The 115343-nt window shown below is 35.7% G+C and carries 99 protein-coding genes (1 of these 99 running past the window's edge); 56 read left to right on the top strand and 43 right to left on the bottom strand.

Annotated features, from left to right (window positions below):
- Positions 1–1802 carry the 3' portion of an efflux RND transporter permease subunit gene (locus B2Z27_RS13765; RefSeq protein WP_286814072.1) on the top strand. Its footprint begins 1702 nt before the window's first position, so the window shows 1802 of its 3504 coding nt (coding positions 1703–3504); its start codon lies off the left edge, out of view; its stop codon occupies positions 1800–1802.
- Positions 1803–1875: 73 nt separating this feature from the next.
- On the opposite strand, the gene B2Z27_RS13760 is transcribed toward B2Z27_RS13765, so the two are convergent.
- Positions 1876–2223, bottom strand: coding sequence for a toxin-antitoxin system YwqK family antitoxin (locus B2Z27_RS13760; RefSeq protein ID WP_286814071.1), 348 nt, complete (start codon positions 2221–2223; stop codon positions 1876–1878).
- Positions 2224–2482: 259 nt separating this feature from the next.
- On the opposite strand from B2Z27_RS13760, the gene aspS reads away from it, so the two are divergent.
- From aspS to B2Z27_RS13730, 6 genes are all read left to right on the top strand, one after another.
- Positions 2483–4237 (top strand): aspartate--tRNA ligase, encoded by a 1755-nt coding sequence (gene aspS, locus B2Z27_RS13755; protein ID WP_286814070.1) that lies wholly within the window; start codon positions 2483–2485, stop codon positions 4235–4237.
- A 128-nt stretch (positions 4238–4365) separates the two neighbouring features.
- On the top strand, positions 4366–4914 hold the full coding sequence (locus tag B2Z27_RS13750) for a hypothetical protein (RefSeq protein ID WP_286814069.1): 549 nt from the start codon (positions 4366–4368) through the stop codon (positions 4912–4914).
- Complete coding sequence (locus B2Z27_RS13745) at positions 4886–5713, top strand: tetratricopeptide repeat protein (protein WP_286814068.1); 828 nt, start codon at positions 4886–4888, stop codon at positions 5711–5713. The genes B2Z27_RS13750 and B2Z27_RS13745 overlap by 29 nt, the downstream gene beginning before the upstream one ends.
- A 35-nt stretch (positions 5714–5748) precedes the next feature.
- Positions 5749–7533 (top strand): chloride channel protein, encoded by a 1785-nt coding sequence (locus B2Z27_RS13740; RefSeq protein WP_058104379.1) that lies wholly within the window; start codon positions 5749–5751, stop codon positions 7531–7533.
- A gap of 33 nt (positions 7534–7566) precedes the next feature.
- The gene (locus tag B2Z27_RS13735) at positions 7567–7833 is read left to right on the top strand and encodes a hypothetical protein (protein ID WP_058104380.1); all 267 of its coding nucleotides are present in this window, start codon (positions 7567–7569) and stop codon (positions 7831–7833) included.
- A 70-nt stretch (positions 7834–7903) separates the two neighbouring features.
- Complete coding sequence (locus tag B2Z27_RS13730) at positions 7904–8095, top strand: cold-shock protein (protein WP_058104381.1); 192 nt, start codon at positions 7904–7906, stop codon at positions 8093–8095.
- Positions 8096–8166: 71 nt separating this feature from the next.
- Here the strand turns inward: B2Z27_RS13730 and B2Z27_RS13725 are convergent, their stop codons facing one another.
- Positions 8167–8610 (bottom strand): nucleoside deaminase, encoded by a 444-nt coding sequence (locus B2Z27_RS13725; protein WP_058104382.1) that lies wholly within the window; start codon positions 8608–8610, stop codon positions 8167–8169.
- A 62-nt stretch (positions 8611–8672) separates the two neighbouring features.
- Between B2Z27_RS13725 and B2Z27_RS13720 the strand changes: the two genes are divergently transcribed.
- Both B2Z27_RS13720 and B2Z27_RS13715 read left to right on the top strand, forming a co-directional pair.
- Positions 8673–10439, top strand: a complete 1767-nt coding sequence (locus B2Z27_RS13720) for a 1-deoxy-D-xylulose-5-phosphate synthase (RefSeq protein ID WP_286814067.1) — start codon at positions 8673–8675, stop codon at positions 10437–10439.
- Positions 10436–11563, top strand: coding sequence for a DUF3078 domain-containing protein (locus tag B2Z27_RS13715; protein ID WP_091607624.1), 1128 nt, complete (start codon positions 10436–10438; stop codon positions 11561–11563). Before B2Z27_RS13720 ends, B2Z27_RS13715 begins: the two co-directional genes overlap by 4 nt.
- Here the strand turns inward: B2Z27_RS13715 and B2Z27_RS13710 are convergent.
- The gene (locus B2Z27_RS13710; RefSeq protein WP_286814066.1) at positions 11560–12903 is read right to left on the bottom strand and encodes a deoxyguanosinetriphosphate triphosphohydrolase; all 1344 of its coding nucleotides are present in this window, start codon (positions 12901–12903) and stop codon (positions 11560–11562) included. The genes B2Z27_RS13715 and B2Z27_RS13710 overlap by 4 nt on opposite strands.
- A 179-nt stretch (positions 12904–13082) precedes the next feature.
- On the opposite strand from B2Z27_RS13710, the gene B2Z27_RS13705 reads away from it, so the two are divergent.
- From B2Z27_RS13705 to B2Z27_RS13690, 4 genes are all read left to right on the top strand, one after another.
- Positions 13083–13481 (top strand): carboxypeptidase-like regulatory domain-containing protein, encoded by a 399-nt coding sequence (locus B2Z27_RS13705; RefSeq protein WP_286814065.1) that lies wholly within the window; start codon positions 13083–13085, stop codon positions 13479–13481.
- Between the two features lie 219 nt (positions 13482–13700).
- The gene (locus tag B2Z27_RS13700) at positions 13701–15968 is read left to right on the top strand and encodes an inorganic phosphate transporter (protein WP_286814064.1); all 2268 of its coding nucleotides are present in this window, start codon (positions 13701–13703) and stop codon (positions 15966–15968) included.
- A 28-nt stretch (positions 15969–15996) separates the two neighbouring features.
- The gene (locus B2Z27_RS13695) at positions 15997–16713 is read left to right on the top strand and encodes a DUF6503 family protein (protein ID WP_286814063.1); all 717 of its coding nucleotides are present in this window, start codon (positions 15997–15999) and stop codon (positions 16711–16713) included.
- Between the two features lie 66 nt (positions 16714–16779).
- Entirely contained in the window at positions 16780–17499 is a 720-nt protein-coding gene (locus B2Z27_RS13690; protein ID WP_071340978.1) for a hypothetical protein, read from the top strand.
- A gap of 20 nt (positions 17500–17519) precedes the next feature.
- Here the strand turns inward: B2Z27_RS13690 and nadD are convergent, their stop codons facing one another.
- From nadD to B2Z27_RS13660, 6 genes are all read right to left on the bottom strand, one after another.
- Positions 17520–18104, bottom strand: coding sequence for a nicotinate (nicotinamide) nucleotide adenylyltransferase (gene nadD, locus B2Z27_RS13685; RefSeq protein WP_286814062.1), 585 nt, complete (start codon positions 18102–18104; stop codon positions 17520–17522).
- A gap of 6 nt (positions 18105–18110) precedes the next feature.
- A complete protein-coding gene (gmk, locus tag B2Z27_RS13680; RefSeq protein WP_071340976.1) occupies positions 18111–18692 on the bottom strand; it encodes a guanylate kinase in 582 nt (193 codons plus the stop codon).
- Positions 18693–19550: a YicC/YloC family endoribonuclease gene (locus tag B2Z27_RS13675; RefSeq protein WP_091607635.1), complete on the bottom strand. Its 858-nt coding sequence runs from the start codon at positions 19548–19550 to the stop codon at positions 18693–18695. It lies immediately after the preceding gene.
- A gap of 133 nt (positions 19551–19683) precedes the next feature.
- Entirely contained in the window at positions 19684–20505 is an 822-nt protein-coding gene (locus tag B2Z27_RS13670; RefSeq protein ID WP_058104393.1) for a 3-keto-disaccharide hydrolase, read from the bottom strand.
- A 12-nt stretch (positions 20506–20517) separates the two neighbouring features.
- Positions 20518–21258, bottom strand: coding sequence for a 3-keto-disaccharide hydrolase (locus tag B2Z27_RS13665; RefSeq protein WP_286814061.1), 741 nt, complete (start codon positions 21256–21258; stop codon positions 20518–20520).
- An 11-nt stretch (positions 21259–21269) separates the two neighbouring features.
- Positions 21270–22322, bottom strand: a complete 1053-nt coding sequence (locus B2Z27_RS13660) for a sugar phosphate isomerase/epimerase family protein (RefSeq protein ID WP_286814060.1) — start codon at positions 22320–22322, stop codon at positions 21270–21272.
- A gap of 158 nt (positions 22323–22480) precedes the next feature.
- On the opposite strand from B2Z27_RS13660, the gene B2Z27_RS13655 reads away from it, so the two are divergent.
- Complete coding sequence (locus B2Z27_RS13655; RefSeq protein WP_286814059.1) at positions 22481–24184, top strand: GMC oxidoreductase; 1704 nt, start codon at positions 22481–22483, stop codon at positions 24182–24184.
- 64 nt (positions 24185–24248) lie between these two features.
- The gene (locus tag B2Z27_RS13650; RefSeq protein WP_091607643.1) at positions 24249–24710 is read left to right on the top strand and encodes an ASCH domain-containing protein; all 462 of its coding nucleotides are present in this window, start codon (positions 24249–24251) and stop codon (positions 24708–24710) included.
- Between the two features lie 67 nt (positions 24711–24777).
- Here the strand turns inward: B2Z27_RS13650 and B2Z27_RS13645 are convergent, their stop codons facing one another.
- The 4 genes from B2Z27_RS13645 to B2Z27_RS13630 form a co-directional block, all read right to left on the bottom strand.
- Positions 24778–25917 carry a Gfo/Idh/MocA family protein gene (locus B2Z27_RS13645; RefSeq protein ID WP_058104398.1) on the bottom strand — a complete coding sequence of 380 codons (1140 nt, stop codon included), beginning with the start codon at positions 25915–25917 and terminating at the stop codon, positions 24778–24780.
- A gap of 151 nt (positions 25918–26068) precedes the next feature.
- Complete coding sequence (locus tag B2Z27_RS13640; RefSeq protein ID WP_286814058.1) at positions 26069–27298, bottom strand: nucleoside permease; 1230 nt, start codon at positions 27296–27298, stop codon at positions 26069–26071.
- Positions 27299–27742, bottom strand: a complete 444-nt coding sequence (locus B2Z27_RS13635) for a DinB family protein (protein ID WP_210706435.1) — start codon at positions 27740–27742, stop codon at positions 27299–27301.
- Between the two features lie 17 nt (positions 27743–27759).
- Positions 27760–28752: a sugar phosphate isomerase/epimerase family protein gene (locus B2Z27_RS13630; protein ID WP_286814057.1), complete on the bottom strand. Its 993-nt coding sequence runs from the start codon at positions 28750–28752 to the stop codon at positions 27760–27762.
- 171 nt (positions 28753–28923) lie between these two features.
- Here B2Z27_RS13630 and B2Z27_RS13625 point away from each other — a divergent pair, with 171 nt between their 5' ends.
- From B2Z27_RS13625 to B2Z27_RS13615, 3 genes are all read left to right on the top strand, one after another.
- Positions 28924–30633 (top strand): GMC oxidoreductase, encoded by a 1710-nt coding sequence (locus tag B2Z27_RS13625; RefSeq protein WP_210706433.1) that lies wholly within the window; start codon positions 28924–28926, stop codon positions 30631–30633.
- Complete coding sequence (locus B2Z27_RS13620) at positions 30633–31280, top strand: gluconate 2-dehydrogenase subunit 3 family protein (protein ID WP_071340965.1); 648 nt, start codon at positions 30633–30635, stop codon at positions 31278–31280. Before B2Z27_RS13625 ends, B2Z27_RS13620 begins: the two co-directional genes overlap by 1 nt.
- 78 nt (positions 31281–31358) lie before the next feature.
- Positions 31359–32282, top strand: coding sequence for a hydroxypyruvate isomerase family protein (locus B2Z27_RS13615; RefSeq protein ID WP_286814056.1), 924 nt, complete (start codon positions 31359–31361; stop codon positions 32280–32282).
- A gap of 557 nt (positions 32283–32839) precedes the next feature.
- On the opposite strand, the gene B2Z27_RS13610 is transcribed toward B2Z27_RS13615, so the two are convergent.
- The 4 genes from B2Z27_RS13610 to B2Z27_RS13595 form a co-directional block, all read right to left on the bottom strand.
- The gene (locus tag B2Z27_RS13610; protein ID WP_286814055.1) at positions 32840–35320 is read right to left on the bottom strand and encodes a ribonucleoside-diphosphate reductase subunit alpha; all 2481 of its coding nucleotides are present in this window, start codon (positions 35318–35320) and stop codon (positions 32840–32842) included.
- Between the two features lie 122 nt (positions 35321–35442).
- Positions 35443–36429 (bottom strand): ribonucleotide-diphosphate reductase subunit beta, encoded by a 987-nt coding sequence (locus B2Z27_RS13605; protein ID WP_058104406.1) that lies wholly within the window; start codon positions 36427–36429, stop codon positions 35443–35445.
- A 491-nt stretch (positions 36430–36920) separates the two neighbouring features.
- A complete protein-coding gene (locus B2Z27_RS13600) occupies positions 36921–37478 on the bottom strand; it encodes a hypothetical protein (protein ID WP_286814054.1) in 558 nt (185 codons plus the stop codon).
- Positions 37479–37500: 22 nt separating this feature from the next.
- Complete coding sequence (locus B2Z27_RS13595; RefSeq protein WP_175518860.1) at positions 37501–37641, bottom strand: hypothetical protein; 141 nt, start codon at positions 37639–37641, stop codon at positions 37501–37503.
- 305 nt (positions 37642–37946) lie between these two features.
- Between B2Z27_RS13595 and B2Z27_RS13590 the strand changes: the two genes are divergently transcribed.
- Both B2Z27_RS13590 and B2Z27_RS13585 read left to right on the top strand, forming a co-directional pair.
- Positions 37947–38681, top strand: a complete 735-nt coding sequence (locus tag B2Z27_RS13590; RefSeq protein WP_058104409.1) for a LytR/AlgR family response regulator transcription factor — start codon at positions 37947–37949, stop codon at positions 38679–38681.
- 146 nt (positions 38682–38827) lie between these two features.
- Complete coding sequence (locus B2Z27_RS13585) at positions 38828–40663, top strand: tetratricopeptide repeat-containing sensor histidine kinase (protein ID WP_286814053.1); 1836 nt, start codon at positions 38828–38830, stop codon at positions 40661–40663.
- Here the strand turns inward: B2Z27_RS13585 and B2Z27_RS13580 are convergent.
- Entirely contained in the window at positions 40656–41225 is a 570-nt protein-coding gene (locus B2Z27_RS13580) for a DUF3109 family protein (RefSeq protein ID WP_091607665.1), read from the bottom strand. The genes B2Z27_RS13585 and B2Z27_RS13580 overlap by 8 nt on opposite strands.
- Positions 41226–41340: 115 nt before the next feature.
- Here B2Z27_RS13580 and B2Z27_RS13575 point away from each other — a divergent pair, with 115 nt between their 5' ends.
- Together B2Z27_RS13575 and B2Z27_RS13570 are read left to right on the top strand one after the other, a co-directional pair.
- Positions 41341–41919, top strand: a complete 579-nt coding sequence (locus B2Z27_RS13575) for a MarC family protein (RefSeq protein WP_058104411.1) — start codon at positions 41341–41343, stop codon at positions 41917–41919.
- A gap of 38 nt (positions 41920–41957) precedes the next feature.
- On the top strand, positions 41958–42161 hold the full coding sequence (locus B2Z27_RS13570; protein ID WP_058104412.1) for a hypothetical protein: 204 nt from the start codon (positions 41958–41960) through the stop codon (positions 42159–42161).
- Here B2Z27_RS13570 and B2Z27_RS13565 read toward each other — a convergent pair.
- The 4 genes from B2Z27_RS13565 to B2Z27_RS13550 form a co-directional block, all read right to left on the bottom strand.
- Positions 42158–43783, bottom strand: coding sequence for a S41 family peptidase (locus tag B2Z27_RS13565; protein ID WP_286814141.1), 1626 nt, complete (start codon positions 43781–43783; stop codon positions 42158–42160). The genes B2Z27_RS13570 and B2Z27_RS13565 overlap by 4 nt on opposite strands.
- Positions 43784–43797: 14 nt before the next feature.
- Positions 43798–44235: a deoxycytidylate deaminase gene (locus B2Z27_RS13560; RefSeq protein WP_058104413.1), complete on the bottom strand. Its 438-nt coding sequence runs from the start codon at positions 44233–44235 to the stop codon at positions 43798–43800.
- 85 nt (positions 44236–44320) lie between these two features.
- Complete coding sequence (locus tag B2Z27_RS13555) at positions 44321–44905, bottom strand: HupE/UreJ family protein (RefSeq protein ID WP_286814052.1); 585 nt, start codon at positions 44903–44905, stop codon at positions 44321–44323.
- A gap of 25 nt (positions 44906–44930) precedes the next feature.
- Complete coding sequence (locus tag B2Z27_RS13550) at positions 44931–45671, bottom strand: TerB family tellurite resistance protein (protein WP_071340957.1); 741 nt, start codon at positions 45669–45671, stop codon at positions 44931–44933.
- A gap of 130 nt (positions 45672–45801) precedes the next feature.
- On the opposite strand from B2Z27_RS13550, the gene B2Z27_RS13545 reads away from it, so the two are divergent.
- From B2Z27_RS13545 to B2Z27_RS13535, 3 genes are all read left to right on the top strand, one after another.
- The gene (locus B2Z27_RS13545; protein ID WP_058104416.1) at positions 45802–46212 is read left to right on the top strand and encodes a BrxA/BrxB family bacilliredoxin; all 411 of its coding nucleotides are present in this window, start codon (positions 45802–45804) and stop codon (positions 46210–46212) included.
- Positions 46213–46446: 234 nt separating this feature from the next.
- Positions 46447–47031, top strand: coding sequence for a lysophospholipid acyltransferase family protein (locus tag B2Z27_RS13540; protein WP_339633826.1), 585 nt, complete (start codon positions 46447–46449; stop codon positions 47029–47031).
- Positions 47028–47705 (top strand): HD domain-containing protein, encoded by a 678-nt coding sequence (locus B2Z27_RS13535; RefSeq protein WP_058104418.1) that lies wholly within the window; start codon positions 47028–47030, stop codon positions 47703–47705. Before B2Z27_RS13540 ends, B2Z27_RS13535 begins: the two co-directional genes overlap by 4 nt.
- A gap of 83 nt (positions 47706–47788) precedes the next feature.
- Here B2Z27_RS13535 and B2Z27_RS13530 read toward each other — a convergent pair whose 3' ends face one another.
- The 5 genes from B2Z27_RS13530 to B2Z27_RS13510 all read right to left on the bottom strand — a co-directional run bounded on the left by B2Z27_RS13530 (position 47789) and on the right by B2Z27_RS13510 (position 54444).
- A complete protein-coding gene (locus B2Z27_RS13530; protein WP_058104419.1) occupies positions 47789–49222 on the bottom strand; it encodes a glycosyltransferase in 1434 nt (477 codons plus the stop codon).
- 316 nt (positions 49223–49538) lie between these two features.
- A complete protein-coding gene (locus tag B2Z27_RS13525; RefSeq protein ID WP_286814050.1) occupies positions 49539–50612 on the bottom strand; it encodes a PA0069 family radical SAM protein in 1074 nt (357 codons plus the stop codon).
- Positions 50613–50659: 47 nt separating this feature from the next.
- Positions 50660–52213, bottom strand: coding sequence for a hypothetical protein (locus B2Z27_RS13520; protein ID WP_286814049.1), 1554 nt, complete (start codon positions 52211–52213; stop codon positions 50660–50662).
- A 17-nt stretch (positions 52214–52230) separates the two neighbouring features.
- The gene (locus B2Z27_RS13515) at positions 52231–53013 is read right to left on the bottom strand and encodes an enoyl-CoA hydratase/isomerase family protein (protein WP_286814048.1); all 783 of its coding nucleotides are present in this window, start codon (positions 53011–53013) and stop codon (positions 52231–52233) included.
- Between the two features lie 18 nt (positions 53014–53031).
- Positions 53032–54444: a sensor histidine kinase gene (locus B2Z27_RS13510; RefSeq protein ID WP_058104423.1), complete on the bottom strand. Its 1413-nt coding sequence runs from the start codon at positions 54442–54444 to the stop codon at positions 53032–53034.
- A gap of 297 nt (positions 54445–54741) precedes the next feature.
- Here B2Z27_RS13510 and B2Z27_RS13505 point away from each other — a divergent pair, with 297 nt between their 5' ends.
- Positions 54742–57990 (top strand): sensor histidine kinase, encoded by a 3249-nt coding sequence (locus B2Z27_RS13505; protein ID WP_286814047.1) that lies wholly within the window; start codon positions 54742–54744, stop codon positions 57988–57990.
- 68 nt (positions 57991–58058) lie between these two features.
- Here the strand turns inward: B2Z27_RS13505 and B2Z27_RS13500 are convergent, their stop codons facing one another.
- From B2Z27_RS13500 to B2Z27_RS13480, 5 genes are all read right to left on the bottom strand, one after another.
- Positions 58059–59057 carry an alpha/beta fold hydrolase gene (locus B2Z27_RS13500; RefSeq protein ID WP_286814046.1) on the bottom strand — a complete coding sequence of 333 codons (999 nt, stop codon included), beginning with the start codon at positions 59055–59057 and terminating at the stop codon, positions 58059–58061.
- 132 nt (positions 59058–59189) lie between these two features.
- Positions 59190–60542 carry a DUF3500 domain-containing protein gene (locus tag B2Z27_RS13495; protein ID WP_286814045.1) on the bottom strand — a complete coding sequence of 451 codons (1353 nt, stop codon included), beginning with the start codon at positions 60540–60542 and terminating at the stop codon, positions 59190–59192.
- Between the two features lie 215 nt (positions 60543–60757).
- Entirely contained in the window at positions 60758–61309 is a 552-nt protein-coding gene (locus B2Z27_RS13490) for a CopD family protein (RefSeq protein ID WP_215996762.1), read from the bottom strand.
- 136 nt (positions 61310–61445) lie between these two features.
- Positions 61446–64571: a VPS10 domain-containing protein gene (locus B2Z27_RS13485; protein WP_286814044.1), complete on the bottom strand. Its 3126-nt coding sequence runs from the start codon at positions 64569–64571 to the stop codon at positions 61446–61448.
- A gap of 73 nt (positions 64572–64644) precedes the next feature.
- Positions 64645–67809 (bottom strand): WD40/YVTN/BNR-like repeat-containing protein, encoded by a 3165-nt coding sequence (locus tag B2Z27_RS13480; RefSeq protein WP_286814043.1) that lies wholly within the window; start codon positions 67807–67809, stop codon positions 64645–64647.
- A 273-nt stretch (positions 67810–68082) separates the two neighbouring features.
- Here B2Z27_RS13480 and B2Z27_RS13475 point away from each other — a divergent pair, with 273 nt between their 5' ends.
- On the top strand, positions 68083–69387 hold the full coding sequence (locus B2Z27_RS13475; protein WP_286814042.1) for an alpha/beta hydrolase family protein: 1305 nt from the start codon (positions 68083–68085) through the stop codon (positions 69385–69387).
- Between the two features lies 1 nt (position 69388).
- On the opposite strand, the gene B2Z27_RS13470 is transcribed toward B2Z27_RS13475, so the two are convergent.
- Positions 69389–69529 (bottom strand): hypothetical protein, encoded by a 141-nt coding sequence (locus B2Z27_RS13470; protein ID WP_156894553.1) that lies wholly within the window; start codon positions 69527–69529, stop codon positions 69389–69391.
- Positions 69530–69682: 153 nt separating this feature from the next.
- Between B2Z27_RS13470 and B2Z27_RS13465 the strand changes: the two genes are divergently transcribed.
- The 7 genes from B2Z27_RS13465 (at position 69683) to B2Z27_RS13435 (ending at position 82443) form a co-directional block, all read left to right on the top strand.
- Positions 69683–71029: a DUF5723 family protein gene (locus B2Z27_RS13465; RefSeq protein ID WP_286814041.1), complete on the top strand. Its 1347-nt coding sequence runs from the start codon at positions 69683–69685 to the stop codon at positions 71027–71029.
- Positions 71026–72429, top strand: coding sequence for a hypothetical protein (locus B2Z27_RS13460; RefSeq protein ID WP_286814040.1), 1404 nt, complete (start codon positions 71026–71028; stop codon positions 72427–72429). Before B2Z27_RS13465 ends, B2Z27_RS13460 begins: the two co-directional genes overlap by 4 nt.
- Positions 72430–72473: 44 nt before the next feature.
- Positions 72474–73880, top strand: a complete 1407-nt coding sequence (locus B2Z27_RS13455) for a DUF620 domain-containing protein (RefSeq protein WP_286814039.1) — start codon at positions 72474–72476, stop codon at positions 73878–73880.
- 247 nt (positions 73881–74127) lie between these two features.
- A complete protein-coding gene (locus B2Z27_RS13450; RefSeq protein ID WP_286814038.1) occupies positions 74128–75534 on the top strand; it encodes a DUF5723 family protein in 1407 nt (468 codons plus the stop codon).
- A 27-nt stretch (positions 75535–75561) separates the two neighbouring features.
- Positions 75562–80610: a T9SS type A sorting domain-containing protein gene (locus B2Z27_RS13445; RefSeq protein ID WP_286814037.1), complete on the top strand. Its 5049-nt coding sequence runs from the start codon at positions 75562–75564 to the stop codon at positions 80608–80610.
- A gap of 2 nt (positions 80611–80612) precedes the next feature.
- Entirely contained in the window at positions 80613–81296 is a 684-nt protein-coding gene (locus B2Z27_RS13440; protein ID WP_286814036.1) for a hypothetical protein, read from the top strand.
- A gap of 31 nt (positions 81297–81327) precedes the next feature.
- Positions 81328–82443: a hypothetical protein gene (locus B2Z27_RS13435; protein WP_286814035.1), complete on the top strand. Its 1116-nt coding sequence runs from the start codon at positions 81328–81330 to the stop codon at positions 82441–82443.
- 6 nt (positions 82444–82449) lie between these two features.
- Here B2Z27_RS13435 and B2Z27_RS13430 read toward each other — a convergent pair whose 3' ends face one another.
- From B2Z27_RS13430 to hemH, 8 genes are all read right to left on the bottom strand, one after another.
- Entirely contained in the window at positions 82450–83649 is a 1200-nt protein-coding gene (locus B2Z27_RS13430) for a CHASE2 domain-containing protein (RefSeq protein ID WP_286814034.1), read from the bottom strand.
- 13 nt (positions 83650–83662) lie between these two features.
- Positions 83663–84457 carry a hypothetical protein gene (locus B2Z27_RS13425; protein WP_286814033.1) on the bottom strand — a complete coding sequence of 265 codons (795 nt, stop codon included), beginning with the start codon at positions 84455–84457 and terminating at the stop codon, positions 83663–83665.
- Positions 84430–85587 (bottom strand): CHASE2 domain-containing protein, encoded by a 1158-nt coding sequence (locus tag B2Z27_RS13420; protein ID WP_286814032.1) that lies wholly within the window; start codon positions 85585–85587, stop codon positions 84430–84432. The genes B2Z27_RS13425 and B2Z27_RS13420 overlap by 28 nt, the downstream gene beginning before the upstream one ends.
- A gap of 79 nt (positions 85588–85666) precedes the next feature.
- Complete coding sequence (locus B2Z27_RS13415; protein WP_286814031.1) at positions 85667–86089, bottom strand: hypothetical protein; 423 nt, start codon at positions 86087–86089, stop codon at positions 85667–85669.
- 68 nt (positions 86090–86157) lie between these two features.
- The gene (locus tag B2Z27_RS13410; protein ID WP_286814030.1) at positions 86158–87606 is read right to left on the bottom strand and encodes a C1 family peptidase; all 1449 of its coding nucleotides are present in this window, start codon (positions 87604–87606) and stop codon (positions 86158–86160) included.
- A 148-nt stretch (positions 87607–87754) separates the two neighbouring features.
- Positions 87755–89137 (bottom strand): MATE family efflux transporter, encoded by a 1383-nt coding sequence (locus B2Z27_RS13405; RefSeq protein WP_286814029.1) that lies wholly within the window; start codon positions 89135–89137, stop codon positions 87755–87757.
- A gap of 50 nt (positions 89138–89187) precedes the next feature.
- Positions 89188–89961: a DUF3050 domain-containing protein gene (locus B2Z27_RS13400; RefSeq protein ID WP_074671086.1), complete on the bottom strand. Its 774-nt coding sequence runs from the start codon at positions 89959–89961 to the stop codon at positions 89188–89190.
- A gap of 29 nt (positions 89962–89990) precedes the next feature.
- Positions 89991–91034: a ferrochelatase gene (gene hemH / locus B2Z27_RS13395; protein ID WP_286814028.1), complete on the bottom strand. Its 1044-nt coding sequence runs from the start codon at positions 91032–91034 to the stop codon at positions 89991–89993.
- 176 nt (positions 91035–91210) lie between these two features.
- On the opposite strand from hemH, the gene B2Z27_RS13390 reads away from it, so the two are divergent.
- Together B2Z27_RS13390 and B2Z27_RS13385 are read left to right on the top strand one after the other, a co-directional pair.
- Entirely contained in the window at positions 91211–92281 is a 1071-nt protein-coding gene (locus tag B2Z27_RS13390) for a mechanosensitive ion channel family protein (RefSeq protein ID WP_099190375.1), read from the top strand.
- 9 nt (positions 92282–92290) lie between these two features.
- Positions 92291–93130 (top strand): N-acetylmuramoyl-L-alanine amidase-like domain-containing protein, encoded by an 840-nt coding sequence (locus B2Z27_RS13385; protein WP_286814027.1) that lies wholly within the window; start codon positions 92291–92293, stop codon positions 93128–93130.
- Here the strand turns inward: B2Z27_RS13385 and B2Z27_RS13380 are convergent.
- Entirely contained in the window at positions 93127–94023 is an 897-nt protein-coding gene (locus B2Z27_RS13380) for a helix-turn-helix transcriptional regulator (protein ID WP_058104434.1), read from the bottom strand. The genes B2Z27_RS13385 and B2Z27_RS13380 overlap by 4 nt on opposite strands.
- Positions 94024–94215: 192 nt before the next feature.
- On the opposite strand from B2Z27_RS13380, the gene hemA reads away from it, so the two are divergent.
- The 8 genes from hemA to B2Z27_RS13340 are packed head-to-tail and all read left to right on the top strand — an operon-like array spanning position 94216 to position 101732.
- Positions 94216–95472 (top strand): glutamyl-tRNA reductase, encoded by a 1257-nt coding sequence (gene hemA, locus B2Z27_RS13375; RefSeq protein WP_286814026.1) that lies wholly within the window; start codon positions 94216–94218, stop codon positions 95470–95472.
- Complete coding sequence (gene hemC, locus B2Z27_RS13370) at positions 95469–97049, top strand: hydroxymethylbilane synthase (protein WP_286814025.1); 1581 nt, start codon at positions 95469–95471, stop codon at positions 97047–97049. Before hemA ends, hemC begins: the two co-directional genes overlap by 4 nt.
- A gap of 43 nt (positions 97050–97092) precedes the next feature.
- Positions 97093–97449: a four helix bundle protein gene (locus B2Z27_RS13365; RefSeq protein WP_286814024.1), complete on the top strand. Its 357-nt coding sequence runs from the start codon at positions 97093–97095 to the stop codon at positions 97447–97449.
- 37 nt (positions 97450–97486) lie between these two features.
- Positions 97487–98518, top strand: coding sequence for a uroporphyrinogen decarboxylase (gene hemE / locus B2Z27_RS13360; RefSeq protein ID WP_286814023.1), 1032 nt, complete (start codon positions 97487–97489; stop codon positions 98516–98518).
- A gap of 42 nt (positions 98519–98560) precedes the next feature.
- Complete coding sequence (locus B2Z27_RS13355) at positions 98561–99103, top strand: GNAT family N-acetyltransferase (protein ID WP_286814022.1); 543 nt, start codon at positions 98561–98563, stop codon at positions 99101–99103.
- Positions 99093–99995, top strand: a complete 903-nt coding sequence (gene hemF, locus B2Z27_RS13350) for an oxygen-dependent coproporphyrinogen oxidase (protein WP_286814021.1) — start codon at positions 99093–99095, stop codon at positions 99993–99995. Before B2Z27_RS13355 ends, hemF begins: the two co-directional genes overlap by 11 nt.
- Entirely contained in the window at positions 99986–100930 is a 945-nt protein-coding gene (locus B2Z27_RS13345) for a DUF4421 family protein (RefSeq protein ID WP_286814020.1), read from the top strand. Before hemF ends, B2Z27_RS13345 begins: the two co-directional genes overlap by 10 nt.
- Positions 100931–100943: 13 nt before the next feature.
- Complete coding sequence (locus B2Z27_RS13340; protein WP_286814019.1) at positions 100944–101732, top strand: PhzF family phenazine biosynthesis protein; 789 nt, start codon at positions 100944–100946, stop codon at positions 101730–101732.
- Between the two features lies 1 nt (position 101733).
- Here the strand turns inward: B2Z27_RS13340 and B2Z27_RS13335 are convergent, their stop codons facing one another.
- Positions 101734–104376, bottom strand: coding sequence for a DEAD/DEAH box helicase family protein (locus B2Z27_RS13335; RefSeq protein ID WP_286814018.1), 2643 nt, complete (start codon positions 104374–104376; stop codon positions 101734–101736).
- A 159-nt stretch (positions 104377–104535) separates the two neighbouring features.
- Here B2Z27_RS13335 and B2Z27_RS13330 point away from each other — a divergent pair, with 159 nt between their 5' ends.
- The 12 genes from B2Z27_RS13330 to B2Z27_RS13275 all read left to right on the top strand — a co-directional run bounded on the left by B2Z27_RS13330 (position 104536) and on the right by B2Z27_RS13275 (position 115309).
- Complete coding sequence (locus B2Z27_RS13330; protein ID WP_167342549.1) at positions 104536–104688, top strand: hypothetical protein; 153 nt, start codon at positions 104536–104538, stop codon at positions 104686–104688.
- Between the two features lie 20 nt (positions 104689–104708).
- Positions 104709–105698 (top strand): porphobilinogen synthase, encoded by a 990-nt coding sequence (gene hemB, locus B2Z27_RS13325; RefSeq protein ID WP_286814017.1) that lies wholly within the window; start codon positions 104709–104711, stop codon positions 105696–105698.
- Positions 105699–105710: 12 nt separating this feature from the next.
- Complete coding sequence (locus tag B2Z27_RS13320) at positions 105711–107054, top strand: serine hydrolase domain-containing protein (RefSeq protein ID WP_286814016.1); 1344 nt, start codon at positions 105711–105713, stop codon at positions 107052–107054.
- Between the two features lie 37 nt (positions 107055–107091).
- Positions 107092–108216: a CNNM domain-containing protein gene (locus B2Z27_RS13315; protein ID WP_058104446.1), complete on the top strand. Its 1125-nt coding sequence runs from the start codon at positions 107092–107094 to the stop codon at positions 108214–108216.
- A gap of 8 nt (positions 108217–108224) precedes the next feature.
- Positions 108225–108701 (top strand): methylated-DNA--[protein]-cysteine S-methyltransferase, encoded by a 477-nt coding sequence (locus tag B2Z27_RS13310; RefSeq protein WP_286814015.1) that lies wholly within the window; start codon positions 108225–108227, stop codon positions 108699–108701.
- A gap of 370 nt (positions 108702–109071) precedes the next feature.
- Positions 109072–110124 carry a hypothetical protein gene (locus B2Z27_RS13305; RefSeq protein ID WP_286814014.1) on the top strand — a complete coding sequence of 351 codons (1053 nt, stop codon included), beginning with the start codon at positions 109072–109074 and terminating at the stop codon, positions 110122–110124.
- A gap of 155 nt (positions 110125–110279) precedes the next feature.
- Positions 110280–110684: a hypothetical protein gene (locus B2Z27_RS13300; RefSeq protein ID WP_286814013.1), complete on the top strand. Its 405-nt coding sequence runs from the start codon at positions 110280–110282 to the stop codon at positions 110682–110684.
- A gap of 430 nt (positions 110685–111114) precedes the next feature.
- On the top strand, positions 111115–112110 hold the full coding sequence (locus B2Z27_RS13295) for a restriction endonuclease (protein ID WP_286814012.1): 996 nt from the start codon (positions 111115–111117) through the stop codon (positions 112108–112110).
- 1 nt (position 112111) lies between these two features.
- Positions 112112–112687: a hypothetical protein gene (locus B2Z27_RS13290; RefSeq protein WP_286814011.1), complete on the top strand. Its 576-nt coding sequence runs from the start codon at positions 112112–112114 to the stop codon at positions 112685–112687.
- A 169-nt stretch (positions 112688–112856) separates the two neighbouring features.
- Complete coding sequence (locus B2Z27_RS13285) at positions 112857–113309, top strand: WapI family immunity protein (RefSeq protein WP_286814010.1); 453 nt, start codon at positions 112857–112859, stop codon at positions 113307–113309.
- 322 nt (positions 113310–113631) lie between these two features.
- Positions 113632–114123, top strand: a complete 492-nt coding sequence (locus B2Z27_RS13280; RefSeq protein ID WP_286814009.1) for a hypothetical protein — start codon at positions 113632–113634, stop codon at positions 114121–114123.
- Positions 114124–114724: 601 nt separating this feature from the next.
- A complete protein-coding gene (locus tag B2Z27_RS13275) occupies positions 114725–115309 on the top strand; it encodes a hypothetical protein (protein WP_286814008.1) in 585 nt (194 codons plus the stop codon).
- Positions 115310–115343: the final 34 nt, after the last annotated feature.

The following is a 115343-nucleotide window of genomic DNA, read 5'->3' as shown; positions in this document are numbered from 1 at the left end:
CCATGGTTCGTTTTGAAAATTGGTATGAAAAACGTCTAAAGCACGCCCTTAGAGGTAGTAATGTATACTGGTATTTTGGTATTACCTTTTTCATGTTGATCGGTGTATTTATGTTATTTGGCATGTCGGTTGGTAGTGGACGTACTAAAATTGAGTTTTTTCCGGACAACAAACCGAATGAAATCTATGTGTATGTAGAGTATCCTGAAGGAACCTCTATTGAAAAAACCAATGAAATCACCAAAGAGGTAGAAGATCAAGTATACGCCATAATGGATGACCCTAAGTACAAAAAGAACGGGGAAAACTTTATGATGGCCTCAGCGGTATCGGTAGTTGGTGAAGGTGCCGGTAACCCATTAACAGATGGTGGTTCTTCGGCAGAAATGCCACATAAAGGTAAAGTAACCGTAAACTTTAGTGAGTACAAATACAGAGAAGGTCTGAACACAGAAGACATCAGGGCTCGTGTACAAGCTGCATTACAAGGTATTTACCCTGGTGTTGCCATTTCCGTTGAAAAAGATGCCAATGGTCCGCCAGCTGGTTTCCCTATTAACATTGAGCTTGAGGGTAGCGATTATGATGAGCTCATTAGTACTGCCGAAGACATTAAAAACTTCATCAACACCAAAAATATTGCAGGTATAGAGGAGTTAAAAATTGATGTGAACAAGGGCAAACCTGCCATGCAAGTAATAGTTGATCGTGAAAAAGCCGGTGAACTTGGTGTGGCCGTTGGTCAGGTAGGTAATCAATTAAGACGTTCCATTTTTGGCGAAAAAGCAGGCGTATATAAAGAAGATGGCGAAGATTATGACATCAACGTTAGATTCAACGAAGATCTTAGATATAATAAAAGTGCCTTATTCAATCAGAATATTATTTTTAGGGACCCATCTAACGGTCAAATCAAAGAAATACCAATTTCTGCCGTAGCCAAAGAGAAAAACACCTCGGGTTTTAGCGCCATTAAACATCGTGATGGTAAACGTGTAGTAACCATTTACTCCGGATTAAAACCTGGCTTTACAGATGCTAATGCTATTGTAGGTGAAATTAAACAAGAAATGGAAGGTGGTTTCGAAGGAAAACCAGAAACGGTTAAAATTGATTATACAGGTCAATTAGAGGAACAAAAGAAACAACAAGAATTCTTAATTGGTGCTTTTTTCTCAGGATTAGGATTGATCATGCTTATTTTAATATTCCAGTTTGGTGGTATATCCAAGCCATTGATCATTATGATCGCCATTTTCTTGAGTTTTATTGGTGTATTTGGAGGGTTAATGATCACTGGATGGTCTTTTGTTATTATGATGACCATGATGGGTATTATTTCGCTGGCAGGTATTGTTGTGAACAATGGAGTGGTACTCCTAGATTACACACAGATACTGATAGACCGTAAAAAGATAAGATTAGATATGGACGACAGCGACCTATTGACTATTGAAGATGCTACAGATTCTATGATTGTTGGTGGTAAGGCAAGATTAAGACCTGTAATTCTTACGGCAATTACAACAGTGCTTGGTCTGATCCCTTTGGCAATAGGACTAAATATAGATTTCTTTTCACTGTTCTCAGAATTTAACCCTAAGATCTATATGGGTGGAGACAACGTAATATTTTGGGGGCCATTAGCGTGGACGGTTATCTTTGGTTTATTAGTTGCCACTTTCTTAACTTTAATTATAGTACCGGTATTATTCAATATTGTGTACCGTATAAAAATAAAATTTAGAAACTGGGGAAGTAACAGTACAGATAACAATGAGCAATTGGAAAGTGCTGCTTAAGCATCTCTAAAAATTGATATAAAAAAAGCCCGTATTCAAATGAATACGGGCTTTTATATTTGAATTAGTTGATTTACTTATTGCTTACAACAGGATCTTTTTTGCTTGCTTTAGAAACACTTGCAATTCTATTGTTGTCAAAATTAACTTCACTTCTTACATCACCTTCCCAAAACAACCACTTACCGGTTCTAACACCGCTATCATAGTTACCCATGGCTATTTTCTCTCCCTTTTCATTGAACATTTTCCATTGGCCATCTAGCTTTTCATTTACAAAATAACCTTCTTGGGATTTCTCTCCATTAGCATGAAAGTATGTTGCTTTTACTTTATCTCCTTCTTTTTCAAAAACTGGATCAATTTGAGCGTATGATCCAAACGACAATGCCATTACGGCAATAATTAGTATCTTTTTCATAATTATATATTTTTTTTGATTACTGATTTCTTGTATGATAACGGTATAAAGATACAATTATTTTGCAATTAATCAATGTTTAGGTAACTTTTACATAACATTAAATTAACATTGAAGTCATAAAAGACTATTTACCAGTACATTAACCTTGTTTACAAAGGTTGTTTCGTAAAACCAGTCATCGAGTAAAACCTGCATTTAATATAGACCTACTATGAAATAGACTTCTTAAATTTGCCCTTTCATTAAAGCAAGTATTATGTATAGAAGCCATTCCTGCGGGGAATTAAGAGAATCACATATTGGTACAACAGTTACCCTTTCTGGGTGGGTTTCCAAAACAAGAGATAAAGGTTTTGTTGTTTGGGTAGATATTCGTGATCGCTATGGTATAACACAATTAGTGCTTGATGAAGATCGTACTTCTAAAGAATTATTGGAGCAAGCAAGAAACTTAGGTAGAGAGTTTGTTATTCAAATAAAAGGTGAGGTTATTGAAAGAGCATCAAAAAATGCAAACATTCCAACGGGTAATATAGAAGTTTTAGTTTCTGAATTAACCATTTTAAACATATCTAAGACGCCGCCATTCACCATTGAGAACGATACCGATGGTGGCGAAGACCTGCGAATGAAGTACAGGTATTTGGACATCCGTAGAAAACCGGTACAAAACAACCTTATTTTTAGAAGTAAGGTAACTATGGAAGTTCGTAAGTTTTTATCTGGCGAAGGCTTTATAGAAGTGGAAACTCCGTATTTAATAAAATCCACTCCAGAAGGAGCAAGAGATTTCGTAGTACCTAGCCGTATGAACGAAGGGCAGTTCTATGCATTACCACAGTCGCCACAAACCTTTAAACAATTATTGATGGTTGGTGGTTTAGATAAATACTTTCAAATTGTAAAGTGTTTTAGAGATGAAGATTTACGTGCAGACAGGCAACCAGAGTTTACACAGATAGATTGCGAAATGGCTTTTGTAGAGCAAGAAGATATTCTTAATGTATTTGAGAACTTAACCAAATACCTTTTAAAAGAAGTTAATGGTGTTGAAATAGACTCTTTCCCAAGAATGACCTATGATGAAGCCATGTCTAAATATGGGAACGACAAGCCAGATATTCGTTTTGGAATGGAGTTTGGGGAATTAAATGCTGTAACACAACATAAAGAATTTGGTGTATTCAATTCTGCTGAATTAGTTGTGGGTATTGCGGTACCTGGTGCAGCATCTTACACTAGAAAAGAATTAGATGCCTTGGTAAATTGGGTAAAACGCCCACAAGTGGGTGCTAATGGAATGGTGTACGTAAAATGTAACGAAGACGGAAGCTTTAAATCTACCGTAGATAAATTTTACGACCAAGACGATTTGGCAAAATGGGCAGCGGTAACCGGTGCTAAACCAGGCGACCTTATTTGCGTTCTTTCCGGCGACGCCAATAAAACAAGAACACAGTTAAGTGCGCTACGTATGGAAATGGCCACCAGATTAGGGTTGAGAAAGCCAAACGAGTTTGCTCCATTATGGGTAGTTGATTTCCCATTATTGGAACTTGATGAAGAAACGGGTCACTACCACGCCATGCACCACCCATTTACATCGCCAAAACCAGGTCAATTAGAATTATTGGATACCGATCCAGGTGCTGTTCGCGCCAATGCTTATGATTTAGTATTGAATGGTAATGAAATAGGCGGTGGTTCTATTCGTATTCATAATAAAGAAACACAGGCAACCATGTTCAAGCACTTAGGTTTTACTCCCGAGGAGGCAAAAGCACAATTTGGATTCTTGATGGATGCCTTTCAGTACGGAGCACCACCTCATGGCGGATTGGCATTTGGTTTAGATAGACTCGTTGCTATTTTAGGCGGACAGGAGACCATACGTGATTTCATTGCATTCCCTAAGAACAATAGTGGTAGAGATGTCATGATCGATGCCCCTGCAGCAATTGACGACGAACAATTAAAAGAATTGAACTTAAAGTTAGATATACAAGAATAACCGTACTTGATTTCCCTACATAATTAAAAATCCTGCCCAAGTGCAGGATTTTTTGTTCTTCACTGGCTTCAATTTTTACAATAAAAGAAGTAATATCCATGTAAGGTATTTTTTGTTAAATTCACTTTGTGAAAAAATGGATAAAAATTTTATTGTTTAGTATATTGGGCATTTTGCTCATATTAAGTGTTTTTGCTGGGTATTTTTACTACAAGTTCGAAAAAGCTTATGATACCACCGACAAACCTTATAAAAACTATATAGGGTATATTGATCAGGAGAAAGCATTACTAAATGATGTCTATTCTTTATGTGATGATGGCAATATTTATCATACGTATAGTGGAGCGGGTTTAAATGCTTACGCAAATACCAAAAGTCAGTTCAGAAAAAACTTGGCAAAATATTACCTAGGAGATACTTTTGATGATTCAGGGTATTTAAATTTTCGTTTTTTAGTGAATTGCGAAGGAAATCCAGGTTGGTTTGAAATCATTCAAATGAATTTAGACTTAGAGGAAAAAGAATTAAATACAAAAATGGTAGATTCTCTTTTAAATTTTACTGCAATGCCCCAAAACTGGAATGCTCTTGAATTTCAAGAAGATTCTAGTAATTATTACATGTACGTTTCATACCGAATAGAAAATGGAAAAGTGGTCGAAATTATTCCTTAGTAGTTTTACGTTCTTGTTATCTATTTCCTGTGGAAAGAGTGATAACGCAAAAAATCCAAGAACCCTAGCCGAAGAAAGGTTTAAAGATGCTACTTTCTATATGCAAGGCTCAGTTGCTTTTCAAAATGGTATTGCTGAAGCTGTTTCAATAGACCCAACCTTTGAACCTGGGGTTTATGAACTTTCTGTAGCCGATTTAAAACGAGGTCTACCCAATGAATGGCTTCCACAATATAACAAAGCGGTAGTATTAAATCCTGAACAACGAATTCCATGGCGAGGTTACCTCTACTTATGGTTTTATAGAGATTATGAAAAGGCTATCGCAGATTTTAATTCATCAGATACGATAACCCCATATTTAGATTATCCACAAGGGCATAGTGTAGATTATTGGCGTGGCATTGCATATTTAGGCGCAAAAGACTATGATAACTCTGTTGCTTATTGGGATAAACATATTACCAAAGAAACTGAAGATTCTGGTGAAGATTGGGTAGAATTAGAAGCGTTTCTTTATAGAGGTATAGCCTATTACGAATCTGATAACAAAGAAAAAGCAAATGAGAATTTTGACAAAGTCATACAATACTTCACCAACTCTGCAGATGCCAAGTATTATAAAGCAAAACTATTATTAAATGAAGGCCATAAAAAGGCAGCTCTAAACATGATCGAAGATGCCATTGTAGATTTTAACAACGGCTATTATAACAATAGAGCATATGTTGAAACACTTCGTCAAATTTACCTGTTAGATTTAGAAGAACTTAAATCAAAAATCATAGCAAGTAATTAAATACCTTTGATGGCTACTAACGATATGGTTATACAATGCCCATACAAACAAACAATTTCTTAAGGCGTATTTATAAGTGGAGATATAAGAACATCTCACAAAAGACCTTTATTTACATTTTAAGTGTTGTTGTTGGCTTATTGGCCGGTTTAGCATCGGTAACACTTAAGAATATTACTTATTTTATTGAGGCATCCTTAGAGAAAGGAATTATTTTCTCTAGCAATCAATTATATTTCATTTTACCAATCGTAGGTTTAACCCTGGTGTTTCTCTACGTAAAATATGTCCACAAAGAGAAGTTGAAACATGCGGTTTCTTCCATTCTTTTCTCCTTATCAAAAAACAAAGGTCATATAGATGTTAAACAAGTATACACTCAATTGATCATTGCTCCCTTAACCGTTGGTTTTGGTGGTTCGGTGGGGTTATTAGGTCCTGCAGTGGCAACCGGCGCTGCAATAAGTTCTAACCTTGGCCGATTGTTTCATATCAACTCTAAGACAAGGTCCTTACTAATTGCCTGTGCATCTGCAGGTGCCATTTCATCTATTTTTCAATCGCCCATTGCGGCTATTATTTTTGCGGTAGAAGTATTTAGTCTAGATCTTACGATGATATCAATGTTACCATTATTACTGGCATCCATAAGTGGCGTACTTACCTCCTACTTCTTTATGGGCAATGAAGTATTGTTCAATTTCTCGATCAATGAACCGTTCCAAGTAAAAGACACCCTATTCTACATCGTTTTAGGCGTTGGTACCGCCATTGCATCGATCTATTTTACTAAAATGTATTTTGGCATTATCAACTTGTTTAAACCATTAAAGAGTCCTAAGTACAGACTTTTGGTAGGCGGTTTGGCTATTGGAATTATGCTTTATTTTATACCTCCGTTATATGGTGAAGGTTTTTCCTTCATAAACGACTTGCTAAAAGGAGACCATATTAATGCCTTGGGAAAAACCCCTTTTGACGCTTACATTGATAATATTTGGATCGTTATTGCATTACTGTTCGGTATCACCATTTTTAAAGCAGTAGCAATGACCACCACGTTAGCGGCAGGTGGGGCCGGTGGAATTTTCATTCCCACCATGGTCATGGGCAGCGCTTTAGGAAATGTAGTAGCTAAACTGATCAACAATTCAGGCTTGGGCTTTTCGGTATCGGAAAGTAATTTCACCTTAATAGGCATGGCAGGCTTAATTGCCGGTGTACAACATGCACCCTTAACGGCTATTTTCCTTATTGCAGAAATAACTGGTGGTTATGCCTTGTTTGTTCCGTTAATGATTACTGCATCGATCTCATACATTATTACAAAAAACACGGTAGATTACACTATTTACACCAGAGAGCTGGCAGAAAGTGGTGAACTATTGACCCATAACAAAGATCAAGCCGTACTTACCCTTATGGACCTAGACACCGTGATAGAGACCAATTTTAAAACGGTACATCCAGAAATGACATTGGGAGAAATGTTACATGATTCCGTTGCAAAATCTACCCGAAATATATTCCCCGTGGTAGATGCCCATCAAAAATTTTTAGGTATTATTCTATTGGACGATATTAGGGAGTTCATGTTCGATACTAAACTGTACAACACTACAAAAGTAGAAACCTTTACACATAAAGCACCGGACCATATTTATTACGGCATTGATACCATGCAGATCGTAATGCAAAAATTTCAAGATAGTGGGGCGTGGAATTTACCCGTTGTAAAGAATGGAAAATACATGGGCTTTGTATCCAAATCTAAACTATTGACCGCCTACAGAAGAGAATTAATAAGATTTACCAAATAAAGAATAGCAGCCGCTCAAGATAAAAGTAATAAAATGAAGTACCTTATTTCCCTTATAGTTGTAATCTCCTTTGGATTGATTATTTACGGATTCACCTTAGATAACGGTCAAGAAGCTTTATCCCATAAATATATAGGCTCTGGTACCTTAGGATTGTTTTTATTGGCAATGCCACTCTTCTTAATCAAAGAGAGCAAAGGGAAAAAATTCAAAGATTATATGCTCACAGATGAAAATGTAAGAAAAATGCAAGGAAAAGAGCCTAGAAACACTGATAATCAAGACTCTCCAAAAAATTAATAGGGCAATTCGCTACCAATCAACGCAAAATTATATTAAATTAGAATCATAATATTAAAATTTCAATACAATGATTGGTACCGTCAAATTTTACAACGAATCTAAAGGTTATGGGTTTATAACCAATGAAGAAACTGGAAAAGATATTTTTGTTCATGCCACCGCATTACATGGCACTGAAATTAGAGAAGGTGATAGAGTGAGCTATGAAGAAGAAGAAGGAAGAAAAGGTACGGTTGCCGGACAAGTTCAGGTACTATAATTTATTTTCTTTTTTATCAAAAACATCAATGAACCACGCTTTTGCGTGGTTTTTCAATTTACATCTAAGTTTTACTTTCTCTTTTTAGCAAAGAACTCTTGCAACAAACTAGCCGACTCCACCTCTAAAATACCACCTATGATCTTGGTTTTGGGATGTAAGGTGGTACCCATTGCACCACAACCACGCTCTATATCTTTAGCCCCATAAACTATTCTACCTATCTGGCTCCAATATAGCGCTCCTGCACACATTTGACATGGCTCTAAGGTTACATATAATGTACAGTCTTTTAAGTATTTTCCCCCAAGAAAATTAGCGGCAGATGTTATTGCCTGCATTTCCGCATGTGCGGTAACATCATTTAATTTTTCGGTAAGATTATGTGCTCTGGCAATAATTCTATCTTGCACCACAATTACAGCACCTACGGGCACTTCACCAGCTTCAAGAGCATATTCGGCCTCTTGAAGGGCTCTTTTCATAAAATAAGTATCATCGTAAGGTAAAACCATAAGGTCAAAAATACGATAGTTTCATTTTTAAAAAAGTATTTTTGTCCCATTATACCCGCAGTTTGAAATCGATACTAGAACATATCAATTCACCGAAAGACCTAAAACCTTTAAATCAGGAAAATTTAAGGCAATTGGCTACTGAGCTACGTGAATTTATTATAGATATTGTTTCTGTAAAAGAAGGCCATTTAGGTGCCAGTTTAGGCGTTGTGGAATTGACCATTGCACTACACTATGTGTTCAACACCCCTATAGACAAGCTTATTTGGGATGTTGGTCATCAAGCATATGGACATAAAATACTGACCGGTAGAAAAGATATTTTTGACACCAACCGTCAGTTTGGTGGTATTAGTGGATTTCCAAAAATGAAAGAAAGCGAGTTTGATGCTTTTGGTACAGGACATAGCTCAACTTCTATTTCAGCATTATTGGGAATGGCATTGGCGGCACAACTACAAGGAAAACCAGAAAGGCAACATATTGCAGTAATTGGCGATGCATCTATTGCAAGTGGCATGGCATTTGAGGGGTTAAACCATGCAGGAGAAACCAAAGCCAATATGTTAATTGTTTTAAATGATAATGCCATGGGGATCGATCCAAGCGTTGGTGCATTAAAGAAATACTTGACCAACGTAAAAACAGGATCCGCTAAAGAAGAGAACATTTTTGAATGCCTTAATTTCCATTATACCGGTCCGGTAGACGGTCATGATTTGCCATCCTTAATCAAAGTATTGGAAATTTTAAAGCATGTTGATGGTCCTAAACTTTTACATGTTATTACTACAAAGGGCAAAGGGCTGCAAAAAGCAGAGGAAAATCAAGTAACCTACCATGCACCCGGTAAGTTCAACAAGCAAACGGGAGAGTTGCAAAGGAAAAATGCCGCACTTGAACCTCCAAAATTTCAAGATGTTTTTGGAAAGACCATAGTGGAACTGGCATTAAAAAATGAAAAAATTGTGGGTATTACGCCTGCTATGCCAACAGGTAGTTCTTTAAAATATATGATGGCCACAATTCCAGAAAGAGCCTACGACGTAGGTATAGCCGAACAGCATGCCGTTACCCTGGCTGCCGGTATGGCCACTGATGGCATGGTTGTTTTCTGCAATATCTATTCTACCTTTTTACAACGTGCATATGACCAGGTAATTCATGATGTGGCCTTGCAAAATTTACCTGTAATTTTCTGTTTGGATCGCGCAGGTTTAGTGGGCGAAGACGGACCAACACACCATGGTGTTTATGATATCTCTTATTTAAGATGCATCCCTAACCTTGCAATTTTTTCCCCATTGAACGAAGAAGAGCTAAGAAATATAATGTATACCGCTCAGTTAGGGTTAGACCACCCTATTGCCATTAGATATCCACGAGGTAGGGGAAAAATGTTGAACTGGCAATTATCTATGAAAAAACTTCCCATAGGTAAAGCTGTAGCATTAAAGAAAGGACATAAAATTGCTATTCTAAGCACCGGACCTATAGGCAATATGATATCTGAAATGATAGAAGAATTGAACCAACCCGATGCTATAGCGCATTACAACTTTCCTTTTATAAAGCCTCTGGATAACAAGTTATTAAAAGAAATACTTATAAAATTTGAACATATCATCACCTTAGAGGACGGCGCGGCGATTGGCGGATTTGGCAGTGCAGTGTTAGAATTTGCAAATAATATTGGAATCCATAAAATAATTAAGATATTTGGAGTTCCTGATTTCTATATCACCCATGGAGCTACAGAAAAACTCTACAAGGAAGCAGGAATAGATAAGATGTCCGTAAAACAATATGTACAACAGTTTCTATGAAAAGAATAGCTTTTAAACCTTATTACCTTTTACTACCCGCATTTCTTTTGTTGATCCAATTTTCTCATGGTCAAGATACTATACCGGCACCTATTATTGTTGACAGTGTAACCGTTGATAGTATTGCGGTAGACACCATTGTAATCAGAAGAACCGTAGATAAAATTTACTCTCCAAGAAAAGATGTAAACCTACAGATACCCAACATAGATTTTAAAAAAACCAAAACACTCCAAAAGGGATTTCAACGTTTTAGAGTACCTTCTTTTTGGGAAACTGAAAATAGTTTTGGTATCAATATCAGTGAAGTCGCCTTTGTGAATTGGAATGCCGGTGGTGATAACGCCATAAGTGGTCTAGGATTTCTAAAATTTGCCAGAAAATACAAGTTCAGTAACTTTCAATGGGAAAACAATTTAGAGTTACGCTACGGTTTGAATGCCCAAGAAGGGCAAAAACTTAGAAAAACCGAAGATGTCATAAGATTAACCTCTAATCTAGGTTTTAAAAAAGATAATACCAGCAGGTGGTTCTACTCGGTACAATTAAACTTTAATACCCAATTTTCCAACGGTTACAAGTACCCAGATAGAGATACGCCTATATCAAGATTTATGGCTCCGGGTTACTTACTATTTGGTGCGGGTACATCATATATTACCAAAGACGAAAAATTTAACCTATACCTATCTCCTTTAACCCAAAAATCAACTTTTGTTTTAGATCAAGACTTGGCAGATAATGGTGCCTTTGGTGTGGAAGAAGCAGAATTAGATGCTGATGGCAACGTTATTACTCCTGGGGAAAATCACTTATTGGAAATTGGTATTCTTATTACCAATAATTTCAATTATAATATTGCCGACAATATTGAATTGAAAAGTAGGCTGAACCTCTATACCGATTATATTAAGAGTTTTGGAAACGTTGATGTTGATTGGGAATTGACCTTGAACATGAAGGTGAACAAATTTATTAGTACAAGCTTAGGCACCCAAATGATCTATGATGACGATATTCTTTTTGACGTAGTCAAAAATGATAACGGAACCATTGTTGATCCTGGAACACCCAAAATACAGTTTAAGCAAGTATTGGGCGTAGGTTTACTATACGGCTTCTAAAGAGTCTTGCCCTTTATTTTATTATGCATATGCACTGCGGCACTATCAGAAAGACTAGCCACGTAGCAACAAGTGTTTAAAACAATTTGATATAATGATGCGTCTGTTTGCTGGTAAAAACCCGGTAAGGTCCTTAAAATGAGTTTGTGATAATTAGATGCCGTATTGTTCTTTTTACCGATAAGCGCATCAATATACACATCTAAAATATCTGAAATAATGGTATAGCCAGCAATCTCTTTCTCTACCACTTCTTGCGATTGATATATTTTTTGAACGCTTAAGCTTATGATATCTTCAATTTGGGCCTTAAATTTACTTTTGTCCAATAAGGATACTTCAAAAGTACCGTTCAAAATACTTTCTTCATGTTCTATGAATATAGAGACCGCATCTTGTATTAAGGTGTTTATAGCCAAGGCCCGCAGATAACTAAGCCTATCTTCCATATACTCCAATGAATTATACTTCTTGGTATTTATAGTATCCTTAACCAATTTTATCAGGTATTCCAAAGCATAATCTTCAGAAATCAAACCTAAATTAATACCGTCTTCAAAATCAATTATCGTGTAACAAATGTCATCTGCGGCTTCTACCAAAAAGGTTAGAGGGTGCCTACCATAAGCAACGGAACCGTTTAGACTTCTGGCAGGTAAACCTAAATCTTTGGCAACTTCATCAAATATGTTTTTCTCACTTTGAAAAAATCCAAATTTCTTATCGCAAATGTGTTTGGAAGGTTTCTTGGGCAAAGATTCTTTAGGGTACTTCATAAATGCCCCTAAAGTGGCATAGCTTAAGCGTAGACCCCCGGACACTCCTGCCCTATCTTGGGTCAATAATCTAAATCCGTTTGCGTTACCTTCAAAGTCAATAATATCTTGGTATTCTACCGGCGTAAACTGTTCTTTAAATTTTAGTCCGTTTCCAGTTTTAAAATATTCTCCTATTGCTTTTTCCCCACTATGGCCAAAAGGAGGATTTCCAATATCATGTGCCAAGGCGGCCGCAGCGACTATAGCTCCAAAATCATTGAATTGGTAACCATGTACTTCTTTTAAATGCGGATGTTTCTCTATAATTTTTTTGCCCGCTAACCTACCTAAGCTTCTGCCAACAACAGATACTTCTAAACTATGGGTCAGTCTTGTATGAACGAAATCAGTTTTAGATAACGGAATAACTTGGGTCTTATCTTGAAGACTTCTAAAAGCGGATGAAAAGATGATACGATCATAATCAACATCGAACCCTAACCTAGTTTCATCTTGTTCATTTCTTAATCGTTTATTTTTATCGCCTTGTCTGCGTAAAGAAAGTAGTTGCTCCCAATTCATTTTAACCCATTATTTACAAGCCGCAAGATACGGCATTTACTACTTTTTAGCTTTTGAATTATGACACAACTAAGTCATTATATACTAGAATCTTAACCTTTAAAATACGTATTCATAATTCTTAGGTAACATTTTCTTAACCTTGAGTACCTTTCTTTGCGCGAGAATCTAAATAACCGATGAAAAAAGTATTTGTTCTATTTGCCCTAATGATAACCTCCTTGTCATTTGCACAAGAGACCAGCTCTATTAAAGGTAAAATTTTGGACGGTGAGTTCTATAACGAGCCTCTATTAATGGCCTCTGTTTCTTTGGACGATGCCACTTTTTCTACACAAACCAACTTTAGAGGTAACTTTGAATTCAATGATATTGCCCCTGGCAAGCACAATATTCTTGTTCAATTCATGGGATACGAACCTATGCGTCTAGAGGTTTTGGTAAAAGAAGGGGAACAGGCCACAATTTTAGAAACACTTTATGCCAAAAGTTTACCAATGCCTTCTTCTACTAAAGTAAGTTCCGCATCTGCCGAGACGGAAACCGCATTGGAGTTGGCCGTAAATAAAACCAAGTAATATTAGCACATTTTTTAGTCGATTTTTACTCTTTAAAAATTGACCAATACGTGCTTTTAAAAATCTATTTCAAAAGAAAAGTAGTATTTTCATCAACAAAACTTGGTTTCTTTGAAAGTATTAATCATCATTGCATGAAATACGATTTTAACTTCATAACCTTATGTTAACCTGAATGATAATTTATAGTATCATTTTTGTTCCTTATTTAATTTTTTGATGGGCGAGAACATATATTTATTCATGATTATTGCATTGGCCGTACTGGCCATAACCGATTTAATTGTAGGTGTTAGTAATGATGCCGTCAACTTTTTAAATTCAGCAATAGGTTCAAAAGCAATTTCCTTTAAAACCATAATGATCGTTGCCAGTGTTGGTATAGCGTTTGGCGCAATATCATCTAGTGGAATGATGGAAGTTGCCAGAAAAGGAATCTTTAATCCGTCAGAATTTGTGTTTGCAGAAATCATGATCGTCTTTATGGCCGTTATGATTACGGATATATTATTACTGGATTTTTTCAATACCCTTGGTATGCCCACATCAACAACAGTTTCCATTGTTTTTGAACTATTGGGTGCGGCCGTAGCAATATCGCTTGTTAAAATATATTCTGGCGATGGTAATATTACACATTTAACCGACTATATAAATACAGATAAGGCCACCGAGATTATCATTGGAATCCTATTATCGGTCGTCATTGCTTTTACCATTGGTGCCATTGTTCAATTTTTTACAAGGGTTTTAATATCCTTTAAATTCAACGAAAAGCCAAAGTGGGTAGGTGCAATCTTTGGTGGTATGGCCATCACTGCGATTATATATTTCATATTGATCAAAGGTCTTAAAGGCACTTCGATCATTAGTCCTGAGGCAGCTATGTTCATTGCCGAAAATCCAGAATTATTTCTTTTAGGAAATTTCGCTTTATGGTTTGTACTTTCTTGGGCAGCAACCACTTTTCTGAAGTGGAATATTTATACTGTAATTATCATTTTAGGAACTTTTGCGCTGGCCATGGCGTTTGCAGGTAACGATTTGGTAAACTTTATTGGGGTTCCATTGGCTGCTTATGAATCTTTTTTAAGTTGGTCAGAATCTGGTCAATTAGCTTCAGAATACAATATGAAAGGGCTTGCGGTCGCTGTACAGACCCCAACCTATCTTTTACTGGCATCTGGTATAATCATGGTGGTTACGCTATGGTTTTCATCTAAAGCAAAAAATGTTGTAAAGACTAGTGTGGATCTTTCTAGACAAGATGAAGGAGAAGAGCGTTTTGAGCCCAATTACCTGTCTAGGCAAATTGTTAAATTCTCCATTAAAGCTTCAGAAAATTTAAACGGATTAATTCCCGTAGCAATTCAAAATAGAATCAACGAACAATTTATTAAGCCAACATCATATGCCCAAAAAGCAAAAGCTAAAGACCAGCCTGCTTTTGATTTAATTAGAGCTTCCGTAAATCTAATGGTTGCCAGTGTATTGATCTCTTTGGCTACATCGTTAAAACTACCATTATCTACAACTTACGTAACCTTTATGGTTGCTATGGGTACATCTTTGGCAGATAGAGCTTGGGGATCGGAAAGTGCGGTATATAGAGTTGCGGGTGTGCTTAATGTTATAGGCGGATGGTTCTTTACCGCCGTTGTAGCTTTTGTTGCGGCAGCGATCATTGCTTATGTTATACATTTAGGAGGTATTTGGGCAATTGGAGCCTTATTGATTTTTGCCTTTATCTTAATTGGCAAGAACTACTTATCACACACCAAAAAATTAAAGGAAACCAAAGAAGAGGAAATCTTACAACGTGCAGAAAGCAGTTCTATTCAAGGGGTTATTGAGGAAAGTGCCAAGAATATTGCAAACGTCGTTAAAAGAGCCAACAAAATATACTCGAACTCCATTAACGGACTTGCGAAACAAGACTTAAGCTCTCTTCATAAAAACAAGAAGCAAGGCGCCAAATTGGCCAAGGAAATTGAAGACCTAAGAAACCACACCTTCTATTTTATTAAAAATTTGGAAGAAGCACATATAGGTGCCAGTAATTTCTATATAAATGCCATGGGCCACTTGACAGATATTTCACAATCATTGGAATATATTGGTAAAGTAAGTCACAAGCACGTTAACAATAACCATAAAAAATTAAAGTATAACCAAATCAAGGAACTGAAGCAAATAGATATTAAACTTGCCGAAATTCTAGATAATACCTATCATGCTTTTGACGAAAGATCATTTGAGAAAATAGGTAACATTCTTAATAACAAACAAGAATTATATGATTTGGTATCCCAAAAAATAAGCCTTCAGGTTGAGCGCACCAGGTCAGAAGAATCCAGTCCTAAAAACACTACGTTATATTTTACTATCTTACTAGAGACTAAAGATTTAATGACGGCGACCATGAACCTTCTAGAGCTATATTACAAGGAACATGATGCCGATGTTAAACCGGCAACATTAGACTAAAGGAGATACACTTTAAACAACACGTTTTATGAAATATGTTTTGCTATCCGTTTTCTTGCTACACGGGGTATTAAATTATGCTCAAGAAATTACAGGAACTCAGTTATTGGAACGTGCCATTGCCTATCATGACCCAGAAAATAACTGGTCTAGTTTTAAAGGTAAAATGCTCATTGAAATGGAAAACCCTAAAAGCAGTCTACGTAGCACTGTGATTGAAATGAAGCTGCCTAACAACTATTTTAAATCTACAGTTAAAAAAGACAATTATACTATTGAATCTGAATTGGACAATGGTGAATGTACATTGAAATTGAACGGCAGTACTTCTATCTTCCCAAAGATTAAGGATAGCTTGAATATTAGCTGCGATCGCGCTAAGATGATGAAAAACTATTATACCTATCTATATGGTCTTCCTATGAAATTGAAAGATCCGGGTACTATAATAGATAATAACGTAGTTAAGAAGACTTTTAAAGGAAAGGAGTATTTAGTATTAAAAGCCACGTATGAAAAAGAAGTAGGTAATGATACTTGGTATTTTTACTTTGACCCTAAAACCTACGCCATGGAGGTATATCAGTTCTTTCATGATGAAAGTAAAAATGATGGCGAGTACATTCTACTTTCAGAGATGATTACGGTAAACGGCATTAAAATTCCTAAAGTACGTGCATGGTATTATAATAAAGGTGATGTATACCTAGCTACCGATAACCTACGTAAAGCAAATTCACTATAATTATATATTGATATACTAAATTCAGTATATTCTCAGTTATTAAATGAACCCTAATTCATTTTTAGCATGAGAAAGAGTCATTATATACTACTGATACTGGTTATTACCCTAGTTCTTTTTGATATTGATCCTATGTATGCCGGACCTGGCGGAACTGTGGTGAAGGCAATTTTTAAGACCTGGTGGGGAAAAGTACTTTTAAGCATTATTGGAATTATATTTTTTCCTCTTACTATCTACGTTTATTTCAGGGAATATTTTGCCGTTAAAAACTGTAAAAAAGAATTATTGGAATTAGGCAAAAGAAATAAAGATTTCTCTTGGCTCAATTTAGATAAGAATGTACGTAATATATTCAACAGGGTCTATATCGCATGGAATAATCAAGACTTAAAAGAAGCCTCTAGCTACATTAGTCATTGGTACTGGCAAAATCAGCAATTGGTGCATTTGGACGAATGGAAAAAAGAAAACCTAAGGAATGTTTGTAAAGTTGATGGCATAAAATCTGTTAAACCATTATATCTTGAGATTTCAGAAGATGAAGGTCTAGAAGGATCAAGAATTGCCTTTCTAATTACTGCCAATATTATGGATTATCTAAAAGATATTGACACCCATAAAATTGTTCAGGGTAGTAGTAAATTTGATGAAGAAGAAAAAATTTGGGTAATGGAATATACTAATGGACAATGGGTACTAGACGATATTCAGGACGGCCAGCTTTCCCTTGCATTCGCAAAGACCAAAAATATAATTCCAGCAAACATAGCGCCAGCGAGTTAATTACTGGGATTCTTGGGGTACTATCTATAAAAATTCATTTCATCCATATATTTCCAAACCCCTGGTGGTAATAATGGCTTAATGTTTTTACCGTTTTTATATTCCTTTCGTATAAACGTGGAAGAGATTTCCATAATAGGAGCATTTACCCGATGTATCTTTTCATGATCTTTAAATTGATGCTCTATAGCACCTTCTGAAATTCTAGGGTATACATAAATGTTATGTAGATCTAAAATAGCCTCATAATTCTTCCATTTATGCAGCCCTTTTAAATTATCCTCACCCATTATCAACGAAAATTCATATCCATTTGGATACTTTTCCCCCAAATAAACAAGTGTATTTATCGTGTAATTCGGTTGGGGTAAGTTAAATTCAATATTACTAGGTTTTAGCCTATCGTACTCTTTTGTGGCTTCATATACCATCTCGAATCTTTGATGGTTGTCTAAAAGTGTTTTCTTTGTCTTAAACGGACTTTGTGGGGTTACTACGAACCAAACCTCATCCAAATCAGAAAACTCCACCATATGGTTCGCAATGACTAAATGACCAATATGAATAGGGTTAAAGGTACCAAAGTATAATCCTACCTTCTTCATAACATACTAGTCTTTGTCTTCAGAAACAAAATCTGCTACTAGATCCACCGCTTCTTTTAGAGCCACATCAAGATCATAATTTTTAATAATCTTATCAAATTGAGGTGCCGTAGCCAATTCTACCGATGCCTTTGCAATACGCATGTTAATTTTGTCTTCACTCTCGGTACTGCGTTTCTTAAGTCTTATTTTAAGCTCATCAACACTAGGGGGTTTTACAAAAACCGCCAAGGTCTGTTCAGGAAATTTCTTTTTAATACGTAATCCGCCAACAACATCAATATCAAAAATAACGTTCTTGCCTTCTGCCCATAAACGTTCTACCTCACTTTTAAGCGTACCATAGAAATTATCCCTGTAAACTTCTTCCCACTCCAGAAAATCATCATTTTTAATATGATTCTTAAATTCTGAAACCGACATAAAGTAATAATGCTCCTTGTTTTTTTCTTTCCCCCTTCTTGGGCGTGAAGTCGCAGAGACCGAAAAAGCCAAATTCAGCTCTGGTTGCGCCAATAAATGCCGAACAATGGTAGTTTTGCCACTACCCGATGGCGCAGAAAAAATGATTAGTTTACCGCCTTTCATCTATAATACGTTTAACATTTGTTCTTTGATTTTCTCTAGCTCATCTTTCATTTGCACCACAAGCTGTTGCATTGGGGCAAAGTTGGCCTTAGACCCAATAGTATTGATCTCACGACCTATTTCCTGAGAAATAAACCCTAATTTTTTACCATTACTATCATTTGAACGTAATGTTTTACTAAAATAATCCAAGTGATTGGCCAGCCGAACCTTTTCTTCGGTAATGTCATATTTTTCTAAGTAATAAATAAGCTCTTGCTCAAACCTATTTGCATCAACATCAGCTTTTATATCTTGCACCGCCTTTTCTAATCGCTCACGTATTGTTGCCTGTCTATCTGGGTCAATTGCGATCACCTCTTCCAACAATTTTTCCAAAGAAGCTATTCTATCTAAAAAATCCTTTTCTAAAACACTGCCTTCTTCGGATCTAAATTCATTGATTTCTTTTAAAGCACCTATTAAAGCTTCCTTTATGGCTTTATACTCCTCTTCATCAATATCTTCCTTATCTGTCTTCATGGCATCGGGAAAACGCAATGCCATTTCCAATAATCTAAGATCATCACCAGAAGCTATATTCTTTAATTGATTCATGTATTGCTTAACCGCTATTTCATTTACCTGAGTAGAGGTTTCATTACCGGTAAGTTCCACGTACAAGTTAAAATCCACCTTTCCACGTAACAAAGAATTAGCTACCAACTTTCTAAGTTCTAACTCTTTTTCACGATAACTGGAGGGCATACGCGCATTTAAATCAATACTCTTACTGTTAAGTGATTTGATTTCAACGGTAATCTTTTTATTAGGTAACTGAACTACATGCTTACCGAAACCGGTCATGGATTGAATCATAAATTCATTTTAAGATTAAGACAAAGGTAAGGTAATTGAAAAATCTAATGTAAAACCTATTACCATACATATGTAAAGAAGGAGCAAACAAAACCGAACTCTTGTTTACTCCTCAATTATTAAATTATTTTTTTTAAAGCTCCCTAACCCAAATATTACGGAAACTTACGCGACTATCGTCGCCATGATCTTGTAACATTAAAGGTCCCTTGCCATGTGGTGGGTTTTTTGGCCATCCAATATATGGCGTAGTACCTTTTAGTTCAACATGGTCTTGAACCAACACGCCATTATGGATTACCGTGATATCGCCAGATTTTATTTTACCGCCATCTTTGTTGAATACCGGTGCGTGATAAATAATATCATAAGTATTCCATTCCCCTGTTGGCACAGAAGCCATAGCCAATGGCACGTGTTGCTTGTATATAGAAGCTACTTGCCCATTTACATAGGTTGGGTTATCATTTTGATCCAATACCTGTACTTCATAAATACCATTTAAAAACACACCACTATTGGCTCTATTTTGCCCTTCTCTCTGCACTGGTAAAGGAGATTTCCATTCTATATGCAATTGCACATCTCCAAAATTTTGCTTGGTCTGTATGTTACCGGTCTTATCATTTACCGTCATACTGCCATCTTTGTTCAAGTGCCATTTAGCAGCCGTACTATCATTTGTACTTATCCAATTATTTAAGTCAGTACCATTAAAAAGCACAATGGCATCACTTGGGGCAGACCCAACCCCGCCAGGTTTAACAACAGGCACTTTGGGTTCGTAGAATTCAGTTTCTTCGGGTTTTGTAGGCTCCTCGCCCATATACTCCTCATAAACGATCACACTATCTTTAGCCTGCATAGTTTCTACAACATCGGTAGATACTTTTTCTTGGCAAGACACCAAAACCAAAATAGCCCCCAACATCATTAAAGTGTTATTCTTTCTCATAACTTAATGCTATTAAAGTTGTTTAATTTTAATATTTTTAAAAGACACTACATTGTGGTGGTCTTGCAAACCAATTTTACCAGTGGTATACTTTCCAAATCCGTCCCATCCGGCAAATTTAGATTTTGCAACCATAGCGTCCCATTCATCGTTAGCTACCGGAAAAGTTACCATTTCTTCACCGTTCAAAGTAACACTACCCTTATGCTCTTTATGGTTCACCGTAATGACCATCGTATTCCATTCACCTACTGGTTTGGTTGCATCTTTGGCAGGGGCTACCATATCATACAAAGCCGATGCTTGGTGCGTTGTACCCGCTTTGGCATCTGGATGCTTATCGTTATCTAAAATTTGAATTTCGGGACCGGTTTGATAACCCGTACCAAATTTCTCATCTTCGCTTACTCCCCAAAATACACCACTATTACCTGCTACCGATATTTTCCAATCAAGTGTCAAAACAAAATCGGTATACTCTTTTCTGGTAACCAAATCATGGTTTTTTTGTTCTTCACCTTCCGCTGGTGGCGTATATACCAAGGCATCACCTTCAATTTTCCATGCATCACTTACGCCGTCAGTCTTAAACTCTTTCCACTGATCTAACGAAGTACCGTCAAACAGTACTTCCCATTCATTTTCAACGACTTCAACTTCTTCTACTACTGTAGCGTTTACCGTTTCTTTCTTTTCTTGCTTACATGACATCATTGCCAAAAAACAAGTGACACTTACCAATAACTTCTTCATTTATTCTCTTTTTAAAGTCCTAACATTTTCTTCAACATTTCCTTATCTATTTCCGCACCAGCAAAATCATCAAAGGTCTTCTCAGTGGCCTCAATAATATGGTCCGAAATAAATTTAGCCCCTTCACGGGCACCTTGCTCCGGACTTTTAATACAGCATTCCCATTCCATTACTGCCCATACATCACATCCGTATTGCGTCAATTTAGAAAAGATGGTCTTGAAATCTATCTGTCCATCACCCAAAGAGCGATATCTACCAGCTCTATTTCCCCAATCATTATACCCACCAAAAGCACCTTTTTTACCTGTTGGGTTAAATTCTGAATCCTTAACATGAAAAGATTTTATAAACTCATGGTAATGATCTATATAGGTGATGTAATCTAACTGCTGCAATACAAAATGGCTTGGATCATAAAGAATATTAACCCTTTTATGATTTCCTGTAGCCTCTAAAAAACGCTCAAAAGTATCGCCATCATGTAAATCTTCTCCCGGGTGAATTTCATAACATACATCTACACCTTCTTTATCAAAATGATTTAAGATCGGCAACCACCTATTTGCCAATTCCTCAAAACCCATTTCCACTAAACCGGCTGGTCTTTGTGGCCATGGGTGCATAGTATGCCATAGTAACGACCCAGAAAAAGTTGCGTGTGCGTTTAGCCCTAATCTTCTACTGGCCGTAGCGGCTTTTTTAACCGTTTCTACTGCCCACTCTGTTCTTGCCTTTGCATTGCCACGTACATTATCGGGTGCAAAAGAATCGAACATAAGGTCATACGCAGGGTGTACCGCTACCAATTGACCTTGAAGGTGTGTTGAAAGTTCTGTGATTTCTAAGCCATATGAGTTTACTTTTCCCTTTAGCTCATCGCAATAGGTCTGACTTTCGGCCGCCTTGTCCAAATCGATTAGGAAACTTTCCCATGTAGGAATCTGAATGCCTTTGTAACCAAGGTCAGATGCCCATTTACACATTCCGTCAAGGGTGTTGAAAGGGGCTTTGCTGTCTACAAACTGTGCCAAAAATACGGCTGGTCCTTTGATTGTTTTCATAAAAATTTACTGTCTGTTGTTTGATTTAGTTGTTGAAAAAGACACATTAAATGCATCAATTTATCTTATATTTAAGAATTGAATAGTGTTCTTCTCAATACTTTAAAGATTTGCTATAAATATAGGGAATACCATCAGAAAAAGATAAAAATTGAAGCATGAATCAAGATGAAATATTCGACGCAATCGTGGTCGGCACAGGAATAAGTGGTGGCTGGGCCGCTAAGGAATTAACAGAGAAGGGCTTAAAAACACTTGTCTTGGAACGTGGCCCTATGGTGAAGCATATTGAAGACTATCCTACCATGCACGATAACCCTTGGGATTACCCGTTAAAAGGTCAACTTTCTAAAGAAGATAAAGAAAAATACCATGTTCAAAAACGGGTAAATTGGGCACCTACAGAAGATTCTAAACATTTTTTTGTCAATGACCTGGAACACCCTTATGTAGAGACCAAACGTTTTGATTGGATACGTGGATATCAAGTAGGCGGCAGATCACTTACCTGGGGTCGACAAAGTTACCGTTGGAGCGATATTGATTTTGAAGCCAACAAAAAAGAAGGTATTGGCGTAGACTGGCCCGTAAGATATAAGGATATTGCTCCTTGGTACGATAAAGTTGAAGAGTATATAGGTGTAAGCGGTGAGGCCTTAGGGTTAGATGTGTTACCTGACGGAATTTTTCAACCTGCCATGAAATTAAATTGTGTAGAAGAGGATTTTAAAAACAACGTTGCAGAAAAATTCGAAGACGGAAGATTGATTACCATAGGTAGGGCCGCACATATTACCGATCCCAATGCCACTTTTGAAGGTCGTGGTACTTGCCAAAACAGAGATCGTTGTTGGCGCGGATGCCCATTTGGCGGTTATTTCAGTAGTAACTCATCAACATTACCGGCAGCGGAACGAACCGGAAATATGACCCTAAGACCAAACTCTATAGTGTATGAGGTTATCTATGATGATAATACCAAAAAAGCAACAGGCGTAAAAATTATAGATGCAGAAACAAATGAGAAAATTGAATTTAAGGCAAAGGTGATTTTTTTATGCGCATCTGCAATGGCATCGGTCGGTATTCTATTACAATCCAAATCCAAGCGCTTCCCGAACGGATTAGGAAACGATTCTGATGCTTTGGGAAGAGGAATTATGGACCACCATTATAAATTAGGTGCTACGGCAAAAGTTGATGGCTACCTAGACAAATACTATAAAGGAAGGCGAGCCAACGGGTTTTACATACCACGTTTTGTAAACTTGAACGAAAAAACAAAACGGAATGGATATTTACGAGGTTTTGGCTACCAAGGCACGGCCAGCAGGGGAGATTGGTCAAAAGAAATTGGAGAACTTTCATATGGTAAAGACTTAAAGGAGTCTGTATTGAAACCAGGTCGCTGGACCATTGGCGTAACGGGATTTGGTGAGTTTTTACCCTATGATGATAATAGAGTAACCCTAAGCCCTACCGAAAAGGACAAATGGGGTTTACCTCAACTAGCTTTTGATGTAGAGTTTAAAGAGAACGAGTATAATATGCGTGAAGACATCAAAAAAGAGATTGTTACCATGTTCAAAGCTGCAGGCTTTAAAGATGTAGCTTCTTATGAAGAGTCTAGCGGACCAGGTTTGGGCATTCACGAAATGGGAGGCGCCAGAATGGGGCACAGCGCAAAGACCTCAATAATCAACAAGAACAACCAAGTACATTTAGTACCTAATGTGTATGTAACGGATGGCGCTTTTATGTCTTCGTCTAGTTGTGTAAACCCATCATTGACCTATATGGCATTTACTGCCAGAGCTGCAAACCATGCAGCCGAACAGTTAAAAGAAGGTAAATTTTCTTGATACTGAAATTTATTATAAAGAATAGCGTTTACTACAAACTAAACATTACAGAAAATATTAATCTATGGAGAATGCATCGGCAAGAAACATGTGGGGAAGTTATTTAAAAAACCACTTGGAAGACGTTTTTCACGAAACGCCTAAAACTATGTATTTTGGCGACAATGAAACCAACGCCAATGAGAATGCCAATTTAATTAAAACCGGTGTTAAAAAAGCGATTACACATTCTTTGTTAGGCCTACAAAACCGTCATGAACCCTTACCTAAAATAGGAGACTACATTGTGGTAACCAATTATAGTGGTGAAGCACAATGCATAGTTGCTACCACCGCAGTTACAATTAAACCTTATTTTAGTATTGATTCGGCTTATGCCCAACTTGAAGCAAACGGGGATAAAACGTTAGAGTACTGGAAAAAATACCATTGGGACCTTTTCAGTAGAGAGTTGCAAAAATTCAATAGGGAACCTAGGGAAAGTATGATCGTTGTCTGTCAAGAATTTAAAATGGTACATTCCTAGTTTTTCATTTTACAACATAAAAAAGAGCCGCAAAATGCGGCTCTTTTATTTTCTACTATATAATGGATTAGTTTTCTAGAGCTACCCAATTATTACCGCTTTTGTGCGATTCTACAGTGGCTTCTATGAAATTCATACCGCGAACACCATCTGCCATGGTGGGGAACTCACCATCATTGTAATCTTCTCCTCTAATGGCCTTTGCAACACCTTTGTAAATATTCGCCATAGAATCAAATATACCTTCAGGATGACCTGCTGGCAATTTTGTTCCGTCTAATGATAATTCAGAGTTATAGGCATGACCAGGCTTATAAACTTGCGTAGGCTCCGTATCACTTAATTTATATAAAAAATTAGGTCGTTCTTGCTCCCATCTAAATGCTCCTTTTTCACCATAAATAGCAATAGCCAAACCATTTTCCTCACCTGTGGCCACCTGGCTACCTCTAATAACACCTTTTACATGATCTCCCATGCGAATAAGTACGGTACCATCAACATCCATTTGATTGTCTTCGTATAGGTAATTGAAATCACAAAGTAGCTCTTTAACTTTTAATCCGGTAGTATATTCTACCATATTAAAAGCATGAACACCTATATCACCCATACAAGAACTAATACCTGCTTTTTTAGGATCCAATCTCCAAACTGAAGATCTTTTCTCTTTATCATGTATAATGGTATTGATCCACCCTTGGTAATAAACGGCATCAACTTTATGTATTTTACCCAAAGCTCCTGCCTTGATCATTTCACGCATTTGACGTACCATTGGGTACCCGGTATACGTATGTGTCAAAGCAAAAACGGTACCTGCTTTGGCATGTGCTTTTTGTAAATCCTTGGCTTCCTCTAACGTTGTGGTCATTGGCTTTTCACAAATAACACTAAACCCATTGTCCAATAACTTCTTTGCCATTGGGTAATGCAAGAAATTTGGTGTTAGAACAGAGCATACCTGTATACGCTCATCTTCAGGCAATTTCAACTCCTCTTCTATAAGGGTGTCAAAATCTTTGTATATTCTATTTAAGGGTACATCTATTTCCTTTGCAAATGCAATACTGGCATCATGATCCGGATTGAACACAGCACCTGTAATTTGGTAATTGTCATTAATAAAAGAAGCTACTCTATGTAAAACTCCTATAAGTGAATCTCCTCCTCCACCTAATATTCCTAATCGTATTTTCTTTGGCATTTTTGTTGTTGTTTAAATTGAAAATAATATTTACTAAAATTTGTCGGATTACTATTATCTATTTTGAAATATTGAAGCCATTTATCTATAAAATAAAGGCTATTTGCACTAATGGTCTATTGATTTCTGGCGCTTAAATTAAAGAATTTATCTAAGATTGATAATCTATTTTCTCCGTTTTGAAAAAAATAGCGAACAAAATAAGAACAACTAATGCAAAACCAGCCGGATACATCCAAATCGTTTGCCATATATGTTCCCCATCATTTATTACATACGCAGTAGATATTTTACCTGCTACCCAAAAACCTATGAGCATACCTACCCCATAAGTTGCCAATGTAATTAGACCTTGGGCAGAGCTTTTAAATTTTTCACCAGCTTTGCTATCCGTATAAATCTGTCCTGAAACAAAGAAAAAATCATAACAGATTCCGTGTAATGCAATTCCAATTATCAGCATAAAGCCTAGCTCGTTTACATCTCCAAAGGCAAAGAGCAAATAACGTACTACCCAAGCGGCCATAGCAACAAGAATAGTTTTCTTAAAACCGAACTTGGTGAAAAAATAGGGCAATAAAAGCATAAAGGCAATTTCAGAAACTTGCCCCAATGTCATTTTACCGGTAGGATTGTTCATTCCTATCTCTACCAAAAAAGGATTGGCGTTCTGATAGTAGAATGCCAAAGGAATACATATTAAGACCGATGACATAAAGAATATCAAGAAGTTCTTGTCCTTAAACAGAGTTAAGGAATCTAAACCCAGTATTTCTTTGAAACTAATCTTACCCGTAGTTGCCGCTCTTGGTGGTGTTTTAGGTAATGTAAAACTAAAAACACCTAGTATGGCCGATGCAATTGCGGTCATCAAAAATGTATTTCTAAGCAGACCATCTCCAATATTCATGCCTTGGTCCCAATTAAACACATAGCTGATCGATAGGCCGGCTATTACCCAACCCAATGTTCCAAAAACACGAACCAAAGAGAATTCCTTGGCAGGGTTTTTCATTTGATTGAAAGAGACCGAGTTCACCAATGCCAATGTAGGCATGTACAAAATCATATATCCTAAAACCAAAATATAAAAATCATCAAATTCGGTTGCTCCGTACATGAAATACATAAGTACCCCGCCTAGAATATGTAAAACTCCCAAGATTCTTTCCGCATTGAAATATCTGTCCGCAATAATTCCTATAACAAAGGGAGCTATAATAGCCCCCCAAGATTGTGTTGAAAATGCCAATGCTATTTCCCCATCTGTTGCTTTTAAGTTATTCCCTAAAAAAGTGCCTAATGTTACAAACCATGCACCCCAAATAAAAAACTCTAAAAACATCATGAAGCAAAGCTGTGCCCTAACTAAACTTTTCATCTATCTTCTATAATAAACATAATCAAAACCTATTGGCTTCTTCTCATTATTTCTAAAATCCACAGCAATTTGACCGCGGTGATTGGTAGAATGATTTATGATATGGAATAGAATATCCTGAACGGTATTTGTAAAAAGTCTACCCTCCGTATTCTCATAATCTATGCGCTTTTCAAAATTATCTGCATTAGAGATAATCTCAAAAGATGTACGCTGATTATCATAATGAATATCTGACCAGTCCTTTATCTCATGCTCTTGCCAAATCTGCAATTTGCTCGGCTTATGCACCAATCTAGCATTCCATATATGGTGCGCGTTCAGAATATGGCTAAACAAACGTACCGTGTTTGCCGGTACGTCGTCTAGCTCTGAACATTGCTCGATCAATTTTTTATTACAGTGAAAATTATAGTCGAAAATTTCATTAAAAAAAGCTTCCATACATCATTCCATAAAAATTATTCTATTTCATTTGAGGCTTTTATCAATAAGTCTCTAGTAGCAATAATACCGGCTTCTTCGCTAATTTCAGAACCTTCATATTCTACACCAATAAAACCTGTATAACCTGCGTCTTTAACAATCTGCAACATTTGTACATAGTCTATACCTGTATCATACCCATCGGTATCAAAATTATTTGATTTGGCACTAACTGCCTTTGCATAAGGCATAAGTTCTTTAACCCCCTTGTATTTATCATACTCTTTAAGGCAATCCCAACTATCTGGCTTACGTTCTATGCAGAAATTACCAAAATCAGGTAGACTTCCACAATTATCCATATTTACGGTTTTCATTACTTCCGCATGAAGTTCACCGTTAGAAGAGAGTCCGCCATGATTTTCTACCAAAATATTAATATTCTTGGTTTTTGCATAGGTAGCTAATTTTGTTAAACCGTCTACTGAGTTTTTTATCCATTCTTCCGGCACGGTACTACCATTAAGATTTACTCTAATGGCATGGCAACCCATTGCTGCAGCTGCATCTACCCATTTTTTATGTTTTTCTACGGTTTCATTTCTTTCTGCTTCATCATTGACCGCCAAATTACCTTGACCATCGATCATGATCAACACATTTTTCATTCCGTACTTTTCAGCTTCGGCATTAGATTTGGCAACAAAATTTGCCATAGCCTCTTCAGAGTAATTAGCTTTTTCAAGTTCCGGATTGTACAATTGGCTAACATACTCTAACCCGGTAAAACCCCAATTTTTAGCTTTTTCGGCAAAAGAATACGGATCTACGCCATCTTCCCTAATCATTTTATGCATAGACCACTGCGCGAGTGATAAATCAAAAAATGGTTCGGCATTACGTGTTTCTTCTACTACTTCAGGTTCTGCCACTTTTTCTTTCTTGGCGTCTTTACAGGAGTAAGTACCTAATACTAATAGTCCAACACATACTGCTGTAGTAATCTTAATAAACTTGTTTGTTCTCATTTTTGGTTGTTTGTTGTTGTTTGAATAATAATCTCAATCGTTTGCGTAAAACCGTGTATAGATTTTATGCATATGCAAGATGCATATTTTAGCGAATTTCGCAAGAAGAATGGACAATAAATGTATAGAATTAATTTAATATTTAATAAATTTAGAGATTAAACAACTTTTATGAGCAAATTTTATTACAATGAAGAGCAGGAGTCCTATGACGCTATAGTTGTAGGAACAGGAATTAGTGGTGGTTGGGCCGCAAAAGAATTATGTGAAGCCGGCCTTAAAACACTAGTTTTGGAAAGAGGTCGAATGGTAAAACATATTGAAGACTATGAGACCGCCAATATGGACCCATGGGATTTCCCGAATGCCGGGGAACCTACTAAGGAAATCATAGCACAACAACCAAAACAAAACAGAACCGGCTACACTACAAACCAAGCCAGTCACATGTGGTTCGTTAATGACCTTAAACATCCGTACAACGAAACCAAACGATTTGATTGGATGAGAGGTTACCATTTAGGTGGACGTTCTTTACAATGGGGCCGTCAAAGTTACCGTTTGAGTGATATTGATTTTGAAGCAAATAAAAAAGAGGGTATTGCCGTAGATTGGCCTGTACGCTATAAAGATATAGCACCTTGGTATGACAAGGTAGAAGAATATATAGGGGTAAGTGGAGAGAACTTAGGTTTGGAACAATTACCTGATGGTAAATTTCTACCCATGATGGAGCTTAACTGTGTTGAGCAGGAATTTAGGGAAAAGGTTGCGGAGAATTTTGATGGGCGTGTGGTAACAGCTGGTAGAACAGCCCATATTACAGGAACAAAACAATTTGACGGAAGAAGTAAATGTCAATTTAGAAATAGATGTATTAGAGGTTGTCCTTTTGGAGCTTACTTTAGTAGTTTATCATCAACATTACCGGCAGCGGAAGCTACAGGTAACATGACCTTGAGACCAGACTCTATTGTACATGAAGTAATGTATGATCCAAATACCAAGAAAGCAACAGGTGTAAAAGTAATTGACGCAAACACTAAAGAAACTTTTGAGTTCAAAGCAAAGGTGATTTTCTTATGTGCATCGGCCATTGCCTCTACATCTATCTTAATGCAATCTAAATCTGAAACGTTCCCTAATGGTATGGGTAACGCATCTGATCAATTAGGACGTAATATTATGGACCACCAATTACAAGTGGGTGCGTCTGGCAAGTTTGATGGTTTTGATGATAAATATTACAAAGGAAGAAAGCCAAGCGGTATCTATATTCCAAGATTTAGAAATTTAGGTGGTGATTCTGACAGAGATTATAAAAGAGGATTTGGATACCAAGGTGGTGCCTCTAGAGGTAATTGGGAAGAAACCATTGCCGAGCTATCTTATGGTAAAGATTTAAAAGATGCCGTATTAAAGCCAGGTGGATGGACGTTCGGTATGATGGGCTTTGGTGAAGTATTGCCATATGAGAACAATAGATTTACCCTAGACTATGACAAATTAGATGACTGGGGACTGCCTACCGTGACATTTGATGCCGAATTACAAGAAAACGAGCTTAAAATGCGAAAAGACATGCTAGAATCTGCTGTAGATATGTTAGAAAAAGCAGGTTTAAGAGATGTAAAAGGTTATGATAACGAAAGTGCATTAGGTTTAGGTATTCATGAGATGGGAACTGCCCGTATGGGAAGAGACAGAAAAACATCGGTATTGAATGGTAACAATCAACTACATGATGTACCAAATGTTTACGTAACCGATGGTTCATTTATGACCTCTGCAAGTTGTGTAAACCCATCATTAACCTATATGGCCTTTACGGCCAGAGCTGCAAACCATGCGGTTCAAGAACTTAAAAAAGGAAATATATAATGGATAGAAGACGCGTATTAAAAAATATGGGAATGTCACTTGGATATATGGTGGCCACCCCAACTTTATTATCAATCGTTCAAAGCTGTAAAAGTGAACCGGCAATTACCTGGACTCCCGAATTTCTAGCTCAATCCCAAGGTAACGTTTTAACAAAATTGGTAGACATCATTTTACCTAAAACAGATACTCCCTCTGCTTCTGAAGTACAAGTAGATATTTTTATCGACAAATTTGCGCAAGATGTAATGGAAAAGGAACAACAGGATTTCCTTAAAATGTCAATGACCAAATTTATTGATAAAGCGTTGGCAGATTCTGGCAAGGAAAATGCCGAAGATCTTACCACCGAAGACTTAGAGCCAGTATTGGCAAGTTCTTTGAAATACACAAAAGATCAGCAAGCAGAAATGTTCGAAACTATCAATAGTTACACAAAAGCTATATCTGAAGGTACAACCGCGGAAATAGATGATGAAATATCAAGATTTGCATTTGCCAACAACTTGAGAGGAATGACCATTTGGGGCTATAAAGCTTCTGAATATGTAGGTGAAGAAGTATTGGCATATTTACCTGTACCGGGTGAATACGTAGCATGTGGAGATATGCAAGAGCTTACAGGTGGTAAGGCATGGTCCTTATAACCATATAACTTTCTAATTATTAAAAGCCAAGAACTTGATCGTAAATAGTTCTTGGCTTTTTACTTTAAAAAACCACTTATGAAAAGAAGAGATTTCATTCAAAAGTCCGTCTTGACCACAGGGGCCATCTCATTAGCTAGCAGTTTAGCTTATGCAAATTCTATGAACCAGAAACCAAAAGTTCATAAATACAACCTAAAATATGCTCCCCATTTAGGGATGTTCAAAAATCTTGCAGGTGAAGATCCTATTGATCAATTAAACTTTATGGCCGATCAAGGTTATACCGCATTCGAAGATAATGAAATGCGTAAACGACCTATTGAACTGCAAGAGAAGATGGCAAAAACCATGAAAGAACGCGGTTTGGAGATGGGCGTCTTCGTAGCACACGAAATACATTGGAAAACCCCTAATCTTGCGTCTGGAGATAAGACAAAAAGAGCAGAGTTCTTAAATGATATTAAAAACTCTATAGCGGTTGCCAAGCGGGTGAACGCCAAATGGATGACAGTAGTACCCGGACATTTAGATTTGAAACTAAAAATGGGCTACCAGACTGCCAACGTTATTGAAAGTCTTAGACAGGCATCAGCTTTACTGGAACCACATAATATTGCAATGGTTTTGGAACCTTTAAATTTCAGGGATCATCCAGGATTATTCCTGACGGATTCGCCCCAAGCCTATGAAATATGTAGAGCAGTTGATTCACCTTCATGTAAAATATTGTTCGATATCTATCACCAACAAATACAAGAAGGCAATTTAATACCCAATATGGAAGCTTCTTGGTCTGAAATAGCCTATATACAAATTGGAGACAACCCCGGAAGAAAAGAACCCACAACTGGCGAAATAAACTATGGCAACGTGTTCAAATGGGTTCATGAGCAGGGTTATGATGGTATTTTAGGCATGGAACATGGAAACTCTAGAGAGGGCAAAGAAGGTGAACTCGCCGTAATTGAAGCATATAAAAAAGTAGATAGCTTTAAATAGGGTTCAGCAACACTATGACCGATTAGTAAAAGAAGAACTGAATGTATTTCATCGAAAAATAATATTTATTCGATGAAATACATATCCACTTTGTAAGAATTAACTTACTTATTCGTTCTTTTGTATATGTCCCAATACCTACAAGCAATACTCGTCTATGCCGGTTTATTACTGGCTTCAAAATTATCTTTTTACATCTATAAGAAGATAAGGTCCAATTCATTTGAGCTATTTCAAATGAAACTAACCTACAAATGGTTCAACTTTAAAAACGCTGTAAGATTAATGTGTCACAGTCTTTTTAACGATACCATTAAATTTCCGTAATCCAAACAGGTTTTTAATACGTATATAGCTTATACCCTTTTACTTAAGTTATGGAAAACTACATTACAATATTAATGATATATGTTGCCGCGTTGGTATTTACGACGGTATTAAAGCCATATATCACAAACGATAAATAAACGCCCCCTTACTTAACCTCCGGCTTAGCCGTATGTAAAAAAGACCCCAAAATGTGGGGTCTTTTTTATGGTTATTTTTAAAAATGGTATTTAAGAACCACACATTAAACAATCATCATCTGCCTGCCCTTCCTTAGCCCTAGCAATCATTTCTTTCATCTCCTGAGGTGACAAAGGTGCTATATCCAATTCTGCTTGAGCAGCCACTTTAGAAACCTTTGTATCTGTAATAACCACTTCACTGTCTATTGCCGTAACAACTTCTGTCTTCTTCACCTCATCTGTAGCGACAACATTTTTCTTACTGTTATCCAATGTAAACTTGATCGCATCAACAGCTGCTTTGGTACGTAAATAATACATTCCTGTCTTTAAACCACTCTTCCAAGCATAAAAATGCATTGAGGTAAGTTTAGAATAATTGGCATTTTCCATAAACAAGTTCAAGGACTGGCTCTGATCAATAAAATAACCTCTTTGTCTAGACATATCTATAATGTCTTTCATACTGAGCTCCCAAACCGTTTTATACAGATCCCTGATATCTTGGGGTATTGTTTCTATATGCTGAATAGATCCATTGGCTCTCATAAGCTCTTGTTTCATACTCTCGTTCCACATACCTAAACCAACAAGATCTTCTAAAAGATGTTTATTGACCACAATAAATTCACCTGAAAGAACGCGTCTTGTATAAATGTTAGATGTATAAGGTTCAAAACACTCATTGTTCCCTAATATTTGCGAAGTGGAAGCAGTAGGCATAGGTGCTACTAAAAGAGAGTTTCTTACCCCATTGGACTGCACTTCTTTACGAAGTTTTGCCCAGTCCCATCTACCGGATAATTCATCATCTTTTACTCCCCACATATTGTATTGAAATTCTCCTTTGGACATTGGAGAACCTTCAAAAGTAGAATATGGACCTTCTTCTTTGGCTATTTCCATTGATGCCGTCACTGCACCAAAATATAAAGTTTCAAAAATTTCTTGGTTTAATTTTTTTGCATCGTCACTTGTGAAAGGCATTCTCAGCATTATAAAAGTATCTGCAAGACCCTGCACACCTAAACCAATAGGCCTATGGCGCATGTTTGAGTTCTCTGCTTCTTTAACAGGGTAGTAATTTCTATCAATGACCTTGTTAAGGTTTTTAGTCACTCTCTTGGTCACCTTAAACAATTCTTTATGATCAAACTCACCGTTTTTTACAAACATAGGTAACGCAATAGATGCTAAATTACACACGGCTACCTCATCTGGCGAGGTATATTCCATGATTTCGGTACAAAGATTTGATGAACGTATGGTTCCAAGATTCTTTTGATTGCTCTTACGGTTGGCCGCATCTTTATACAACATATACGGTGTGCCCGTTTCTATCTGCGATTCTAATATTTTTTCCCAAAGTTCCCGCGCCTTGACCGTTTTGCGTCCTTTACCTTCAGCTTCATATTGTAGATAAAGTTTTTCAAACCCATCACTATGTCTATTAAACAAATCTGGACATTCATTAGGACACATTAAAGTCCAATCTTCATTGGCTTCTACCCTTCTCATGAACAAATCTGAAATCCACATGGCATAAAACAAATCCCTTGCACGCATTTCTTCCTTACCATGGTTCTTTTTAAGGTCTAAAAATTCAAAAATATCGGCATGCCAAGGCTCAAGATATATTGCAAAACTACCTTTACGTTTACCACCACCTTGATCTACATAGCGAGCAGTATCATTAAACACTTGTAGCATTGGCACTATACCATTTGATGTACCGTTTGTACCTGCTATATAAGACCCAGTTGCTCTAATGTTATGTATAGATAAACCTATACCTCCTGCAGATTGGGAAATTTTGGCGGTCTGTTTTAAAGTATCATAAATTCCATCAATACTGTCATCTTTCATAGCCAAAAGAAAACATGATGACATTTGAGGCTTTGGTGTTCCTGAATTGAACAATGTTGGCGTAGCATGTGTAAAGAACTTTTTAGACATTAGTTCATACGTTTCTATAGCAGCATCAAGGTCATTTAAATGTATACCTACAGATACTCGCATTAGCATGTGTTGTGGTCGTTCTGCAATTTTACCGTTGATCTTTAATAAGTAAGAACGCTCCAAAGTCTTAAAGCCGAAATAGTCATAGCTAAAATCTCTATTATAGATGATCGTAGAATCTAATCTTTCTGAATTTTCAGCAATTACCTTATGAACCTCATCTGATAATAAAGGAGCCTTTTTACCAGTTCTAGGGTTGACATAAGTATATAGGTCGTTCATGGTTTGTGAGAACGATTTTTTAGTATTCTTATGTAGGTTAGATACAGATATACGTGCAGCCAATTTTGCATAATCTGGGTGTGTGGTAGTCATTGTTGCCGCTATTTCCGCTGCTAGATTATCTAACTCAGAAGTAGTTACACCATCGTAAAGACCTTCTATTACCCGCATAGCTACCTTTAGCGGATCAACAAGACCATTTAGACCATAACATAATTTACGTACACGTGCGGTGATCTTATCAAACATGACCACTTCTTTTCTTCCATCTCTTTTAACTACGAACATTTGGCTACAAACAATTAAGGGTTAATATTATATTTACGTTATTAATGTTAAAATTTTAACATTTTAAATGATGACACAATTTTCCCGTATACTTCTATTGGTAAAATTGTGCACTACATTAATTAGAAATCAGCATCAAAGCTAATTTTCTGGGAATCATCATCTTTATCCTTGTTCAAAACGCCTGCTTTCTGATATTCAGAAACACGTTTTTCAAAGAAGTTAGTTTTGCCTTGCAAGGAAATCATATCCATAAAATCAAATGGATTGGAGGCATTGTACACTCTATCACATTCAAGTTCAACTAATAACCTATCTGTTACAAATTCCAAATACTGCGTCATTAATTTAGAGTTCATTCCAATTAAACTAACCGGTAACGACTCTGTAATAAACTCACGCTCAATATCCAGGGCATTGGTCAAAATTTGAGTAATACGTTCTTTTGGCACTTTATTCATTAAATGCTTGTTATGCAGGTGAACCGCATAATCACAATGCATGCCTTCATCTCTTGATATAAGTTCGTTAGAAAAAGTTAGACCTGGCATTAAGCCCCTTTTCTTTAACCAGAATATGGAACAGAAGGCACCGGAGAAAAATATACCTTCTACTGCTGCAAAAGCAATTAATCGTTCTGCAAAACTTGGCGACTCGATCCAATTTAAGGCCCAATCTGCTTTTTTCTTTATTGCTGGAAAATTTTCCAAAGCTTTGAAAAGAACATTCTTTTCCTTTTCATCTTTTACATAAGTATCTATCAAAAGCGAATAGGTTTCAGAATGAATATTCTCCATCATTATTTGAAATCCATAAAAGAACTTTGCTTCGGCATATTGAACCTCACTCACAAAATTTTCAGCCAAATTCTCATTAACAATACCATCGGAAGCTGCAAAAAATGCAAGAATATGTTTTATAAAATAACGCTCGTCATCATTCAGTTTGTTATTCCAATCATTTAAATCTTCATGAAGATCAATCTCCTCCGCTGTCCAAAAACAAGCCTCACATTTTTTATACCATTCCCATAAATCATCATGTTTAATAGGAAAAATAACAAAGCGATCATCATTTGGCTCCAAAATAGGCTCTAAAGCTGCGGACATATAATTTAGATTTAAAATTAGTAGTGAAAAAGAAATAGTTTTCTTCTCTGAAGGTACTAACAAAGATTTAAAATTGCATTGAAAATATAAAGTTAGTTTAGGTATTTTGACCACAAAGTTTTTAACACCGTGTGTTGAAATGTACCTGTACTCCTAGTGTTCATTAACCTTTGCGAAATAAGGGCTTAGCGTTAATTTTAGGTAAACTTTAAACATGAATTTTTTAAACCAAAAAGTATAAAAAACCATACTCAATGGTTTATTAAAACTAGTTTATAAAAAGAGGTAAAACAGGTAAGTGTATTCCATAAAAAATGTACGGCCCCACTAATGCTTCTATTATGAAAAATGCCCACCAAAACTAATAAAGGTAGTTCCCCCGAAACCTTTTCTTAGAATGTAATCATACGACTAATCGTATTTATACTATATGGCGCTCAAACATTAGATATAAGGCAACATACACTACCTTATAAAGAACCGTACTATTTTTAAACTTTTATTAGTGCATTGAAAGAGCCCTTGACATTCAAAGATTCTCCGTTAGCATTTTCTAATTGTACTTCTAAATTTCCATCAACTTTATTAGAAATACTTTCCTTTATTATAACATCACCAGATTTCACAAAGAAAGGCAGTTCACCTACCTCACTTAAATCGGCAAAACCATATACACCGCTGAATCTATTGATCAGACAATGAATGTTTTTAATTTTATGTTTACCGACCGAAACACCAACGTCATCAGTATTAGTCGATGCGATAACAATTTCCAGATTATGCATCTTTTTAGTATCACAATTAGAAAAACTCAACACTAATTTATCTGCAATATTTCCAAAGTTATCAGGTTCAGTAATTCTTTTAAACGATGCAAAACCGTCTATATGAAAATTAGTACTGCCAATGATGTTAAAACTACAAGTGCCATCATCCAATTTATTATTAGTAACCCCAACTTTTGACCCACCACTTAATAGCATAAATGGTACAATACCAAAGCAAACCAACTTCAAAAATTTACCAACAAACCGAAAACTATTCTTCATGATCATTAGTTGAGTTTTTGAATTATGGTCTGGTCACTTTATTTTGTTTTAGTTCAATAGCTACTTCCAATCCCTCATTAATTGGCTCTTCATCTTCCATAAAATGAGATGCAATCAATAAGATTACAATAAAAAATGCCAACATATAACCGCATTTTCTCATTTCAATTTCATTTATAATATACTGAAAATCTAGGCTAAAGGTAATTTTAAGCTGAAACAGCAAACACCTATTTTGTATAATCTGCACTCTTTTATGTATAATCGGAACATGAAAAATTCAAAAGAATTTTCATAAATATAATTTGTAGTATTTTTCTTTCTTTTTGTATTTATAAATCCAAATAATAGGCACCTAGTCAAAATATACCGATTACACTAAAATTAGATCCATTGACACAAAATAGCATTCAAAAACCATACAAAAACTTAATTTTTCATAACTTTCTAACTTGATACCCTAACCTTATGCTACAAGCTGTAATTGTTGATGATGAAATAAAAGCACTGCAAAGCTTAACGTGGGAGCTCACTAATTTTAGTGATGAAATCAACGTAATTGCCTCATTTACCAATCCAAATGAAGCACTTACCTACTTAGAAAAACACACGCCAGACTGCCTATTTTTAGATATAGAAATGCCCACAATGGACGGTTTTCAATTCATTAGAAAACTGACTAACAAAAATTTTCCTGTTGTAATAACTACCGCCTATAACCAATATGCCTTAAAGGCCATTAAGAGTCAGGCGCTAGATTATCTATTAAAACCGATCGATACCGATGATTTGGAAGAAACCATTGCAAAGATCAAAAAATTCAACAATAACAATTTTTCTGTCGAGAAATTGGAAATGGTACTTTTAAACTATAATTCAAGAGCCATACATAAGCGTATTACTTTAAATACCGACGGCAAATTGTTATTTCTAGAAAGCGATGAAATATTATACGCAGAATCTGATGGTAACTACAGCACCATTTTTTTAACAGATGGTCAAAAAATAGTGTTAACCAAAAAATTGAAAGAGGTAAATGAATTACTACCTTCCGATTCATTTTTCAGAATTCATAATTCATACATCATTAATTTAAATAAAATAAAGGAATTCTTGAAGACAGATGGTTACGTGGTATTAAAGTCCAACCATAAAATACCTGTTTCCAGACAAAAAAAATCAGATTTTTTAGACATGTTGTAAGTCAACATCCGTAAAAACCATTTCAAAGCTTTTCTAAAATAATAGTGTACATCATTAGGTATAAAATTTCATTCTTACTTCTCTATGCTTTAGTGCTGTCTTTTTACGGTTACTCGCAAGACATATCTACTGTTTTAAAGGAAAACATGGACAGCCTTTTAACGGTAGTACCAAAAACCCATAAAGAAATTGATGATGTTCTAAAACCATACAGTAATGATAGCACATCGCTTCGTTATATTCAAGAAAGGTCAATTACCAATAAGTATGTTTTAGGACAAGTATATGCGCTCAATCAAATTGGTTCATTGTACCGTGATCAAGCACTATACCAAGAAGCCTTAGCCTTATACCAAGACGCACTCCAATTATCGGTTGAAGCAAACAATATAGAATTTAGGGTCTACAGCCTAAATATGATCAGCAGTGTATATTCAAGGACAGAAGCCATTAAGTCCTCTTTGGACTATAGTCAAAATGCACTTGAATTGGCTGAAACTGTAGCTACACCCAGCGACGGACTCAAAAAGAGCATTATAGCGTCTTTAAATAATATAGGAGCAACCTACCAAATGCTTGAGCAGTATGACCTGGCCATAGAAAAGTACGAGAGATCGATGATTCTTGAAAAAGAATTGGACGATAAGCTGGGCTTGGCCATTAACCATAAAAACCTGGGCGAATGTTATGAAGCCCAAGGCAAATTGGAGCCCGCTTTAAAAAACTTCAGAAAATCCCTTGTTTATTATGAGATTATGGACTCTAATAAGGGCAAAATAACGTGTAACTACAACATTGCCCATGTATATGTCCATCAAGGCAAAATTCAGGAAGCTATAGACATTCTACAATCAAATTTGTTGAAAGCAATTTCCTTAGATGACAATAAACTCATTACTACCATTTACATAAACCTTGGCTGGGCCTTTATTCGTTTAGGGGATTATAATGCCGCAGAAACCAATTTAGAATCTGGTTTAGCATTGGCAAAAACGAACAAACTGAACGCGGAAATAGCAGAAGCAAATAAATTTCTATCTGAACTATGGATCAAACGTGACGATTACCAAAAGGGAATGCGTTACTATAAAGATTTTAAAAAATATGAAGAACGCATAACAAGCTCTCTCAACCTTAGGTATGTGAATGATATGATTTTGCGATATGAATCTGAAATGAGGGCCAATCAACTAGAACGTCTTGCAGAAGAGAATGAATCTGTTCGTTTAAAGTTGAAGAAAAACAAGACCATGTTGATTATCATAGGTATATCACTTATACTATTGATAGGTATTTTATACATTCTCTATCGCCAGAGCCAATTGAATGCAGATAAAAAGCTATTGACATTGGAACAAAGTATGCTTCGCAGCCAAATGAATCCACATTTTTTATTCAATTCACTGAACTCAATTAAATTATATATCATAAACAATGAGAAGAAAAATGCCGTTCATTACCTCAACAAATTTTCAAAACTGGTAAGAAAGATACTTGAGGCATCTTCCCAACGCGAGATTTCGCTAGCAGAGGAACTAGAAACTGTTGAGCTTTATATGAACATAGAGAACATTAGGTTTTCTAATGAAATCAACTTCAACGTCCATATAAAAGACGACATTGATATTCATAACATTAAAATTCCATCGCTAATTCTACAACCGTTTTTAGAAAATGCATTATGGCACGGACTATCTTCAAAGGAGGGTGCCAAAAATATAGACTTAGAAGTAAAAAAAGGTAAAAACGGCTTTATAGAGATCGTAATAACGGACAACGGTGTAGGTAGAGATGCTGCAGAGCGAATAAAAGACAGTAAAGTACTTAAAAGAAAATCTGTTGGCATCGATATTACCAAAGAGCGTTTGGCAAATTTCTCCCGTGACTATGAAAACTATTTCCACGTTGATATCATTGACAAATTTGATGATGATACAAATCCGATCGGCACACAAATCGTTATTTATATACCTACTATTTAAGATGGTCCTCAGCTACCTCTTCTAACTCTTTATACCAAGCCTCACCAAATTTTCTGATCAACGCTTCTTTCACAAACTTATAAATGGGCACTTTTAATTCGTCACCCAAGGCGCATGCAGGGTCACAAATATGCCATTTATGGTAATTAACCGCAGTCAATTCTGTGTACTCACGAACTCTTATAGGGTATAAATGACATGAAACCGGTTTTTTCCAGTTGATCACACCTTGGTTATAAGCCTCTTCAATACCACATTTGGCAACTTTTTTTTCATCAAAAATTACGTAGGCACACTCACTACCGTTTACTAACGGAGTTTCCCATTCACCATCTTCTCCCTTCACAAAAGCTCCTTCTTTTTCAATAACCGAAATCCCCTCAGGTCTTAGAAAAGGTTTTACTTTTGAATAGATATCTACCATAATTTCCGTTTCACTATCCTCTACGGGAGCACCTGCCTCTCCGTCTACGCAACAACCACCCTTACAGGCGCTAAGATTACAAACGAAATCATTCTCTATTATTTCCTCGGACACTATGGTTTTCCCTAATTGAAACATGGCTTAGTTTAAAGGCCGCAAGATACATATTTTAAAAAAGTCTTTGAGATGGATTATTTTAAGAATAAAGATCCAAATGCATACATAAAACGTAAATTTGCAAAAAATTTGAAAGATGGAATTTCATTTTAACTTAAGGGAGATTGCTACAGCTAGCATGGTTCTATTTGCCGTAATAGATATTTTAGGCAGTATACCCATTATCATAGGGTTACGTAAAAAGGTTGGGCACATACAATCTGAAAAAGCTTCTGTTGTAGCTGCCGTGATCATGGTAGCCTTTTTATTCCTTGGTGAGGAGATATTGAACTTGATCGGTATTGATGTAAATTCATTTGCCGTTGCGGGAGCTTTTATTATTTTCTTTTTGGCTATTGAGATGATTTTAGGCATTACCCTATACAAGGATGACGAACCAGAGAGTGCATCTGTTGTACCCATTGCCTTCCCATTAATTGCGGGTGCCGGTACATTGACCTCTTTACTTTCTTTAAGAGCTGAATATTATGTAGAAAATATAATCGTTGCCATTATCGTCAATATTATATTCGTGTTCATAGTATTGAAATCATCGGGCAAGATCGAAAAAATGCTAGGCAAAAATGGTGTTAATGTAATTAGAAAGGTTTTTGGGGTAATTCTTATGGCCATCGCCGTTAAATTATTCGCCGCTAACATTAATCAACTTTTCTAGACCGTTAGAAGGTTGTACTTTTATAAAAACAAGATTATATGAGCAAGACGTTATCCATAATATTCATAGTTATTGCAATTGCTTTAATTGCCTATAATGTCACATTGGTAAATTTTGCAGATCCTTTTGAAAAGAACAGTACCATTGCATTGATCGGTATTATGGCATCTTTATGTGCTATAGTACTACTTTTGGTATTTGTAACCAGCAAGAAGATTCAGGATAAGATGAACCAAGATTAGTTGTAGGTCTTAATTGCGCCAGACTCTTGCTGTTCAATACCACCACCATCTAACTCCAATACTTTCTGCAGCATTAAGTCCTCATCTGCCTTAATTTTGGCATGTATATTTGTATTGAACAGTTGTTCTGCAATATTAGCCTTTAAGAACAGTTTAATGCTATTCTCATGCTCATAGAAGTTCATTCTTAGGTTTCTATCTACCGAATACTCCACAAACTTTTCAAAAAGGATATCATCTACCCTAAAATCGTTCACGAAATCCTCTTGGGTATACTGGGCATACCGTTCACGATCTTCATCTAAATGTTCAAATACAAAAAATGAAATAAAGCCCAAATTATCCATACTATCCACTGCCTCTTCCTCATTTGAACCGATAGGCACAAAGACATCCGGTATTATTCCGCCACCGCCATAGACCACTTTTCCCTTAGGGGTTACAAATTTCAATGAATCCGCCACTTTTATGCTATCAACCGAAATCATTTCGCCACTATGGTATCTGTCGGTAAAACGTTGATAATAATCTTTAGTGCCATTTGCGTACGTTTTCTGAATACTTCTGCCCGTTGGGGTGTAATATCTAGAAACGGTCAGTCTAACTGCAGAACCATCGCCTAAAGCCATTTCTCGCTGTACCAAACCTTTACCAAAAGAACGACGACCAACAATGGTACCTATATCATTATCTTGTAACGCACCGGCAACAATTTCACTAGCCGAAGCAGATCTTTCGTTGATCAAAACATAAATAGGCTTATCTTCAAAACTACCTTCGTCAGTTGCGAAACTTTTACTGATTTTTCCCTTCTTATTTTTAGTAAACAAGATCAGTTTACCATCTTCCAAGAACTCGTCCGCCATTTCTTCTGCCATACCCAAATAACCGCCTGGATTATCCCTTAGATCAAGAACCAACTTGCGGGCACCACGTTTTTGTAATTTTCCTAAAGCATCTTTAAATTCTTTATAGGTAGACTCAGCAAAACGATTCACTTTAATATAGCCCATATCCTTTGTTAGCATGTAGAAGGCATCTACACTTTTTAAAGGCACTATACCACGTTTTACTTTAACGTTAAACGTTCTATTTTCAGACTTTCTAAAGACAGTAAGGTCAACCGAAGTACCTTCTTTACCTTTTAGCTTGTCCACAATAATTTCGCTAGGAAAATCATGACCGTAAAGCGTGTCTTCATCAGCCATTAAAATACGATCGCCAGGTAATATTCCCTTTGCATGGCTAGGACCATCCTTAACGGTTTTGATTACCGCTATGGTATCATGATAAGAGTAAAAATTAATGCCTATACCAACAAAATCACCTTTCATATTATCTGCTACGCTAGACATTTCCTTTCCTGAAATATAGACCGAATGGGGATCTAATTTTTCTAGGATACTATTCACTGTAACATCGACTATACTATCTGTATTTACATCGTCTACGTACTCGTAATCAATGTAATCTATAAGTCTGTTTAATTTATCTTTTTTAGAATTGGTAGAGAATAGTCTTTCGGGAGAATCATTAAAATTCAGTTTTCCCCCAATAAAAAACCCTAATGCAAGAGCAGAAGCGATAATTAAAGGAAAAAGAGCACTGTATTTTTTGTTCATCATTAGTGTTAACGTTAGTTTGTCACATTTATTTCTGGCATGTGTTCTATTTCAACCCCAGCTTTCTCTAAAAATTTTAATCCTGAATCATCTTTATAACCAACTTGATACACTACACGTTTAATGCCAGACTGATGAATTAGTTTACTACATTCTCTACAGGGAGATAAAGTGATGTATAAAGTAGCCCCTTGGCAAGATTGTGTTGAGCTGGCAACCTTAAGAATGGCATTGGCCTCTGCATGCAAAACATACCACTTGGTATACCCATCTTCATCTTCACAATAATTTTCAAAACCGGTAGGGGTACCGTTATAACCATCAGATATGATCATTCTATCCTTGACAATAATTGCACCTACCTGTTTTCTTTTACATGACGATAATTTTCCCCATTCCGTGGCCATTCTTAAATAGGCCCTATCGTATTTTAATTGTTTTTCTTTTTTCATGAACGGTGAGCTTTATAAAAGCGCATAACCCTAAGTTACCTGCTTTGAACAGTAACAACATTATGTTAGGCTAAACTTTAACAATCTAAAAAGGAAATGTTTCATATAACAACGGTAAGGTTATCAGTATCACAACAATACTGCCTACCAATATAAAAACACGCTGTTTAACATTCATTAGTGTTTGGACAACAAAAGCTAGGACCAATACCAACAAAACAATAACCACTTGAGATAATTCTATTCCACCAGCAAAACCCAGTAAAGGTGCAAGCTTATCTTCTTCACCCATAATCATCATCTTAAAGTAGTTGGAAAAGCCAAAACCATGAACCAGGCCAAAAAAACCTGTTGCCAACATATGAAACCAAATTGTTCTATTTTCTTTAAGCAACAATACATCTACTATATTGAACAACGCGGTTGCTAAAATGGTTACAGGTATTAAAAACTCTATCCAAGTAGCATCTACTACCATAATCTCATAAACCGAGAAAACCAAAGCTAAACAGTGGGTTATCGTAAAAACGGTTGCCAACCATAATACGTTTTTCCAGCTTTTAAACGTAAATGGTAGCGCCATCGCCGTCAAAAAAAGGATATGGTCATATGCATTGATATCCAATACATGTTGCAAACCTAATTTTATATAAAACCAAAATTCTTGCATTGCACTTTTATATTATCTGTTCAAACTAATTTAATCCGCGTTCCTTTTGTATAGTTTCGTAAGCCTCTTGTACTTGTTTAAATTTCTCTTCAGCACCTTTCTTAATAGCTTCATCTTGAGTATTGACCCTATCCGGATGGTATTTTTTTGCCATTTGCCTGTACGCCTTTTTCACCTCGGAATCAGTGGCAGTTTTAGGCACATCAAGAATTTTATAAGCATTGTTAGCAGATTTCACGAACATGGCTTTAATACTTTCAAACTCGTTCAATGATACTCTAAGGTAACCTGCAATTTCCCTAATTTTTTGAATTTCAGGATTACTAATGTTGCCATCTGATTGTGCTATACCAAATAAAAAATGTAATAATTGCAATCTAACCTCATAGCGGGTACGTTGTGCCAAAAATGTACACACGTTTTGTGCGGATATCTGTCCTTTTTTATTGATTTCATTGAATCTCCTAAAAATGGCATTTGCCTTATCCTTCCCATAAGTGCTCACAAAGTACTGACGTACATAGTCCATTTCTGATTGGCTTACTTGTCCGTCTGCCTTTATAACTATAGAACATAAAGACAACAAGTTCAATTCAAAATCTGCAGCCGTAACATTTGGTCTGGTATAATCTTCAAAAACGCTACGTGCACTGCCCTTACTAGACCCAAAAAAGTTATCTATTATACTGCCGGCAAAGAAGCCTAAAATTGCTCCAGATAACCCTCTAAAAGAAAAACCAATTACGGCCCCTAACCATTTAATCATTTTCGTATGCTCAATTTTGCCAAAGATAAAATATTACGAATAGAAAGTATGGCCAATGAAACGTTAAGGTATAAAGCAGTCCTACGACTAATTGATTATCTTTGTAACAATTAATTAAAAAATTAAGAATATGTACCCTGCGGAATTAGTTAAACCAATGAGAGATGATCTGGCCTCTGCCGGATTTGAAGAATTATATACTGCAGATGCAGTTACCGATGCCATTAACAAAGAAGGAACAACTTTAGTTGTTGTAAACTCTGTTTGTGGTTGCGCAGCTGCCAATGCAAGACCTGCGGCCAAAATGAGCTTGCAGAACAGTAAAAGACCTGATCATGCCGTAACGGTATTTGCCGGTGTTGATAAAGAAGCGGTTGATGCAGCAAGAAATCTAATGATCCCTTTTCCTCCATCATCGCCGTCAATGGCTTTGTTCAAAAATGGAGAATTGGTTCACATGATCGAACGTCACCATATTGAAGGTAGACCAGCTGAAATGATCGCTCAAAATTTAGCACAAGCTTATGATGAGTTTTGCTAAAACTACAGTCTTAGACTCTATTTAAGTAAAATAATAGTATTAAAAAACCGCTCTAATTGAGCGGTTTTTTATTTTTGTAAGATGCAGAAACTGCTTTCATATATAATAACCCCCTTTTTTTTCATAGCTTTTGGGCTATGTCTTCTTATTTTTCACCCCATTCAATGGTTTGGTTTTAAAGTTTTTGGGTACAATGGACTAAAGCCTGTTGTTAGCAAGCTGAATTTCTTTTTAATGCGAAGCACTAATATTTTAGGCACTACGTATAAATTCACCAACAAATACGATCTTCCTACAAACAGGCCTTTAATAATTGTAACCAATCACCAAAGTATGTATGACATACCCCCGTTGATTTGGTACATGCGCAAACACCACCCAAAGTTTGTGAGTAAAAAAGAATTGGGTAAAGGTATACCAAGCGTTTCCTTCAATCTTGTTCATGGTGGTTCTGTTCTTATAGATAGAAAGGATGGGAAATCCGCTATTATGGAGATAGGCAAACTTGGATCGTACATTGAAAAACATAATAGAAGTGCGGTAATTTTTCCTGAAGGTACCAGAAGTAGGGATGGGCACCCAAAACCGTTTAAACCTATGGGACTTAAAATGCTTCTTAAAAAAGCGCCTTCAGCTTTGATCGTTCCCATAAGCATCAATAATTCATGGAAGCTGGTAAGATTCGGTCAATTTCCTATGGGATTAGGTTCCAAGGTACGTTTAGAGGTACAACAACCCTTAGAGAACAAGGGTAATCTTGATGAACTAATAACACAAATTGAAGCATCCGTAGTAAGCGGTATAAACTCCTTTAAATGACCAACTCAGAAATCGTAGAAGAAACTATCATTTTCGTCAAAGAAACACTAAAAAATGCCGAGGGAGGTCATGATTGGTTCCATATTGAACGTGTTTTCAATAATACCATGCTTATTGCTAAAGAGGAAGACGTAAATTTATTGGTGGTAAGCCTTGGTGCCTTACTTCATGATATTGCAGACGCCAAATTTAATGATGGTGATGAATCTTTAGGACCAAAGATGGCGGAGAACTTTTTGTTAAGTCTAAAAGTTCCCAAAAGAACCATTAACCACGTCACCAATATCATTAAATATAGTTCTTTTAAGGCTGGTTTAAATGATGGTAAAATGAAGAAAAAACTATTTACGTCAAAAGAACTTCAGGTAGTACAAGATGCCGATCGCTTAGATGCTATTGGCGCCATAGGTATTGCAAGGGCCTTTAATTATGGTGGGTTTAAAAATAGAGCCCTTTATGACCCCAGTATACCTCCTAACTTGGAAATGAGTAAAGAGGAGTATAAAAAGTCAAAAGCGCCTACTCTAAATCACTTCTACGAAAAACTATTGTTACTTAAAGACAAAATGAACACCGCAACCGGAAAGCGATTGGCCCAGCAAAGACACCAATATATGATAGACTTTCTAGAACAATTTTACCAAGAGTGGAGTCCTCTTAAAAATTTAAGCTAGCCATTACCGAATCATATCTATATTTTAAGTCATAATAAAAGGGTCTCAATTGAAATTGAGACCCTTTATATTTTCTGTATTATTTATTTCTGCGGCAACTCTCTTGTTAACCAACCTCTTCTACTTGCCGTTGCAATAGCATAAGGGGTAATCCAGAACAGACCAAAAGTATATAGAACACTGTAAGAATATGCCCAGAAAGACTCTGAGAACGTATATCTTTTTGCGTAAAATATTACCGGGAATGTTGACAGTACCAAAATACTTAAGAACGTTGAGCTTAAGAACAACAACGGATGCGTGAAAACAAAAACTAACATGAACAGTACAAATGGGTAACACAATACAATTCTTGAGAACTGGCTGAAGAATAATAATCTGGTACCTGCTTTTGGTCCTTTTCTAAAGTTCGTAAATACATATTTAGACATTTGAATATTCTCACGAACATTACTTCTACCCCATCTAATGAACATCTTATACAGACCCTTGTATTTTTCAGGAACATTGGTATAAGCAAAAGCATTTCTTTGAAACAATACGTGAAAACCTTGCTTTAAAATCATATTGGTCATAGCTCTATCTTCACCAATATCAGAAGGCTGCCCCATAAAGGTTTGGTTGATCCACTCATCTAAGCAACCAAATACCGCAGTAGCTCTATAAGCTGCCAAAGCTCCTGGAGTACATAAAACTGAATTTAAAGTACTTTCAGAAGAACGTACAAACTCAAAACTAAGTGCAAAACTTACATCTAACATTTTAGGTAAAATTTCCTTCTTGTTATTTAAAACACGAATATTACCTGCAACCGCACCACAGTTTTCATCAACAATGAACGGACTAACTAAATTTCTTAAAGTATCTGGATCAACTATAGAGTCACTGTCCACAGTAACGAAAATTTCACCTGTACCTTCATTAAAGCCTCTGTAAAGTGCATGACGTTTACCCATATTCTTAGGCTGCTGACAAATTGAAACCCTGTCACCTAATTCTTTTTTTGCCTCTTGCATCCAGTTCCAAGTGTCATCTTTACTACCATCATCAATTGCCAATAATTGCACTTTATGCTCTGGGTAGTCACTATCTGCCAAACTTTTTAAGGTGGCCCAAACTTGTTTTCCTTCATTATAAGCCGGTACAATAACGGTCACCGTAGGCAGTTCATCATCTGAAACTGAAGGTATAGCCTTGTACTTTAAAAAACGGACAAACGTATAGATGAAAAAACTTAACTTGAATACAAAGAAGGCCGCAGCAACGATCATAAAAATAAATCCTATTAAGCTACTTCTGCGTTCTAAATGTAAGTCTGAAAAATCGCTCTGTAATATATAAGCCAAATAAGCAGATCCAAACATTAATACAAATGTGCTGCCCATTACAAAAACACCCCATGCATTGGCATTTTCTATTTGGTTGGCAATTTTGGAAAAGAAAGACTTCTTAGTTTTCTTTTCGGTTTTGTTGTTTACGGTTTTCATATTTTTTATGGTAGTGTTCTTGGTTTTCATAAATGGTTCTAGTATTTATTTCATTCTCCCTATCTACGCTTAGAATCATCTTTTAGATCTTATTTTAACAAAAGTTTTTAAAGATTTTTTTTACCCTAAACTTTACCACGATTTTTTTACTTAGTACACTAATTTAAAACCATAAATTTTTGACTTAATAACAATATTTTACTCATTTTCATGCGGTTATACCATTTATTTGGGAAATATCTATTTCGAATAAAATAGAAACATTTCAGCCCAATGGATGCAAAAAACACTACCATTTTTATCTAATTATATTTTCCTTGGGATTTTCAACAATTGCAGAAAAATTTTAAAATAATTTCAATTGACCCTCTTTATATGATGCGTGCAAATCAGTATTTAATTTTGGGAAAGTGCTGTTTTTAAAATAGGTTCGTTTTGCCAAACTTACCATATCATGAATTTGAGTAGCAATTTTACCTTCTCCTTTACTTCGGATACCAAATCTGCTATCATTTAAACTTCCTCCATGACACTCCTCAATTTGGTGCAAAACCTTGTCTGCTTTATTTGGAAGTGTTTTACGAATCCAATCGGTAAAAATATGACCAATGGCTCCATTTAATCTAACCACGGTAAAAGCCATTGACAATGCCCCATGGTGCGCAACTGTCTTAGCTAAATTTAAAATTTCATGACTATTGATGCCAGGTATGATCGGAGCCAACATAGCATTTACCGGAATGCCATTGTCAGATAAAACTTTAATAGCCTCTAACCTCTTTTTAATGGTGGTAGTCCTTGGTTCTAATATCCTTCTGGTTTCTTCAGATAAAGAGGTAACCGATATGTTTACACCAATTAAACCATGCTCGTTTAATTTCCTTAGAATATCCAAATCGCGCAAAATCAACGCATTTTTAGTAATGATTCCCACTGGATGCTTGTATTTCAAGAAAATCTCTAAGCATTTACGGGTTAATTGAAACTCTTGTTCAGCAGGTTGGTAGCAATCTGTATTTCCTGAAAGCACAATGGTACATGCTTTCCAACTTTTACTTTTTAATTTCTCTTCTAACAATTTTGGCGCATTATGCTTTACCAAAATCTTACGTTCAAAATCCAAACCTGCACTATAACCCCAAAATTCATGTGCATTTCTGGCGTAACAGTAAATACAACCATGCTCACAACCTTGGTACATGTTCATAGAATAGCTCATACCCACATCTGGGCTAGTTACCTTATTCACTATTGTTTTTGGGTAAACTGGTATGTATTGGGTCTTATTGTTATCGGCAATTTCACCTTCAAGACGGCAAAATTCAAGAAAATCGTCCCTAGTTTCGTAGTTGTATGCTGAAAACTTATTAAAGCTATTCTTTTGGGCGCCTCTACCTTTTATAGAAAAGTCTGATTTCATTAATTAGGATTTAATCCAAAATTATGGATTAAATCCTAATTACAATTTTATTTAACACCTACTTGAACCAGTTGCTTTTTTGTTCCCCTTTTGGCGTAGAACATTAATTCATCTTTTTGACGATCAATATATGGTGCAGACACCATTAATGGCAAACGTGCTTCAGTATCATCAATAACCTTATTATACTTCATATGTCCGTTTTCATCCAAACGAATTAAAAATACATTTCTATTTCTGCTCAACCCTTGCTTAAACATAATACGGTCATCACTCAATTGCTGTGGATTTTCAGCTGATGTGCTTATAAAGAAATAGGTGTTATTATTCTTAGTGTAGGCACTGTAAGAAGCATATGCACCATCACCTTGCGTCACTTCTGTTTTGTTTATATTTCTTGCCCAGACCAAGTCACCAGTGGCGCTAAGTTTTGCACTAATAATATCGTTATGATGATACCTAGTAACCATTACCCTACCACCGCTTGAATTTGATTGTACGCTGTTACTGGTAAAGTATTCTTCTGCGTTGAACAGGATATTACCTTCAGATGTGATATCCATCCCTTTAAACACCAAGTTTTTAATAGCTTTATCATCTTCCCTTCCAAATTTATCCAACATAAACTGTTCAGAGAAGGCATTGAATTTTTCTGTCTTTAAAGTAAGCGACATAGGGTCTAAATTAAAATAGGAAATGCCGTTATACCTATTATCCTTTCTATCCGCATAAAATCCTATACACAGTAATTCACCTCCTTTAAATATAGGTTTTAATGCCTCTGGAAATTTCCTTGGGGTATAAAAAGACTGTAAACTTCTTCCGCTGCTGGAAACCCTTACCATTTCATACTGAAATTTACGTTCGGTAGCGTTAAAGCGTTTCTTCTTAAAGTATGCCTTACCTACCAAATACACATTTTGCATATCTTTTGAAAAAACTACGTTTTCAAAAGCGTAATTTTTTTCCTCTACCTCATCAGAGAAATCATGCTCAAAAAGCTTATTCAAATTGGCATTAAAGGCATAGATGGTATGCTGGTCAACTTTTCTCTTTTTATAATGCGTAGTTATTGCAAATGCCGATTTATCATCATTAAATAAAATGGAAGTTGTAAAACCCGATGAAAAATTTCGGTTATAGAAATTTCTATCTAAAGGTTGCTCTACAGGTTCAGAAGCAATGGATAAAATGGTCTCTTTCGTAAATTGAAATTGGGAAAAAGGACTCCTATGTACTTCGTATTGGTAGCTTCTGTTATTATAATTATACTCTAAAAATAATAGATAAACCTGTCCATTACGAACATATGCATCTATAAAATTAGCACCCTTAAGCTTATAATTATACTCAGAAACCAATTCCAGATCTTTATTGTAATGTTCAATAAAATAACCTTTGGGCTTTAAAACTATACCGGTATAATATGCTCGTACCACAACGGTACCTTCATTGCCGTCATCAGCAATTGCCAGCATATTGGAATATCTGTACTTGTCATGAAATTTTTCCCCAATGGTATAGGTCACCAATTCTTCTTGTGCTAAAGAAGCCAATACATTGGTAATGAACAAAAATAAGAATACGCTACGTTTTAACATAACCAGTTTGGTTTATGTCATGAACCCGGAAACTCAGCTTTTCTTTTTTCCAAAAATGCAGTAGTACCTTCGGTAAAATCATCTGTTCCAAAACAGTCACCAAAAGCCTCAATTTCCTGCTCATAACCATTTACAGTATTCTTAAAACCAGCATTTACCGCTTTTATTGCATGAGCAATGGCTACAGAGGAATTATTGATGATCTTTGCTATTATCTTATGGCATAGCGGTAATAGTTCTTCTTGTGTAGTTATATGGTTTACAAGCCCGTAAGCTTTAGCTTGATCGGCAGAGATCATGCCCGCGGTCATGATCATTTCCATTGCCCTACCTTTACCCACCAATTGAGGCAAACGTTGCGTACCACCGTACCCAGGTATTAATCCTAAAGAAACCTCTGGCAGTCCCATTTTGGCATTATCACTGGCCACTCTAAAATGGCAAGCCATTGCAAGCTCTAATCCGCCACCTAGAGCAAAACCGTTGACCGCAGCAATCACAGGTGTAGATAAGCCTTCAACAAAATCAAATAATTGTTTTTGACCTTTGGCCGCCAATTTTTTTCCTTCTTTAACATCGAAATCTGCAAATTCAGAAATATCAGCACCCGCTACAAATGCTTTTTCACCGCTACCGGTCAAAATTATGGCTTTGACATCCTTATCTTTTTGCAAATCTTTGAAAGCATCATGTAACTCCCCAATAGTCTCCTTATTTAAAGCATTCAATTTTTTAGGGCGATTAATAGTTACAATTGCCGTTGTTGCTTCTTTTTCAATTAATATTGTTTCGTATGCCATTGTTATTAAGTTGTTGAATTATACATTTTCTTTAGGGAACTTTACACAGAACACCGTACCCTTACCTAATTGCGAAGTAAACTTAATGGTGCCTTTATACGTTTCCACTATATTTTTAACCATGCCAAGACCTAGGCCCATACCACTGGTTTTAGTAGTAAATTTTGGTTCAAATATTTTGTCTTCATTATCTTTCTCTATACCATGACCATTATCTGCCACGGATAATTTTACCATATTACCCTCAGATGCTACCGTTACCAATACTCTTGGAGATTCTACATCTGGCACTGCCTGTATAGCATTTTTCACCAAATTAGTAACCACTCTAATAAGTTGGGTACGATCCAATTTCGCAATAATTTCCTCTTCATCCGCAATAAAATGAATATAGTCTTCATTAAATATATCCAAAGCTAATTTCACGATTTTAACCACATTCAATGTCTCATTTTGCTGTGCAGGCATTTCTGCAAAATTTGAGAATGCAGATGCTATACTGCTCATGGTATCTATTTGCTGAATTAAAGTATTGGAGTATTCTTTTACTTTTTGATGTATGTCTGGATCATTGGGATCAAACTTTCGTTCAAAACTCTGCACGCTCAGTCGCATAGGCGTAAGTGGGTTCTTAATTTCATGTGCCACTTGCTTAGCCATTTCTCGCCATGCCTGTTCACGTTCGCTACGAGCCAATTTAACCGCACTTTGACCCAATTCATCAATCATTCCATTATATGCAGAAATCAGTTTTTCTATTTCTTCACCCGGATTATCCAAGTAAATTTTCTTGTTCTGTTTACTTAGCTCGGTTTTTCCCATCATGGTTGAAATGGTCTCCAGTGAGCGGGTTATATATTTCGAAATAAAAAAAGCAAAAGATATTGCCATTAGTAGCATTAGCAGATAAACCCCAGATAAACGAAACAAAAATTCTTTCAATTCATAATCGTTAAACGAGTTATCTTCAAAGTAGGGCAAGTTTAAAATACCAATTGGTTTGAACTTTTGATCCGCTATATAGGTGAATGAAGCTTGATACTTATCTCCCGCCAAGGCATTTTCCATGACATAACGCTTATTGGGACTTATCTCTAGCTTATTAAGTACCTCAGCATCTAGGCACATAGAAATAGAATCATTGGCAAACTTAGGTCTAGAACTCTTAATTAGCTCGCCTTCCAAACTATAGATATTAAAGTTCATGTTTTGAACAACGGCAATCTCATAGATTTCATTTTTAAAGATTAAATCTAGATTCTCCGTGGTAACCGGATACGTTGTTTTCTGAATGGCAAGGTCTATACTTTGACGTATTTGTTCCTCTTTACGCTCCATTCTATTTTCATGATAATCCTTTGATTGTTCGCGATATTGATACACAGTAACACCCGCAATCAACACCGATGCAATCAGCACCAAAAAAATCATGGATAAGAAAATGCGCGACCGTAAAGATACTCTTGTTAACAAGCTTTCATTATTTCGTTTAAAGTTAGCAAATATCGCACCAAAATGCACTAATTGCATTGTTGAACCTGCTTTCATAAGATAAAAGCATTTATTTAAGAGCAGCTATCTTATTGCATACAAAGTCATTTAAACAAAAACTACATCGCCTCTACTCAAATTAACAAATAAGAACACACAAAATACATTTTGTTAATTTTGAAAGTAATTTCTTATATTTAATTACGTTAACTCTTAGTATACCTATAAAGGTCCTATATGATTTTCAATACTTTTTCTAAAAATCTTGCCTTTATATTATTGGTTCTATCCTCTTTGAATGCGTATATCCAAAATTTAGAACCCCTAAAATTTCATCATATTCAAGACGGCATGTCACAAAGTTCTTCTACTGTGCTATTAGAAGACAAGTATGGTTTTATCTGGGTAGGTACGCGTAACGGATTAAACAAATACGATGGTAAAGATTTTGAAATTTTCACAAAGAGCTCAGATGGCAAAACAGGGCTTAGTCATGAATATATAGTTGAGCTTTACGAAGACGATGAAAATTTATTGATAGGTACCAACCAAGGATTAAACGTATTCAACCGCAGTTTAAATATCGTAGCTCCTTTTCCTTTTAAAAATGAAGGTCTACAAATTAAAGACCACAGTTTTCAATCTGTTAAAAGAATAAATGGAAGTTTATGGCTAGGCACAGAATCTTCTGGTGTTTATAAATACGATGAAAATACCGGAAACCTCAAGCATTTGCCGGTAAATAATAACTTGGATATTGCGAACCCAAGAATAAACAGAATTATCAAAATTGCGCAATTGGATGATAATAGAGTGCTCATTATTTCTTCATACAATATCATTGTCACCAATAACGATTTAGAAATTCTAAACGAGGTTCAAGAAATAGAGAACATAATTTCTACCATTGTCCTAGACGACAATACGTTATTACTTGGAACAAATAATGGTTCACTAATTCGCCTAAAAGTTAGTCTTACATCTAAAATTGAAAAGGAAAAAAAACCGGTTAGTCCTGGATTTGGCATTCGTTCACTAGCTAAAAATTTAAATAACGACTTTTGGATAGGCACTGAAAACAATGGGCTATATATATATTCTAACGAGCTTGAGTTTAAAAGACATTTAGAGTATAATGTTTCTAAACCCAGCTCAATTTCCGGAAATTCAATTTGGTCGCTATTATGCACCCGAAATGGCGTTATGTGGGTAGCACCCTATAAAAGTGGTCTTAATTTTTATGATCCTGAGTATTTTAAGTTCAAACATATCAATACAGATCCGTTTAACTCCAAATCGTTAAGCAACAAATTGGTCAATTGTTTTATTGAAGACCCTAAAGGCAATCTATGGATCGGTACAGATGGTGGAGGACTCAACTATTGGAAAAGGACCACCGATTCCTTTGAACATTATTCATTAAAGAACAAAACCTTGAATTCTGATGTTGTGCTATCCATATTACAAAATAAAGAGGATGAAATATGGCTTGGCACTTGGACCAATGGAATTACCATATTCAATACCAAAACCAAGAAATTCAAGGAACTCAATACGGAAAACTCGTTTTTAAACTCGAACATTATAGTCGATTTTTTAAAAGATAAAAGAGGGCGCATTTGGATCATAAACTATTTTGCGGGAGTTCAGGTATTTGACGCTGAAACCAACACTCATGAAAACATTAAACTAATATCGGATATAGATGGTGCTGAAGTAAAATCAATTTATAAAATCTTTGAAGACAAGCAAGGTCATATATGGATTGGAACTTTAAATTCTGGACTGTTTAAATTAACCAAAGACGAAAATCACTGGATAAGCAAACATTATAGTACAAGCAATTCTTTGAGTAATAATTTTGTCAATACCATTATTCAAGATAGCGAAGGCACTATATGGGTAGGTACCCAAGGTGGCTTGAACAAATATAATTCTGAAAGCGACTCGTTTAAACCAATAACTGAAGTAGATGGTCTTAGAAACGATGCTATTAAGGGTATTATTGATGACACGTATAACCACTTATGGTTAAGTACAGAAAACGGAGTTACGAGATATGACACTTGCTCCGGCAATTTTTTAAATTATGATGTTGATGAAGGTCTACAAGCCAAAGAATTTATTGCTAGTTCTACGTTAACCACAAGTAAGGGGGAATATGTATTTGGTGGCATAAACGGATTTAACATTTTCACAGCCAAAGATGTTGAAAAGCGAAAAGATACCCTTACTCTTTTTGTATCAGGATTAAAGATTTTTAATAAACCTGTTCTGCCCAATGATGAGTTTGGAGTATTGAAAAAAAATGTGAGTCAAGTAGATACGTTGATTTTTAGTTATGACCAATCTGTTATTAATATTGACTTTAAGGCACTCACTTTTAGACATCCAGAAAGTGTCAATTATGCTTTCTATTTGGAAGGATTTGAAAAAGAATGGAATTATGTAGGTAACAAACCTACCGCAACCTATACCAATCTAAACCCTGGTAATTACACATTAAAAATAAAATCTACCAATTCAGATGGTATTTGGACAGCTAATGAAATAAGCAAAACCCTTATAATAACTCCTCCATATTGGCAAACTTGGTGGTTTAAACTACTGATGGTTTTCTTATTGCTAATGTTATTCTATGTTGCACATTATATTAAATTAAGAACCATCAAAAAAAACCAACGAAGGTTAGAATTAAAAGTAGCCGAGCGAACTAATGAATTACAATGCCAAAAAAATAAGCTTGTAAAAGCTGCAGACCATTTAGAAACAATGAATCAAGAAATACAGCGATTTACTTTCGCAGTATCCCATGATTTAAAGAGTCCGTTGAGCAATATTAAAGGGCTTGCAAGTCTCATACCTTCCGAGATGCCCATTGAAGAACATCCACTTGTAGAAGAGTATTTAAACTTAATAGATACTTCTTGCAATAACATGAACGAGTTGATTTCCGATATTACTGAAATTGCCAGGTTAGGAAAAATAGAAAATAGGAACGAGTTACTGAAAACCAATGAAATTTTAAATTTATCAAGAGATCTTATTAAAAGTAAACTTGGCAAGAAAAACATAAACCTTACTATAGCTAATGATTTACCGCCCATTTATGGGGATCGTAATAGAATTATTCAAGTCTTTGGTAACTTTTTAGATAACGCGGTCAAATATATGGGAGATCAATCAAATCCTAAAATAACCGTGGATTATGAAGAGCATGATGAAACCAATAGTTTTCTAGTGCACGACAACGGTTCAGGTCTAAGCAAAACTGATTTAAAAAAATTGTTTACTCCTTTTGAGCGTTTTCACCAAAATGTAGAAGGTACGGGTCTTGGTCTTTATATGATCAAAAAAATAGCCATATCACATGGGGGCTCCATTACCGCAGAGTCAAAAGGAAAAGGAAAAGGAACCACATTTAAGCTCATACTACCAAAAGCAAAAATTGCTGCAAAACAAGCCAAAAAGAATCTTACTTCTTAAGGTGAAGAAACTAATCATCAACACGTGTATTAATTTACCTTCAATTGGTAATGAACAAAAGTAAACCGTTATTCTTTCATGAACTTGATCAACGGATCAATAAAACTTTCAAACTTCTCAATATGTGGTAAGTGACCAATATTTTCGATTTCAACTAATTGAGCGTTTTTAATTTTCTGTTTTGTTGTTTTTCCCAACGTATCATATAAACCCATAGTTTTTCTTACTTCTTCAGAAACCAATGGTTTGCCAAGTGCCGTACGATCTCTTGTTCCAATTATCAAAAGCGTAGGAACTTTAATCTTTTCAAATTCATACACTACAGGTTGAGTAAAAATCATGTCATAAGTAAGAGCGGCATTCCACGCAATTCTTTTATAATCAGAATTTAAAGTCCACCCGGCTAATAAATTAACCCATTGATCGTAATCTTCTTTCCACTTATTATCATAATAATTTACCAATTGGTAATTTTTAATGCCTTCATAGCTTTTTTTAAGCTCATTGGCATACCACCAGTCAACTGGTTTATAAGGTACTTTTAATTTCCAATCTTCAAGTCCTATAGGGTTTTCCAAAACTAATTTCTCTGTTGTTTCCGGGTACATTAATGCAAATCTAGTTGCTAGCATACCACCCATAGAATGTCCTAAAATTACCGTTTTATCTATGTTTAAGGTATCTAATAACTCTTTTGTATTACGTGCCAATTGTTGAAAAGTATAATGAAAATGTAGAGGTTTAGTAGACTTTCCAAAACCTATTTGATCAGGTACTATAACTCGGTACCCTTCTTTTGTCAATGCCTTTATGGTTGTCTCCCAATACGCTCCATTAAAATTCTTGCCATGTAAAAGGACAATGTTTTTTCCGTTATACTGACTAGGTTTTACATCCATATAGGACATTTGTAAATCTTGACCTTGAACCTTTAAGTTTAAAACCGAAACTTCATAAGGATATTCATAATTAGATAGTTCAATATCTAGCCATTTTAAGTTGTCTGCTTGTGCTTTAGAGAACTGTACAAAGAGAATCACAAACCCTACTACCATTAAATTTCTCATATCATCAATTTTTATCATTATAAATATTTCAAATCATTATTTAACGTCACCTTCAAACAAAAAGCGGAAAAGAGCAAAATTAAATATTTGCAAACTTCTCCGCGATTTTATCAAAAATGAAAATGTTATTTTTTAGCCTTCATGCGAATGTGTATGTCCATCATGGGTATGAGTTGTTACTTTTGCTTTGGCAGCTAGTTGATAATCAAATTTAAATTTACTTGATTTATGATGGTCTGCCAATGCGTAATGCTCTAAAAGTGTTTTTGGTCCATCTTGGTTGATCAAATAAGCAAAAATCCCATAATCACCTCCATTATCCGTAGATGGGTTATTGGGTATACGAGTAATGGTATGTACGTGATTATAATCCGCAATGGTATTGGCATTAGCTCCTGTAGAACCTTCCGTATTAAACTCAGCCCATAAATAGGGATTGTAGATTCGATAGTAGAACTGAGAAGTTGCAGTTGGTGAAGTACCAGAATCATTTATCCAAACAAAATATGTGTCGTCAATATTTTCTATAATATCTGTCCACCAGACATCGGCAAAATTATCTGTTAAATTATATACGTATTCTTGCATCACCAAGATAAGATTTGCCTGTGCCGTTGCAGACATATCTGAATATTTTAATCCTGTAGCAAAACCAGAATAATCATAAGTTCCTATATACGGATCAGGATCACCATTCATATCTGCAGGACCCACCTCTAACGAATGTGAAGAAGATGTTGAAGATGCAGATGCAAGTTCTGAAGTATCTAGGCTATTATAAAGGTTGAGAGCTAAATCCCTTTCATCGGAAAAAATATCAAATTCTATACCATTCCATGTATCTGCCGCGGGTTCGCCTCCTAAAAATGCCGGTATTATTGAGACATTATCACCATGCACTAAAAAGTTTATAGCACAATGGTGCCCATCTAACTGAAAACCCCATGAACCACTTGTTTCAGGATCACCGAACATATCTATAGAATAAAAATCCGGATCCCAAACGGTACTTTGAACATCATGTAACCAGCCTTCTGAAAGCTCCGTGATCTCATACACTTTTTGATACCCTCCTGCACTTAAAAACAATTGTAGAATATCTTTAAATGCAACTAATTGATCGTCTGATAAATCGCCATATGTAATACCGTCTCTGTTATCATTATTTGCAGGAGTATTGTGCCAAAGATAAAAACGCTCATCATCTAAGCATACAGAGACCTCTTCCAATAGTGTATTAGTAAGAGAGTTTCTAAAATCTACCACCGCTTGTCGCATGGTCTCTATTTCAGTATTAGCTGACTGTTCCGCATCAGATGTGGAGCATTCCAAGGTAAAGCTATCGCCATCTTCGGCAATGTCATCATCTGTTGTTTCATACGTGGTATCACTTGTTGTAGAGTCTTTATCTGAACAACTTGTCAATAATAGTGTTACAAGAAATAACATGGGTAGTCCCGTCAAAATTAAATTTGTTTTTTTCATGGTTTCCATTTAACCACAAAGATGAATAATAGTTTTCCGTATAATGTAGACTTTCAGTGAAAGGTAGTAAGTTTTCAGTGAATAGAGCACACCAATAAGGATTAGTCGAATTTAACAGGAACTCTTGGATACGAAATAAAAAAATTAGCGTATAACCAACTTGTTATTTTCAGAATTAGCTGTATATCCTTACCAATTCTTCTAGATGTCGTCCACTAAGCTTCAGGATTCTTACTTCTAATTCTTTTGTACAGTCGTATACCTAACATTAAAAGGATACCTAAAACGATAATACCTATTACTCCGAAAATCCAATTAAAAGAACTCTTTAAAATCACCAAGAATACAATGGCGAACAAAATCAACGTAGCACCTTCATTCCATATTCGCATGAATTTAGAAGTATACTGAATATCATCGCGTTGAAACTTCTTGAAAATTTGATGGTTTTTTAAGTGATATAAAATCAATAGGACCACGAAGCCTAGTTTAACATGCATCCAAGGTTGTGATAACCATCCTGGATAAATGACAAGCAACCAAATAGCAAAGAACACTGCCAATACCGCCGATGGCCATGTAATAATATACCATAAGCGTTTGGTCATCAACTTCAACTGTTTGGAAAGAATCTCTTTTTCAGGTGATGGTTTAGCATTCGCCTCAATGTGGTAAATGAATAACCTAGGTATATAAAAAAGCCCTGCAAACCATGTAATTACAAAGATGAGATGCAAGGACTTTATGTAATTGTAATATTCTGACATAGGATTATAAAAACAAACTCAAGTATAAGAGGCAATTTCAAGAGCAAGAAACAAGTTCAAATGCAAAACATAAATCACTTTTCTCTTTTTTGGTCTTATAGAAGTTCAAAGTTAGTAAAAGTCGATTGAATGTATTTTATAATCTTATTGCCCCAATTCCTGCATCCCACAGGGTTTTATTATAAGCAGGTATTGCCGTATTCTTTAATTGAGTTCCCCTAGCTTTTAGACCCATCCATTGCGCATCTAACTCAGTCTTTCTGTCTATACTAGACTTATTCAACCTGGGGATACTGCTATTGGTCTGGTTGATCATGAACAGGTATTCAGCCGTAAATTTATTTGGGAAGTTCTCCACATCATCATAAGCTTGGGATTTACGTTGCACCATTTCAGCATCCCAGGCCTTCATATCGGTCAGTAGTTTTTCACCGGCAGTTTTCACCGTTGGATCCGTTACTTTCTTTAAAATTGCGGTCAACTCCTTTTGAGCAGCATATAATTGATTGACCATATTGTGCATTACGGTCAATTCTGCTTCGGCAGCGGTCATAAATACATCGAACTCTTCGTACTGTCCAGGTTTTGTTTCATAGGTAGGCAATTCTTTTATAACACCCGTAGTAGTCACTTTTTGACCATCAACGTTTAACGTAAACGTGTAGTTACCAGGAGAAACCTTATGACCTGAAAACCCAGCTTCAATATAGACATCTGGTATACCTGGCATGATAGGATGTTTCATATCCCAAACAAAACGGTTTAAACCTTCATTTTTACTTAAAACCGGTGCCGGTGGAGCGCCACCACCATTATGAGGCTTGTAATAAGGATCTTTTTCGGAACTTATAGTTCTGATTACTTTTCCTTTAACATCTGTAATCTCTAAAGTTATAGCCGTACTATCTTTTAATTTTGGAAGCTCATAATACAATACCACACCATTTGCAGGGTTGACACCTTCAAAAGGATCACTGCCCGTAAACTTTGAAGAATTACCATTTAAAGGACTGCCCCAAGAACCGTTATAGGCTTCTTTTGGCTTTAGCATCTGAAGTCCTTTTTTAGATGTCTGATATTGACCTAAGGCAATGATATCATCCAAAACCCAAAACGAGCGTCCAGAAGTAGCTACTACTAAATCTCCCTGATGAACTTTTAAATCGGTAATAGGGGTTTTTGGCAAATTCAATTGAAAAGGCTCCCAAGATTTACCTCCGTTCCATGATGCATATATTCCTTTTTCGGTACCTGCATATAACAGGTCTTTCTTAAACTCATCTTCACGAACTACGCGGGTAAATGCGCCGTACGGAATCCCGGAGTTTATTGCCGTCCATGTTTTGCCATAATCGGTTGTTTTATAGAAGCCAGGCGTGTAGTCATTAAACTTATACCTTGTCGTAGCAATATAAGCCGTAGCAGGATCATGCGGAGAAACTTCAATGGCATTGATCAAACATTCCTTTAAACCTTTAGGGGTAACGTTCTCCCAAGTTTCACCACTGTTTTTGGTCAAATGCACCAATCCGTCATCACTTCCGGTCCAGATATATCCTTTTTCGTGTGGGGATTCCAAGATATATGCCAACGTACCATAATTTTCCGCACCAACAGCTTCATTGGTGTACGGACCTCCACCATTTCCTTGTTTTGCATCGATATCACGTGTAAGGTCTGGTGAAATAATATCCCAGGTTTTACCCATATCCATAGTTTTAAAAACATATTGGGCACCATGATAAAAAGTACCAGGTTCATGTACGGAAGCTATAATTGGGGCGTTCCAATTGAACAAGTATTTCATATCCCTAGCCTCGCGACCTAAATACTGAATAGGCGCTTGCATTATTTGGGTAGCCGATTTTGACACCATATCCATTACCTCAACAGTACCTAAATATTGACCGCCCATAACATACCTTGGGTTATCTAGGTCAAATGCCAAAAAGGCACTTTCACCACCGGCAGAATCGGTCCAATCCCTTGTAGTAATACTACCGCTACCTGTAGACAAACTTGCAATTTTTACAGAGGTGTTATCCTGTTGACCACCATAAATATTATACGGAAATAGATTATCTACACTAATTCTATAAAACTGTGCTGTTGGCATATTGTTCTGTGTAGACCACGTTTTAGCATAATCAAAGGAAACAGATGCGCCACCGTCATCTGCCAATATCATATTTTTAGAGTTATTAGGGTTGATCCACAAATCGTGTGTATCGCCATGTGCAATATCTAGATCCTCCCAGGTTTTTCCACCATCTTCAGATCGTAAAGCAGGAGCACTCAATACATAAACGGTATCTTCATCATTTGGATCAACAAATACCTCTATGTAATACCATGCACGCTGCACCAAACGATTATCGCCACTGACCATACTCCAAGATTCCCCGGCATCATTTGAAACGAACAGACCACCTTTATCCGCATTTGAATCACTTTCAATTAATGCATATACCTTTTCGGAATTAGACGGACTAACGGCAATAGCCATTTTCCCTTTTTCCTCAGGTAATCCTTTATGTATTTTTTGCCATGTTTCACCTGCATCGGTAGATTTATAAAGTCCACTACCGGGTCCGCCACTTACCACCATATTGGGCATACGTTGATGTTCCCACATGGCAGCATACATAATTTCTGGATAATTGGCATCCATAGACAGTTCAGAAGCACCGGTTAAGTTGTTTACGAACAACGTATTTTTCCACGTTTTTCCTCCATCTGTAGATTTATAGATTCCACGTTCAGCATTGCCTTCAAAAAGGGCTCCTTGTGCGGCAACATAAACAATATCTGGATTTGTAGGATGAATGATAATTCGCGATATATGCTGGGTTTTTTCAAGTCCCATTTTCTTCCATGTTTTTCCGGCATCCGTAGATTTAAATACACCGTCTCCGTAAGATGTCATCACCCCACGTGGCGCATGTTCACCCATACCAACATATACAATATTAGGGTTAGATGCCGATACCGAAACAGCACCAACGGAACCCATTTCAAAATATCCGTCAGAAATATTTTCCCACCGTTGCCCTGCAGATTCGGTTTTCCAAACTCCGCCACCTGTCGTACCCATATAATACGTCATGGGGTCACCAATAACGCCCGTAGCAGTTACCGATCGCCCACCCCTGAACGGACCAATATTTCTAAATTTTAAAGGTTTAAAGTAATCATTGGCAGTTTGTGCAAATGTTAAGGTCGTTGCGAGTATCGTTACAAAGTAGAGTAATTGTTTTTTCATGTGTGGCTGCTAGATTTTATTTGAAAAGTAAAAAACCTCCCTAAAAAATAGAGAGGTTTATGTTGATGGATTTTTACTTTCCCTCTTCAATAAACAAATAGTTCAAGTTCAATTCATTGAAGCCTTTGTTAAATTCTTTGAGTTCAGATGATATTACTTCATTAAAAACTTGAAGTTCTTTATTGATCTTAGCTGTTAGTTCATTCTTTACGGCAATGTCTTGTTCAGTTGGTGGAAAGTCGCCTATAGAAACCAAGCTGTTTAAATGACCCAATTTATTGGTCAACTTAATAGGAAAATTTAAAGGATCTTGTCTACTTCTATTTTTAGTCTGATACAGTGCCTTCTCTACCTCACCAAGTTTCTCTTTCATCACTTTTGCCTTTTCGATCAAATCCTTGGTTCTAGCGTCATCTTTATACTGCTCCGTAAATGAATTCAGTTGCTTAGTAACATTTCTAATCTTCTTTATAGATTGATGCGCATTTTCAATGGTAGTATTGATATCGGTAATAAAATCGAATTGCTGCTGCATTTCTTCCACTGAACTTTCCGCTCTTGGGTCTGGCAAAATGGTAAACGTTTCGCTGCTATTGGTACCATTTACGTTCAAATGAACTTTATAATCACCAGGCACTGCTTTTGCCCCGTCTAAACTAGCCCACCAGAAAATCATACCTTCCAATTTGCTGGCTCCTTTACCTCGCGTATCCCAAACAAAAGTGTTCCCGCCTTTTTTAACTTCAAATTTTTTCGCTTCGACTCCGCTCAGCGACCCATCTTTCTTCAAATGATTTTTATATAGCGCCAAGGTATCACCTGCCATACTAGTATAGGTCAACTGAACCGTATCTTTCTCTGAATAATTCTTAAGTAAAAAATGAGTAATTACACCGTTCTCCAAATTCTGTCCTGATGTTTTGGAGGGCTTATTAGCTGCCATACCCTTAGTTCGGTAAGAATCCTTTGGCTTAAACAATACAGTACTTGCACTTTTCTTAGATTCATCTAACTGATGTAAAACAGTTAGGTCATCAATAATCCATAGACTTCTACCTTGTGTAGCCACTATTAAGTTATCATCTTTGATCGTTAAATCCGTAATTGGCACAATTGGCAAATTCATTTGAAAAGAAGACCAGCTTGCCCCGTCGTTGAACGAAACATACATACCGGTTTCTGTACCGGCATATAACAAACCTTTCTTTTTAGGATCTTCACGAAGCACCCTTGTGAAATGTTCAGCAGGTATACCGTTCGTTATTTTTGACCATGTTTTACCATAGTCCGTTGTTTTATAAAGGTAGGGTTGAAAATCGCCCAGCTTATATCTCGTTGCCGCAACATAGCAGGTACCCTCATCAAAATTAGAAGGTTCAATACTATTGATCATATTCCACTCTGGCATATTCGGCGGAGTAACATTTTCCCACGTTGCACCGGCATCTTTTGAAACGTGTATTAATCCATCATCACTACCTACCCAAAGCAAACCTTCTTTTAAAGGACTCTCGTTTGCCGTAAAAATGGTACAGTAATATTCAACACTGGTATTATCTTGAGTAATAGGACCGCCACTTGAACCTAATTTTGTAGGGTCATTTCTTGTAAGGTCACCACTTATAACTTCCCAGCTTTGACCTTCATTTTCCGTTACATGCACATAATTGGAAAAGGTATATAGTTTCTTAGGATTATGTCTACTGAACAGAATAGGGAAATTCCATTGAAAACGGTACTTCATTGCTTCTGCTCCGGCTCCCATAGGATTGTCCGGCCATACATTGACTCCTCTTACAGAACCCGTTTCATGATTTACACGAGTTAGAAATCCGTCATAACTACCACCGTAGACAATATCATCATTGGTTGGGTCTACGGCAATCCATGCAGACTCACCTCCTGCAGTTTCCTCCCAGTTGTTATCATCAATAGTACGACCATCACTTCTATGCTCTATCCGCAAGGTTGAATTATCTTGTTGTGCCACATAAATTCTATACGGGAAAGAATTGTCTGTAGTGACCCTATAAAATTGAGCAGTAGGCTGGTTGTAATAAGTACTCCACGTTTCTCCGCCATCATAGGAAATTTGTGCACCACCATCATCACCAATGATCATACGTTGAGAATTTTCAGGAGAAATCCACAGATCATGGTGATCCCCATGCGGAGCATTGAAGGTATTGAACGTTTTACCACCATCGGTAGACTTATGGTAGTTTACATTCAGCACATAAACAACATCTTCATCTTGAGTATCGGCATACACTCTAGTGTAATACCATGCGCGCTGACGAATTTTACGTTCTTCATTTACAAGAGACCATGTTTCACCTCCATTTTCTGAACGATATAATCCACCTTTATCTTTGTTTTCAACAATTGCCCAAACTTTTTCCGAGTTTTTTGGCGAAACAGCTACTCCTATAATACCTAAAGTATCGGTAGGAAAACCATCATTTTTGGAAATCTCTGTCCAGGTCTCACCACTATCCATACTTTTCCAAAGTGCAGAACCATCGCCACCACTAATTAAACTGTAAGGCGTACGTTGTGCATGCCATGTAGATGCATATAATATTCTTGGGTTGTTAGGATCAAAAGTCAGATCTACCGCACCGGCCTGTTCGTTTACAAAAAGTACCTGTTTCCAATTTTTTCCACCATCGGTACTTTTATATATACCACGGTCTTTTGTTGGTTTATAAATATCACCAAGCACAGCAGCATAAACTGTATTATAATCTGTAGGGTGCACGCGAAGACGAGGTACGTGCCTGCTTTTTTCCAATCCGGCCGTAGCCCAAGTTTTACCACCATCCTCGGTTTTCCACACTCCGTAACCAGAAGATACATTACCTCTTAAGGTTTTTTCACCACCACCAACATAAATGACATTAGGATCGCTTTTTGCAACTTCTACGGCTCCAATGCTTCCACCAAAATATCCATCGGAAATATTATCCCAAGTACGGCCGCCATCCAGTGTTTTCCATACTCCGCCACCAGCTGCGCCAAAGTAAAACAAATTGGGTTCCCCGGGTACTCCAGTTACTGCTGCAGAACGGCCACCACGAAACGGACCTATTAATCTATAATCTAAACTAGAATATAATTCCTCTGGGTAGGTCGGTAAAGTACTTTGTAATTTGTTTCTTCTTTGAGATAGTACCGATAACGGCAATAGCAAACATGCCAGCAAGAGTATGCCAGCATTGGTAAGGTGCTTTTTCATTTTGATAGTTTGAAGTTAGTCTTCTCTAAAATTAAACAATTAGTTGAGCAAATGTTGATTTTAAGATTTTATTAGCATCTCTAGAACAGGATTATTATCAAAATGAAAATTTACTAGGCATTTACAAATTCAATCTTTAAAAAGAAGGGCAACTATTCCTATTTAAATAATTAAGTATTCCTAGAAAGGAAAAAAAAACAGTTCTGTAACATTAACAATAAAATATGCGAACAATTAAAGTATTCTTATATTTAGAGCAAAAAACTAACAATTATGAAATTTAGAGCGCTATTATTTTCGGCATCGTTAATTGCCATTCTATTCAACGGATTGACAATAAATACGGTTAATGCCCAAACCAATGATTTTCTTTACGGAGACCAATTACCAGATGCACCAGAACTAAGTGCCAAAGGGGAATATAAGGTAGGTGTAAAGACGGTAAACCTTGTTAACCCCAACCAAGTAGATATTTTAAATTCAAAAGAAGGTAACGACCCAACGTATGACAGACCAATTACGATTGAAGTTTGGTATCCTGCCAATGTAGGCGACGATGCTAAAACCGTTGTATATGATGAAGTCATGGGGACTAGGGGAGATTCGTTAAGACCTTTAACTCCATTTACCTTTAAGGGACGCGCATACAGAGATGCCGCACCAAAGACCGGAAATAAGTTTCCTTTGGTTGTTGTTTCTCACGGTTATGTTGGCTCTAGATACTTAATGACCTATTTAACCGAAAACCTCGCATCTAAAGGGTATATCGTTGCAGCCATAGATCATACCGATTCAACTTTCAAAGACGCCAATGCATTTCAAAGCACATTATTGAACAGACCAAAGGATATTCGTTTTGTAATCAATGAAATGGAAAAAATGGGTGCAAAAGGCTCTAAAAATAATTTAGAAGGTGTAGTAGACGCTAACAATACCGCAATTATAGGGTACTCCATGGGAGGCTACGGTGTATTAAATGTTGGCGGGGCCGGTTATAGCGCTGGTCTGGCACAATTCTTTACAGGAATGACCGGTGGCAGCACTGCTATTTCAGTACATACAGCCGGAAATGCTGCTTACGAAAAAATGACCGATGCTAGAATTAAGGCAATCGTAGCATTTGCACCATGGGGAATGGAACGTGGTGTTTGGGATGCCGAAGGATTAAAAAGATTAAAAACCCCTACTTTTTTTATTGCCGGCAGCCAAGATGATATCTCTGGTTATGAAAAGGGAATCAAAGCCATATACGAGGGTGCAGTAAATGCCGACCGTTATTTGCTGACCTATATGAATGCAAGACATAATGTAGCCCCTAACCCACCACCAGCAGAAGCTTTGGCACCAGGTCTACATATAGATGAATATTACAGATACGCAGAGCCATCTTGGGATCAGCGCAAAATGAATAATATAAACCAGCATTTTGTAACTGCCTTCATAGGTAAGCATTTAAAAAACCAAGACAACACCAAGTTTTTAGAAGTTCAGGAAGATTCCAACGAAAAAGTCTGGACAGGTTTTAAACCTAGGTCATCTACCGGAATGGAGTTGTTACATGCACAACCTGCAAACTAACCTAATTTCTCAATTTAGCTGCTTTAGGAACTTCTTCCTTTAGCAGCTTCATATATGTGTTTTGATTGGAAATCAACTCTTTCAATTTCCATACCAATAGAAATATGGCAACCGCGATCAACTGTGATAAAATAAAAATCATATTCGTATTCTTTAGCGTTTCTAACGCTACTTACGGAATAATCTGAAAAAGGTTTACTACCTTATTAAAATACCCGTAATCGGGTATTTTAACATATTTGAATATCAGATAGTTTTGGCATTAATCGACATTATCGTTTAATCTAAAATTATTATGAGAAACTTCTTAATCCTTTTAACTGTCTTCGCAAGTGAAATAGCACTTAGCCAAAACTACGTAGGGTATGATACCGATAACTACAGTGGGATTCATGCAATATTAAACAACCCAGGCGCTCTTGCTGATTCCAGAACAAAATCGGAAGTAAGTGTACTTTCTGTTGGAAGCATATTGGCAACAGATTACGCTAACCTAACCTTAGAAAACCTTAATAAAATTCTTGGTGATGACGGCTTTGAGGGTTCAGAAAAATTTCCTTCTAACAAAAATGAAATTGTTTTTAATGCTGAAATTTTAGGTCCTTCATTTATTTTTTCATTGAATGAAAAAAGTAGTGTTGGATTAATTTCAAGATTAAGAATAGAGAGTAATTTCAATAATGTAAATGGAGAATTATTTGAGGGTATCTATGAAGGCTTTCCAGCTAACAATTTTAATTTTCAACAAGAAAATTTAGATTTTACAACACATGCCTGGGCAGAAATAGGAATTTCATATGGTAGAGTATTATTCAGTAACACCCACAACCTTTTTAAAGGTGGCACAACCATAAAATATCTTATTGGCGGAGGAGCAGTACAAGGCATATCAAACTCATTGGCTGGAAATTACGACAACACAAATAATCAAGTAGCATTAACAGGTGATTTTACTTACGCTATTAGCTATAGTGACGAACAAGACTCAGTCGATTACTTTAATGAGCTTTCATCGGGCATAGGTGCCGATTTTGGTTTTGTGTACGAATACAGGTCTAATTCATCGATAGCAGATTCTAATGCTAATAATCCAAGAGGGTTTAACCAATACAAGCTTAAAATTGGGTTATCAATTATAGATATTGGCAGTATTGCCTACGACAACGGTCAAATTACAGACTACATTATAAATGGAAACGTAAGTGCCCAAGAACTAGAGGAAGATTTTATAGAAACATTAGACAATAATGCATCACAGAACAAATACAATGAAAGCTTTAAAGTATCACTACCTACCTCTATGCATTTAAATATTGATTATAATCTTCACAACAAGTTTTATTTAAACCTCAATGTAAATCAAAATTTAGTAGAAAAAAATGCCTATTTCAATAACAACCGTATAAACCTTATCACCTTTACACCTAGATATGAAACACGCATTTTTGGTGCGTACCTACCGGTTTCTACCGGTAACTTAGGAAAAACAGCTTTAGGTGCCGGTATTAGACTAGGCCCTTTGTTCGTTGGTTCAAGCACTATTTTCAGTAACATTTCCAAACAGGCAAACTTAGCAAATGTCTATGTTGGTCTTAAAATATCCAAATTCCATAAAAGAAAAATTAAAACCTCTCAATTATGAACAAATCATTAATATGCATCTTTCTGTTAAGTATTACTTTAGCTTGCTCTTCACCAGATGACGGCAATTATGTTGAGCCTTTAAAAGAAGACACAGAAGAGTCCATAGAAACGCCAACGGAACCATCTACTCCAGAAACACCAAGTGGAGCAGAACTTTTATTCAATGGTACAGCTATAATGGAGACCAATGATGCAAAAACTCCTTATGTATTATTTAATCAAAACGGTGCAACAGCTACGACAATAGACCAAGATTTAGACGGTGTATTTGAACAAATAATCTTATCAGATGGCGAAAACAGTACTATTATAGAAATAAATTTGGAAACAGGTTTACCATCAAAGATGTATACATCTGAAAATGTACTGGTCATATATAATTTTAAAGATGAAAACACCAATCTTGATATTGCAATTATGCAAGTAAACCAGGAGACTGTATTTATAGAAGATATTGATGTTTCTGACACCTCATTTACCAACAAGTCTATACTAACAAAAAAGGAAGCGGACTGTTCAAAGTTACAAACTCCATTACTTTCAATGGCAAACGGTAAAACCTGGGCTTTAGATAGCTGGTGTAAAATAAAGGAAGACAACAATATTAAGTTTCAGGCTTTAAACTTAACCGCCAAAGAATGTAACGATATTTATAGAGATATGTTCCCGTGTTGTAATCTATCTGTTCTTGAAGATGCGTATTGCACCCAACTTTCAAATCAGTCACTTGTACTCCCTGAAATATCAGCGCTAGCATCTTGTGCTGCAGATGGTAACATTAGTGACTGTATTAATTCTAGCATTATGGATATTCAAAGTTTAATAAGCAAGGCAGAAACTTTAAAATCACAGATTGGAGCAGATGTGATTTTACAAGCAGAACAGTTTCTTTTAGACGTTATAGATGAAAATCTTGAAGGAAACGATGAACTTATTGGGGTATGGAATTTTGCTAAGTACGAAGAATTGTCTGAAGATGACTTAGAAATTGTAGAACATAATAAGGAATACTGTGATGATGCACCTAATGAAAATTCATGTTACACGATAACAGAGTTAACTTTAGAGTTTAAACTAGATGGAACATTTGTCAGCTCTTTAACTGAGTTGGATAAGCAACAAGGACCGGAAGGGCCAGCCGATACCATTGTAGAAATAGAAAGCGGAAATTGGAGTTATGATACTTCAACAAACACCCTAGTATTAGTGGCACAGTCTTACGAATATTTAGAAAACGGTGTGATTGTAGATCAAAACATCTACCCAAATGGAGAAATTATTTCTATTGAACGCTTTACCGTTACCAATACGGAGTTAACCATAATATTTGATGAAGAAGATAACAATGGTGATGGTATTGTGGAAGAAAGTTATACGGAATATTATGTCAAGGATTAACAATTAATAAAAAAATCTTATTTTGTAGAGACAAACGCTTATAAATGAAACAACTAGGCACCATCATATTTATAGTATTTCTGGCTATCGATTTAAATGCACAAGGTTTTCAACAAGATATAGTAACCGAAGATATAGATGAACTCTGTTTTGGCTATCAAAGTGAGATGGCCGACCCAGAAGCTGAACTAATTGTAGATCAAATGATGGCACAAATGCAATTAAAGAAAGTGTTTAAGCTAAGAAAATGTGCCAAGATAAACAATGCAATAGCAACAATAGAGCAAGATAAAAGCGGCAATTCACAGCCATATATTCTTTACGATCCAAAATGGTTAAATAGCATGGATAAATCATCCAAAACAGATTGGGCCTCAATTGGCGTTTTGGCACATGAAGTGGGCCATTTTTTACTATACCATGCATTAAACAAAAAAGGCAGTAATCCAAGATGGGAAATTGACGCTGATCGTTTTGCAGGCAAAACTATGGCTATGATGGGAAGCACTTTAGAAGAAGCTCAAAGCATGTTCGATAATTATACGCTTATAGAAGACAGTAGAACGCACCCTGGAAAAGCCAAACGCCTTGAAGCTGTAAAAACCGGTTGGATGAACGTTAATAATCCTACTAAAAACATTGTGTTAAATGAAAACACTTCGGACCGGGATATAAACCCAGAACTTATATTTACCCGCTATTTTAAAAGTATGGGAGGTCTTAAAAATATGGGGCAGGTAAAACAGATTCAGTTTAAAGAAGTAATCACCGAAAAAATTGGAACTAGGCTAGGGCAAAAACCAAAGGAATATGCATATGAATATGAGCTTAGTTCTAACAAAACAAGAGTCATTTCTAGAAATTTTAGTGATCCGGAAGAATATCTAATTGTGAATAGCGACTCTCTTTCCTATAAGTATTTAGACGAAGAAAAATGGAATCAAGGAGCTCCAAAAATAGGTACAACAGCAAATCAAGATACCTATGATTTTAAACAAAAAATAAGACCTAGTATATTTTATTATTTTGATGATTTTTCATGGATATCAAATCCGGAAATAACCGATTATAGAAGACGAAAAATTATTAATGATGAAGAGTGTTTTACCATTGAGTTCCCCCAAGTAACCACTGAAATTGGTAATTTAAATAAACGAGGGAAACGTATTATTTTGACCAAAAGACACTACTATAGTACTTACACAGGGTTATTGAACGCAATTGAAGAAACAGAAAAAATATCGTTCTATAAGCGTGGTCAAATAAAATCATCTTTGACTAGAAAAACAGAATCGATCATAAATGAATATCAAACCGTAGAGCAAATTCTACTTCCATATAAAATTAAGAAAACCATAACCATTTTAGAAAGTGATCTTCCTAAAGAAGATAAAACTATTTACCAAGAAAGAGAATTATCTAATATTAATTTGATTACTACTTCCCTTTAACAGATAGAAGTTTAAATACTCTTATATTTTTCAGTCACTATAACAGGCTGACCAACAGGAAATAATCAATAAAATACCCATTAAAAGGTATTTTCTATCATTTAAATCAAGTCTATATTTGATTTAATCGGTAAAATCACGATTTATTCGATGAAATTAAATTAAAATCACAATATGGATTAATTTCTTTTAATACTTTTAAAAATCCCCCACGTAATAAATAAACCACCAAACCAACCACAACAAAATGAGAATCAATCCATTACAGATTATTCTATTTACATTAATAATACCAATCAGTATTTATTCTCAAATAGGTCATGGGTTTAGTTTTGACAATTATAATGGAATCTATGGGTCAGTTACCAATCCTGCAAATACTGCACAATCAAAATACAGATGGCACGTAAATGCAATATCCTATAATCAATTGGGAATTTCAGATTTTGGTGCTATTGATTATTTTAATATTGAGAGCAATCCAACGGGATTTAACGGGTTGAATTTTGAAGAACATATAGATGAATCATCAAATTTCAATTTTATGGTTTCCGATTCTGACGTTATGCTCCCCTCTGTTCTATACAACATAAATGATAACCACGCCGTAGGTCTAATTCTTCGATCAAGAAGTTTTTCTGACTATTCCAATTTCAACGGTCAATTCTTTGACCATTTATACAGTGGTCTTGAAAACGCGGAAGGAGGAGGCGAATTTAATTCCTCTTTCAATAACACCACACAACAATGGAAAGAAATTGGGTTAAACTATGCCTTCGTTCTACTAAACGCTAATTATCATTTTATTAAAATAGGGGGTACCGCAAAATATTTATTGGGAAATAAGGCAGTTGAGGCAAGAGGCACCTTAACAGGTAACTACACCTCCGGTACTTTGGGCGAAGTAGATTTTACTTCGGTAGATCTAACATATTTAAATACAGCAGGAGATAATTTACAGAACAATCCTGAAAGATTCTATTCACATGCTTTTGGAGGATTTAGTAATAGTGGATCAGGTTATGGTGGTGATTTAGGTATGGTCTATGAATGGCGCCCTAGGGAGACCAACCGGGTAGATGTACGTAGTAATGCCGGAGCCGTGAATACCTATAAAGTAAAAATCAGTGCTTCCGTTCTGGACATAGGAAGTATTACCTATTCCAATACCATACAACAGGACAGCTTGTTCTCTACCGTACCAACTTCTATTGAAAACAGTGAAATTGCCGATAATGGTTTAGTAGAAGCATTAAGGCAAAGTCCTGATATTACATCAAATCCCCAACAAGGCGAGGTCACTTTTGCACTGCCCCGCTCTTTAAATATAGGTGTAGATTATATACTATTTAATGATAAGAACTACTATATAAATTTAAATTATATAAAATCTTTAACCAAACAAGAAGACTTATATACTAATAGTAGACTAGACCTTATTACACTTACGCCAAGATACGAAACTCAAAAATTTAGTGTGTATTTACCTATTGCCTATGAACAAAATTCAAGTGATGTTTCTGCAGGTATTGGTGTCCGCTTTGGACCAATTACAATTGGATCGGCTTCATTGAGCAATTTTATTATTGATGGTAATATGAAGCATTTATATTTTGGGCTTAACCTACCGCTGTTTCAAGATGTTTTTAGATAAAAGTTTTAGCATTTAAATTACAGAAAAATGAAAATGAAATTACTGTTTGCAATTTGTCTTTTATGCTTCTATTTAGGGCAAGGGCAATATGTATCCGTTGATACAGCTTTTGAGAACGAACTTATTGCGCAAGGTATAGATAGTGAAGGAGTTTCAGATGGTAGAATTCTCCTTTCAGATGCCCTTTCAACTACTTCTCTTAATCTTTCGGGAAGCGTTAATTTAGTGAATAACCCTCCAGGATTAGGGTTGCTAAATATTAATGGAATTGAATTTTTTACAAATCTTGAAATCTTAAGAATAGAAGGCAATAATATCATCGATCTTGATCTGACCCAAAATACCTTATTACGAGAATTACGGGCCTGGAACAATGATATGGAAACATTACTGATCAACGGTCTGGTTAATTTACAAACCGTAGGCCTAAACTTCAATAGTTTAACGAACGTAGATTTTTCTTCCAACAGTGCCATTCAAGAATTAGATATTACAGACAATAATCTCACCACAATATCTATGGGAAATAAGGCAAATCTTGGCAAGCTTACCCTATCTAACAACCCAAATATAAGTGCATTAAATATTTCAGGAGTTGATGGCAATCTTTTAACTTTTGATACTAGGGGAAACACTGGTCTAATCTGTATTGAGGTCAGCAGTTTGGCGAATGCAAATAGCCAGGCTGGTTGGCAAAAAGAAGCAAGCACCAATTACAGCGAGAATTGTAGCGGAGAAACCTATACAACAATACCGGACATGGCATTTGAAGGTTATTTGATAGCACAAGGCATAGATAGTCAAGGAATATTAAATGGACGAGTTTTGACATCCGATATTCAAAACGTAATAACCCTTGACATGCAGAACTTAGGCATTTCCAGTCTCTCTGGTATTGAAAATTTTACTGCTTTACAGACACTAAATGTAAATAACAATTCAATTGTATCCTTGGATATTGGCAACAACACCAATTTATTGTCATTAAGCTTAGAAAACAATAATTTAAATTCAATTGATGTAACCCAAAATATAAACATAACGAGTTTAAATGTCGCTAGAAATACCAATTTAACAGAAATCGATTTAAGTCAGAATACGGCATTAACGTTATTCTTCGGTTATTTGTCCGCATTTCAAACTTTAGATATTTCCAATAATACACAACTTGAATTTTTGGGCATGGCAGATAATAATCTAACTACCATAGATCTTTCCCAAAATACCTCCTTACGTGAAATATTTTTGGACAACAATGACTTGGAAAGTCTTGATATTTCCACTATCCCTATTAACCAATTGGAGAAACTGTTTATCTGTAACAATCCTTTAACCTGTATTCAGGTCAATGATATGACTGCTGCCAACAACAAGACCTCGGGAGATTGTCCCGATAGACCCAATGAACCTTTAGGATGGCATAAAGACAGTTCTGCTGGTTATAGTCTTAATTGTGCAGCACCTGAGGTTTTACAAATAAATGCCTATTTAGTAGACGCAGGACAATCGCCAAATTACTCTGTAGAAGAAGGCAGTTCATTTGCTATAAGATTTGAAGCATTTTCAGAAGCTTTTGCCAATAATATTTTAGAAATAGAACATGATTTAAGTGGTTCGGCTACTGAATCTGATTATTCAATAGACGGGTTTGATCCATGGGAGATCAGATTTGATTTTAACGGTGACCTTTTTGATAATATCAGATTCAATATTTTAAAAGATGCAGATGTAAATGAGAATGAGAATTTAGTGATAACACTACCAAAACCTACAGGTAATTATGAATGGGAAAATGCAAATTCTGATGGCAGTTTAACCTTTGAAATATCTCTTGAGAACATTGCGGTCATACCTATATCGGCTTCCATAAATGGTGCTGGTGCTTTACCAGATTTTTCAGTACAGGAAGGAAACGAATTTACATTAGAATTTAATGCCGTTGACACCAATCTAAATAATGATAATGTCAGGTTTAAAATGGTAACAATAGGGAGTCCAGAAGATTTTAGTATTGAAAATTATTTTGAAAATGATGGTTTTGGCAATGCCGATTTTACAATAACAAACACAGTTGAACCTGATAACGTAATTACCTTTAATACTATAGCGGACAATGCTCCAGATGAAGGCGATATTATTCAAATTAACTTAAAACTTTTAGAAAATTATGTTTGGGATAATTCTGAAACAGAATCAGACGGAAGTTTAAATTTTGAAGTTGCCATTGATGATGCTCCACTATTAGAATCTGAACCCTTTGAAATTGTATTAACCCCAAGGATTAACGGTACAGAAATAAGCAATATCACTTCCATTGAAATTAACGAGGGTCAAGAATTTTCAATTGATCTTAAGGCGCTTTCGCCGGCGACAGACAATTATGACTATTCTGTATTTTACAATATTTCTGGGAGTGATGCTGTGCCTGGTGAGGATTTTATGTTAGATGATAATCCTAAAAATTTTAATGTTCAGAGCACTGCCAATAGCGATGGGTCTTTCTCCTTTTTAATCAATTCTGATACGCAAGCAGAAGAAGATGAAACATTGATAATCAACTTTAGTCCAGACCCTTCAAATATTTATAGTTGGAATTCAAACAACTTAAATGATGACGGCAGTGTATCATTTGAGCTAACAATCAAAAATGTAGTTCCTGAAGTTTCCGATATTATCACCGTAGAATTTGACAATTCTGGGGGTTACGAAGGTTTAAGTGATATTTTCACAATAACATTAACAGATTCTCAGGGCAATCCTTGGGTCAATAATACTGGCGATAGTATTTTATTTCCAGTAACGATGGAACTATCAAGTGCTGAAGAATCAGATTTTGCTTTGTTCGATAGTACAACATTAGCCGAAACTACTATCATGATTGAAATTGATGAAGGGGAAAGCGAAGGAAGTTTAGTGTTAGATTTAAATACGGACACCGATAGTGAACGGGAATCATATGCGTTAACTATTGACAATCCTACAAGTTCTACAGAATTTAGTATTACAACAGAAACCATATTTGCCGAAATAATTGATTCCGAAGGAATCTTTTATGTCACCGCTATAGCCGATCCAGATGGCGATTTAAAGCTAATAACAGGAGACCTAGAGTTTGAATCAAACTGCTGTAGAGCCTATACTATTGAAGAAGGAAAACAACTAAGTATTCAGTTTAAGGCTGAAAAAGGAGTTCCTACAGGAATTACATATGATTTTAATGTAGGTTATAGTGGTGATGTTACGGAACAAGATTTTCAAAAAATTGATCCAGATGATGTTTTGAATGGTACAGTAAAACCAGACGACCTCCCTTTTGACAACCAATTTCAACTGCAGTTTCTTTTGGATGACAATAATAATGAAATTTCAGACTCAGGGTCAAGCCTTAGAGATTATGGTGAAAGTTTTGGATTGAGTTTTACAACTGACAACAACGCTAATTATACTATAGAAGACCCAGATGGAGATGGATTTTCAGCTTCATTCTTTCAGATTTTTATAGTTGATGTTGTACCTGTTACCATTTATAGTGAACCAAATGAACAAATTGCAACTGAAAGCCCTATAAAAAATGCAAGATTTACTGCTGAACTAGATGCACCAAATTCTACTGGTGGAGATATTAAAGTCAATTATGAGATCATTTTAAATGATGGCGATGCCATACCAGGTGAAGATTATACTATTGCAGGCTTAGATTACAATACGGGAATTGGAACTATTACCATTCCTTTCCAGGAACAGTCAGGCTCAATTACAGTTGCACCTGTAAATGATGACAAATTTGAGTCAGATGAAAATGTTACAATAAAAATATTATCAGGTGAATCTTACGGGATAAAAAACGTGAATAATCAAGCTCAAATCACCATTGAAAGTGAAGATTTGGCTGAGTACACAGCTAGTATTAGGACTGGCAATGATAACTTATCAAGAGAAGCCGATGACAATGATTTTGCAGAGGTTATAATTGAATTAAATACAATCCCTGTTACGGATATAGAAGTTGAGTTTAAAATCTCTGGCTTAACAAATGAATTGAATGTAACTGAAAATGAAGATTATTTAATCTATTTGGAAGACAAAGAAACCATAATATCACCAGAAAATAGAAAAGTTACCTTTAAAGCAAATTTAGATAAAACCAAAAGTATATTTATCAAGGCACTTGAAGACAATATTGATGAAAATAATGAAAGTCTTTACCTCCAGCTAGATTCAGGTGTTAATTACAATCCTATAGGTCAAGAAGATGCAGAAGTAATTTTAATAAGCTCTACATCAGACGCGACAACGTTTGACCCTAGAACTATAACAGTACTAGCAAAAAACCCTCGATGTCCCGGTAGCGATCAAAAAGGTTCAATTGAAATTAGTAACGCCTCTTTTTTCGTATTCGATGTTTCCATTAACGGCTTAGATAATATCAACTATAATGAGACCAAAAAAATCGACAGAAATGATTCAGAAAATTTCAAATTAATATTCGAAAATCTATCTATAGGCAAATATGAAATCTCATTGAGTTTTAATCAAAATTTAAATACAACCATACCCGCAAATACTTTACCACCTACCTATATTATTGAAGTAGCTGAATTACAAGGGATAGCTGTTGAAGAACAAGGTGTCAACCTTAAAACAAAAGTTGGCAATTTCATTGTTTCGGGAAGTACTAAATACAATGTTAAGCTTAATGGAACCAATTACCAATTTGAGTTTAACGACATTAAAGAAAATAATTTAGATATAACTCTAGAGGAAGGGTTGAATACGATTTCCATTTCAGGTGAAACTTTATGCCTTGGTACTATTGAAAAAAAGGTATTGTTAAACGATTTCACCATTTATCCAAATCCCACATATAATTCAATAAATATCTTAAATAAAGATTTTACAGGAGCCTATCAGGTAGAAATTTTTGACATGCATGGGCGTTTGGTTTACACCAATACTAATAACAATGAATCTAACATTATAAACCTAGATGTTTCTAGCGTCCAAAAAGGAATGTACTTCTGTAGAATGATTTCTGAGAACAAGAGCAAAATTGAATTCAAATTTTTAAAAAAATGAAAATGAAAAAGTTGATAATAGGTTTAATAGCTCTCTGCTGCTTTGTTCATTACAGCTGTTCCGGTGAATTTGAAGCATCAAAATTTGCCATAATTCTTGAATACCCAGAACCAAATTCTAAATGTGAGGAGGGCGTGCCAAATGATAATACTATTACCATCCCTTTTTCTTGGAAGCCCCAAGGTGAACTAACTTCCTTTACCTTGTTATTAAATGATATTGAAATAGATATAACCGATTTTGAAACAAATCAAGATGGTTTTTATGAATTTAAATATGATGTAAATTATAATGAAGCCTACGAATGGCAAATTACAAGTACACAAGCTTCAAGTGATAAAAGAAATTTTAGAACACCTATAGCCGAAGAGAATAATAATAATGTACCATTAGCTGTATTTTTTAACGCTCCGGAATTTTTTCCCGGAACTAATTCAATGGATGTAAAATTTGAATGGCAAGGTGGAGACTTGGACAATGATGGAAATCTTAAATATGATGTTTATTGGAGTCCAGAAGAAAATATAAGTCCAACTAATAATTCGGGAATGTCAACTGATTTGACCAGTACTACCGTAACTTTTACCATTCTTAATTTTGATCCAAATAAAGATTATTATTTATTGGTAGTATCTAAAGACGGTGAAAATTCGGCATCTAGTATTCTTAAGTTCAGTCAATTTTAAAAAAGCAGTGATCGATAGAAATAAGTCTATATTGAAACAAGTAATTATTTTAATAGCATTTATTTATAATGTCATCACTTATGCTCAAGCTCAAACCAAAGAACTTTTTTTTTTAAACAATGAACCGATAACCCTTAAACTTCAATACCCTAACAAACAGGTAAAAAAACAAACAGATAAAAACAATGCCGTCTACACAGATTTAATATACAAAACCGACACAAGTTGGGACACCATACCGGTATATTTAAATGCACGAGGAAATTTTAGAAGGGCAAATTGTTATTTTCCGCCTTTGAAAATGAACATCAAAAAATCATCTTCAAACAACACCCCATTTAAAGGTCATAAAAAACTTAAAATAGTATTACCGTGCTTATTGCAGAATAGAGGTAATGACGATGTATTAAAGGAATATTTAGCGTATAAAATTTATGAGTTACTTTCTAATACTCATTTTAGAACTCGCTTAGCGTCTATTGAATATGTAGATACAAGAGGCGAGAAATCTGAAATACATCCATTAGCTTCATTTATACCAAAAGAACTTCAGAATTCTAATTTGTATGAAAACGAAGAGGCTTATGCAGCAAAAAAACCAAAAACATATCACTTAAAGGCGATACTAATAGAAGATGATAAGGTTGTTGCAAAAAGACACGGCGCCCAAGTATTAAAACGTTTTGTTCACCCATTAAATCAAGCTGAAATAGCTTCAATTACAAATGCTTTTTTTCAGTTTATGATCGGCAACACAGATTTCTCCACAGCGTACCAACACAACCAAAAATTACTTTTTAAAGAAGGCAAAACAATTCCGTTACCTTATGATTTTGACATGTCCGGCTTAGTGAACGCCAGCTATGCCGTAGTGTCCAACGTTCAAAATACTACATTAGATATAGCTAATGTGCAACAACGTGCTTACAGAGGCTTTAAAAGGGACGAAAAATTATTTCAAGAAGTACGTCAATTATTTCTAGACAAACGCTCAGAAATAGATAACCTTATAGAAAGCCTTAAAATACATTTTGAAGACAAAAAAAGTCATGAAAAAGCTAAAGAATACATCAAAAGCTTTTATACCATATTAGAAAACGATTCCAAATTTACATCTCAAATTGTAAATGTAGCGAGATTAAAATAAAATGAATTACTTCAAATAAGACTTAAATTTCAATTTGGTATTCATCCACCTCACAAGATGTTTATAAAACTTTATAAAACCGGCACTAAATACGGTTACCGCAATGATAGGAGCAGATTTTATGACTATTCCTTTCTTAAACAAAACCAACGTAAACCATACTAGTAAAATAGCAAAAACAAACAACACCGCTTTTCTTGCGGTTCTATAACTAATTTTTAATCGTCTGGTTAGCCATATAAAATAAATACTTGCTAAAAGGCTAAAGAAAAACATCAGAAAAAATATCCAACCATTACCTACTTCAAACATAAAACTGTTGTTCAATATCATGGCTATTATGTTGGCATGTATTACCAAACCATACATGTCTGGTATACTTTTACCGGAAGTAATTTCATTCAATGGAGTAAAATGTTTATCCTCAACATCAAAAACATTACCAGTTGGGGTACCTAAATAACCAACAAGAACTATTTTATTTTCTACTATGCTTTTATCCTTTAAAAGCATAAATTCATCAATTGAAAAACATAGGAATTTCTCTAGATTTCCCTTATAATTAATTACACTACTATTTATTAGTTTCTTGTCAATGTTTAAATTTTTCCATTTATGGTTATTCAAATACTTCTTGGCAATTTGTAAAGAGAATGATTTATAGATTTTGTTGTGCTGCTTTATTTCGCTGTCAAACTTTCTAATTACCGAATTTTGATTATTAAAATTAAAATTCACAAATCCAATATCATTACTTCCACTGAAAAAAGAATGATTCGAAATAAATTCTTCTTTATCAATCACGAAAGAATTTACAACCCTTTTATTATCCAGATAGCTAGCCAGTAAACTATCTTCGGCCGTCTTTCTGAACTCCTTTAAAACTACATCAAATCCAACTACTTTAGGCTTTGCTTTCAATACTTCCTTTAACATTAGACCAATTTCATTTCTGGTCTTATGCTCTATGTTGATCAATAAAATATTAGGTTCAATGTTGGGATCAGCATTTAAACGTTCAGAATAATACACATCTAAAAAACTAAAATCTTGTAAGGCTTTAGTTAAAGGGTTAAAAAAGGTAATATTCAAAAACAAAAGAGACAACAAATAGCAAACAACTAAAGATAGTATCGTATTTATCAACCCATCACGGAATAATACCCACTTCCCTAATTTCTTTTTCTTCTTTTTATTTTTTGCCATTTATATATCAATATCAGTTTTCACAAAATTTATAGTCCAAACAAATAGCTGTTTTTATATCCTCATCAGAAAAACCTAATAACTTTAAAGCTATGGTCAGGGTTTCCATTTTCTCTTTTAATACAAGGTATTCGGCTTTATCCAACAATTCAAAACTATTAAACTTAACTTCTTTAAAATTAGGATATGGTTCTTTAGTAACCGCCCATTTATATTTATGCCCATTTTCTAAAATCAAATGATCTCTATATAAATGAATTTCATTACCAGTAAGACCTATTTTAAAGATATGCTTGGTTAACTGATCTTCTAAATGGAAAAATACTTTAGTGCTATCGGTATTATTCTTCCACTTAAATGTTATCTCCGGGAGATAATATTTTACACTATCAATAGGGGATAATAGCTTTATGTTGCGGTCTTCCCTGTACACAACGCCTGGTCTTTGTCTTGTTTTTTGTTGGTTGGTAAACTGTTTCCAAACATAGGAAAAGTACTTTTTTGTAAAAGAATCTATATTTTCTTTTTTTCTATATTCTACTATTGAACTGTATTCATACTCCTTAGGTTCTTTTAGCTCAAATAATTCACCTAATTCATCAACTAAATAAACGGTGTCTTTTTTGTGTAGTTTTAACACATCAGAATCATCAAAAACACTACCCCTTAAAACCGGATCGTTTATGTTAAAAACAGGTCTTCCCATTTTTTTAAAAACAAAATAATTCTTTTGGGCAAAACCGTAGTTAAAGCCCAAAACAAATAGAATAAAACAACCTACTAATCGTGAAAAAAATAACCTTGCCATTTAAATCTTTTATATAAATAATGTGCCAATTTTCTATAATACCCTATTAAACCCATACTAAATACCACAACCGCAGTTATAGTGGTTATTTTAAATAAAATTCCATTTTTAAAAAAATATAATGATAGCCAAACAAAGAAAATTGTAAACAGAAGTTGAACCAAATTCAACCTCAATACATAGCTGGCTAACTGCTTCTTTCCTAAATAAATAAAGTATGCTAATGAAAAAAATGTCAATACTATGGTTAGTAATCCCAAAACCCAATTTGGTACTACTTTAATATAATTACCATCTATTAGCATTTGAACAATATTTGCATGTATGACCAAACCAAATGTGTCTGGAGGAGATTTACCTACAAACTTGGGATTCATTGGAGTATAATGTTTATCCTCAATATCATATTTGTATGCCATCTCATTTCCTAAATACCCTACCAAAACAATTTTGTCCTTTATAAAAGGAATTGCTTCTTTTCCAAGAAGATCCCTACTTTCCAATATTAAAAACTCATCCCTTCTTCCTGTGTATTGAATAGGAATTTCTTTTTCAAGAAAAATTTCGTTATTACAATACCAACTATCTCCCATATAGTTTTTCGCTATCATAACAGGGAAGGAAGTCAAAGTTTTATTTTCTAATTTCCGAACACCTTGAAAATTTCTAATAACTATTGTCTCTTTGTTAAAGTTAAAGTTTGCATACCCTTTATTATCATCAATTTTATGAAGTGTACTATCTGTGTTTACTTCATTTGACCCAATAATAGAATAGGCAAATACCAAAGATTCATCCTTTAACTTACCCGCTAAATAATTATCCCATATAGGATCCTTTTTATCCTTAAAAATGATATCAATACCAATGATTTTTGGTTGAAACTGTTGTAATTTATCTAAAACCTCGGCAATCTCTTTTCTGTTTAATCTATCTATATTAACTAGAATAATATCCTGGTTTATATGAAAATCATTATCATCTAATTTTTCCGCATGATACAGATCTAAATAACTAAAATCCTTAAAAGCGTTTTTAAAAGGACTAAAGAAACTAAGATTAAGACCTATCAACAATACAACACCTAGAATTAGGAAAGAAAAAAGCATACAGAAAAAAGCTTCTTTCATTAACAAAAAACTTATTCCACCACGTAAATTCCGTATTACAGACTTTATCAAATTGTAAGGATTAGATGTTTGTTTCGATTTACATGTTGCTTAAGAACAAAGAAAATTCTTTTGTTACGACCACCATTTTTTGCCCTTCTAAATTGATGAAACCAACATTTTTAAATTCTTTGTCAATTAACAAATTCAATCGACCATTATTACTTTTTAATAAAACCTGGTGCGTAGGCTCAAAGTCTTTTGTCTTTGTGACTGCCGTCCAATTATAAGAAGTATCATTTAATAATTGTTTTATTAAATCATCTCTTTTAGAATTGGTTAGTGTATCTTGAATAATTAATTTATTTGAATACTCATTTGTAGTGCCTTCTAATAAATGCTTCTTAATCTTAAACCTTATCACTTCTTGTACACTAGATAAAATTTCATAATTCTTCTCTCCTAAAAATGCCAAAACATACTTATCCTCTATTATTTCTTTTTGTACCGGACTTTTCTTCACAGTATTCTGGCAATTACAGGATATAATTGCTAACAGTGTTAAAAGTAGAATTCGGAGCTTCAACATAGTTAGGATCTTTTTATGTCCAATATCATCATTGCCATTGAACCTTTATCAAATTCGGCCTTAAAACCCATATTTTCTTCATTAAGCTCTATATTCTCTTTATCAATTAGTTCATCATCAAAAATAACATAGAGTTTATCCATTAGTTCCCCATCCATCGTCTCCAATTGTCTTTTAATATCCGGTAAGTCAATTTTTTCCAAAGAAAAAATAACAATCGTAAAATCTGATTCAACTTCTTTATTTAAACGAAAAAATTGTCTCTTACCTGATTTCGCCAAGGGTGGTATAATTACCTCTTCTTTATCAGAATTTATATAAGAGCTAATTGAGTCGTTTTGAGGGAAAAGCAATGAACCCTCATTGTCAGAATCCCAACCTAAAACATATACATATGCCGGCTGATCAATTTTTGTATTAATCCTATAACGGGTATTTGTAGGGTAGCTTAGTTTAGTTGCATAATCGCCAATACTTTCTTCATCTTCTTCAACCACTACATCTTGAAAACCAAACACTGAACCTTCATATGTTCCTTTTCCTTTGGTTATTTCCATAGGACTGCCATCTTGTAAAAATAACTCCAATTCCCCTGCTAACATTTTTTTCTCTTCAGGTTTTGAAAGAAATGGTATCATTTCAAAAGCGTACCGCGTATAATTTGGAAAATCCCTATATCTAATCCACATATAACCATTGTTACCCCAAGAAGGCCCCCAACTATTTATCACTTCAAACGACCCACCGTACTTGTCATCATCAAAACCTACAACACACATAGCGTGACCACCGTCCGAACCTAAATTATCAGGTTCGAATACTGTTTTTGCACTATAAAATGATTCTTCTACTTTAAAACCAATTACTACGGGATTCCCATTTATTAAAGAACGTTTTACATTATCTACTTTTTCTTCAGCGGGTTCATCAGATCCAAATAACCTAGCGAAATCTTTTATTTTATGTTCTTCTGCCAACTTTAAAAGATCATTAGATATTTCTGTTTCGCACATCACATTAAAATCTTTATAATAAGGCACGCCCTTATTTACCATGGTTTCCATTGCTTTCCCAATAAAAGCACCACCTTGGCAATTGTAATCACCCTCAACATTTGCATTTAAATACGTAAAAACAGGAGAAAAAGCATTTTTGTTTATTTCTACCGTATCTAGTTCATTATTTAATCTTGATTCAATAATTGTTCTACCATAATAAGCACTTGCCCAACCCACACAAGTACCATAACCGCCTTGATTCTTTATGGTTGGTGCAAATTGTTTGATGGATGCGTTTGTAGTTTCCGTAACTACATCTTGAAAAGCCACATTTTGTGCCTTAATGGGAGTTTTCATATAAGCTTCATCATCGAAAAGTAAACCTGTTCTCGGTTTATCTTGACCTATTGCAACAAAGCCAACTAATAGCGCAATAAAAATAAGTGTTCTCATATCATAAATGTAAATGTGTTCAATCAACAATTTAACATTTTATATGCAAACCTAACATACCTAATACTAGGTATTTACAACAGAAGCGATCCTTAAGTTCAAAAACAAACAAAATACCTTAGAAATTTATCTTTTAAAATCAATTTCTCTATCGGTGTATCAATGTTTCATTAACCTCTTTCCTTAAAAAATACCCCGTAACAATGGTTGCAAGTACATCTGCAATGGGGAAGGAAATCCAAACACCTAGTTCGCCTAGAAAATTTGGTAGGACCAGTATTAAGGGAATAAAGAAGAACCCTTGTCGACATAAGGTCAATAACAATGCCGGCACAGCTTTACCTATGGCTTGAAAGTATGCCGCACCAATAAGCTGTAAGGCAATAATGGGTGTAGCGGCAAATACCCATCGCATGGCAGAAGGGGTATTCTCCAAAACAAATGCATTGGTTGCCAATTCCAATTCGCTCATATTTGGTTTATGGCTTAAAAAGAGTCCGGCTATTTCAGCAGGAAAAATCATGAGTCCGGCGAAAACGATTGTTGCCAATATTGCCGCATATTTTATAGCTGTGTATATAGATTCTTTTACCCTATCATACTTTTCAGCACCATAATTAAACCCTGCAATAGGCAAAAAGCCTTGTGTAACACCGAATACCGGAAAAAGGGCGAACATTAACATTCTACCAATAATTGCATATACCGCTACCATTGCCTCACCTCCCAAATCAAAAAGAATATTATTCATCAATAGATAAATTACGCTCACTACAGCCTGTCGAGAAAGGGTCACCATCCCAAGTGTGCTTATTTCCTTGATTATTGAAAACTTGATGCGTACATATTTTGGACTCAGTTTTAATTCTGAATTATGGGACAGAAAGAAATAAACGATGTATAGAAAACATAGCAAGTAACTTATGGTTGTGGCCCAAGCGGCCCCTTCCATACCGTAATCCATCACGTTAATAAGCAAATAATCCAAAATCAAATTCCCAATTGACGGAATTATCATGGCGATCATGGCAAATTTGGGTTTGCCTTCCGATCGGATCACATTGTTGCCCATCATATTAAGACCCAAGAAAGGGACACCATACAGTACAATAACATAATAGATTTTAGCCAACTCAAAAATAGAGCCCTTACCGCCAAATGCAGGGATTAGGGTATCTACAAAAGTAAGCCCTACGGCAACCATTGTTATGGTGATCAAAATGGTAAATGAAATTTGATTGCCAAAAGTGCGTAATGCCTTCTCTTTATTTCCTGCACCTAAGGCTCTTGAAATAATACTGGCACCGCCAATACCAATGGCCATACCTAAAGCTCCTATAAAAAAAGAAATGGGTAAAACTACGTTTATAGCTGCAATAGCAATGGACCCTATCCAATTACCAACGAAGATAGAATCTACTAGAACATTGAGTGACATTACCAAAATACCGATACTGGCAGGCAATGCTTGTTTTATAAGCAAACTAGATATTGATTCCGTTCCTAATTGTTCTGCGGAAACGTTTGCCATTGCATTGAGTTTTAACTTTTAATTTTTCATTCTAAGAAGAAATAATGGCGCTACACTACTGATGCTTGGTTCTTAACAATTGAATCTGCTATATGATCCCACAAATTAATGCGCTCTTTTAATGCCTTTTCAGAACATTCCAATACTTCGTGCCATTTGGCTTCATTATCACCACACAATTCTTGAATCATTTTTAATGAAAGCGGACCGTGTTCATCCCCATCCAATTCTATATGTCTTCTTAAGTAGTATTCTAATTTAGGGTATGCATTATCACCAGCCTGATCTACAATTTTCAAGAACATATCAGGTATTAAATCTTCCCTACCAAAAGTAAATGCAGCTGCAATTTTATGTGGTTCTTGCGTTTGTATCGTTTTAAAAGTAAATGACAAAAATGATTGTACGGCATCATTTAAATTGGCATTACCAATTGTTGCTAAAACCGTATCAAGCGAATCAATTTTACTTAGGAAATCAGTTATTTTACTAGTATCCGCACCTACTTCTACCATAGCATCCAAGTACATTTCATAGTGACTTTTTAATGCTCCCAATTCGTTTACGTCTGTTTCTTCTTCCAAAACAATCTCATTAATAAACCGAGCGGTATTTGTATTCTTTACCGGTTTCCACGGTAATGTTGTGCAGGTAAGGTTAATTTGTAACGCTTTCAAGAGCGACATAAAATCCCATACGGCATATACATGGCTTTCCATGAATATTTGGATATCCTCAACAGACTTTAATTTGTTATAAAGGACATGATTTCTTAATTGCTCTCTTAAAGGCTCTAATATAATTTCTATTTCTTCGATTTTCATAGCGGTGATTTTCTTAGAGTTATTAAAATTTATGTGCTTGGAGCAACATCTAACTTATTGGTCTCTTCCCAATCATTGACCCATTTGGCCATGACCTTTACCCAAGCATCATTATCGTTCATACAAGGTATATGTTTGTAGTCCGCTCCACCAGCTTCTAAAAACTGTTCTTTGCCTTCCATGGCAATTTCTTCCAAAGTTTCAAGACAATCGCTCACGAAAGCGGGAGTAATAACAGCTAATTTCTTCTTGCCTTCTTTCGCCAATCGTTCAAACTCATAATCGGTATAAGGCTTTAGCCATGGGTCACCCGCCAAACGCGACTGAAAAGAAGTACTCACTTGTTCATCTTGTAACCCTAAATATTCCTTGACCATTTTGGTTGTGTCATAAACTTGGTGTCTATAACAGGTATTATGAGCTACGGAATTAACATTACAACATGTACCATCTATTTTACAGTGAAAACTGGTTGGATCGTTCTTACGGATATGGCGTTCTGGAATACCGTGGTAAGAGAATAAAACGTGGTCGTAATCAAAGCCTTCCAGCCCGTCTTTAATACTTTCCGATAACACTTTGATAAACTCCGGATGTTTATAGAAAGCAGGCAAGGTAGTTATTTTCATTCCAGGAAATGAAGCTTCTTGCTCTTCAAGTACCTTTACCACTACCGTTTCAAAACTAGACATGGCATAATGAGGGTAAAGTGGTACTAAAAGCACATCATCCACACCTTTATCCTTTAATTCTTGCATGGCGTTTTTAATGGTCATGGTGCCATAGCGCATACCCAAGGCAACTGGCATTTTGGTCTCTGTCTTTAATTTATTGGTAAATCGTTCAGAGATTACTATTAAAGGAGAACCTTCTTCCCACCAAATTTTAGCATAGGCCTCAGCAGATTTTTTTGGTCTGGTCTGTAAAATAATTCCCCTTACCAAAATTGTTCTTAGCCATTTGGGCGCATCTATAACGCGCTCATCCATTAAAAATTCATCTAAATAAGGCTTAACATCTTTTGGGGTAGGACTATCAGGCGAACCTAAATTAACCAATAAAACTCCTTTCATAGCGTATGTGTTTATTTTTCAAATGCAAAAATAACACTTGAACATAGATGATATTTTAATTTTTGACAATAGTTTTTCTATACTTCCATAAAGCAAACTAATAACAGGCCAATAAATTTTTAGTGTTATTTTGTTTTAGTAAGTTGTAGAGCATAGAGATCTATAACCCATTTTATATGAATACTTTTTTTGATACGGTACCAAAAAGTGCACTTTACTTCTTTATAGCTTCTACCCTTGGCGTTCTAATTGCCTATTGGGTCATTTCCTTTTTCATCAAAAAATATGGTAAAGACCCTAAATATCTACTACCAAACGGAGCATTCAAAAAAATTAGTAGACCCATTTTCTTGATCATATTCTCGATTTGGTTGCGATCGGAGTCTATACGAACTTTATTACAATTAGAAGAGCATGATTACTGGTTTAAGAAAACAAGTACTATTCTCTTTATTGCATCTTTAACCTGGTTGTTGCTCAATTTATTAAAGATTATAAAAACTGTAATTGTCAGTAACTATGATGTTCACGTAGAAAATAATTTGAAAGCCCGAAAAATCTACACACAGTTCAACATACTGGAACGTATATTTATTTTTACCATCATTATATTGGCCATTGGCGCAGTTCTTATGAGCTTTGAAAGTATACGTGAGCTGGGTGTCAGTATTTTTGCCTCTGCAGGTGTTGCTGGTATTATTATAGGTTTTTCAGCACAAAAAATGATAGGTACCGTGTTAGCTGGTATTCAAATTGCCATTGCGCAACCTATAAAAATTGATGATGTGGTCATCGTAGAAGGTGAATGGGGACGAATTGAGGAAATAACATTGACCTATGTTGTGGTAAAAATTTGGGACAAGCGAAGGTTGATCGTGCCCACCACGTACTTTATTGAAAAACCATTTCAAAACTGGACCAAAACCTCATCTGATATTTTAGGAACCGTATTTCTTTATACCGACTATACTGTCCCTTTTGATGCCTTGCGTGAAGAACTGACCAAGATTTTAAAAAGCACAGATTTATGGGACAAAGAGGTTAATGTACTTCAAGTAACCGATAGCAAACAAAATTGTGTAGAAATAAGAGCCCTTATGAGTGCTAAGGACTCGCCCACTGCTTGGGACCTACGTGTTCATGTTCGTGAAAAGCTCATTACCTTTTTACAGAAAAATTATCCTGAGAGTATTGCCAAGAACAGGGTTTTATTGGAAAAATCTACGGAAGAAAATAACAATTCATAATTTAGCTTAATGAAACATATATTCTTGATTCTTTTTCTTTGTGGGTGCATTTCAGTTCAAGCCCAACAAATCACCTGCTCCCCAAAAGACAGCACGGCTGTAGAAAGCAAACTAGTTGAAATCGACGGAATGTATCAGGGTGATTTTGGCACAACTATGGTAAACATTGGTAAGTCGTTTATGCAAACTCCGTATGTTGCCAAAACCTTAGAAATTGGCGATACAGAAACTTTAGTAGTAAATCTACAAGGGTTGGACTGCACCACATTTGTTGAGAATGTGCTTGCTTTTTCCCTTCTGCTCCGTCAGCAAGAAATGTCCTTTGACGCTTATTTAAAAAATCTTGAAATTATACGATATAAAGATGGTGCTTTAGACGGATATGCCTCTCGCCTTCATTATTTCTCTGAGTGGATTGCCAACAATGCCGAAAAAGGGCTTCTTAAAGATATTACCGGTGAAATTGGTGGCGCAGCAATCACGAAGGATATCAATTTTATGAGTACACACCGAGATTTATATCCCTTCTTGGCAGATGATGTCAATTTCTCAAAAATTAAAGCTTCAGAGAACTATTTAAATAATCAGGCTATTTGTGTACTGGCCCAAGATGATATTGCAGCCAACGAACATTTAATACAAACCGGTGATATTATTGCTTTAGCAACTTCCATTAACGGTTTAGATGTTACCCATACGGGTATTGCCACCAGAGAAAAAGATGGTAGAATTCACTTACTACATGCATCAACCGGGTCTATGGAGGTTGAAGTATCAAAAAAACCTTTAGCAGATTACTTAAAAGGAATTAAAAGCAATACAGGTATTATGGTGGCAAGACCTCTTTAAGCAGTACCACCCGCCAAGGCCAACAAGTATTTTTTAGGTGTTGTATTGTACTTTTTCTTAAACGCCGCAATAAAGTGACTAGAGGTGCTATACCCAACCCTTAACCCTATTTCATTCACATTATACTGACCGGTTTCTAATAACCGCTTTGCATAATCCATCTTATGATCAAATAAAAAGCTGTATACAGAATCTCCATAAATTTGTTTAAAACCTTCTTTTAAGCGTTTTAAACTCAGACCTACTTCACTTGACAGTTCTGCCAATGTTGGTGGTTCGGCCATATTTGCCAAAATAATTTCTTTGGCTTTCTTGATTTTCTTTACGTTTTCCTCATCTGCCAAATACGGGCACTGTTCAATATCTGCATTGGGACTTCTATTAAAGTACAAGGCAATCAATTCATAAATCTTACCTTTTACGTACAACGATTTTATAGAAGGATGTAGATTATAATTCACGATCTGACTTAATATAACGGCTATAGAGGGTGAAAAAGGTTCTTGTGCATAGTACTTTTTTTCTTTGTTATCTGCACTTAAAAACGGAATATAATCTGCCTCTGCCGTAAAGAGGGAGTGAAATTTTCGTAAGGTCATCACCACAGAAACCAATGAGGATTTTGGATTAAGGTCCAAATTTAAAGGAAGGTCTAATTGGGTGTTATACAACAGTAAAGAATTCTCTTCCTTAACATCTAGACTATAATTTCCTTGATTAAAATTATAGGCTCCGCTTCCCTTAAGACAGAAGTGAAACTGTATGAACCGCTTATTGATATCACGGGTATACTGTACCATCCTATCCTCCTCATTCTGAAACTTTAGCACATAGAATCCGTCTTCTATCAAAACCTCATCGTATGACCCTTGAGCGTTACTTTTATCTTCCATTTTTCAATTTCTATTTTTATTCTATTTAGAAAGCATCTAAATAAAACACCTACTATTCGCTGATAACACTATAAAATTATAGCTAATTAACTGATAAATGTCATTTTTTATCCAAAAATTCGGCAGACGACATTAATTGTACCTCTAGCGTTGTTTTTATTGAATTGATGACCATATTTTTGTACCCGCTTTATGAAGGACTATCACATTTCTAAACACAACTCCTTTTACACCATTGGCCTTAACTATAAAAAGGCCGATGCCGAGGCCCGTGGTAAATTTAGTTTAGACGAAATTGCCATTGGTAAATTACTTACCGAAGCTAAAAAGCAGGGAATAGATGGTTTATTGGCCACCTCTACCTGCAACCGAACCGAGTTACACGGTTTTGCCCAACACCCTTTTCAACTTATAAAATTATTATGTGACCACTCTAACGGAACCGTTGAAGCTTTTCAAGAAGTGGCATATGTCTACAAGAACAAAGAAGCGATCAATCACTTGTTTCGTGTAGGTACAGGTTTGGACAGTCAGATACTTGGGGATTTTGAAATCATTAGCCAACTAAAGCAAAGTTTTAAGCGATCTAAAGAATTTGGTATTGCCAATCCGTTCATTGAGCGTCTTTGCAATAGCATCATACAAGCCAGTAAACGTATTAAAAACGAAACTGAGATTTCTTCCGGAGCTACATCGGTAGCCTTCGCATCTGTACAATACATTATGCGTAACGTTGAGAATGTATCGGATAAGAACATCTTATTATTTGGTACTGGTAAGATTGGTCGCAATACGTGCGAGAATTTAATAAAGCACACCAAAAATTCACATATCACCCTTATCAATAGAACCAAAGGTAAAGCTGAGCAAATTGCGGGGAAGTTTAACCTTATGGTAAAAGATTACGGCGATTTACAATCGGAAATAAGAAAATCGGATATTCTGGTGGTTGCCACAGGTGCACAAAAACCAACGATTACCAAAGAATTGATCTATACCAATAAACCTTTATTGATATTAGATTTGTCCGTTCCTAAAAATGTTGATGCTTCCGTTTCCAATATGGACAACGTAACCGTAATCCATTTAGATCATTTATCTCAAATGACCGATGAAACTTTGGAACGCAGAAAACAATACATTCCAGATGCAGAAGCTATAAATGAAGAAGTAAAGCATGATTTCAACCAGTGGTTAGAAACCAGAAAATTTGCTCCTGTTATTAAAGCTTTAAAAAAGAAATTGAAGACCATTAAAGATGAGGAGCTTGACTATCAATCTAAAAAAACGGTAGATTTCAATTCGCAACAGGCAGATGTGGTTACCAATCGCATCATTCAAAAAATAACCAAACAATTTGCAAATCATCTTAAAGATGACTCGGTAGATTCCAATTCAAGTTTAGAATTTATCCAAAAAGTTTTTCAATTAGAATTGGACGAGAAATGAGTAAAGTAATACGATTAGGCACACGCGATAGCGAGTTAGCGCTATGGCAGGCAAATACCGTAAAAGACCAACTACAAGCATTAGGTCATACCGTAAAATTAGTTCCTGTAAAATCTACGGGAGACTTAATTTTAGACAAGCCTTTGTATGAATTAGGTATCACCGGGGTGTTCACCAAAACATTGGATGTTGCCATGATCAATGGCGATATTGATATTGCCGTACACTCCATGAAAGACGTACCCACTGCCCTGCCGCAAGGGATTGTAAAGGTCGCTGTTTTAAAACGTGGCAATTACATGGATATCATGGCATTTAAGGACAATGAAGAGTTTTTGGGAGCACGTGATGCCGTTATCGCTACCGGTAGTTTACGTAGACAGGCACAATGGCTCAACAGATACCCAACACACACTGTTGTAGATCTAAGGGGCAATGTAAACAGCCGTTTGGAAAAGTTGTACAATAATGAATGGAACGGTGCCATTTTTGCCGCTGCAGGCCTGGAACGTATTGGTTTAGAACCAGAGAATACCATTGGTCTTACCTGGATGTTGCCCGCACCTGCCCAAGGAGCTATTATGGTAGTAGCCATGGAGGACAATGAAGAAATTCGTGAAGCATGTGCACAACTGAACCATGAGGAAACTGATACCTGTGTTACCTTGGAAAGACAATTTCTTAGGGAACTGGAAGGTGGTTGTAGCGCACCTATAGGGGCACTATCCTATATCAACAAAGAAAATATTGTAACGCTTAAGGGCGTATTATTAAATGTTGATGGAAGTAAAAAATTAGAAACAGAGCTAACTGCACCACTGGGGAAACATCAAAATTTAGGTATAGATTGTGCCAAGACCATTTTAGCACGTGGTGGTAGACGTTTAATGACAGAATTGGCAAGTGCCGGAGCCGAAGTAAACATTTTCTCTACAAAGAAACTTACACCTCAACAGCAACTTAGCCTTAATATTTCTGTAAATGTGGATTCAGATGATTTCATAAAAATCAATTTTAATCGTATTTCTCCGATTGTTCTTAAAAAGGAGCATAAGAATGTAGTCTTCACCAGCAAAAATGCCGTTGAAGCAGTATTGGCAAGTAGAGATGTGTCCGAGTTAAATTTTGAGAATATCTATTGTGTAGGTAGAAAAACAAGACGATTTATAAAAAATAAGTTTGGCAAAATAACGCATTACGAAAACAATGCGAAAGACCTGGCCAATCACTTAGTGGAATTTATTGATGGTACAGAAGTAACCTATTTTCACGGAAATCTTAGCTTGGAAGAATTGCCTGTTATTTTAGAGGAAAACAATATTACGGTCAATGCCATTGAAGCATATAGAACAAAATTATCCGGTAAGTCCATATCAGAATCTGTAAAAGGCATCATGTTCTTTAGTCCGTCTAACGTTGAAAGTTATCTTCAAGAAAATTCGGCAGACAAAATTGCGTATTGCATAGGCGAAACCACTGCAAAAGTGGCCAGGGAACATTTCACAGAAGTAAAAGTTGCCAAAATACCAACGGTAGAAAGTGTTATTGAATTGGTGAATGCGGATTATGAAGATTAGCACATGGCTTTTGGCTGCTAGCCTTTGGCTTTTTTAATAAATTATGAGGGACTTTAAAAAGCTTGAAATATGGAAAAATGGAATTACCATAGTTAAGCATGTTTATAGTCTAGTTCAAAAGTTGCCAAGCGAAGAAAAATTCGGACTTAAAAGTCAACTTTCTAGAGCTGCTGTTTCAGTTCCTTCCAATATTGCTGAAGGATGCAGCCGAAATAGTGAAGTAGAATTTAAACGATTTTTAGAGATTGCACAAGGTTCTCTTTTTGAAGTAGAAACTCAATTAATAATATCAGAAGAATTGAAATTTTTAGATAGTGACGAGTTGAAATCCATTTTTGAATTGATTTCAATAGAATCTAAAATGATTAATAGTCTAATTAGTAAAATAAAAAATAGCTAAAAGCCAAAGGCTAGCAGCTAAAAGCTATTGAAAGAATATGAGCTTAAAAAACGACCTATTTCTAAAAGCATTAAAAGGTGAGACTGTAGAAAGACCACCAGTGTGGATGATGCGCCAAGCGGGTAGATATTTACCTGAGTTTATGGCAATCAAGGAAAAATATGATTTCTTCACAAGATGTCAGACTCCTGAATTGGCATCTGAAATTACGGTACAACCTATTCGTAGATATGGTATGGATGCCGCTATTCTTTTTAGTGATATTTTAGTAATACCACAGGCCATGAACATTCATGTGGAAATGAAACCGAATTTTGGTCCGTATTTACCAAATCCTATTCGGAATCAGAAAGATTTGGATAGCGTAATTGTTCCAGATGTTCACGAAACCTTAGGGTATGTAATGGAAGCTATAAAAGCAACCAAAGAAAAGCTGAACGATGAAGTTCCCTTGATCGGTTTTGCAGGTTCTCCTTGGACTATTTTATGCTATTGCGTACAAGGTCAAGGCAGCAAAACGTTCGACAAGGCTAAAGAATTGTGTTTTACACAGCCCGTGGTTGCTCATGAATTGCTTCAAAAAATTACCGATACCACCATTGCCTATTTAAAGGCTAAAGTAGCTGCTGGTGTAAATGCAGTACAGGTATTTGATTCTTGGGGAGGTATGTTATCACCAACAGATTATCAAGAATTTTCTTGGCAGTACATTCAGCAGATTATAGATGCTTTAAAAGACGAGGCTCCTGTCATTGTTTTTGGTAAGGGATGTTGGTTCGCTTTGGGCGATATGGCACAATCAGGTGCATCTGCATTGGGTGTAGACTGGACCTGTTCGGCAAGAAATGCACGTTATTTAAGTGGTGGCAAAATTACCCTTCAAGGAAATTTTGATCCTGCCAGATTGCTTTCTCCACCGGCAGAAATCAAGAAAATGGTTCACCAAATGATTAACGAGTTTGGCAAGGATAGCTATGTGGTTAATTTAGGGCACGGTATTTTACCCAATGTTCCAGTAGAAAACGCGAAAGCCTTTATTGACGCCGTAAAAGAATATAAGCCGGCTTAATTCCAATCGTTTATAACATATAGCCGAAATTACAGTAGCATCATGAATTCTTTTCAACTACCAGATTTCGAAATTAACCCTATATCGGAGCGAGACGGGTGGCGATTATGTGATTTTTGCTGTGCAAACGAAAATCACTTAAGCAAATTTTTCCCTAGTACACTTGCGTCAAATTTAAATCCTACCTTGTCCAAGCTCTTTGTTGAAAGGAAAGTCAGCGAGTTTATTAAACACGAGGAATATCTATTCACCCTAAAAGAGCCTCAAAACCGTAAAATAATCGGGCTGGTGTATGTAAAAGCTATTGATCTTGCTAAAAATGAAGCAGAATTAGCCTATTGCATAGACTATAACCAAGCCAATAAAGGATACACCACTATTGCGGTAGAAACCATTTCTAAATGGGCATTACAATTACCGAATATTAATACGTTACGGATTCTTGTACACAAAACGAATATTGGTAGTATTAGGGTCGCAGAAAAATGTGGTTATCTTTGGAAAGAAACCTTAAAAAAATCCTTTACCCCACCTAACGAAAAACCGTTAGATATGGAACTTTACGTTTTAGAAAATGAAAGATAAATTTTACGCATACATACAACAACTTCAAGATACGATAACCGCCAAATTAGAAGAAGTAGACGGTAAAGCTACTTTTCAAGAAGATATCTGGAAACGCCCGGAAGGTGGCGGTGGTAGAACCCGTGTTATAGAAAATGGGGCAGTGTTTGAAAAAGGAGGCGTAAATATTTCTGGCGTTCATGGCGAATTGCCCGATAGTATGAAAGCATATTTTAAAGTGAAGGAAGGTAATTTCTTTGCATGCGGATTAAGCTTGGTCTTGCACCCAAAAAACCCTATGGTGCCTACCGTTCATGCCAATTGGCGTTATTTTGAATTGTATGATGAGCAAGGTGAAATTGTTGATCAATGGTTTGGTGGTGGTCAGGATCTGACTCCATATTACCTTTTTGATGAAGATGCCGTTCATTTTCACCAAGTGTGCAAAACAGCATGCGACAAACATCAGCCAACATTTTATGATACCTATAAAAAAAGATGCGATGAGTATTTTTGGAACAGCCATAGAAATGAGGCGCGTGGACTAGGCGGTTTATTTTTTGACTATTGCAAAGCTACTCCTGAGATGAATATGCAACAGTGGTATGACTTTGTTACGGAAGTAGGTAACAGTTTCCTATCATGTTATGTACCTATCGTTATAAAACGTAAAGACCTTGACTACACTAAGGAACAAAGAGATTGGCAAGAGATTAGAAGAGGAAGGTATGTAGAATTTAATCTAGTCCATGACAAAGGAACTTTATTCGGGTTAAAGACGAACGGCAGAATAGAAAGTATCTTAATGAGCTTGCCTCCACATGTACAATGGCGTTATGATCACCAACCCGAAAAAGGCAGTGAAGAAGAACGTTTATTACATATTTTAAAAGCACCAAAAGCATGGGTTTAAGGGTACTGCTTTTTTTGGGTATATTTTGCTCAATTAGCTGGTGTACCGCTCAAAACTCTCACTACAAGGAAGACTTCCCTGATAAAATAACACTTCGACTAGCGTTACAGACGACTTCCAATAGTTTTACGCTTAGAGATAAGATAACACGTAACAAAACGGAGTTTATACCCAATGACAAGAGCTATTTGGGCTTGTCCATTTTATTTCGGTTTTTAGAAGTTGATCTGGGTTATGCCCCCAATTTCCTTTCGGAAAATAAGGATAACGGAGACTCTAAATTGATCACCTTTAATATTAGAACATTCTTTGGGCAGTACATGCAGACCATAGATTACTACAAGCAAAAGGGGTTCTTTATACGCACACAAGATATCACCTTGCCCATAGATGACTTAAAGACCTTAAAAATAGGCGGAAGTTCTAGCTACATCTTTAATCCGGATTTTTCATTTAGAGCCATCGGTTTTCAGAACGAATGGCAAAAACAAAGCGTAGGTAGCTTTATTCCCAGCATAACGTATTACTATACCAAATTTAAATTGGAAGATTCGCTGATTGAGAATCAATTGGAAAAATCGTTCAAAATGGCTATTGGCCCCGGCTACTATTATAATTGGATATTTGACGAAAATTACTTGCTTTCTGCTGGTGCAACCGGTGGTTTAGGTTTCAATTATTCAAGTACGGACGGTGAGAACTCTTTTAACGGCTTGGCACAATTGGTTTTCAGAATGACGGGCGGATATAATTCCGAATCCTTCTTTGGCGGTGTAAATATCAATACGCAATTATTGAGTCATACTTCCGATGAGAATTTTATTTTGGACGATTCCATCAGTTTTTTAGAATTCTATGTAGGGTTTAGATTTGATGCCCCTAAAAAATGGATCGCTAAAGCCGATGAGATAAGTCGTAAATTTGGTATAGAATGATAATCTTTATCCCATGAAGCAAAAAATTTATCAGATCGATGCGTTTACTACCACATTATATGGTGGTAATCCTGCAGCGGTTTGTATACTTGAAAAATGGCTAGCAAATGATACCATGCAAAAGATAGCCGCTGAAAATAATTTAGCCGAAACTGCTTTTGCCGTTGCCAAAGATGATCATTATGAGTTACGCTGGTTTACCCCAGAAGTTGAAGTTGATCTTTGTGGTCATGCCACGTTGGCAACAGCCTTTGTACTCTACAATTACTATGGTTTTAAAGAAAATACCCTACGGTTTATTTCCCCAAGAAGCGGAGAATTATTGGTGCAAAAAAACGACTCGGGATTATTAACAATGGACTTCCCTACTGACGTTGTAACTTCTGTTACAGAACAACCAAATATCACGGAAGCAATAGGAAAAAAACCTTTGGAAATTTTTAAAGGCAAAACCGATTACATGCTTATTTATGAAACCCAGGAGGAAATAGAAGCCATGCAACCAAATTTTCATTTGTTGAACGAGTTGGATTGTAGAGGTGTCATTATTACTGCAAAGGGTAACGATGTAGATTTTGTATCACGCTTTTTTGCTCCGCAATGCGGTATTCCAGAAGATCCTGTTACCGGATCTGCACATACCACCTTAACCCCATATTGGTCAGAAAAATTGAACAAGAAAAAATTAACTGCCAAACAATTGTCTGAGCGTGGTGGCGATATACAATGTGAATATCATGAAGACCGCGTAAAAATATCGGGTAACGGGGTTTGTTATTTGGTTGGGGAAATAAACATTTAAACTATTTCCAGGTAATGGTCTTTTTAGATACCTCCTCAAATTGATATTTTAGATGGGCAAATCTAGCCTTTAACAGCACTTTTCTACCTTTTAAGGTTCTCGTAAAAAGTATTTTAGAGCCATCTACATGTGCATTCCAATGTTTTTGAAAAATCAAAGCTTCGGTTTTGTTTTTAGCTACTTCCTTTGGAACTACGTAGTAATTTCTAATGTTCAACTTTCGCTTAAACCAATTACTGTTTACCAATAGATAACGTGGATTGTCAATGGGTGCTATAATATCTTCTAAAAGAGAAATAAAAACATTACCATCATATTGGCTAGCATCTTTTAAATAGATAGAAAAAGTTCCTTTTAAATTCTGTTCGGCATGTATTATAGCCTTTTTAGATTCAAAGTACGGAGTCTTATCATCTAGCAAATACCCCAACACCGCTTTTGCTATCTTCTTTGTTTTCTTGTATTGATTGCCAAATAGAAAGTAAAGCTTTAATGCTTTAAATGTTTTGGGTCCAAAACCAAGAAGAAGGGCTGCGCAGAATATATAAAAAACCTGCAAAATGCCTTTGCCCAAAACGGCACCCATATTTTTAATTAAAAATTCAGGAACAAACATAGACACCCCTAAAACTACTTCTAGCATCACATACTTACCTGCATTTAAGGCATGTAATTTTTTTGTTTTGGCAAAAGGCTGATCACCGGCAGATGGTATCTTAAGTTCGCGCACCAAAATGGAGCCTTTTTCAATGGCGTGATTCCATCTATATGCAAAGTCAGATTTCTGTTGTGCCGTTTCTAGCATTTCTGCGTTAATCGTTGCTAAATGGGTAGTTTCATTCCATTTCGGAGGCAATACCAATCGGTCTATTCCGTTAGAAATATAAATTTCATCACGAAGCGACACCCCTGTAAAGGCTTCAAAACGTTGCTGCAGTTTTTCCATGTCTTTACCACCATCGGTAGCAGTTGGGTCCAAACAGGCCAAATGCCATATAGTACCTGTTTTATCAGGATTATTTGCATCTACACGAATGGCGCGACCTCGCATTTGATTGGAAGAAACAAAAGAACCTACATAAGATGCCAAGATCAAGGTATTAATACAAGGAGCATCCCATCCTTCGCCCAGAAAAGCTTTTGTACCAATCAAGGTTTTTATTGCTCCATCTTGAAATAACTGCGTAATGGACTCTGCTATTTTATGTTTAAGCGTATCGGGTACTTGTATAAAAAGATACCCAACAGCACCCTCAACAGCCTGCACATGCAGCTTTTCAATAGCTAAAAGCGCTTTTAAGTTTGGCAAAACAGTTTCATGCAATAGCACCAATGACCCTGTTAACACACCAAGTTGTGCATAATCACTTTGCTTGGCCAAAATGTATTTGAAAATAGGCACTACCCCAAGCTTGTTTAAAGCTTTAGTATCGCTTCCTTCAAAATTTAAAAACTCCTTTCGGATAAAATCAGCCAAAATGACCGTTCTAGCAGCATCACCAAAATTGGCATTGGTACTATTTACAATTTGATAAATACTTTCAAGCTTGCTAGGGCTATTGGATAAGTTTCTATACAAAACCTCATCACCAACAAAATTTACCCGCTTATTTTCGAGAACCCCTATACGCTTTAGTTCCTTTTCCAAAGGCAATAAAATTGCTTCAAGAGCACTAAATGCTTCCCGCTGATCCACCAATAAATGCTGTAACAATGCTTCTGACCATTCATAGGTAAAACTGGGAAAGTTTACATCGTTGTTAGAAAAACCAAGAATTTTTAAGTTCTGCTCATTTACGGCATAACCACAAGCATTCAGATAAATAATAACCGAACTAAAAAAGGTTGGGTTTTGATAGATATATTCCAAAGATTCCTTTGGGTGTACATAGAAATCCTGAGTGATCAACGCTTCTTGTAACTCCTTATTTGCAAGAAGTTGATTGGTAAAATTTAAAATTTGCTCACGGTAGTTGACAATGTATTTGATCTGTGCCTCCTCAGGCTTGGAGAAATACACAAAATCTTGATGCGGACAAAGGTCTCCGTTCTTAATAAGATCTGGTACTGCAATTTCATCATCAATGGGACCGCATAAACTAAAATAACGATTGATTTCAGTTGTAGAACTATCGTAAGGCGGAGTTGCGGTCAACGAGACCACCGTTAGTCCTTCTATTTGCTTTAAATGATAAAGGCATTGCCACCATTCATTTTTAAGGTGATGCGCCTCATCTAACACCAAGGTTTCAATGCCATGGGATGTGATAAAATCTAACAGCTGTTGTTTCTCATTTTCATCAAAAGACTTGGTTAAGGCAAATAACGATTGATAAGTAGAAAAGGTAATTAAGCTAGGTTTTTTTAGGTCTAAGGAATACTGATCAAAATCTTTATGGACCGTAAAAAAATATAACAACCTAGAACGCCATTGGTTACGTATGGTCAATGTAGGCGCCAAAACCAAAGTTGGTTTACCTATACGAATTAGAATTTCTAAGCCAAGTATGGTTTTGCCCGATCCCGGTGGTGCAACAACATGTAAATGCTCGTCTTTAATATGGCTTTGAAAACCATCCAAAAAATTTTGTTGATAGCTACGCCATGTATATTTGAACTTTAATAGTTCTCTGAATTTTTGCATCAAGAATCAATTATCGGCTAAGCCCATAAAAAGAAGTAATAACCACTGTAGCTATTCTTCAAATTCCCCTATTTTTGTAAAACTTCAAGAGATGCACGTTTTATGGCATAATAACTAAGGCTTTAAAGCGATTGAGCGTTTGAATTTAAATATTCGAATATGGCAAAAAAAGGCAAGGCCAAAAACACGTTGAACAAAGCAAAGCATGCCAAGCTAATGGATAGAAAGAAGAACAAATTGAAGAAGGAAGCTGCGCTTAGAAAAGAACGGTTAAAGAGCATCATTAAAAAAAGTCAAGAATCTAAAAAATAAAGGAAACAAAAAATAGAATTATGTACCCACTTATACGCCCCAGAAGATTAAGAAGTTCAGAAGCTATACGCAGTTTGGTTCGTGAAACCATTATTTCACCCAACGATTTTTTAGTACCGTTATTTGTAGTGGAGGGTAAGGGAATTAAGGAAGAAATACCTTCTATGCCCAATTATTACCGACTTAGTTTAGATAATTTGACCAAAGAGGTGAAAGAGCTTTGGAAAATGGGTTTACATTCAGTGCTATTATTTGTTAAAGTTCCAGATAACTTAAAGGATAACAAAGGTTCTGAGGCCTTAAATGAAAACGGATTAATGCAATTAGCGATCAAAACCGTAAAAAATGCATGTCCTGATATGTTGGTGATGACAGATGTTGCCCTGGACCCCTACTCCTCTTACGGGCATGATGGTATTGTAGCCGATGGCGAAATATTGAACGACGAAAGTATTGAGGTCTTGACCGAAATGAGCGTATCCCACGCCAAGGCCGGTGCAGATTTTGTTGCCCCTAGTGATATGATGGACGGTCGTATTCTCAGCATTCGTGAAGCATTGGAAGACGAAGGCTACTTAAATACCGGTATTATGGCTTACAGCGCTAAATATGCCAGTGCTTTCTACGGTCCGTTTAGGGATGCCTTGGATTCCGCCCCTGTAGATATCAAAAATGTACCTAAGGATAAAAAGACCTATCAAATGGATTATGCGAATCGGTTTGAAGCTATTCGAGAAACGCAGTTGGATATTGATGAAGGTGCGGATATCGTGATGGTAAAACCAGGATTGTGCTATTTGGATATTGTTCGTGAAATTAAAAATGAAGTTGATGTTCCCGTTGCGGTATACCAAGTTTCAGGTGAATATGCTATGGTAAAGGCAGCCGCAGAAAAAGGATGGTTAGATCATGATGCCGTTATGATGGAACAATTGACCGCTATTAAAAGAGCGGGTGCCAATATCATAGCTAGTTACTTTGCCAAAGATGCCGTTAAATTATTAGGTTAAAGAATAGTTTACATGCGTAATTATTTATATATACTTTTCGGTTTATTTTACGCTGTTGGCTTTGCACAGGTTGAGCGCACTACACCGTTGCTGCTTCCGGTGGGTTCTAGTTTACAAGAATCTTCCTTCAAGGCCTACGCATTGGATTCTGCCTTTGTATATCGCAATATAGATAGTATTATAACAAATGGTATAAAAAACAACGCTTTCCCCGGTGCACAAGTTTTAGTGGCTAAAGAAGGAAACATCATTTTTCACCATGCTTATGGCTATCATACCTATGACAGCATTCAGCCTGTAGCATTGAATGATATTTACGATCTAGCATCGGTCACCAAAATATTAGGTCCCTTACCTGCGATCATGAAATTGGTAGATGAAGGCAAGTTGGATTTAGATAAACCTTTTAGCACCTATTGGAAACCTTGGAAAAGGCATAAGGACAAAAGAAACATTACGCTACGGGAGATTTTGGCGCATCAAGCAGGGTTAGCACCTTACATTGTATTTTTAAGCAAGACCTTAAAAAATAACGGTCGGTTTAAAAATAGGTTCCTTCGTAATAAAGCAAATCGCCACTTCAGCAATCGGGCTTTTAAAGACATCTATGTTAAAAATAGATTCAACCGAAAAATGTACCGTATCATCAATCGTTCTGAAGTAGCTGCTGATAAAAAATATAAATATTCCGGTTTATCATTTCTCATATTTCCAGAACTGATCGCTCAACTAACGGGCATGCCCTACGAGCAATATTTGGAGGAGCAATTTTATAAACCACTTGGTATGAAAACCTTCGGGTTCTTACCCAGCACCAAGAACTTTAGCAACAACATTGTACCTACCGAGATAGATACCCTGTACAGACATACCTTAACGCAAGGTTGGGTGCATGATGAAAATGCATCGCTCCTGGGCGGTATTTCAGGGAATGCCGGTCTATTTGGTACAGCGCAAGATTTAGCGATCATTATGCAAATGTATGTACAGGGCGGCCTTTATAATGGCAAGCAGTACCTCTCCAAGAACACCGTGCAAGAATTTACAAGTGTACAATATCCTGCAAATGATAATAGACGAGGTTTAGGTTTTGACAAGCCCTATTTAAAAAATGACCAGTTTACCCTGGCAAATGCCTATCCTGCGCCAGAAGTGAGTGCCACCAGTTTTGGTCATAGCGGCTTTACCGGCACTTTTGTTTGGGCGGATCCGGAACATCAATTGGTATATATTTTTCTATCGAACAGGGTATTTCCAACCCGTGAAAACCGTAATATTTACGACCTAAATATACGCCCCGCCATTCAACAAATATTTTATAGCGCATTTGATAGATCAAAACAGCACGATCATTAGTATATTTATCAATATCTTAGATTTCTAAAACAACCCTATGGGCTTACTTATATTTTACGCATTCATATCCATTTTCTTCTCGTTCCTGTGTTCTATTCTAGAAGCAGTATTACTGAGTATTACCCCAACGTTCATCAATGTAAAAATGAAGGAGGGCAAAAGCTATGCAACAACGCTAGAGGCATTGAAAAAAGACGTGGATCAACCCTTGATCGCTATTTTGACCATCAATACCATTGCCCACACCGTAGGTGCAATTTTGGTTGGTGTACAGGCAAAAGCGGCGTATGCAGAGCTGTACGGTAGTGAAACCAGTTCTATTTTTGGCATAGAATTTACTGAGGATGTTATGGTAGGTGTGGTTTCAACCATCATGACCATACTTATTCTTGTGGCCTCTGAAATAATACCGAAGACCATTGGGGCAACCTACTGGAAACAATTGGCGAATTTTTCTACCAAGGCCTTGAACATTATGGTGCTGGGGCTTAAATATACCGGTCTACTTTGGTTGTTGCGCCTGTTTACCAAAATGGTAGGCGGTGGCAATCACCATGGCAGTGTATTGAGTCGCGAAGATTTCCATGCCATGACAGATATGGCACATGAAGAGGGTGTGTTTGAAAAATCGGAATCTACCATCATCAAAAACCTATTGAAATTCGATGAAGTATTGGTGAAGGATATTATGACACCACGTGCCGTAATGAAAATTGCATCCGATGAAAAGACCATTGCAGATTTCTTTGAGGACAACCCTAAACTACGCTTCTCTAGAATACCCGTGTATACGGACAAAATAGATAACATTACCGGTTTTGTTCTTAAGGACAACGTTCTTGAAGAGATGATCAATAAGAACGGCGACATTCCTTTAAAGGAAATCAAACGAGAAATCCTGGTTACACGTAGAAGCACACCGATCCCTACGTTGTTTGAGATATTCATTCAAAAACGCGAAGCTATTGCCCTTGTAGTGGATGAATATGGCTCCGTAAGTGGTTTGGTCACTATGGAAGATGTTATAGAAACCCTACTGGGACTAGAAATCATGGATGAGAGCGACAATATTGCCGATCTGCAGAGTCTTGCACGAAAAAACTGGGAAACACGTGCAAAAGCCACGGGAGTGATTGAAAAACCCACATCGCCGGACGAATAATTGGGAACATGGAGGATATTGCGTACATAAAAACCCCTTTAGGCGTTGCCAAAATTGTAGGCGATGCGGAAGGAGTGTCCGCCATTACCGTACTCAACTCAGATGAACCTTTAACCGATGTGATACCGGAATCCCTAGAAGATGCCGTATACCAACTCAACGAATATTTTGAGGGAGCAAGAACCGAGTTCAATTTGACCTTGAACCCCGTGGGTACCGAATTTCAAAAAAAGGTTTGGGTAGAATTACAGAACATACCCTACGGGAAATCAAAATCCTATTTAGAATTGGCAAAGGCGTTGGGAGACCCCAATGCCACCCGTGCCGCAGCATCTGCAAATGCCAGAAATCCGTTATGGATCGTAGTGCCCTGCCACCGAGTAATCGGTACCGATGGATCACTTACCGGTTACGCCGGCGGTCTACACAGAAAACAGTGGTTATTGAACCACGAAAGCCCCGTAAAACAGCAAAGTTTGTTTTAAATCAGCTTCTCTATTTCATCAAAAAACAAACTACTTGGTTTGTTCATTACCCAAGACACCCATTTAACTTCATACACCTTGTATTTTATCGATACAATTGTGATTGCTGTCGTTACTTTCTGTAACTCTAAACCCTCTTTACAAGCAAAAAACAGACTGGTTGGTTGGTTCGCTGTTTTTAATCATTTCTTAGGTAGACTCGATCAATTTATGGTGATTATGGTTTACAGTATTGGAATATGAGGTGATATTTGTAGGTTTATTCTTAAGTAGTATATTAGTGAAGAATTCTACAAATCAATTATATAAATACTCATGAATATTTGAGCATATACGTAATTGAACTTATACATGATCGTTAAAATTAATTATGAAACTATCTCAATACCTATTCATCATTCTATCTTTAATTGTTGTCTCTTGCACCAATGACAAGGATGAAATAGAGCGTGTCTATCTAGAATATAAAAATGCTCTTAAAGTAGACGATGGACAAAAAATTGTCAATCTTCTGGACAAGAGTTCTCATGTATATCTTAAAAACTTACATGCTAAAATCATTTCATCCGATTCTTTTGAAATATCAAAAATAAAATACATAGACAGGTTTAATATACTTTCAGCAAGGTCACTATTACCAAACGATTCTTTATTAAGCCTCAAAACAATAGATTTATTTGAAACTTTATTTTCAAATGGTCGTTTTGAATATCAAAAAACTCTTTTTAGAGATTATCATATTATGAAAACAAGTTTCAATGGAAATAAAGGAGTTCTCACACTAAATAATGGGCTAAAATTTGATTTTAACAAAGAAAATGATGAATGGAAAATTAACTATAAATCCATTAACGACTCAAAAAATGATGTTATTAAAGAAACTTTGAGTTTTGTTAATGTAAACAACCTGCAGAAACCTAATACCAACGCGATAAATACTGTTTTACTTAGAGAAATTGGAAATAAAACTACCAAACCATTTAATTTGCTTTTTTGGCCCTTACATAATGGTGTAGACGATTTATATTTTAATTATCATTTTTCCGAAAACCTTGAATGTGACCAAAACCAAACTTGGGCCTCAGTTAATAGACCAAGAATATTGTTTTTTTTATCTGATTCTGAATTAGATAAGCAATTTTATTCAACATTTAAGGAGAGTTTTGAATTTAGAAAATTCTGTAAAAATCTTTATAGCGTGACAGCATTGACTAAAGATTGTTTTGCCGGTAATACATACTTTAAAAAATTTAATATCAGCACTGTACCTCGCATAATTGTACTAAATGAAGATAACGAAGTGGTTCAAGAATCAGGCGGCTATTTCATTACCCCAGAAATGTTCATTGAAAATATAGACAAATCTGGTGAAATCAATTATGATATATCAAAAATTCAGAAAAAGGCTAATGCTGAAAAATAGGCTTTGTTCATATGTAGCGGTAATTAACTAACATAACAAATACTTTCGGTTTATAACAAGGCAAAAATTACTTAGAATATAAAAGTTATTTACCCTAAACGCTCATAGATGAAGAGTATCTGGGATTCAAAAATAATCTATAAAAAACAGGTGATATGAAACAAAAATTAATATTCGGAATTGCTGCTATCTTGTTTTTAAGCCTTGTATCGTGTGAATCTGATGAGCCTGTTGGTAAATGGGACGACAGTATAAAGCTTTCAAAAAAAGAAGTAAATTTTAGTGCAGAATCAGATTCTGTGATTATAACAACTGAAGGCAATTGGTGGTGGGTTAGTGAAATTTCCCTGAATGGAAAAATGCTAGACTTAAATGGCATTGATACAACAAAGGAAAATTTCACCATTGAAAAAACGGAATTCTCTTTTGAAAGAAAAAACTCAACGGAGATTTTTATTTCAATGCAGCCGAACCCAACTGAATCTGAAAGGATTCTAATAATTGGACTACAAGATGGCAATTATTTTGATGGCATAAAGATTTTGCAATCAGGAAATTAAAAATACGCCATATAACAACAGTAACCGTTGTACAAGCCATTGATCAGAAATTAATACGATTGATACAATCCTTTTCAAAAGGCTTTTTTTAGCCTGTTAGTAGTTGAACGTCAATTTTCAGTACACCTAAGAAGAACTTTTCAGGTATTGAACCAGGTCAAGCTTCCAACATACTCATCTAATTTTTCAATTTAAATGGTTCCGATACAATTACAATTACTGTCGTTACTTTCAACAAATTACAACCCATTTTACGATCAAAAACCGACTACTTGGACGTTTCGTTATTTTAAAGGCAACTCGCTTCAAATTTATATAACTGACTCATTACTATGATAAAATTTATAGCTTTTATGGTTTCCCGTAATAGAGATCGGGGTGATTATTGTAGGTTTATTCTTTAATACTATATTAGTGAATAGAAAAACAAATGTACATATTCCGCAATATTGGAGAATATGTGCAATTGTGTACATATACAATAGTTGGCATTCATTTAAGAGAAACATTGAGCTTTAATAAGAAAATATCAGCAAATTCGATTTTAGCATTAAAAGATGCTTTGGCTGCAATCTTTTATAGAAAGAAAGATTTGAGGCAATTTATCGAGCTAACAATTGAAAATACAGCAATTATTTCAACAATTGATTGGGTTGAAAACATAAAATATGAAAGTGTTTCCCAGCTAATTGACCGAATGGTAAAACGCCAAGACCTTTATCAAACTGACTTACTAAAATTAGTTCAAGAGGTTGGAAATATGAATGACTTTTCTCATTTAGATTATTGGGAAAAAGAAAATAAAGGATTAATTAAAAAAGCGCAAACTGCTGTTACCAAATTAAGAAAGCAAGCGAAAGGTTACTTTGACACAATTGAGGAATTAAAAAAAGCGGAAGAAAGAAGAGAAACCACAAAAGAGAAGTTAAATAATAGTATTGCTTATCAGCAAAAACTAGATGAATTGAAAATGGAATTTTATTCCATTGCTTCTAACTCTAACTCTCAACAAAAAGGATTTCAATTCGAGAAATTTTTAAATAAGCTGTTTGTGTTCTTTGATTTAGACCCAAAATCTGCATTTAAAGTAACAGGAGAACAAATAGATGGAGCATTCACCTTTGACAATGCCGATTATCTTTTAGAAGCTAAATGGCAAGAAAAAGCAGTTAATGCATCTGACTTGTATACTTTCGGAGGCAAAATCCAAGGCAAATTAAAAAACACTTTAGGATTATTTATTTCGCTTGGACCATATTCTTCAGAATGTACAGAAACAGGAAGTCCAGTCTTGAAATCTATGATTCTGATGGACGGAATGGATTTAATGCAAGTATTAGAAGGTCGAGTTAGACTTAATGATTTGATTTTAATTAAAAGGCGTCACGCTTCGCAAACAGGAGACATTTATTACAAAATGGGATAGAATGATAAATCAAGAAATAAAAAACTTTTGCGAAAATTGGATTGAGAAAACAAAAGCTTATAGCAATGATAATTTGCAAGACGTATTTGATAAATTCTTTACCCTTTTTGTTGTCTATAATCGCCTATATGTTGAAGCTACATTTAGAATGTCGAATAAAGGACAAATAAATATTCAAAACAGAAATTCATTTCCAGACCCACAAGCAGCAAAAAATTATGTTATACAGTATCTAAATAGTAATGCCATAAATGATACTTTTAATGCTGACGAAAATTGTTTACACGCAATCGAAAGACTTAAAGATATAATCAGGAATCACGAATTCAACATTAAACTGAATATGGTAACTGGAAATCCAGAAAGAGACAAAGATTTAGAGCTTCTCTCGAAAATGGAAGCAAATCATACTGATAGAAAAATCAAGGCAATTGCTGATTTTATTTATTCAATCAGGTGTAATGTATTTCACGCCCAAAAAGGATATGTCCAAAATCAAATTAATGTTTTGAATCCTGTTAATACGATACTTATAAAGTTGATTGAGCTATTGTTCGATAAGTTGAAAAACGAATAAAAAACGAAATGCCAACACCGTGTATAATTCATTGCTAGTAATAGCCTACTTACGAAAATCCGAGAGGATTTTCTATTCGGTTTGTATTTGCTAATTTAGTTGCTTAAAACACGCAACTAATCTTATACAAACACGTTGTGCGCAAGCTGAAAAAACCAATCTGAATTAAATGATATTTAAAGGAATAAATAACCAAATCGTTGAATTTAAAATAACGAATTATCAGTTTCCTGAAATAAGTGATTGTGAATATGACTCAAATTGGTTGTTGGTTTATTTAAAAGTAAAAAGTAATTGCGGAAATTGGGAAACGATTGACCCATCACTGTTGACAAGAGATTTAAAAGAAATAATCCAATGGTTTGAGAAACTCTCAAATGACATTGAAACGGATTCTGATTCGCTTGTGTTTATGGAACCGAATTTGAAATTTGAATTAATAAAAAATCAATCGGATTTAAAAACTGTGCGACTAAAATTTGACTTGGAATCTCGACCGCAAAATGCAAATGATAATAAAGAATATTATGTTGACTGCGAAATGGGCAATGCGGAATTGAAAAAAGTTGCGAAGGAATTGACTAAAGAATTAGAATCGTTTCCCGAAAGAGTAATCGGATGAAAAAAAGCCAACAAACAACAAAGCCTGAACGTAATGCAGAGTTTAGAGCTTAATCGAATAGTCTTGTATATTCATGAATTCACTACCCCGATAGCTATCGGGAATAGATTTAGCTTTGGAAAAGAAAAATAAAACTAACCAATAAGCTTTAGCTTCGTGCTAAGACGGAAACGAAAAGTTTCCTTGCCTCTGCACTACGCTTAGCTTAATCGTTGTGCGTAATTTGAGGAAAACTCGTTACTCATCCAAAACATTAATTTACTCATTATGATTTTTGAGATTTGAAATAGCAAAATACATTTGAGTAAATAATCATAAATCAATGAATAGACTAATAATATTCTTTCTTTTAATATCATTCGGTGCAATCGGACAGAATGAAAATCAAAGTTCGGAATACTTTAAAATGACGGAAACTGATTCGCTGTATTACATAGCGATTGAAAAATACATCGTGGAAATCGATTCGTTTTATAACAAATATTCTAACCAAAAACAGCCGAATAAGATTTTTATTGAATACCAAGACTACTTAATGAAAATACCTGATTCAATCAACGGATATGAAATCAAAAAAATCGGACTTGGAAACAGAAAGAAAGTGTTTAGAAAAAATAGAAACAAATTGAGGTACGTAAAAATATTTCCTTTGTCAATATCAGATGGACAGTTTGACATAACTCTGATTCCATACTTTGCGGAACTGAAAGGAGGAAAGAATTTGCATTTGAGTTTAAGTGATTGGACGAAAGTGTTGTTCAAATTTAAAAACAGACAACTGACTTATGAAAAGACTGAAAACGGTGGAATATAAAAAACTACGCACAACAATGGTAACCGTTGCACAAGCCTATAATAGAAATAATCACTATCGATATAAGCCTCTTCAAGGGGCTTTTTTTATGTCATGTCAGAAGCTGAACCTAAATTTTGGGTGCGCCGGAGAAAGGCTTTTCAAGTTTTGGACCATGATTTTTACGAATAATGGCAGGGCAAGCTTTCCTGCCCCACTTTTCGGGTATTTGTTCTCGAATTTCAGGTATTCCTGCCTGCCGGCAGGCAGGTCTCTAGATTGTAGGCGATCGCCGATAGGTGCATGACCTTGTTCGCGTGTGCGAGCCCGATGGTATTTATCTTCCTCAGACTTATAAATTGGTTCAGACCCACTTAATTTTAACAATAAAAAATAAAACGGTTGGTCAGTTCGCTATTTTTAGTCATTTCTTAAGCAGACTTAAATAATTTATAGCCTTTATGGTTTTCCGTAATGGAATATGTGTTGATAATTGTAGGTTTATTCTTTAATACTATATTAGTGAACAGAAAAACAATTGTACATATTCCGCTATATTGGAGAATATGTGCAATTGTACACATATGCAATAGTTGTGAGCAAGCTGAAAAAACAATCGTAATTGAATTCAAACTTTGAAATTTTAAAAGGACTTCCACCATACGGAAAAATGTATGTGCCAATTCCAGAAGGAAATTGGTCAGAAGGTCTGCCTGTGGAATTCACAAAAGATGACGGAACAAAATGGGTTGCGAATATTGAGCACGGAAAAGAAGGATTTGACTATATCAAAGAATTAAAACATCCGACTGAAATTCTTATAATTTCAAATGGACAATGCTTTGTCATTGACAGAAACCAAGAAAAAAGCATTGTTGAATTTGGATTTGACTTTAAAAAAGTAATCGAATTTGAGAATAAGTATTGTCTGATTGGAAATCGGAATATTGCAATAATCGAGAATTCAAATAATTATAAGTTTCACGAATATGTTTGTCGAGATTTCATAGACAATGTCAAAATTGACAACGGAATATTAAGCGGAATTTTTAATGAATATAACGCTTGGGACAAGTATGACAAAACGGAATTCTTTATTGACCTTGACTCATTTGAATTGACCAAAGCGAAGAAAGTCTTTAAACCAAAAAAAGTAACTGAAATAAAAACAACGGAATCAAAAAAGTGGTGGGAAATATGGAAATAAAGCCAGCTCACAACAACGGTAACCGTTGCACAAG

The organism is Maribacter sp. UBA3344, assembly GCF_002362375.1.
In the GTDB taxonomy this organism is placed as follows: domain Bacteria; phylum Bacteroidota; class Bacteroidia; order Flavobacteriales; family Flavobacteriaceae; genus Maribacter; species Maribacter dokdonensis.
This window is presented reverse-complemented; position numbering and strand designations above follow the sequence as displayed.

Coding starts and splice junctions, on each gene's coding strand:
- B2Z27_RS13600 (WP_286814054.1), bottom strand. CDS start 37,478: ATGAAGAATAGTTTTCGGTTTGTTGGTAAATTTTTGAAGTTGGTTTGC.
- B2Z27_RS13490 (WP_215996762.1), bottom strand. CDS start 61,309: ATGTCAGAATATTACAATTACATAAAGTCCTTGCATCTCATCTTTGTA.
- B2Z27_RS13700 (WP_286814064.1), top strand. CDS start 13,701: ATGGGCGAGAACATATATTTATTCATGATTATTGCATTGGCCGTACTG.
- B2Z27_RS13470 (WP_156894553.1), bottom strand. CDS start 69,529: ATGATTTTTATTTTATCACAGTTGATCGCGGTTGCCATATTTCTATTG.
- B2Z27_RS13340 (WP_286814019.1), top strand. CDS start 100,944: ATGAAGCAAAAAATTTATCAGATCGATGCGTTTACTACCACATTATAT.
- B2Z27_RS13740 (WP_058104379.1), top strand. CDS start 5,749: ATGCCCATACAAACAAACAATTTCTTAAGGCGTATTTATAAGTGGAGA.
- B2Z27_RS13510 (WP_058104423.1), bottom strand. CDS start 54,444: ATGATTTTTTTGGTGCTGATTGCATCGGTGTTGATTGCGGGTGTTACT.
- B2Z27_RS13560 (WP_058104413.1), bottom strand. CDS start 44,235: ATGAAAAAAGAAAAACAATTAAAATACGATAGGGCCTATTTAAGAATG.
- B2Z27_RS13465 (WP_286814041.1), top strand. CDS start 69,683: ATGAGAAACTTCTTAATCCTTTTAACTGTCTTCGCAAGTGAAATAGCA.
- B2Z27_RS13505 (WP_286814047.1), top strand. CDS start 54,742: ATGATTTTCAATACTTTTTCTAAAAATCTTGCCTTTATATTATTGGTT.
- B2Z27_RS13480 (WP_286814043.1), bottom strand. CDS start 67,809: ATGAAAAAGCACCTTACCAATGCTGGCATACTCTTGCTGGCATGTTTG.
- B2Z27_RS13615 (WP_286814056.1), top strand. CDS start 31,359: ATGAAAAGAAGAGATTTCATTCAAAAGTCCGTCTTGACCACAGGGGCC.
- hemH (WP_286814028.1), bottom strand. CDS start 91,034: ATGAAAGGAGTTTTATTGGTTAATTTAGGTTCGCCTGATAGTCCTACC.
- B2Z27_RS13655 (WP_286814059.1), top strand. CDS start 22,481: ATGAATCAAGATGAAATATTCGACGCAATCGTGGTCGGCACAGGAATA.
- B2Z27_RS13730 (WP_058104381.1), top strand. CDS start 7,904: ATGATTGGTACCGTCAAATTTTACAACGAATCTAAAGGTTATGGGTTT.
- B2Z27_RS13290 (WP_286814011.1), top strand. CDS start 112,112: ATGATAAATCAAGAAATAAAAAACTTTTGCGAAAATTGGATTGAGAAA.
- aspS (WP_286814070.1), top strand. CDS start 2,483: ATGTATAGAAGCCATTCCTGCGGGGAATTAAGAGAATCACATATTGGT.
- B2Z27_RS13475 (WP_286814042.1), top strand. CDS start 68,083: ATGAAATTTAGAGCGCTATTATTTTCGGCATCGTTAATTGCCATTCTA.
- B2Z27_RS13520 (WP_286814049.1), bottom strand. CDS start 52,213: ATGTTAAAACGTAGCGTATTCTTATTTTTGTTCATTACCAATGTATTG.
- B2Z27_RS13640 (WP_286814058.1), bottom strand. CDS start 27,298: ATGAAAAGTTTAGTTAGGGCACAGCTTTGCTTCATGATGTTTTTAGAG.
- B2Z27_RS13660 (WP_286814060.1), bottom strand. CDS start 22,322: ATGAAAACAATCAAAGGACCAGCCGTATTTTTGGCACAGTTTGTAGAC.
- B2Z27_RS13565 (WP_286814141.1), bottom strand. CDS start 43,783: ATGAACAAAAAATACAGTGCTCTTTTTCCTTTAATTATCGCTTCTGCT.
- B2Z27_RS13365 (WP_286814024.1), top strand. CDS start 97,093: ATGAGGGACTTTAAAAAGCTTGAAATATGGAAAAATGGAATTACCATA.
- B2Z27_RS13585 (WP_286814053.1), top strand. CDS start 38,828: ATGGACAGCCTTTTAACGGTAGTACCAAAAACCCATAAAGAAATTGAT.
- B2Z27_RS13545 (WP_058104416.1), top strand. CDS start 45,802: ATGTACCCTGCGGAATTAGTTAAACCAATGAGAGATGATCTGGCCTCT.
- B2Z27_RS13620 (WP_071340965.1), top strand. CDS start 30,633: ATGGATAGAAGACGCGTATTAAAAAATATGGGAATGTCACTTGGATAT.
- B2Z27_RS13420 (WP_286814032.1), bottom strand. CDS start 85,587: ATGAAAGAAGCTTTTTTCTGTATGCTTTTTTCTTTCCTAATTCTAGGT.
- B2Z27_RS13530 (WP_058104419.1), bottom strand. CDS start 49,222: ATGAAAACCAAGAACACTACCATAAAAAATATGAAAACCGTAAACAAC.
- gmk (WP_071340976.1), bottom strand. CDS start 18,692: ATGAAAGGCGGTAAACTAATCATTTTTTCTGCGCCATCGGGTAGTGGC.
- hemC (WP_286814025.1), top strand. CDS start 95,469: ATGAGTAAAGTAATACGATTAGGCACACGCGATAGCGAGTTAGCGCTA.
- B2Z27_RS13580 (WP_091607665.1), bottom strand. CDS start 41,225: ATGTTTCAATTAGGGAAAACCATAGTGTCCGAGGAAATAATAGAGAAT.
- B2Z27_RS13330 (WP_167342549.1), top strand. CDS start 104,536: ATGGCAAAAAAAGGCAAGGCCAAAAACACGTTGAACAAAGCAAAGCAT.
- hemA (WP_286814026.1), top strand. CDS start 94,216: ATGAAGGACTATCACATTTCTAAACACAACTCCTTTTACACCATTGGC.
- hemE (WP_286814023.1), top strand. CDS start 97,487: ATGAGCTTAAAAAACGACCTATTTCTAAAAGCATTAAAAGGTGAGACT.
- B2Z27_RS13445 (WP_286814037.1), top strand. CDS start 75,562: ATGAAAATGAAATTACTGTTTGCAATTTGTCTTTTATGCTTCTATTTA.
- B2Z27_RS13570 (WP_058104412.1), top strand. CDS start 41,958: ATGAGCAAGACGTTATCCATAATATTCATAGTTATTGCAATTGCTTTA.
- B2Z27_RS13550 (WP_071340957.1), bottom strand. CDS start 45,671: ATGATTAAATGGTTAGGGGCCGTAATTGGTTTTTCTTTTAGAGGGTTA.
- B2Z27_RS13455 (WP_286814039.1), top strand. CDS start 72,474: ATGAAACAACTAGGCACCATCATATTTATAGTATTTCTGGCTATCGAT.
- B2Z27_RS13690 (WP_071340978.1), top strand. CDS start 16,780: ATGAGAAAGAGTCATTATATACTACTGATACTGGTTATTACCCTAGTT.
- B2Z27_RS13540 (WP_339633826.1), top strand. CDS start 46,447: ATGCGAAGCACTAATATTTTAGGCACTACGTATAAATTCACCAACAAA.
- B2Z27_RS13710 (WP_286814066.1), bottom strand. CDS start 12,903: ATGAATTGGGAGCAACTACTTTCTTTACGCAGACAAGGCGATAAAAAT.
- B2Z27_RS13515 (WP_286814048.1), bottom strand. CDS start 53,013: ATGGCATACGAAACAATATTAATTGAAAAAGAAGCAACAACGGCAATT.
- B2Z27_RS13735 (WP_058104380.1), top strand. CDS start 7,567: ATGAAGTACCTTATTTCCCTTATAGTTGTAATCTCCTTTGGATTGATT.
- B2Z27_RS13670 (WP_058104393.1), bottom strand. CDS start 20,505: ATGAGAAAGAATAACACTTTAATGATGTTGGGGGCTATTTTGGTTTTG.
- B2Z27_RS13760 (WP_286814071.1), bottom strand. CDS start 2,223: ATGAAAAAGATACTAATTATTGCCGTAATGGCATTGTCGTTTGGATCA.
- hemB (WP_286814017.1), top strand. CDS start 104,709: ATGTACCCACTTATACGCCCCAGAAGATTAAGAAGTTCAGAAGCTATA.
- B2Z27_RS13285 (WP_286814010.1), top strand. CDS start 112,857: ATGATATTTAAAGGAATAAATAACCAAATCGTTGAATTTAAAATAACG.
- B2Z27_RS13715 (WP_091607624.1), top strand. CDS start 10,436: ATGAAAAGAATAGCTTTTAAACCTTATTACCTTTTACTACCCGCATTT.
- B2Z27_RS13310 (WP_286814015.1), top strand. CDS start 108,225: ATGGAGGATATTGCGTACATAAAAACCCCTTTAGGCGTTGCCAAAATT.
- B2Z27_RS13295 (WP_286814012.1), top strand. CDS start 111,115: ATGTACATATTCCGCAATATTGGAGAATATGTGCAATTGTGTACATAT.
- B2Z27_RS13665 (WP_286814061.1), bottom strand. CDS start 21,258: ATGAAGAAGTTATTGGTAAGTGTCACTTGTTTTTTGGCAATGATGTCA.
- B2Z27_RS13305 (WP_286814014.1), top strand. CDS start 109,072: ATGAAACTATCTCAATACCTATTCATCATTCTATCTTTAATTGTTGTC.
- B2Z27_RS13405 (WP_286814029.1), bottom strand. CDS start 89,137: ATGGCAAACGTTTCCGCAGAACAATTAGGAACGGAATCAATATCTAGT.
- B2Z27_RS13630 (WP_286814057.1), bottom strand. CDS start 28,752: ATGAGAACAAACAAGTTTATTAAGATTACTACAGCAGTATGTGTTGGA.
- B2Z27_RS13300 (WP_286814013.1), top strand. CDS start 110,280: ATGAAACAAAAATTAATATTCGGAATTGCTGCTATCTTGTTTTTAAGC.
- B2Z27_RS13390 (WP_099190375.1), top strand. CDS start 91,211: ATGAATACTTTTTTTGATACGGTACCAAAAAGTGCACTTTACTTCTTT.
- B2Z27_RS13495 (WP_286814045.1), bottom strand. CDS start 60,542: ATGAAAAAAACAAATTTAATTTTGACGGGACTACCCATGTTATTTCTT.
- B2Z27_RS13705 (WP_286814065.1), top strand. CDS start 13,083: ATGAAAAAAGTATTTGTTCTATTTGCCCTAATGATAACCTCCTTGTCA.
- B2Z27_RS13575 (WP_058104411.1), top strand. CDS start 41,341: ATGGAATTTCATTTTAACTTAAGGGAGATTGCTACAGCTAGCATGGTT.
- B2Z27_RS13380 (WP_058104434.1), bottom strand. CDS start 94,023: ATGGAAGATAAAAGTAACGCTCAAGGGTCATACGATGAGGTTTTGATA.
- B2Z27_RS13605 (WP_058104406.1), bottom strand. CDS start 36,429: ATGTCCGCAGCTTTAGAGCCTATTTTGGAGCCAAATGATGATCGCTTT.
- B2Z27_RS13460 (WP_286814040.1), top strand. CDS start 71,026: ATGAACAAATCATTAATATGCATCTTTCTGTTAAGTATTACTTTAGCT.
- B2Z27_RS13425 (WP_286814033.1), bottom strand. CDS start 84,457: ATGGCAAGGTTATTTTTTTCACGATTAGTAGGTTGTTTTATTCTATTT.
- B2Z27_RS13345 (WP_286814020.1), top strand. CDS start 99,986: ATGGGTTTAAGGGTACTGCTTTTTTTGGGTATATTTTGCTCAATTAGC.
- B2Z27_RS13315 (WP_058104446.1), top strand. CDS start 107,092: ATGGGCTTACTTATATTTTACGCATTCATATCCATTTTCTTCTCGTTC.
- B2Z27_RS13525 (WP_286814050.1), bottom strand. CDS start 50,612: ATGAAATCAGACTTTTCTATAAAAGGTAGAGGCGCCCAAAAGAATAGC.
- B2Z27_RS13625 (WP_210706433.1), top strand. CDS start 28,924: ATGAGCAAATTTTATTACAATGAAGAGCAGGAGTCCTATGACGCTATA.
- B2Z27_RS13590 (WP_058104409.1), top strand. CDS start 37,947: ATGCTACAAGCTGTAATTGTTGATGATGAAATAAAAGCACTGCAAAGC.
- B2Z27_RS13410 (WP_286814030.1), bottom strand. CDS start 87,606: ATGAGAACACTTATTTTTATTGCGCTATTAGTTGGCTTTGTTGCAATA.
- B2Z27_RS13335 (WP_286814018.1), bottom strand. CDS start 104,376: ATGCAAAAATTCAGAGAACTATTAAAGTTCAAATATACATGGCGTAGC.
- B2Z27_RS13745 (WP_286814068.1), top strand. CDS start 4,886: ATGGAAAAGTGGTCGAAATTATTCCTTAGTAGTTTTACGTTCTTGTTA.
- B2Z27_RS13430 (WP_286814034.1), bottom strand. CDS start 83,649: ATGGCAAAAAATAAAAAGAAGAAAAAGAAATTAGGGAAGTGGGTATTA.
- B2Z27_RS13635 (WP_210706435.1), bottom strand. CDS start 27,742: ATGGAAGCTTTTTTTAATGAAATTTTCGACTATAATTTTCACTGTAAT.
- B2Z27_RS13695 (WP_286814063.1), top strand. CDS start 15,997: ATGAAATATGTTTTGCTATCCGTTTTCTTGCTACACGGGGTATTAAAT.
- nadD (WP_286814062.1), bottom strand. CDS start 18,104: ATGAAGAAGGTAGGATTATACTTTGGTACCTTTAACCCTATTCATATT.
- B2Z27_RS13400 (WP_074671086.1), bottom strand. CDS start 89,961: ATGAAAATCGAAGAAATAGAAATTATATTAGAGCCTTTAAGAGAGCAA.
- B2Z27_RS13645 (WP_058104398.1), bottom strand. CDS start 25,917: ATGCCAAAGAAAATACGATTAGGAATATTAGGTGGAGGAGGAGATTCA.
- B2Z27_RS13500 (WP_286814046.1), bottom strand. CDS start 59,057: ATGAGAAATTTAATGGTAGTAGGGTTTGTGATTCTCTTTGTACAGTTC.
- B2Z27_RS13650 (WP_091607643.1), top strand. CDS start 24,249: ATGGAGAATGCATCGGCAAGAAACATGTGGGGAAGTTATTTAAAAAAC.
- B2Z27_RS13440 (WP_286814036.1), top strand. CDS start 80,613: ATGAAAAAGTTGATAATAGGTTTAATAGCTCTCTGCTGCTTTGTTCAT.
- B2Z27_RS13595 (WP_175518860.1), bottom strand. CDS start 37,641: ATGAGAAAATGCGGTTATATGTTGGCATTTTTTATTGTAATCTTATTG.
- B2Z27_RS13280 (WP_286814009.1), top strand. CDS start 113,632: ATGAATAGACTAATAATATTCTTTCTTTTAATATCATTCGGTGCAATC.
- B2Z27_RS13450 (WP_286814038.1), top strand. CDS start 74,128: ATGAGAATCAATCCATTACAGATTATTCTATTTACATTAATAATACCA.
- B2Z27_RS13675 (WP_091607635.1), bottom strand. CDS start 19,550: ATGATTCAATCCATGACCGGTTTCGGTAAGCATGTAGTTCAGTTACCT.
- B2Z27_RS13385 (WP_286814027.1), top strand. CDS start 92,291: ATGAAACATATATTCTTGATTCTTTTTCTTTGTGGGTGCATTTCAGTT.
- B2Z27_RS13555 (WP_286814052.1), bottom strand. CDS start 44,905: ATGCAAGAATTTTGGTTTTATATAAAATTAGGTTTGCAACATGTATTG.
- B2Z27_RS13355 (WP_286814022.1), top strand. CDS start 98,561: ATGAATTCTTTTCAACTACCAGATTTCGAAATTAACCCTATATCGGAG.
- B2Z27_RS13610 (WP_286814055.1), bottom strand. CDS start 35,320: ATGTTCGTAGTTAAAAGAGATGGAAGAAAAGAAGTGGTCATGTTTGAT.
- hemF (WP_286814021.1), top strand. CDS start 99,093: ATGAAAGATAAATTTTACGCATACATACAACAACTTCAAGATACGATA.
- B2Z27_RS13485 (WP_286814044.1), bottom strand. CDS start 64,571: ATGAAAAAACAATTACTCTACTTTGTAACGATACTCGCAACGACCTTA.
- B2Z27_RS13535 (WP_058104418.1), top strand. CDS start 47,028: ATGACCAACTCAGAAATCGTAGAAGAAACTATCATTTTCGTCAAAGAA.
- B2Z27_RS13320 (WP_286814016.1), top strand. CDS start 105,711: ATGCGTAATTATTTATATATACTTTTCGGTTTATTTTACGCTGTTGGC.
- B2Z27_RS13725 (WP_058104382.1), bottom strand. CDS start 8,610: ATGGTTTTACCTTACGATGATACTTATTTTATGAAAAGAGCCCTTCAA.